Annotated in this window: 63 protein-coding genes, 2 tRNA genes and 2 pseudogenes; 31 read left to right on the forward strand and 36 right to left on the reverse strand. The window is 45.2% G+C overall.

What is annotated here, in order from left to right:
• The 3 genes from QUB51_RS13625 to QUB51_RS13635 all read right to left on the reverse strand — a co-directional run.
• On the reverse strand, positions 1-1252 hold a 1252-nt coding region (locus QUB51_RS13625), incomplete at its 3' end, for a tetratricopeptide repeat protein (protein ID WP_333261429.1).
• Positions 1192-2085, reverse strand: a complete 894-nt coding sequence (locus QUB51_RS13630; protein WP_333207843.1) for an RNA polymerase sigma factor — start codon at positions 2083-2085, stop codon at positions 1192-1194. The genes QUB51_RS13625 and QUB51_RS13630, both read right to left, overlap by 61 nt.
• A 196-nt stretch (positions 2086-2281) precedes the next feature.
• Positions 2282-4498: a transporter substrate-binding domain-containing protein gene (locus QUB51_RS13635; RefSeq protein WP_333207842.1), complete on the reverse strand. Its 2217-nt coding sequence runs from the start codon at positions 4496-4498 to the stop codon at positions 2282-2284.
• Between the two features lie 1135 nt (positions 4499-5633).
• Between QUB51_RS13635 and QUB51_RS13640 the strand changes: the two genes are divergently transcribed.
• A complete protein-coding gene (locus QUB51_RS13640; protein ID WP_333057340.1) occupies positions 5634-6830 on the forward strand; it encodes a response regulator in 1197 nt (398 codons plus the stop codon).
• A gap of 199 nt (positions 6831-7029) precedes the next feature.
• Here QUB51_RS13640 and QUB51_RS13645 read toward each other — a convergent pair whose 3' ends face one another.
• Positions 7030-13530 carry an AAA family ATPase gene (locus QUB51_RS13645; RefSeq protein WP_333261426.1) on the reverse strand — a complete coding sequence of 2167 codons (6501 nt, stop codon included), beginning with the start codon at positions 13528-13530 and terminating at the stop codon, positions 7030-7032.
• A 535-nt stretch (positions 13531-14065) separates the two neighbouring features.
• Here QUB51_RS13645 and QUB51_RS13650 point away from each other — a divergent pair.
• Positions 14066-14383: a polysaccharide deacetylase family protein gene (locus QUB51_RS13650; RefSeq protein ID WP_333233738.1), complete on the forward strand. Its 318-nt coding sequence runs from the start codon at positions 14066-14068 to the stop codon at positions 14381-14383.
• Between the two features lie 371 nt (positions 14384-14754).
• Here the strand turns inward: QUB51_RS13650 and QUB51_RS13655 are convergent, their stop codons facing one another.
• Positions 14755-14979 (reverse strand): hypothetical protein, encoded by a 225-nt coding sequence (locus QUB51_RS13655; protein ID WP_333057337.1) that lies wholly within the window; start codon positions 14977-14979, stop codon positions 14755-14757.
• Positions 14980-15106: 127 nt separating this feature from the next.
• The gene (locus QUB51_RS13660; protein WP_333057336.1) at positions 15107-15268 is read right to left on the reverse strand and encodes a hypothetical protein; all 162 of its coding nucleotides are present in this window, start codon (positions 15266-15268) and stop codon (positions 15107-15109) included.
• Between the two features lie 121 nt (positions 15269-15389).
• Between QUB51_RS13660 and QUB51_RS13665 the strand changes: the two genes are divergently transcribed.
• From QUB51_RS13665 to QUB51_RS30410, 11 genes and pseudogenes are all read left to right on the forward strand, one after another.
• Positions 15390-16553 carry a GuaB3 family IMP dehydrogenase-related protein gene (locus QUB51_RS13665; protein WP_333057335.1) on the forward strand — a complete coding sequence of 388 codons (1164 nt, stop codon included), beginning with the start codon at positions 15390-15392 and terminating at the stop codon, positions 16551-16553.
• 738 nt (positions 16554-17291) lie between these two features.
• On the forward strand, positions 17292-17615 hold the full coding sequence (gene trxA / locus QUB51_RS13670; RefSeq protein ID WP_006631199.1) for a thioredoxin: 324 nt from the start codon (positions 17292-17294) through the stop codon (positions 17613-17615).
• A gap of 189 nt (positions 17616-17804) precedes the next feature.
• On the forward strand, positions 17805-18872 hold the full coding sequence (locus QUB51_RS13675; RefSeq protein WP_333057334.1) for an LOG family protein: 1068 nt from the start codon (positions 17805-17807) through the stop codon (positions 18870-18872).
• Positions 18873-19182: 310 nt separating this feature from the next.
• A complete protein-coding gene (locus QUB51_RS13680) occupies positions 19183-20388 on the forward strand; it encodes an urease accessory protein UreH domain-containing protein (protein ID WP_333057333.1) in 1206 nt (401 codons plus the stop codon).
• Positions 20363-20836, forward strand: a complete 474-nt coding sequence (locus QUB51_RS13685) for a hypothetical protein (RefSeq protein ID WP_333261423.1) — start codon at positions 20363-20365, stop codon at positions 20834-20836. The genes QUB51_RS13680 and QUB51_RS13685 overlap by 26 nt, the downstream gene beginning before the upstream one ends.
• A gap of 478 nt (positions 20837-21314) precedes the next feature.
• Complete coding sequence (locus QUB51_RS13690) at positions 21315-22757, forward strand: cytochrome ubiquinol oxidase subunit I (protein ID WP_333056365.1); 1443 nt, start codon at positions 21315-21317, stop codon at positions 22755-22757.
• Positions 22758-22765: 8 nt separating this feature from the next.
• Entirely contained in the window at positions 22766-23779 is a 1014-nt protein-coding gene (cydB, locus tag QUB51_RS13695; RefSeq protein ID WP_333056367.1) for a cytochrome d ubiquinol oxidase subunit II, read from the forward strand.
• A 622-nt stretch (positions 23780-24401) separates the two neighbouring features.
• Positions 24402-29783 carry an AAA family ATPase gene (locus QUB51_RS13700; RefSeq protein WP_333208007.1) on the forward strand — a complete coding sequence of 1794 codons (5382 nt, stop codon included), beginning with the start codon at positions 24402-24404 and terminating at the stop codon, positions 29781-29783.
• Between the two features lie 164 nt (positions 29784-29947).
• A complete protein-coding gene (locus tag QUB51_RS13705) occupies positions 29948-35338 on the forward strand; it encodes an AAA family ATPase (RefSeq protein ID WP_333261420.1) in 5391 nt (1796 codons plus the stop codon).
• Between the two features lie 90 nt (positions 35339-35428).
• A complete protein-coding gene (locus QUB51_RS13710) occupies positions 35429-40879 on the forward strand; it encodes an AAA family ATPase (RefSeq protein ID WP_333261417.1) in 5451 nt (1816 codons plus the stop codon).
• Between the two features lie 160 nt (positions 40880-41039).
• Positions 41040-41209: pseudogene (locus QUB51_RS30410) on the forward strand (sensor histidine kinase); the annotation flags it as partial.
• A 129-nt stretch (positions 41210-41338) separates the two neighbouring features.
• Here QUB51_RS30410 and QUB51_RS13715 read toward each other — a convergent pair.
• Both QUB51_RS13715 and QUB51_RS13720 read right to left on the reverse strand, forming a co-directional pair.
• Positions 41339-43561, reverse strand: coding sequence for a PAS domain S-box protein (locus QUB51_RS13715; RefSeq protein ID WP_333056370.1), 2223 nt, complete (start codon positions 43559-43561; stop codon positions 41339-41341).
• Positions 43562-43973: 412 nt separating this feature from the next.
• Entirely contained in the window at positions 43974-45452 is a 1479-nt protein-coding gene (locus QUB51_RS13720; RefSeq protein ID WP_333261414.1) for a leucyl aminopeptidase, read from the reverse strand.
• Between the two features lie 338 nt (positions 45453-45790).
• On the opposite strand from QUB51_RS13720, the gene QUB51_RS13725 reads away from it, so the two are divergent.
• Entirely contained in the window at positions 45791-47992 is a 2202-nt protein-coding gene (locus QUB51_RS13725; RefSeq protein ID WP_333261411.1) for a transglycosylase SLT domain-containing protein, read from the forward strand.
• Positions 47993-48314: 322 nt separating this feature from the next.
• Here the strand turns inward: QUB51_RS13725 and QUB51_RS13730 are convergent, their stop codons facing one another.
• Complete coding sequence (locus tag QUB51_RS13730) at positions 48315-48812, reverse strand: pentapeptide repeat-containing protein (protein WP_333056374.1); 498 nt, start codon at positions 48810-48812, stop codon at positions 48315-48317.
• Between the two features lie 109 nt (positions 48813-48921).
• Between QUB51_RS13730 and QUB51_RS13735 the strand changes: the two genes are divergently transcribed.
• Positions 48922-49290 (forward strand): phage holin family protein, encoded by a 369-nt coding sequence (locus QUB51_RS13735; protein ID WP_333207835.1) that lies wholly within the window; start codon positions 48922-48924, stop codon positions 49288-49290.
• A 4-nt stretch (positions 49291-49294) separates the two neighbouring features.
• Here QUB51_RS13735 and QUB51_RS13740 read toward each other — a convergent pair whose 3' ends face one another.
• Complete coding sequence (locus QUB51_RS13740) at positions 49295-50245, reverse strand: cobalamin biosynthesis protein (RefSeq protein ID WP_333261408.1); 951 nt, start codon at positions 50243-50245, stop codon at positions 49295-49297.
• 120 nt (positions 50246-50365) lie between these two features.
• Here QUB51_RS13740 and QUB51_RS13745 point away from each other — a divergent pair, with 120 nt between their 5' ends.
• On the forward strand, positions 50366-50728 hold the full coding sequence (locus QUB51_RS13745; protein WP_333056380.1) for a hypothetical protein: 363 nt from the start codon (positions 50366-50368) through the stop codon (positions 50726-50728).
• A gap of 50 nt (positions 50729-50778) precedes the next feature.
• On the opposite strand, the pseudogene QUB51_RS13750 reads toward QUB51_RS13745, so the two are convergent.
• Positions 50779-50976 (reverse strand): annotated as a pseudogene (locus QUB51_RS13750) (TetR/AcrR family transcriptional regulator); the annotation flags it as partial.
• Positions 50977-51051: 75 nt separating this feature from the next.
• On the opposite strand from QUB51_RS13750, the gene QUB51_RS13755 reads away from it, so the two are divergent.
• The gene (locus QUB51_RS13755) at positions 51052-51414 is read left to right on the forward strand and encodes a hypothetical protein (RefSeq protein WP_333056382.1); all 363 of its coding nucleotides are present in this window, start codon (positions 51052-51054) and stop codon (positions 51412-51414) included.
• 219 nt (positions 51415-51633) lie between these two features.
• On the opposite strand, the gene QUB51_RS13760 is transcribed toward QUB51_RS13755, so the two are convergent.
• Positions 51634-52251, reverse strand: coding sequence for a helix-turn-helix domain-containing protein (locus tag QUB51_RS13760; RefSeq protein WP_333056383.1), 618 nt, complete (start codon positions 52249-52251; stop codon positions 51634-51636).
• Between the two features lie 311 nt (positions 52252-52562).
• On the opposite strand from QUB51_RS13760, the gene QUB51_RS13765 reads away from it, so the two are divergent.
• Entirely contained in the window at positions 52563-54158 is a 1596-nt protein-coding gene (locus QUB51_RS13765; RefSeq protein WP_333261404.1) for a pitrilysin family protein, read from the forward strand.
• Between the two features lie 308 nt (positions 54159-54466).
• Positions 54467-55948, forward strand: coding sequence for a pitrilysin family protein (locus tag QUB51_RS13770; protein WP_333261401.1), 1482 nt, complete (start codon positions 54467-54469; stop codon positions 55946-55948).
• Between the two features lie 80 nt (positions 55949-56028).
• On the opposite strand, the gene asnS is transcribed toward QUB51_RS13770, so the two are convergent.
• Together asnS and QUB51_RS13780 are read right to left on the reverse strand one after the other, a co-directional pair.
• The gene (gene asnS, locus QUB51_RS13775; protein WP_333261399.1) at positions 56029-57420 is read right to left on the reverse strand and encodes an asparagine--tRNA ligase; all 1392 of its coding nucleotides are present in this window, start codon (positions 57418-57420) and stop codon (positions 56029-56031) included.
• Positions 57421-57527: 107 nt separating this feature from the next.
• Positions 57528-57893, reverse strand: coding sequence for a DUF2203 domain-containing protein (locus tag QUB51_RS13780; RefSeq protein ID WP_333056390.1), 366 nt, complete (start codon positions 57891-57893; stop codon positions 57528-57530).
• A 118-nt stretch (positions 57894-58011) separates the two neighbouring features.
• Here QUB51_RS13780 and QUB51_RS13785 point away from each other — a divergent pair, with 118 nt between their 5' ends.
• Positions 58012-58287, forward strand: coding sequence for a DUF6439 family protein (locus QUB51_RS13785; RefSeq protein WP_333233694.1), 276 nt, complete (start codon positions 58012-58014; stop codon positions 58285-58287).
• 246 nt (positions 58288-58533) lie between these two features.
• On the opposite strand, the gene QUB51_RS13790 is transcribed toward QUB51_RS13785, so the two are convergent.
• Positions 58534-59022, reverse strand: a complete 489-nt coding sequence (locus tag QUB51_RS13790; RefSeq protein WP_333056392.1) for an anti-sigma regulatory factor — start codon at positions 59020-59022, stop codon at positions 58534-58536.
• 696 nt (positions 59023-59718) lie between these two features.
• Between QUB51_RS13790 and QUB51_RS13795 the strand changes: the two genes are divergently transcribed.
• Positions 59719-60630 (forward strand): alpha/beta fold hydrolase, encoded by a 912-nt coding sequence (locus QUB51_RS13795; protein ID WP_333056394.1) that lies wholly within the window; start codon positions 59719-59721, stop codon positions 60628-60630.
• Between the two features lie 188 nt (positions 60631-60818).
• Positions 60819-61805 carry an aldo/keto reductase gene (locus QUB51_RS13800; RefSeq protein ID WP_333056395.1) on the forward strand — a complete coding sequence of 329 codons (987 nt, stop codon included), beginning with the start codon at positions 60819-60821 and terminating at the stop codon, positions 61803-61805.
• 351 nt (positions 61806-62156) lie between these two features.
• Here the strand turns inward: QUB51_RS13800 and QUB51_RS13805 are convergent, their stop codons facing one another.
• On the reverse strand, positions 62157-62297 hold the full coding sequence (locus QUB51_RS13805; protein WP_333056396.1) for a hypothetical protein: 141 nt from the start codon (positions 62295-62297) through the stop codon (positions 62157-62159).
• 108 nt (positions 62298-62405) lie between these two features.
• Positions 62406-64097, reverse strand: coding sequence for a transglutaminase domain-containing protein (locus QUB51_RS13810; protein ID WP_333056422.1), 1692 nt, complete (start codon positions 64095-64097; stop codon positions 62406-62408).
• A gap of 407 nt (positions 64098-64504) precedes the next feature.
• Between QUB51_RS13810 and QUB51_RS13815 the strand changes: the two genes are divergently transcribed.
• The 3 genes from QUB51_RS13815 to QUB51_RS13825 all read left to right on the forward strand — a co-directional run bounded on the left by QUB51_RS13815 (position 64505) and on the right by QUB51_RS13825 (position 74239).
• Complete coding sequence (locus QUB51_RS13815; RefSeq protein ID WP_333056397.1) at positions 64505-65371, forward strand: DUF928 domain-containing protein; 867 nt, start codon at positions 64505-64507, stop codon at positions 65369-65371.
• A 445-nt stretch (positions 65372-65816) separates the two neighbouring features.
• Entirely contained in the window at positions 65817-67976 is a 2160-nt protein-coding gene (locus tag QUB51_RS13820; RefSeq protein WP_333056399.1) for a ShlB/FhaC/HecB family hemolysin secretion/activation protein, read from the forward strand.
• A gap of 446 nt (positions 67977-68422) precedes the next feature.
• On the forward strand, positions 68423-74239 hold the full coding sequence (locus QUB51_RS13825; protein ID WP_333261394.1) for a CHAT domain-containing protein: 5817 nt from the start codon (positions 68423-68425) through the stop codon (positions 74237-74239).
• Between the two features lie 224 nt (positions 74240-74463).
• Here QUB51_RS13825 and QUB51_RS13830 read toward each other — a convergent pair whose 3' ends face one another.
• Positions 74464-74862, reverse strand: coding sequence for an alr0857 family protein (locus QUB51_RS13830; protein WP_333056401.1), 399 nt, complete (start codon positions 74860-74862; stop codon positions 74464-74466).
• A 160-nt stretch (positions 74863-75022) separates the two neighbouring features.
• Positions 75023-75538, reverse strand: a complete 516-nt coding sequence (locus QUB51_RS13835) for an HNH endonuclease (RefSeq protein WP_333056402.1) — start codon at positions 75536-75538, stop codon at positions 75023-75025.
• 572 nt (positions 75539-76110) lie between these two features.
• Here QUB51_RS13835 and QUB51_RS13840 point away from each other — a divergent pair.
• Entirely contained in the window at positions 76111-76446 is a 336-nt protein-coding gene (locus QUB51_RS13840) for a ribbon-helix-helix domain-containing protein (RefSeq protein ID WP_039886507.1), read from the forward strand.
• 381 nt (positions 76447-76827) lie between these two features.
• Positions 76828-78228, forward strand: a complete 1401-nt coding sequence (locus QUB51_RS13845) for a D-alanyl-D-alanine carboxypeptidase (protein ID WP_333056403.1) — start codon at positions 76828-76830, stop codon at positions 78226-78228.
• A 282-nt stretch (positions 78229-78510) separates the two neighbouring features.
• Here the strand turns inward: QUB51_RS13845 and QUB51_RS13850 are convergent, their stop codons facing one another.
• A complete protein-coding gene (locus QUB51_RS13850) occupies positions 78511-79617 on the reverse strand; it encodes an N-acetylmuramoyl-L-alanine amidase-like domain-containing protein (protein ID WP_333261389.1) in 1107 nt (368 codons plus the stop codon).
• 179 nt (positions 79618-79796) lie between these two features.
• Between QUB51_RS13850 and QUB51_RS13855 the strand changes: the two genes are divergently transcribed.
• Positions 79797-81074, forward strand: coding sequence for a serine hydrolase (locus tag QUB51_RS13855; protein ID WP_333056406.1), 1278 nt, complete (start codon positions 79797-79799; stop codon positions 81072-81074).
• A 596-nt stretch (positions 81075-81670) separates the two neighbouring features.
• On the opposite strand, the gene QUB51_RS13860 is transcribed toward QUB51_RS13855, so the two are convergent.
• Together QUB51_RS13860 and QUB51_RS13865 are read right to left on the reverse strand one after the other, a co-directional pair.
• A tRNA-Gln gene (locus QUB51_RS13860) sits at positions 81671-81742 on the reverse strand.
• Between the two features lie 101 nt (positions 81743-81843).
• Positions 81844-84654 (reverse strand): GAF domain-containing protein, encoded by a 2811-nt coding sequence (locus QUB51_RS13865; protein ID WP_333261386.1) that lies wholly within the window; start codon positions 84652-84654, stop codon positions 81844-81846.
• A gap of 741 nt (positions 84655-85395) precedes the next feature.
• Here QUB51_RS13865 and QUB51_RS13870 point away from each other — a divergent pair.
• The gene (locus tag QUB51_RS13870; protein WP_015175702.1) at positions 85396-85782 is read left to right on the forward strand and encodes a response regulator; all 387 of its coding nucleotides are present in this window, start codon (positions 85396-85398) and stop codon (positions 85780-85782) included.
• Positions 85783-85910: 128 nt separating this feature from the next.
• On the opposite strand, the gene cheB is transcribed toward QUB51_RS13870, so the two are convergent.
• The 10 genes from cheB to QUB51_RS13920 form a co-directional block, all read right to left on the reverse strand.
• Entirely contained in the window at positions 85911-86996 is a 1086-nt protein-coding gene (gene cheB, locus QUB51_RS13875) for a chemotaxis-specific protein-glutamate methyltransferase CheB (RefSeq protein WP_333207812.1), read from the reverse strand.
• A 156-nt stretch (positions 86997-87152) separates the two neighbouring features.
• Positions 87153-89648, reverse strand: a complete 2496-nt coding sequence (locus QUB51_RS13880; RefSeq protein WP_333261448.1) for a hybrid sensor histidine kinase/response regulator — start codon at positions 89646-89648, stop codon at positions 87153-87155.
• Between the two features lie 133 nt (positions 89649-89781).
• On the reverse strand, positions 89782-91665 hold the full coding sequence (locus tag QUB51_RS13885; RefSeq protein ID WP_333056408.1) for a methyl-accepting chemotaxis protein: 1884 nt from the start codon (positions 91663-91665) through the stop codon (positions 89782-89784).
• A gap of 428 nt (positions 91666-92093) precedes the next feature.
• On the reverse strand, positions 92094-93554 hold the full coding sequence (locus QUB51_RS13890; RefSeq protein ID WP_333207810.1) for a methyl-accepting chemotaxis protein: 1461 nt from the start codon (positions 93552-93554) through the stop codon (positions 92094-92096).
• A gap of 445 nt (positions 93555-93999) precedes the next feature.
• A complete protein-coding gene (locus QUB51_RS13895) occupies positions 94000-95127 on the reverse strand; it encodes a chemotaxis protein CheW (protein WP_333261383.1) in 1128 nt (375 codons plus the stop codon).
• A 3-nt stretch (positions 95128-95130) separates the two neighbouring features.
• Positions 95131-96807, reverse strand: coding sequence for a CheR family methyltransferase (locus QUB51_RS13900; RefSeq protein ID WP_333261381.1), 1677 nt, complete (start codon positions 96805-96807; stop codon positions 95131-95133).
• Positions 96808-97196: 389 nt separating this feature from the next.
• Positions 97197-98963, reverse strand: a complete 1767-nt coding sequence (locus QUB51_RS13905) for a R3H domain-containing nucleic acid-binding protein (protein WP_333261377.1) — start codon at positions 98961-98963, stop codon at positions 97197-97199.
• 170 nt (positions 98964-99133) lie between these two features.
• A complete protein-coding gene (ldpA, locus tag QUB51_RS13910; protein ID WP_333056413.1) occupies positions 99134-100285 on the reverse strand; it encodes a circadian clock protein LdpA in 1152 nt (383 codons plus the stop codon).
• Positions 100286-100708: 423 nt separating this feature from the next.
• Positions 100709-102031 (reverse strand): four-carbon acid sugar kinase family protein, encoded by a 1323-nt coding sequence (locus tag QUB51_RS13915; RefSeq protein WP_333056414.1) that lies wholly within the window; start codon positions 102029-102031, stop codon positions 100709-100711.
• Between the two features lie 233 nt (positions 102032-102264).
• A complete protein-coding gene (locus QUB51_RS13920; protein WP_333056415.1) occupies positions 102265-102915 on the reverse strand; it encodes a hypothetical protein in 651 nt (216 codons plus the stop codon).
• A 96-nt stretch (positions 102916-103011) separates the two neighbouring features.
• On the opposite strand from QUB51_RS13920, the gene QUB51_RS13925 reads away from it, so the two are divergent.
• On the forward strand, positions 103012-104181 hold the full coding sequence (locus QUB51_RS13925) for an IscS subfamily cysteine desulfurase (protein ID WP_333056416.1): 1170 nt from the start codon (positions 103012-103014) through the stop codon (positions 104179-104181).
• Between the two features lie 168 nt (positions 104182-104349).
• Here QUB51_RS13925 and QUB51_RS13930 read toward each other — a convergent pair whose 3' ends face one another.
• Positions 104350-105354 carry a glycosyltransferase family 2 protein gene (locus QUB51_RS13930; protein ID WP_333056417.1) on the reverse strand — a complete coding sequence of 335 codons (1005 nt, stop codon included), beginning with the start codon at positions 105352-105354 and terminating at the stop codon, positions 104350-104352.
• Between the two features lie 52 nt (positions 105355-105406).
• On the reverse strand, positions 105407-106144 hold the full coding sequence (locus QUB51_RS13935) for a C40 family peptidase (RefSeq protein ID WP_333207804.1): 738 nt from the start codon (positions 106142-106144) through the stop codon (positions 105407-105409).
• A 105-nt stretch (positions 106145-106249) separates the two neighbouring features.
• Between QUB51_RS13935 and QUB51_RS13940 the strand changes: the two genes are divergently transcribed.
• Complete coding sequence (locus tag QUB51_RS13940) at positions 106250-107188, forward strand: serine hydrolase (protein WP_333261373.1); 939 nt, start codon at positions 106250-106252, stop codon at positions 107186-107188.
• A 154-nt stretch (positions 107189-107342) separates the two neighbouring features.
• On the opposite strand, the gene QUB51_RS13945 is transcribed toward QUB51_RS13940, so the two are convergent.
• Positions 107343-107431, reverse strand: a tRNA-Ser gene (locus tag QUB51_RS13945).
• 97 nt (positions 107432-107528) lie between these two features.
• Positions 107529-108668, reverse strand: coding sequence for a patatin-like phospholipase family protein (locus QUB51_RS13950; RefSeq protein WP_333056420.1), 1140 nt, complete (start codon positions 108666-108668; stop codon positions 107529-107531).
• Positions 108669-108787 lie beyond the last annotated feature (119 nt).

The following is a 108787-nucleotide window of genomic DNA, read 5'->3' on the forward strand; positions in this document are numbered from 1 at the left end:
CCTTGCAATTAGAAGACTTTGCCTGCTCTAGCTCCCCCCTTTTTAAGGGGGGCTGGGGGGGATCGAGAGGATCTGGGAGACGACGGTTAGATCCCCCTAAATCCCCCTTAAAAAGGGGGACTTCCAGAGGAGTTCCCCCCTTGCAATTAGAAGACTTTGCCTGCTCTAGCTCCCCCCTTTTTAAGGGGGGCTGGGGGGGATCGAGAGGATCTGGGGAAGAAGTCATCCCCGCAGCAGGCAAAATCTCGCACAACGCCCGATAAATTTCACAATCCTGGGAATAGAGACGATAAGCCTTCAGCATCGCCTCAGCCGCTTTCTGATATTCCCCCGTATGGAACAAGCACCGCCCATAGGAATACCAACCCCTAGGATGATTCGGGTGTTCCTCAGTAAACCCTTCCAACACCGCAACCCCGTTAGCCGACTCCCCTCGGAAAAGGTGATAATATGCCAGCAACTCGCGGGCATCCGCCGCATCAGGAGCCTGTTGCAGCAAAGAACTAATTATTTTTTTAGTCTGTTTGCCTTCCTCACCCGATACCAATCTCATCCGGCAACGAGTATCCGCCAGTCGTTTGAGCGCTCGGAAATCACCCGGAGCCACCTCTAGCGCTTTGCTCAACCGCCGCTGCGCTTGGCGCACATTCCCCACCGCATGACTCGCGTCATAGCTGTCAATCAGCGCTACAACATCATCTGGCTGAAGGGACAAAACCGTATCAAAGGCTCGCAAAGCTGCAACCGCATCCCCTCTCCCCCTTTGCACCTGCCCCAAGGCCAGCCAGTGAGCCGCATTATCTGGTTCAAGGGTTGCCGCCGACTCAAAAGCGAGTATCGCGGCTTGAGTGTCATTTCTACAGAGTGCGATCGATCCGCTGATATGCTGCCGAGTCGCCTCATTGCGTGCATTGGCCGAGGCACTTTCATAAACCGCTACTGCCTCAACCTCTCGTCCCATAAGCTGCAAGAGTTTCCCCAATTGCAACCGCACGCCAATCAATGGTTGCTGCCGATCGATTACTTGGCGATACTCCTCAACCGCCTGCTCAATACGACCCATTGCATACAGCAGATTCGCCAATTCCAACCGTTTCTTCCATCCCGAAGGATACTGCTGCACGTACTCACTTAATGTTTTCAGCTTCTGGTCAATTCGGGCTGGCTTTTCGTCTAAAACTAGGTAAGCATTCAACTCCACCCCAGAGGACTGAGTGAGGGATACCACCCGGAGTGCAGTGTTTCTAGACATATTGCTGTTACCTGATAATTAATTGTCTCGCCAATGTTCTGAGGGATGGGGGCGATCGAGTCGGATGCGATCGTTTCATCGGATTGTAGGGGCAATTCCCCTGCGTCAAGCGAAGCTATCCCGTAGGGAATCGCCCCACCATCTTGACGCGGTAGGCACGGGGGCACTACCCCTACAGCAAAATCATCCCCGATCGAGGCAACGTCCCCCTTTTGAGACGACTCGGAGGAATCTAACAAACCATCATCCAACCCTGACAAATACCTGCTCAAACGCTTTTGCAGAATTTCTCGTGCCTGTTGAATGCGCTTGTAAACGTTATTGAGCGAGAGAGCAAGTTTTTGGGCAATATCTTGATAGGCAATCTGGTGGCAGTAACGCAGAATAAACGGATTGCGTAATCGAGAAGGAAGAGTATCAATAGCGCGGCGAATGTACTGTCCCAACTCATGATGTAGAAGTGCTTCTTCAGGAGAGTTCAAACCAGAAATAAATGCTGAGCTTCCTGTAGCAGCTACTTCTTCAATATCCTCCATTTGCATTGCTTTCCGGCGACGTTCTCGGTGTATATCTATACAGAGATTATGGGTTAAGCAAAGTAGCCAAGCTCGGAGGTTGGTGATTTTTTCGGCATAGTCTGGTAACTTATCCCAAGCTTTGAGCATGGCGCGACTGAGCACCTCTTCGGCATCAGTAGGATTCCCTCCCATCCACTTGACACAGCAACGGTAAAGATAATCTCGATTCTGCTGCCATAGCTGCCAAAATGCTTTCTCTATATCTTCAGGACAATACCGAATGTCTGTTGCAATAAGTGATTGAGAATTTGACATGATTTTAAAGGTGGTGAAAGATAGATGTGAAGGAACATTTTTCTGTTACTTTTTTCGTTGCACCCCAATCCCGCAAACATCTAGCTGAGTCTAGTCTGAGTATTTATCCGGCTAAAGATTGGATTCAGTGTCCTTAGCCAATATTCAAGGTTTATTGTTGTCAGGGTGATTCATGAATCACCCCGATTCAAGCCAATCAAGCAAAAGGAACCGAGAACAAGACACCGCCCTCGGTATAAGGCGCTTGCAAAGGGCTAACAGGAATACCCGGGAAGTTGCGAGCGGTCATTTCGCTATAGTTCCCCACTGCGGAAATCGCATTCAAAGCAAAATTATTCGACAAACCCAGACTTTCACCCACATTTCCTTCCACTCCCAAAAAGCGGCGAACAACTGGATCTGAGCTATTGATTTCCTGGCGCACATTTTCTGAAGTTAAACCCAGTTCTAACGCTTCATAAAGAGAATAAGTAACGCCAGAAACCACATCCTTCCACTGGGATTGATTCTCGTCCACCACCATTGCTAAAGGCTCCTCTCCCAAGACTTCTGGAAAGGGCTGATGCTGGTCTCGCTGCTCTGGGGGTAAGGTGAGAAGACGAGAGATAATCAGACCTCCATCGCCGGTGAGCGCATCCAATTCGCCCTTGATATAACTATCAAATAGGGTCTGGAAGCTATCTAAGGCTACGATTTCCGCATTAATACCCGAAGCACTCAGTTTTTCTCGCAGAGTTGCCTCAGAAGTGGTATTTGCACTCACGCCAATTCGGCGACCTGCAAGCTGTTCAAAAGAGGTAATTCCGCTGGCGGTTGGTGTTACTACAAATTGAGCATCGTAAGTATTAATGGGGGCAAAATCTACCCCCAGCAAAGCATCCCGCTTGAGGTTGTGGGTGGCATTGCGGCTAGTTACATCAACGATGCCATTGGCGACATCGCTGAAGCGCTGAGCCCCCGTTTTCTGAATTACGAATTCCACTGCGTTGGGGTCGCCAAATAGGGAAGCTGCTAGTCCCCGACCCAAATCCACATCAAATCCGGTTAAATTGCCGTTGGGGTCAGCAAAACCCAGTCCAGGTGCATCATTTCTCACCCCAACGCGCACGAAACCCCGGTCTAAAACTTCCTCTAAAACGTTGCGGTTGTCGTTATTTACTAAGGGTACACTTAATTCGTCAGTCCCCGAAAAGGGTGGATAATAGAGCAGTCCCCCAGGCTCGACAAACATTAGTTCATTGAGCTGGCGCGGCAGCACTTCGGGATTGAAATTGCGATTGTAAATCTCTTCGTAATTACCAATTTGTTGGATAACTTTCAAGGCAAAATCATTTTTGAGTCCCAAAGATTCTCCTAAATTCCCTTCCACGCCTAAAAAGCGCTTACTGGCGGAATTTCCATCAAGAAATTCATTCACATTCTGGGAGTTAATGCCAAAGAATTCGGCTTGGATGGGAGCGTTGACCGCCCACCGCACCACATCAGCCCATTCAGACTGATTTTCCGGCACGATGAGTGCTAAAGGCTCTTTGGAAATGGCTTCATCCAGGATGACTTGATTTCCCGGATTGGATAAGGTGGGAATGCGATTGCTCAGCACCCCGCGATTAATCGAAACTGCACCGATTTGTCCCGCATCGTAAGCGCCAAACAGAGCATCTTGTGAGGGGAAAGTTTGGATGTTGAGGGCGATTCCGGCACGTTGAGCGGCATCTATTAAATTTTGCCCAGAGCGCGTTCCTGCTAATACGCCGATGGTTGTTCCTGATAACTGGTTAACAGAACTAATTCCACTATTACCACGCACCAATACCGCTTGAGTGTCGAAGAAAACGGTAGGCGAATAATCTACTCCTAAACTGGCATCGCGGAGCACAGATTGAGTGGGCAAAGTGGCGGCGATATCCACTGCGCCACTGGCAACACTATTAAAGTCTTCACCGGCTTTGACGACTGCGAATTCTACTGCATTCGGGTTCCCAAACAAAGCAGTGGCAATGGCGCGACTAAAATCAATGCCAATCCCACTAAAAGAACCGTCGGCTTCCCGGTTGCTAAATCCGATCGCATCCTCGTTAACTGCAACCCGCACAAACCCGCGCTTTAAGATTTCTTGAAGTTGAGATCCTGTGGGTGTGGTACTGGCAACGGGCGATCGACCTTCAGCCGCTCCAAACCGCGCATAATGTTCAAATCCGCTTGAGAAACTACCGTTGGCCACTGCTGCTGCTACCTGGGGGTTAGCATCTAGATAAAATTGCTCGTTGAAGGAAATTTGTGGGTTTCTTTTTTCAATAAAACCAAACTTTACCCAATGCTCGAAGCCGTTGGGAATAATGCCTGAAGCTACGGCTTGTGCCACGTCGGGATTTTCTTGCAGGTAGGTAGTTTCGTTGTAGTTAAGGATGGTCATAATCCTGGTAATTAGATAATTTGTGTGTTCAATTAACAGGGGTTCCGATCAATTCTTATTTCTGCTCCAACCGCAGCCTATTTCGGCACGTTGCTATTGTTGGATGGTTTTGTTAAGCAATAGGTGAATTATGCTATTGCTGTTGTGTTAACCGAGCGATCGCTTTGACTTGGAAAACAGCTAAGTGCACCCACTTTCTTCCATATCTTTCAGCATTTTTCAAAAAGAGCGTTGCATATTTGCGGGATGGTTTTGAATTTTATCAAAGCTGAAAACCCTTATTTTTCCGGCGGGATCTTCGATCGACCCTACAAGATTCATCCCAAAATGATGCAATGCTTTTTCTTGAGGCTGTATCCTTTCCATATCTCTATCATCGCTCCCCTCCCCTACCCCTGTCAGTCGGAAAAGTCGGATCGTAAAGTCGGAAAAGTCGGACGCCCTGGTTTTACTATCTATCTTTAGATGGAGCAGATCGACAGCATGACTGGCACTGTTATCTGTCTTTTGGTAGATGCTATTAATAGTATGTTGGGAATATAGGCATAAAGCAAGTCGGAAAAGTCGGATCATAAAGTCGGAAAAGTCGGATCTTTGCCTAATGGGCATATTTCTGAGTGAGGGGTACACTATCACGCGCTAAAATACATCAGTGATAATACTGAAAATTAATGGAATTGTCGGCGCTAATCGGCGGATGTTTTTATCTAACCATATAAAAACTAATTAAGGCTTGTCTTTTGGATAAATACAAGCCTTGGTAGTGAGTTATACGGTTCTCCGCTAGGTAGCGAACTCAGATTTATGAAAAATGAACCCGTTTTTCAGATTTGTTAACAGCTTTATATATTTCAAAGAGTCGATGTCGTAGGCGTCGAGGGGGTGGCAAGCAACTTAAAAGCCTTGTAGTGACAAGGGTTTAAGCCGATCGCCATCACAAAGAATTAGGGGGGCGCGATCGCTACTTTTGCTTCGACAAGGTAAAATGAGGATCGGGGGCGATCGTCCAGGAGCGTAAGTGTCAATAAGTCTGTCATAATCACTATTAGGAATTTCTCCACCGACTTACTACGGTGTATAACTCAAAGCTAGGGTGCAAAACTGAAAAACCTTACCCGATGAGATTGATTTGTATATGACTTTTGAAGAAGCCCTAGAATTTCTAGAATCAGCCTTAGAGTCCAAAACCAGTAAACCGTTAAATTTTCTTGAGCAGGAAATCTTAAAAGCTGCTTGGAAAAACGCAACTTATAGTGCTGTTGCTGACAGCTTGTACCTCAGCATAGGACATATCAAAGATTTAGCAGCCATCCTGTGGCACCGGCTTTCAGACGTAATGGGAGAAAAAGTTACGAAGAATAACTTTCGCTCTCTGCTAGAGAAGCAAAACACCACAAGTGAGTTCGCCGATGCCAAAGGCGAAGGCAAACTTATGGCGATGGCTGCGGCTGAAACAAGTGACATCAATCAATTAGAAACTCCCAAAGGTAACATCTTAATTGTTGATGACCTCCCAGAAAATCTGCGTTTTCTAACAGAAATTCTCACTAAAAATGGGTATAAAGTTCGCTGCGTAACCAATGGTGCGATGGCCTTGAGAACAGTTCGCAATCATCCCCCCGATGCTATATTGCTGGATATTAAAATGCCAGATATAGACGGCTATCAAGTCTGCGAAGCCCTCAAATCCGATGAAAAAACCTCAGAAATTCCGATTATTTTCTTAAGCGCACTTGACCAAGTATTTGATAAAGTCAAAGCTTTTAAGGTAGGAGGAGTTGACTATATCTCTAAACCTTTTGAGCCGGAAGAAGTGCTAGTTCGCCTCGATACTCAGGTCACTATCCAGCAGCAAAAACGCCAGCTTAAAGAAGCAATCGAGCGACACCAGCAAACCGCAGAAATTGCCTACCAATCTCGCAGCCTGCTGGCAAATTTGCTAAATTCATCTCTGGATGGAATAGCCGCAGTGCAGGCGGTGAGGGGAGATATCGCTGGAGAAATTGAAGATTTTCGCTGCTTGGTAGTTAACCCTGTCTTTGCCAGACTCTTAGGGAAAAAACGAACAGAACTCGCGGGGGAACCCGTGCTCAAAAAACTGTTTAATCAATTAAGTCCCGGAGTCTTTGATTTATTAGTAGAAGTTGTTGAGACTGGAGAATCGCTTGAAGGAGAGGTTCATCTAGAAAGTGATTACCTGGGCAAATGCTATTATTTCACTGCTGTTAAATTGGGAGACGGTTGCTCAATTACCATCCGCGACCTTACAGACTTAAAACTGTCGGCATTAAAGTCAATGATGGAACAGAACCAACCCCGTGCTATCAAATAGCATAAACGGGGCTTACGCAATCTTACCCAGAAACCGGGTTTTTTAGCGAATCAACGGGCTGCAACGCGTCTTTTCGTCAGGATTTACGCACTCCGACGCCTAGAAACCGGGTTTTTTAGCGAATCTAGGGACTTTAACCAAGTATTATCGTAAAAAAACCCGGTTTCTGACCACCCGTGTGTAATTCCTAAAAATATCATCATTCACCAACCAAGGATTCAGTTAAATCGAGAATCTTCTCAAACTGAAACCTCGTCACCCAATTTCTGAGAGTTTGAAGCTCGAAAGCGTGAGATTCAGGAATCTCCTCAAGGAGTTGACAAACTAATTCCGCATCAGCGTCCATAGCTGCTTCATATAATTTTACTATCCATTCTTTTGACATCGCTGCTAATAAATCCGTGAAATTTAACGATTCTCCAGTCACATTAGAAGGGGGAGATGGTAGCTCTTGCTCCTGATAAATATAAAGGACGCCCAAATGTTTAGTCATGATGTCAAAGATGGCCTCTGTGTGGAACGGTTTTCGCACAAAATCATCACAACCAGCCGATAAAATAACTGCCTTTTCTTCTTCCCACACGCTAGCAGTAATAGCAATAACAGCAGTAGCTTGACCTTTGATAGTGCCTTTAATGCGTTTCGTGGCTTCATAACCATCCATAACGGGCATTCTCATGTCCATCCAGATCAGATGAGGTGAGTAGGAATCCCAAATTGCAAGCGCTTCAATACCGTTACTCGCTTCTTGCACTTCAAAACCAACAGGTTTGAGGAGTTTAACTAACAGTTGCCGATTGTAATCTCGATCGTCCACCACGAGGATGCGATATTGGGGTTGGTTAGGCGCTAGCGCAACGACGCGACGACTTTGGGGTTGATTTTGAATTGTGCTGGCATCAGCGATGCCCACAGGAATGTCAAATTTAAATGTTGTACCCGTTGTGTCTTCTAAAAATTCCTTGAGAGGCATTCCAGGGGTGAAAGCTTTACCGTGACTAATGACTGTTATTTCACCTCCCATCAAGCGGACAAATTGACGGCTAATCGTCAGTCCTAATCCGGTTCCTTGCTGCACTTTTTGACCGGATGCTGTTTGCACGAAGGGTTTGAATAGATTCTCCATTTCCTCTACTGCAATGCCAATTCCCGTATCTTTTACTTCAAAGGTAATGGTTGTTGATTGTGGGTTGTTGGTTGTTTTAGTTTCGGCTTCTATTGGGGTTTTTACCTGTTTGTTTTTTACTTTTAAATACACACTTCCAAAAGCGGTAAACTTAACGGCATTACTGATTAAATTAATCAGCACTTGCCGCAACTTAATTTCATCAGCGTAGATATATTTAGGAACATCGGCAGCACATTCAAATCGTAAGTCTAAGCTTTGAGCGATGGCTTTTAAGGCAAACATATCCTCAATTTCAGCTAAAAAATGATGAAGGTTCAAATTGTTTTTAGATACCGTCATGCGTCCAGCTTCAACTTTAGAAAGGTCAAGCACCTGATTAATTAGAGATAATAAATGCTCTCCACTGCGCTGAATGATGTTAAGGTTCTCTTTTTGTTCAGTTAACAGATTGGTATCCTGATTCATCAGTTGCGAAAAACCCAGAATGGCATTCATGGGAGTTCGCAATTCGTGGCTCATGTTGGCAAGGAAAATGCTTTTGGCGAGGTTGGCGGCAACGGCTGCTTCTTTGGCTCGTTCGAGTTCTGCTTCAACTTTTTTGCGCTCACTAATTTCCTGTTCTAAGCGGACATTTTCGATCAGCGTTTTTTGTGCCTGCTTGCGATCGCTAATATCTTGAAAAGCTGCGATCGCGTACTCTACATTACCCGTCTCATTGAAAATTGGCGTACTCGTTGCTTCTACAAAAATGCTCCCGTCGCTGTGGTGGAGTTCCAAGTCATCCGCCTGAGCTTTTTCACCGCCAAGCGATCGCACCAGGGGCAACTGTTCGACTGGATATATCTCCCCTGTCCCTGCCCGATAAATGTGATAGGTTTTTGAGAGTTGCTCGATTTCGGCTTTTGGTAAATCTTGAATATTCAGTAACTGCTGTGAAACTGGATTGGCGTAAACCAGTTGTCCTTTGGCGTCGTGAACGGAGATGCCTAGAGGTATAGCATTGAGGAATTTATTCAGGCGATTTTGGGTAGATTGTACCTGAGTATAGAGTCTAGCGTTGGTAAGGGCGATCGCCGCTTGACTTGACAGCAGTTTAATTAGTTCTAGGCGATCGGGTGTAAAAACCCCATCTGCTAAATTATTTTCCAAGTAAACAATTCCAATTAATTGCCCTTGATTGATCAGAGGGGCGCACAGGATAGACTTGGGCTGCTGTGTTTTGATATAAGCATCTTGGGTAAATCTGCCTTCACGGGAAACATTGGTTTCAATCAATCCTTCCTGAGTCCTTTCAACATAGTGAATAATCGACAAAGGCAAACAGGTTTCTATAGGAGTCGATTGCAAAACCATCACCCGATCTGAGTTAGCCTCACCTGAAGCTTCGACTCGCAGTTGTCCTTGAGACTCTAAAATTAGATAGCCAGTTTGTGCACCGCAGCTTTCCAGCAGGATTTTCATCAAAGTGGTGAGGAGTTTATCTAGCTCAATTTCACTGGCAATTGCCCCAGATGCTTTCATCAATGCTGCCAAATCCAGCGTTTCACCTGAAATGCTGTTAGATGTATCAGACAGGATGTTGCGAGATTTATCCGAAAAATTGGCTTTCGTAAAACGCTTTAAAAGTTCTGGATACTGTTGTTTCAAATCAGTCATTTTAGCTGTTGCACCCCAACGTAAATAACAGTAGTAAGCATTTGTCATATAGGCTCGGGCAACTTGCTCTTTTCCCCAAGCGAGGTAGAATTTGGCAGCCAGTTCATTAGCCAAAGCCTCTTCGTTGAGGTACTCATGTTCTTTCGCTAAGGCAATGGCGCGATCGTAGTAGTCGATCGCCCTAGCATTTTCCCCCAAAACTCGATATCGCTCTGCCTCCACTAGATAGAATTTATGGAGGTGAGTCATCGGAGCAAAGTCCGCCCATTTCTTGATGTTTTTCTGATTGACTTCCACCTTCTGGAGGATGAGTTTTTGCTCGGATTTTGGTGCGTCAGAATAGATAGCCAGATAAACTAAAGAATTGTAGAAATGGTAGAGAGGAATAGTACCTACAGCGCTATCGCTATATTTTTCTGCTGATTTAGCATTTTCTATAGCTTGCTGATAGTCTTGAAAAAGATAGCAGAGAAATAGCTTGTAAAAATAGACCGAGCGACAAAGATTTTGAGCATTCGCCTCTCGATGCAGGGGTAACATTTTTGTTTCGTCATAGCTTTCACCGATTAAACGGCATTTATCTTCAGCCTGTCCCATCAAATTCAATAAAACCTGTCGATTTAGTTGGTTATAGTAATATGATGTTTCTTGCTTCAGTTGGCTGAGGGTATTACTGTACATTGCCATCTCTGCCTCGACTGTTGCCAATTCCTTCCCCAATACATAGGAATGATAGCAGTATACACAAACTGAATAAGCTGCATATTCTAAGTCTCCAGTCTCTAGGGCGATCGAGTAAGCATTCTGCAAAGGGTTTAAAGTTTCCCTAAGATGCTCTTTCCAATGTTTGACAAAGTAATTAACAATAAATATGGTGCGGGCTGTAAGTTCTTTAGTATTAAACTTATCGAGGAGCAAGATAGCAAGTTTCCCAAATTGATAACCAGTCTCAATGTCTCCTACGGTTTCCCCAGACAGAATTAGTCCGTAAGTAGCATAGGCACAAGAAGACACAGAAGTATTTCCGTATTTGATTGATAAATTGACCTGTTTAAACGCAATTAACGGTAGCAATTCAGGTCGGGCTAAATGGGCCGCCGAAAGTATACTTGATAGGATACGCATTGCTGCCAGTTTATCAGGATTAGTCATCACTGGTAGGTCGATTAATTTTTCAACTGGCTTCCCTACTAAACTTAACTTTGTCTTCATCAGTTCAAATAAAATATTTAATTTTGTTGGTTTTTTGGGAAAACGGATACCCAACAACTTTAATACTGAAAGTGCCGTATCTATCGCTTCTAACGGTTTGTTTTGTGCTGTATAGGCTTGAATCTTGACTTCATAGACTTTCACTTTGTCCAGCAATGAAGTAGCTTGTTGAAGCACTAGGTCAGCCAATTTTTCCATGTCCTGAACGTGGCCACTCAAGATAGCAGCTTCTACTGTTTCCACATACAGTGCCAGAGTTAGGTCATACTGACAAAGCCAACTATCTGCACTCAAGCAATTTATACCAATTATTAAGTAATTCCAGGCGGGTTTCCAAGCTGCTGATGCCTTCGCTTTTTTGCCAGCAATCAGATTTAATTGAGCAAGTTTATCTTTTTCTAACTCGATGTCAATTGCTTCAATACCGAAGTTGAGTTGATTGACAATATCAAAAATCTTTTGTTGGAGTACCTGTGGTGGGGTATTTTCTAACAACAGTTGCCCGACTTTCCAGTGAACCGCTTGCTTGTCGTCAGGGGGAATTAGGGAATAGGTGGCTTGCTGAATGCGATCGTGAGCAAATTTATAAATAATTTTTAAGTCATTCGCCTCTCTGTTTGTTTTCAGAAATTTGTAATCATCCCCAACGGGTAAAATCAATCCTGCTTGAATGGCATTCCATAATTCATCAGCCGTTTGTTTTGGAGAAGTTTCATTAATTATTGAAAGAGTTAGTAAATCAAATTGGTTGCCAATGCAAGCGGCTAATCGTAAAATTTTTTGTGCAGATTCTGATAAGGTTTGAATTTGCTCTGCCATGAACTCAACAACGTTATCAGTAATATTCCTAGTTATAATTTGCTCTAAATCCCAATGCCAAGCCCCAGCATTCAAATCAAAAGTCAGCAATTGCTCTGTATAAAGTGACTTGAAAAACTCTTTAATAAAAAAAGGATTACCTTGTGTTTTTTGCCAAACCAACTCGGCTAATCTTTGCGTAGGAACCCACTCGGTTTTCAGCGTATCCGCAATGAATTCATTAACCTGGTTTAAATTTAAGGGTGAAAGGGAGAGATGATTAATTACTACTCCCTGCTTTTTCATTTCAGATAAAGTCAGCATTGCAGGATGAGTTGCAGTGACTTCGTTATCTCGATAAGCTCCGATTACAAACAGATATTGAGTAGTAAAATCTGTCATTATCAACTGGATCAATTGCAACGTAGCGCTGTCTGTCCACTGAAGATCGTCTAGAAATAGGACGAGAGGATGTTCTTTTTGGCAAAAAACTTGAATAAATTTTTGAAAAGCTAAATTAAACCGATTTCGTGCTTCTGTTGCGGGTAATTCGGGGACGGGATTCTGTTTGCCAATAATCAGTTCAACTTCGGGAATGACATCAATAATAATTTGTCCATTGCTTCCTAATGCCCGTCGAATCTTTTCTCGCCACTGTTGTAATTGCCCTTGAGTTTCTGTGAGTAGTTGTCGCACCAATTCTTGGAAGGCAGCAACTAAAGCTTGATAGGGAATATCGCGCTGCAACTGGTCAAATTTACCTGCAATAAAGTAGCCGCTTTTTTGAGTGATGAGCTTATACAATTGCTGAACTAAAGCTGATTTCCCAATACCAGAGTATCCAGAAATTAGCATGAGTTCAGTTTGTCCTTGTACGGAGAGATTTTGTGACTGAGTTGTCGTTGGGTTACTCAGATTATTTGCTAAACCAGCCCCTACTTGTTTTTCTTGTCCCGACGCTACACGATCAAATGCACTCAATAATGACTCAATCTGTGATTCTCTTCCGTACAGTTTTTGAGGGAGTTGCAATTTAGGAGAAATATCTTGGTATCCCAATAAAAAAGATTGAAATTTACCATTTATCAATTGAGCCAGACAAGTTTTTAAATCGGCCTTAATTCCCCAAGCACTCTGATATCTATATTCTGCGTTTTTTGCCATTAATTTCATGACAATTTCTGATAAACTCAAGGGGATGCTTGGATTTATTTTATGAGGTGAATTCGGTTGTTGGGCAATATGGCAATGGACTAATTCAAGTGCATCGACGGATTCAAAAGGCAACTGGTTGGTTAGCAGTTCATAGAAAGTAACGCCGAGAGAATAAAAGTCGGTGCGGTAGTCTAGTGAGCGGTTCATCCTGCCTGTTTGTTCAGGAGATATATAAGCCAATGTCCCTTCTAGAAGATTAGGACTTGTGAGGCTGGGATTCTCTTGGCATAGGATGGTAGATAAGCCAAAGTCAATGATTTTTATTTGTCCTGTTTGAGGATTCAAGACAATGTTAGATGGATTGATATCTTTGTGAATGACCTTTTTTTGATGAACTTTGCCTAACGCATCTGTGATTTGGATGGCTAGGTGGAGAAACTCTGGTAATCCCAAGGGACGGCTATCCAGCAGGATTTTTAAGGACTCTCCTCCAAAATCTTCCAACAACATGAGTTGTGTGTTATCGTATTTTCGCAGTTCGTAGGCTTTAATCGTTTCCTCTAGGTTGAGAAGGCGAGTGATTTCGTATTCCTGCTGATAGCGGTAGAGTTCGGCTGGTGTGGGATAATCCTCTTTGAGGAGTTTCAAAATCAAAGGTTGCTGATTTGATTTGAGGATGCCTCGGTATACGAGGGAATTCGCACTTTCGTAGATTTGGCTGACTATTGTGATATCTGGCAGTGAAATCATGTTGGGAATTATTGCTGCCTAAAAAAAATAAGTATACCAATAAATATAACATGGCTAGGAGCGGGTGAGAGCAGCAGTAAACTCGCTGCGAATATAAATCCTTGCCTTACACCCCTTATAACTTCCGATCTTTTATTATTGCTTTTTTGCTCTGGACTTACTTACGCTATATAGCAATCCTAAATCATTTGCATAATTATTGTAGGGGCAATCCGACCCCTACTCCCCGTGGTTGCCCGATAGATAGGGGGTAGGCACGGGGGGTAGGGGTAGCACTACCCCTACAAATTTATCTGAATCATTTAGGATTGCTATATTATATGTAGCGTACAAGTGTACTGGCACTTGAAGCGTCTAGGTACTGTGCGATCGCCCCAACTGAAAAATTTCGGAACGGATAATAATTAATGATAAAATAGCTTAAGGATTCAGCTCCCCAATTGTGGTAATCTGACAACCATTCACTTTCCTTCTCGATCGAGTGCGTGCAGCTATGCGAATCGGTAAAAATTTACCAAAGTTTCGGCTTTTCACTATGGCGTTATTTTTCGCAGTATCGCTGTTAATCAAAGTTACTAAATTTCACAATTATTTCGGCATCAACCGCGCCGATCCCGAAGTGAAAGTTGTTGCCCTCACCTACGAGGACGGGCCATATCCTCCCTATACAAATCAGCTTTTAGATATCTTAGACCGCTATCAAGTTAAAGCAACTTTTTTTGAAATCGGCCGCAATATTGAGAAACATCCAGAAATCGTGAAAATGATTGTCGCGAGGGGAGATGAGTTGGCAAACCATTCTTACTCTCACAAATCGCATTTGCCATGCGGATCGCGCCGCAATATCATCTAATTCAGGCATCAAAGTCGGAACTAAAGCTGCCCGAAACTGCATCGGTACAGTAGAGTTACTAGCAATTTCTTTAACCAGTTCCAGGAGCAAAACGAGGTTGTTAGTGGCTTCCAGGAGGCGAGAACCGGGGAGAAGGGCGATCGTCCGAACTGCGGGAATTAACTGCAAATCTTTGCCCGTAGAATTGAGGTTGTCCATGACAGGATTGCCGACAAACTGAGCTTTCTTTAAACCCTGTCGGTTTAAGTCAGCAGCAGTCAAAGCATCTCTAGTAAAAACGGCCAGACATTTCTCTGAGCAAAGCAACTGCCACAAGATTAAACCCAAATCGACTCGCCCCTCGTAATAACTAGAATGAGCCGACAGAAAAATTATATAGGGGCAGTTGCTGGCATGGGCGATCGCCCCGGCGACAATATCCCCAGTGGCCACGTGGCCACCACCAAATCGCAGCGGCGCGAATGCGTCCAAACAGCTTGCAATTGCTGCCAAGTCAAAGCAATCAGCCCCGCCCCAATATCTTTGAGGAAAAACAGGGGATTCATGTAAAAAACTCCCCCAGACGGCATTTGACTGGTGGGCCCAATAATTGGCACGGTCGATCGGCTGTAAGCAGCCCCGTCAATCGATTTTAGATTTTAGATTTTAGATTTTAGATTGACTTGCGCGAGATAAATGCGGGGGCTTGAGGATTTTCGATTTTGGATTGATTCCACGGATAAATCACGTGGCGGGTACCACATGAAGAAATTCGTGGTCACCGACAACCGGCATCGCCGAAACATCAACATCCGCGCCAGATGCTCTCAAAGCTTTGAGAATTTGACAGTTAATCGCGTCTTCCCCGTGCCCGTTGCTGAGGAAAAGTATCCCCTTCGATTTCATATAATCAGAATACAATCAGAATCAGTGCCGAGCTTTTTTAAAGACAGCCGTGCGATAGCTAAACTCGGGCGGGCTAACTTTTTGTTAGTCTAATTTAAATACATTGTGGAAGTGAAACAGCGTGAATATTGAAATTGGGCGGGGCAAAAGCGCTCGCCGAGCTTACGGCATAGATGAAATTGCGCTTGTACCCGGACAGCGCACCCTCGATCCGAGTTTGGCAGATACCAAGTGGCAGATTGGCGGGATCGATCGAGAAATCCCGATCATCGCCAGCGCCATGGATGGAGTAGTCGATGTCCGCATGGCGATTTTGCTGTCGGAATTGGGAGCAATGGGCGTGCTCAACCTAGAAGGAATTCAAACCCGCTATGCCGACCCCCAGCCAATATTAGAGCGCATCGCCAGTGTGGGGAACCACGAATTTGTTTCCCTGATGCAGCAACTCTATGCCGAACCCATCAAGCCAGAATTAATTGACCTGAGAATTAAAGAAATTAAAGCTGGAGGAGGGATTGCCGCCGTCAGCGGTACACCGGCTGCTGCGAGCAAATACGGCCGGGCGGTTGCTGAATCGGGAGCCGATATATTTTTTGTGCAAGCAACAGTAGTCTCGACAGCTTTCCTTTCCCCTGAAGCGATCGCACCTCTAGACTTAACTAAATTCTGTCAAGAGATGCCGATCCCAGTAATTTTGGGCAACTGCGTCACCTACGAAGTCGCCCTGAATTTAATGAAAACTGGCGCTGCGGGCATTCTCGTGGGCATTGGGCCGGGGGCTGCTTGCACATCTAGGGGCGTATTGGGTGTCGGCGTTCCCCAAGCCACAGCGGTAGCAGACTGCGCCGCCGCGCGGGACGACTACTATCGCGAAACTGGCAAATACGTGTCGGTGATTGCTGACGGCGGTTTAATTACCGGCGGCGATATCTGCAAGTGCATTGCCTGCGGTGCCGATGCAGTGATGATTGGTTCGCCCTTTGCCAGGGCCGCCGAAGCTCCTGGCCGCGGCTTTCACTGGGGGATGGCGACTCCCAGCCCGGTTTTGCCGCGGGGCACTCGGATTCGCGTGGGGACTACGGGTACTGTGGAGCAAATTTTGCGCGGGCCTGCGGTACTAGATGACGGTACGCACAACTTGCTCGGAGCTCTGAAAACTAGCATGGGCACCTTGGGCGCTAAGGATCTTAAGGAGATGCAGCAGGTGGAAGTGGTAATTGCTCCTTCTCTGCTGACTGAGGGTAAAGTCTATCAAAAAGCTCAGCAGTTGGGCATGGGTAAGTAGATTTACCGATCGAATACCAGCATACCTTGACAAAATTTGTTCCACAGTCTCGAAATTTACAGAATATTGTGGAATTATCGAGAAGGAGATGTCACAATAGAAGAAGCGGAGACGCATGTTTCCGTTCACTCCTCACACCACACTCCGCCCGGACTACTGTTCGGGCGGTTCCTTTTTTGCCGGAAATCTTGGCTCTTGCTTACTAGATACACAACTGAGGCTTTTACCTCCGGAGAGGGGGAGAGGGGGAGAGTCTGGGGGTGGGAGAATTTTTTTTCTACATAAGTGCATTCTGCCTTGGGAAACATCAGTGCCTTGTTCCTTAAGGAATGAGAATTAAATAACTTCCAGTCTTGAAAGTGGGATGGGCTCTTATAGCCCGTCCAAAAAAGACGGGCTATAAGAGCCCATCCCACAATAACAATTAAAATTGTAAGTTATTTAATTCGCGATCCTCAGAAACCTTGTGCCTTCTTCCTTCTACCGTCTTCCCTCTTCCTTCTTCGTTCAGAAGCCTTCTCTTGAAATCGTTGACCGAAAGCAGACTCAGGACTGGTGAAATAAAAAACCTGTATCCGAGGAAACTTGCCGAACGTATTTATCCGTGGGGTCAATTCTAAAATCTAAAATCTAAAATCTAAAATCTAAAATCTAAAATCTAAAATCGATTGACGCAAGTGGTTACACTTTTTGCTAGACTTGTTATCCGAGAAATAGTATTTACAAGGATGGCTAGGGATGTCAGCAGCCGCGCAAGTAACCGACTCTACCTTTAAGCAGGAAGTGCTCGATAGCGAAGTTCCAGTTCTAGTGGATTTTTGGGCTCCCTGGTGCGGGCCCTGTCGGATGGTGGCGCCCGTCGTAGACGAAATTGCCCAGCAATATGAAGGGCAGGTCAAGGTAGTAAAAGTTAATACCGACGAGAATCCTAACGTCGCCAGCCAATACGGTATCCGCAGCATTCCGACGCTGATGATATTTAAGGGCGGTCAACGTGTGGATATGGTAGTTGGGGCAGTTCCGAAAACTACTCTGGCCAACACTCTGGAAAAGTACATTTAACTGAACTGCGAGGGGTTTCGCGCTGTTCTTTGTGGGCCGCGAAAGCTAACTCGCTTCAGAACCGGGGCTAAGCTACGGGAAAAGTTATTAGTACCCAGCAGAGCAATTTGCTGGTGGCTATTGGCTTCTAACTTTGGCTTGCCCCTTAATTTTTAGTCGCGACAATTTGTTACCGTTTCGGAAAAATTCATGATTCCTTCTGGGTATGGTCAAGGTTTTGAGTCTCTCCAAGCTGAAGTGATGGAGTTGCTCGATCGCTTGCCAAAGTTGAAGCACTCTGAGTGGATCGAACGATCGCTCTCTACTATAGTGCAAATGGCCGGAGAGGATCTCGATCGGCTAGACTGGAAAATTATTGCGGCGTCGCTCCGAGATATGGAGAACGCTTTTGAGATGTTTTATCCTTACCGCCACGTTCGCAAAATTGTGATTTTTGGTTCGGCGAGGGTGTCACCGCAATCTGTGGAATATTTGATGGCCAGAGACTTTGCGCGGGCGATGGCCCAGCAGGGTTTTATGGTGATTACTGGCGGCGGCGGGGGAATTATGCAGGCGGGGAACGAGGGGGCGACTGCTGAAGGTTCTTTTGGGCTGAACATTCAGTTACCTTTTGAGCAGAGTTCTAATCCTTTCATTGCCGGCGATCCCAAATTGCTCAATTTTAAATATTTTTTCACTCGTAAGTTATTTTTTCTCCGGGAGAGCGATGCTTTGGCTCTGTTTCCGGGCGGTTTTGGCACTCTGGACGAGGCTTTTGAGTGTCTGACTTTGACTCAAACTGGCAAGTTCGGGCCGGCTCCTTTGGTATTGATCGATCGACCCGGAGGAGATTATTGGCACGATTGGAATTATTTTGTGCAAAAACAATTGCGGGGCCGGGGCTTGATTTCAGTCAACGATCGCAGCCTGTATACGATTACTGACGATGTAAATGTCGCTTGCGAGGCGATCGGTAGTTTTTATCTGGTTTATCACTCCTGCCGCTACGTGCGCGAAAAACTGGTAATTCGTTTGAAAACAGAGCTTTCTGAGGAGAATGTCGATCGGCTAAATACTGATTTTAGCGATATTGTCGTCACCGGAAAAATTGAAAAAACTCAAGCTTTGGAACCGGAAATAGGAGATGCAACTTTCGATCTGCCGCGCCTAGTTTTGCATTTCAACCAGCGGGATTTAGGGCGGCTTTATCAGCTAATTGCTACCATCAATCAAATGGGTGCAGCTTCGCCGGCTGCGGCGCATCCAGAAAAAAAGTAGTCATTAGTCATTAGTCAACAGTCATTAGTCAACAGTCATTAGTCAACAGTCATTAGTCATTAGTCATTAGTCTGTTGGGGCGGGTTTCACGAGAAATATTTCTAACTTACTCAGGGGATAAATAAACCCGCCCCTCTGATGGAGATAAATTTGACCACGAATTTCAAAGGTTGTACAAACCCCCGCATTTATCCGTGGAATCAATCCAAAATCGAAAATCGAAAATCCTCAAGAAAGAGCATTTATCTCGCGCAAGTCAATTCTTTAATCTAAAATCTAAAATCTAAAATCGATTGACTACTAACTCAAAATGCTAGACCTGCTGCTAATTGCAATTTTGGGATTTCTCGGCAGTTTCGGTCACTGCGCGGGGATGTGCGGCCCGCTGACAATGGCGTTTTCTCTTTCTAATTCCCGCAACGATAAATTAGCTGCTTTCCGCTTTCATTTGCTGCTAAATTTGGGGAGAATTGCTGCTTACGCTTTGGTGGGTGCAGCAATTGGCGGAGTGGGTTCGGTGTTAATTGCTGGCGGACTTTTGGCAGGTACGGGCAGCGAATTTCGGCGGGCGATCGCACTTCTCACGGGCACGATGCTGATTTGGTTCGGAGTAGTGCAAATTAAACCGAACTTGCTGCCGAGATTGCCGCTGCTGCACCCAATGTCGCACGATCGAGTCGGACAAGCAATGAGCAAGCTTTCGGCACAAAAAAAATGGTGGGTGCCAATTGCTTTGGGTTTGCTTTGGGGTTTGATTCCCTGCGGTTTCCTATACGCGGCGCAGATTAAGGCGGCGGAAACGGGAAATTCGGTTTTGGGTGCGGCGACGATGCTGGCTTTTGGACTCGGCACCTTGCCAACTATGCTGGGAGTGAGTTTTTTTGCTGGCAGATTGAGCGCGGACAAGCGCAGTCAACTGTTTCGTGCGGGTGGGTGGGTGACGGTGGCGATCGGGATTCTTACCTTGCTGCGAACCGATGAAATGGTTGATTTTACGGGCCACGCAGCGCTGCTGTGCTTGATGCTAGCACTGTTGGCGCGTCCGGTTAGCAAGTTTTTGCCGCAACTGTTGCGCTACCGCCGCGCCTTGGGTGTGGGCGCGTTTGTCCTCGCAGTCGCCCACACGTTTCATATGCTGGATCATACGCTGAAATGGAATTTTGATGCTGTGTCCTTCATGTTGCCGCAGCATCAGTTGGGAATGGCGGCGGGGATGACGGCGCTACTGTTGATGTTGCCGGCCGCGGTTACAAGTGTCGATCGTATTCAAAACTATTTAGGCCAACTGTGGCGAATCCTTCACCTGTTAAGCGTTCCAGCTTTCTTGTTGTGCGCTGTACACGCGGCACTCATCGGTTCCCACTATCTCGGCGGTTTTGAATGGAAGTTGCACAATCAACTGCTGACAGCCGTGTTAGCGGTGGTTGCGGTGTTAGTTACGTTTGTGCGATCGCGCTTGTTTTGGTCAGTTTTATCACTAGAAAATTTCTATGTTTCACCTGTCAAACAAAAGTAAAACTTTAGGATTGTTAGTATTTTTGGGATTGCTAATTGAAGCAGAAATTCCCAGTGATCAGCAGTTAAACTCAATTTCAGTTTTAGCGCACGAAGTCGAAGTATCGGGAGATGTAGCAGCTACCTTTCACCTAGAACCCAACCACAATCCCCGCGCCGGACAGCCTGCGAAAGTGTGGTTTGCCCTAACTCGCAGGGGCGGTCAAATTATCCCACTAGAGCAGTGTAATTGCAAATTAGCAGTTTATCCGAAAGAGCGCAAAGAAGGAGATAAACCCCTGATGCAGCCGCCTTTAAAAGCCATCTCTGCGGAAAAATATCAAGGAATACCGGGAGCAGATATCGTGTTTCCCAAGGCGGGGATTTACGAACTTGAATTGAGCGGAACAGCCAAAAACAAAGCTAATTTTAAACCCTTTAAACTGAGTTATACGGTCACGGTTCGCTAAGATAATCTTTCCCTCACCGAACATCAATCTTGTAGGGGCGGGTAAACCTGCCAATAAATGCCTAAAACCCACAATCTCATAAACCCGCCCCCACCCAACTAAGATAATCTTTCCCTCACCGAACATAAATTTTGTAGGGGCGGGTTCACCGAAAATAAATGCCTAAAACCCACAATCTCATAAACCCGCCCCCACCCAACTAAGATAATATTTCCATCACCGAACATAAATCTTGTAGGGGCGGGTTCACCGAAAATAAATGCCTAAAACCCACAATCTCATAAACCCGCCCCCACCCAACGACAAAGCAGAATCTACCTATCTTAACATACAAAAAAAATACAACCGAAATCTGTATAAAACCTTAAAAGTTGCCAACTCTACAAAATGTCATAAATTTTTACACTACATTATAACCAGTGTCCATTATGTAATTTGTGCAAGCTAACCTCTTTTGAACTGAGCAAAGGATATAACGATGGATATCTTATCTAACACCGTGGCGCTATCACGGATGCAATTTGCGCTAACCGCCATATTCCATATGCTGTGGCCAGTTCTGACTACGGGAATGGGAATTTATCTGGTAATTGTTGAAGGAATGTGGCTGAAAACTCGCAATCCTGACTACTACCATCACGCTCGTTTTTGGTCTAAACTCTACGTCCTCAACTTCGGTATTGGAGTAGCTTCAGGCATTCCGATGGAATTTCAGTTTGGCACGAATTGGGCACCATTTTCCGAAGCAGTTGGTGACTTTTTTGGCAGCATTTTAGGCTTTGAAGCTTCAATGGCATTTATGTTAGAAGCCGGCTTTTTAGGCATTATGCTGTTTGGTTGGGAGCGCGTTCACCCGATCGTCCATTATTTCGCTACAATCATGGTAGCCTTCGGCGCTAACCTATCCACAGTATGGATTTTAGTCGCTAACTCTTGGCTGCAAACTCCAGCAGGCGGAGAAATGGTCAATGGCAAGTTTATTGTCAGCGATTATTTTCAAGCAATTCTGAACCCGTTCGCATTAAACAGCATTCTCCATATGTTTTTTGCGACGTTAGAAACTTCGCTGTTTGTCATTGGGGGAATTAGCGCTTGGTACATTCTCAATCAGCGCAACCAAGCCTTTTTTTCCAAATCTTTAAAAATTGCCATAGCCACCGCCATCGCCGTTGCACCTTTGCAGATATACATCGGACATTTGAGCGCCGAACAAGTTTATCACTACCAACCAACTAAATTAGCAGCAATCGAAGCTAAGTGGGAAACTTCACCAGCGGGAGAGTCAGCCGATTGGACTTTGCTAGCTTTACCTAATGAAAAAGCCCAAAAAAATGACTGGGAAATTAGCGTACCCAACGGCTTAGGATACGTTCTGGAATTCAAACAAAAACTCTCCGAACCCGTACTCGGATTGAAGGAATGGAAGCCAGAAGATAGACCCCGGATGGTGGGTTTAATCTACTATTGTTTCCGCATCATGTCCGGGATTGGATTCTTCTTTTTAGGACTGATGCTGTTCAGTATAATTCAGTGGATGCGAGGCAAACTTTCTGCTGAAAATATCGCCAGTCAACCTTGGCTGATGCGCGCTTGGGTATTAGCTGCTCCCCTGGGATATATTGCTGTAGAATCGGGTTGGATTGTGCGCTGTGTCGGCCGACAACCTTGGGCTTTATACGGGCAAATTCGCACTGCTGATGCGGTGTCAAACATCCCCGCCAGCAATGTTTTAACTTCTCTTAGTTTCTTTGCCGTTGTTTACAGCTTTTTGTTTGTTTGTGCCTTGTATTTTGGCAGCCGAATTATCCGCCAAGGGCCTAATTTAACTCTGCCGGTACCGGGATTAGACAATGAACCTGCCATCGAAACTCAACCCGCAGAACACATTCCCGATCAACGTCCCTTAGAAGCACAACAATAGGAGATTTTATGCAAGCTTTGGAGCATTTTCTCCCGCAAGTTTGGTTTGTAGTTTTGGCTTTGTTTCTCCTGCTATATGTCATGCTAGACGGTTTTGACTTAGGAGTAGGCATCCTGTCTCTGACCGCTTCCGACGAGGAACGCCGGGGCATTTTAATGACGAGTTTGGGCAACGTTTGGGATGCGAACGAAACTTGGCTGGTGTTGATGGGAGGCGCTCTGTTTGGCGCATTTCCCCTCGCTTACGGCACGATTTTAACAGCGCTGTATATACCAATTTGCATGATGCTTTTTGGTTTGATATTTCGGGCTGTAGCCTTTGAATTTCGCGAGCATTCTAATCGCAAATTATTCTGGAATTATGCCTTTGGTGCGGGCAGTTTTTTAGCAGCTTTAGCTCAAGGATTTGCCTTGGGTGCTGTGCTCGAAGGCATTGCGGTTGATGAAGCCGGTCATTTTGTGGGTTCTACTTGGGATTGGCTGGATTGGCGATCGATCTTGGTTGCTTTGACGCTGATTCAAGGCTATGTTTTGATCGGTTCAACCTATCTAATTATGAAAACGGAGGGCGAACTGCAAACAAATCACTATCGCACGGCTAAAATTGCGGCGGTGACAACTTTAATCGGAGCGATTTTAATTACGATCGCCACTCCGATTTTTTACGAAAGTGCTAGATCCAGGTTGTTTGAGAAACCGCTAGTTTATGTTTTTGCCACAATTCCTTTGCTGGGAGTGCTGTTGGTAGGACTGTTGCTGAAAAGTCTCGCCAGCAAAGAAGAACGCACGCCGTTTATCTGGACCATTCTAATTTTTTTGCTCACTTTCATCGGCTTAGGATTGATTGTTTTTCCCTACATTATTCCCTCGAAAATCACGATTTACCAAGCCGCTGCTTCGCCCAGCGCCCTGGTATTTATGATTGTGTTCATCGGCTTTCTGATCCCGATTATGATTTTTTACAACATCTACAATTATGTTGTTTTTCGGGGTAAGGTTGTCGGCGGTCACTACGGGGAATAAAGCATAATACAACCGCAAATGTAGGCAAATATACGCAGATAGTATCAAGTTTATATCCGGGTTTATCTGCGTATATTTGTGGTTAAAAAATACAAATTATTGTTTTCTGATACCATCAGAACTTAGGAGCGCGAATTAAATAACTTACAATTTTAATTGTTATTGTGGGATGGGCTCTTATAGCCCGTCCAAAAAGGACGGGCTATAAGAGCCCATCCCACTTTCAAGAGTGGAAGTTATTTAATTCTCATTCCTTACACAACCATACTATACATAACATAGCGCAAATAGTGCGGAGTAGGCAAAGGAACTAATTTAGGATTAGCGATCGCACGTCATGCGATTTGAAATTGGAAATTTGAGATTTAAGATTTGAGATTGCTCGCACGGATGAGTCCGGGGGTGGCGATCGGGATGGCGAGCTTTTTTTACAGGTAAACGGATGAATCCGGATGCTTGTGACCAAATTGCTTTGGGTAAAAGAATAGTTGATAAACATTGGGAAAAAATTACAGTTAATTCTGTCCCTACCGAGGCTGCAGAGTTGGCGATCGCTATCTTTGTCAAATAATAAAATACAATGGAATAGAAGGTTTTAATTTAACTGTTGTATAAACGAGTTATGGATGCGATCGCAAATTTGTCAGGTTATCAGATTACAGAGCAACTTTATGCAGGTACACGTACCCTAGTTTATCGAGGCATCCGTACCCGCGATCAATACCCAGTCGTCATCAAACTGCTGCGAAATGAATACCCCACCTTCAACGAAATCGTCCAGTTTCGCAACCAATATACCATTGCCAAAAATCTCGACTTCCCTCACATCGTCAAACCCTTGACGCTGGAAGTATACCAAAATAGCTATGCCCTCGTAATGGAGGACTTTGGCGGAGTCTCCCTATCTACTTATCTAAAAACAGCAACAAATAACACCCAACCATCTCCAGCTTTACGTTTAACCGAATTTCTCCAAATCGCCATACCACTAACAGACATTATTCACTATCTATACCAAAACCGAGTCATTCACAAAGATATTAAACCCGCTAATATTCTCATTAAGCCAGACACCAAAGAAATTCAACTAATTGACTTTAGTATTGCATCCCTCCTACCACGAGAAACCCCAGAAATTCAGAATCCCAATATTTTAGAAGGAACATTAGCCTATCTCTCCCCCGAACAAACAGGACGGATGAATCGAGGCATTGACTATCGTAGTGATTTTTATTCCCTGGGTGTGACCTTTTATGAATTGTTAACAGGACAGTTGCCATTTGTCTCAGATGATCCGATGAAATTGGTGCATTGTCACCTCGCTAAACACTCGATACCGAGCCATCAAATAAATCCAGAAGTTCCCCTAATTTTATCTAAAATTGTCAGTAAGCTGATGGCGAAAAATGCCGAAGACCGCTATCAAAGTGCATTGGGCATCAAGCACGATTTAGATAATTGCTTATTTCAGTTACAACAAACAGCCTATATTGAATATTTTGAACTAGGAAAGCGAGATATTAGCGATCGCTTTACTATCCCTGAAAAGCTCTACGGTAGAGAAAAAGAAGTCGATAAACTATTAGCTGCATTTGAGCGAGTCAGCCTGGGAGCAACGGAAATGATGCTAGTAGCTGGTTTTTCGGGAATTGGGAAAACCGCCGTTGTTAATGAAGTTCATAAACCCATAGTCCGTCAGCGTGGTTATTTTATCAAAGGCAAGTACGATCAATTTCAACGCAACATTCCCTTCAGTGCCTTTGTGCAAGCCTTCCGCAACTTAATGAGTCAATTGCTATCCGAATCAGATACCCAACTGCAAACATGGAAAACCCAGATTTTAGCAGCAGTGGGAGATAACGGACAAGTTTTGATTGACGTGATTCCTGAGTTAGAACGCATAATTGGCGCTCAACTTGCTGCAACAGAATTGTCAGGAAGTGCCTCCCAAAATCGCTTTAATCTGCTCATGCAGAAATTCGTGCAAGTTTTCACTAGCAAAGAACATCCTTTAGTGATGTTTTTGGATGACTTGCAATGGGCGGATTCAGCTTCCCTGAATTTGCTACAATTATTGATGATGGATACAGGGTATTTATTAGTATTAGGAGCCTATCGAGACCATGAAGTTTCGCCAGTGCATCCATTTATTTTGACAGTGGATGAGATAGTAAAAACTGGGGCAACTGTGAATACGATTACTTTGCAACCGTTAAGCCAAACTGATATGAATTTGTTGGTGGCGGATACGCTCAATAGCGAATCATCTCTTGCCCAACCTTTGACCAAATTAGTATATCAAAAAACTCAGGGAAATCCTTTTTTCGCCACTCAGTTTCTCAAGGCATTACATGACGAGCAGCTCATTAGCTTTAACTGGGATATTCGGCATTGGCAGTGTGATATTGCCCAAGTCAAAGCCTTAGCAATCACTGATGATGTCGTTGAATTCATGGCTTTGCAATTGCAGAAGTTGCCGCCAGCAACTCAGGAGGTTCTCAAATTGGCTGCTTGTATTGGATCGCAGTTTGATTTGAATACCTTAGTAATTGTCAGTGAGCAATCTGCTGCAATGACGGCTACGGCTTTATGGAAAGCATTGCAGGAAGGTTTAGTTATTCCCACAACCAAAATCTATAAGTTCTTTACCGAATCGGATAGTGATGAAATTTTCCAGGCTTCAGCTAATCCCACTTATCGATTTTTACACGATCGCGTCCAGCAAGCCGCATATTCCCTGATTCCCGATTCAGATAAAAAAGAAACTCATCTCAAAATCGGACAATTACTTCAGCAAAATTGTTCAAAAATAGAGCAAGAAGAAAAACTGTTTGATATTGTCGGACATTTGAATCGAGGAATTGAGTTAATTCCCCAACCGAGCGAACGAGAAGCATTAGCTAAACTGAACTTAGAAGCCGGTTGTAAAGCCAGAAATTCTACCGCCTACACAACAGCTAGAGTTTATCTGCAAACAGGGATTGATCTACTAACAGCCGACTGTTGGCAAAGCCAGTATGAATTAACCCTGAAACTCTATGTTGCTGCTGCTGAAGCAGCCTATTTGAATGCTGACTTTGACAGCATGGAAGAGATTGCAGCACAAGTTTTGCAAGCAGCCCAGACAATCTTAGACAAAATCAAAATTTACGAAATTCAAATCGCCGCCCAGACAGCACAAAGCAAGTCACTAGAAGCCATTGCAGTAGCAAGAGATGCACTCTGGCAATTGGGGATTGAACTACCCAGTGCACCTGACGAAGCCTTGATTAGCCAAGCGCTACAAGCTGTTGCTAGCCAACTCCAAGGTAGACGGATTGAAGACCTAGCTAATCTGCCGATGATAACTGATGCCAAGGCTCAGGCTGCCATGCCACTGTTAGGAACGTTATATTCTCCCATCTTTCTGGGAATGCCCGGTTTGCTGCCCCTACTTAGCTCCAAGATGGTGAGTTTATCGCTCTCCTTTGGGAACACGCCAGCATCGACGGTGGGGTATGGCATTCACGGACTGGTGTTGTGTGCCTTTTTGGGAGAGGTGGAAACGGGGTATGCCTTTGGTAAATTGGCACTTTCATTGCTGGATAGGTTTAATGTCCGGGAATTCAAGTCCATGATTCTGAATCTATTTGGAGCCTTTATTCAGCATCGCAAAGAAGCAATGAGGGCTGTGATGCTGACGACGAAAGATAGCTATACGGCTGGCATGGAAACTGGCGATTTTCTAAGCGCTGGCTACAGCATGGTCACTTACAGCTATATGAACTTTTTCAGTGGAGTAGAACTGAGCAATTTGGAATCAGAAATAACAAGTTACAGCGCCGCCTTGGCTCAGGTAAAGCAATATTCGGCTCAGATTTATGTAGATATGGTGCGGCAGACGGTGAATAACTTAAAGGAAGTTGAGATTCTGTCGGATTGCTTAATCGGCCTAGCCTACGATGAAACAGTGATGATTCCCAAGCATAATCAGGATTATGAATTCACTGCCATCGCCGAGGTTTATATCTACAAACTGTTGCTTGCTTACTGCTTTGGTAACTACAAAGAGGCTAGCAATTACGTTAGCCAAGCCCAGCCCTATTTGATAGCAGTACCAGGATGTATTTTTATTCCCATTTTCCATTTCTATGCAGCCCTGACGCACTTGGCGCTTTTACCCACACAGCCAGAAATTGAGCAAGCTGATATTTTGGCATCTGTGGAAATCCATCAAACGACTCTGCACCAGTGGGCGCAAAATGCTCCCATGAATCATCTCCATAAGTGGTATTTAGTTGAAGCAGAAAGGCAGCGGGTTTTGGGTTACAAGGCAGATGCACTGGAAATGTACGATCGCGCGATCTCCCTCGCTAAAGAAAATCTCTTCCTCAACGAAGAAGCCCTCGCCAACGAACTCGCCGCCAAATTCTACCTAAAATGGGGCAAAGAAAAAGTAGCTCAAGCCTACATGATTGAAGCATATTATTGTTATGCCCGCTGGGGAGCTAAAGCCAAAATTGACGATTTGGAAAAACGTTATCCTCGCCTACTCGGTATTATCATTCAGCAAGCTCAAGCCTTTAGTTCATTAAAGGAAACGATCGCCCGCGGCACAATTACTTATAATACCAACTCTTCTAGCAGCAACTCTGAATTTCTCGATTTGCCTACTCTGATCAAAGCCTCTCAAGCCATTTCTGGGGAGATTGAACTAGATAAACTCCTGACTACTCTCCTAAAAATAGCGATCGCGAATGCTGGCGCCACTAAGTGTGTCTTATTGCTCAAACAAAAACAGTATTTACAGGTAGCGGCGCTTGTAGCAGAGGGACAGGAACCTGAGCTATTACCATCAATACCTCTAGAATCAAGTCAGGATGTAGCAATTAGTTTGGTTAACACTGTCAAGCGTAGTTTGAAACCTTTGGTAATAGTTGATGCTAGGGTAAGTTCCCAGGTTGGGAGCGATCGCTATATTGAACAGCACCAGCCGATCAGTGTTCTTTGTATTCCAATTCTTAATCAAGGCCAGTTGATAGGAGTTTTTTACCTGGAAAATAACCTGACGGTTGGGGCCTTTACGAGCGATCGCATTGAAGTGCTAAATTTGCTAGCTTCTCAAGCTGCTATTTCCTTAGAAAATGCCCGTTTGTATCAAGAATCTCAACAAGCATTCACAGCTCTCAAGCAGGCACAATTAACAATTGTTCAAAGCGAAAAGATGTCAGCATTGGGAAACTTAGTGGCTGGCGTGGCTCACGAAATTAATAATCCCGTTGGTTTTCTGGGGGGTAATATTCAACCAGCCTTAGATTATATCAAAGATTTGTTTGGATTGCTCGATTTGTATGAAGAAAAATATCCCCAACTCGATCCAGAGATTCGAGAGGAAATCGAGAACATCGATCTGGAATACATCCGGGAAGATTTACCGAAATTAGTAGGTTCGATGCGGGAAGGCGTGAAGCGGATTCGGGATATTAGTACCAGTCTAAGGACATTCTCCCGTGCCGATACTAACTATCCCGTAGCTTGCAATATCCACGATGGCATCGATAGCACCATTATGATCCTGAAACATCGCCTCAAGGCTAACGAAACTCGTCCAGAAATTCAAGTGATTAGGGAATACGGTAATTTGCCACCCGTGGAGTGTTATGCCGGACAGTTGAATCAAGTATTTATGAATTTGTTAGGTAATGCGATCGATGCTTTGGAGGAATCAAATCAAGGACGTAATTATGCAGAAATACTCAACAAAATTATAATTAAAACCGACATTTATCGGGATCGAAAGCAAGCGATACTTTGCATTAAAGATAACGGTGTCGGCATGAGTGAAGCAGTGCGAGAGAAGATTTTTGATGAGTTATTTACTACCAAGGAAGTAGGAAAAGGCACGGGGTTGGGATTGGCGATCGCACGGCAGATTGTAGTTGAGAAACACGGCGGTACAATCGAGGTAAATTCTGTATTGGGAGAAGGGACGGAGTTTAGAATTTTATTGCCGATGAAAGGATAAGCATATCTTGATAGATCGCCATCTTTATCCTCAAAATAGAAAAAAATAAAAGCGGTAGAGTTGGTATGCTGGGGATTTCGCACGCAGTTCTATTTTTCTCAGACTTGACGAATAAAAGTGTATACTTAGTGGCAAGAGTCAATGTCTGAGATGGAGTAATCCAGATGAATGCAGTAGTGGATTTAACGAACCGAATTTCGGGATATCATCTGGGCGATCAATTATACTGCGGTTCGAGAACCCTAGTTTATCGAGCCATCCGAGAAACAGATCAGCTTCCGGTTGTCATTAAACTATTAAATCGAGACTATCCCAGCTTCAGCGAACTGCTGCAATTCCGCAACCAGTACACCATCGCCAAAAACCTAAGTCTGCCCGGAGTCGTTGAACCCTACAATTTGGAATCCTATCGCCACAGCTATGCCCTAGTAATGGAGGATTTTGGCGGTATTTCTCTGCGAGACTACGCCCAAGAGCACTCGCTGACTCTAGCAGAAGTATTGGAAATTGCCATTCAAATAACTGACATCCTTGACGCACTATACCGAAACCGAGTCATCCACAAAGATATTAAGCCAGCTAACATCCTAATACATCCCGAAACTAAACAAATTAAACTCATAGACTTTAGCATCGCCTCCTTACTGCCAAGAGAAACTCAAGAAATTCAAAATCCCAACGTTTTAGAAGGAACCCTCGCCTATATTTCTCCCGAACAAACTGGACGAATGAACCGAGGTATCGACTACCGCACTGACTTTTATTCTCTGGGGGTCACATTTTACGAATTGCTGACAGGAAAACTGCCATTTGAATGTGAAGATCCGATGGAGTTGGTTCACTGCCATATTGCCAAACAACCTCCGGCAATAAACAGCAAAGAAATCCCGCAGGTGGTTTCGGATATTGTCATGAAGCTAATGGCAAAAAATGCCGAAAAACGCTATCAAAGTGCCTTGGGGTTGAAGCATGACTTAGAACGATGTTTGCAGCAGTGCCAAGAAACTGGAAAGATTGAAACTTTTGAGTTAGGAAGGCGGGATGTCTGCGATCGCTTCCTGATTCCTGAAAAGCTTTATGGTCGTGAAACTGAAGTAAAAACCCTGTTGAGTGCCTTCGATCGCGTGGCAAGTGGCACATCCGAATTAATGCTAGTCGCTGGGTTCTCCGGGATTGGAAAAACGGCTGTCGTCAACGAGGTACATAAACCGATTGTCCGGCAGCGGGGCTATTTCATCAAAGGCAAATTCGACCAGTTTAACCGCAACATTCCCTTCTCGGCATTTGTCCAGGCATTCCGCGATTTTATGGCACAATTACTCAGTGAAAGTGATGCCAAACTCAAGGCGTGGAAAAATAAGATTTTAGAAGCGGTTGGGGAAAACGGACAAGTAATTATTGAAATCATCCCCGAATTAGAAAAAATTATTGGTCAACAGCCAGCCGCCCTTGAATTATCAGGAACTGCTGCCCAGAATCGCTTTAATTTATTATTTCAAAAATTTACTAAAGTCTTTACCAGCTTAGAACATCCATTCGTAATGTTTTTAGATGATTTGCAATGGGCAGATTCAGCATCACTAAAGTTAATGCAGGTCTTAATGGGTGATACAGGTCATCTTTTATTAATTGGTGCGTATCGTGATAACGAAGTCCACCCAGCGCATCCATTAATGTTAACTTTGAGTGAGATTCAAAAAACACCAGCAACGATTAATAGGATTACTTTAGCAGCACTCAATAAAGTCACAGTAAATCAATTAGTTGCTGATACCCTTAAATGTACTGAAAGTTTGGCATGGACTCTTTCTGGATTAATTTATCAAAAAACTCAAGGAAATCCGTTTTTTGCTACTCAATTTATCAAGGCATTACATCAAGATGAATTGATTTATTTTAACTGGGAAGAGGGTTGTTGGCAATGTGATATCGCACAAGTAAATCAGCTTGTTTTTACAGATGATATTGTTAGCTTTATGGCCTTGCAATTAGAAAAATTGCCTACCTCAACTCAACAGGTGTTACAGCTAGCAGCTTGTATTGGAAATCAGTTTGATTTGGCTACTTTGGCGATGGTTTCTGAACAATCCCAAACCGAAGTGGCTGCAAGTTTATGGAAAGCCTTGCAGGAAGGTTTGATTTTAGCCCAAAGTGAAGTTTATAAGTTTTATGTTGGGGAAGAATATCAATTACTTGACCCAGAAAATTCTGAGATTGTTGCATATAGATTTTTACATGACCGGGTGCAACAAGCGGCATACTCCCTAATCCCCGCCGATGAAAAACAAACCGTTCACCTGAAGATTGGACAGTTAATCCTGAGTAACACCCTCGAAAGCAACCGGGAAGAACGCATTTTTGAAATCGTCAGTCAACTTAATGTTGCGGCTGAATCAATCGTCCAATCCGCAGAACGTCAAAGATTGGCGCAATTTAATTTGATGGCAAGTCGCAAGGCAAAAGCAGCGATCGCCTATACTGCCGCCTGCAAATATGCCGAAGTGGGCATTGGGTTACTCACTCAAAACAGTTGGCAGCATCAGTATGAGTTGACGCTAGCACTCTATCAAGTCGCCACAGAAACCGCCTATCTGAGCGGTGATTTAGAGAAAATGGCAGCCAATGCCCGCCTTGTCCTGAAGCACGCCAAAAGCCCATTAGATCAAATCAGCGTTTATGAAGTGAAGATTGAGGCATTCACTGCTCAAGGTCATTTTACTCAAGCGATCGCGGCGGCACTTGCCATCTTAAAGCAATTGGGAGTGGAACTGCCTGCAGCCCCTACCCAGGAAGATGTGGCGGCTGCCTTTAGTACCGTCTCCGATGCGATTGGAGAGCGTTTGCCTGGTGAGTTACTCAACCTCAGCGAAGCAAGGGATGTGAACATCTTGGCAGCGGCTCGAATTTTGACATCGGCAGCACCGGGCGCTTATCTTTCTCAGCCACTGTTGTATTTACTGGTGATTTTAAAAAAGGTTTATCTGTCCATCGTGTATGGCAATGAGTCAACCTCGACCTTTTGTTATGCCTCTTATGGGATATTGATGTGTGGTGTGTTGGGAAAAGTTGAATTAGGTTATGAATTCGGTCAGTTAGCCCTTGACCTGCTATCACGTTATCCCAATTCCGAATTAAAGGGGAAAACTTTATCACTCGTCTATGTGTACACAAGGCATTGGAAAATGCACCTGCGTGAGACATTACAGCCCTTGCAGATGGCTTATTGTAGTTGTTTAGATGTAGGCGATTTGGCTTTCGCGGGCTACTCTGCCTATAACTACGGTTTTTACTCCTATTTTGCAGGGCAGAATTTAACGCAACTGGAGCCGGAAGTTGCCGGATATTGTGAATCGCTCAAGCACCTCAAGCAAAATCTAACTCTGACTTATTCCCAGTTGAATCGACAAATTCTGCTGAATTTAATGGGGGATGCAGATAACGTGGTGGTGTTGAGCGGTGCAGCGTACAATGAACAGCATCAACTTCCATTACATGAAACAACGGGCGATCGCACCGGATTAGCATTGCTGTGGATTAACAAACTGATTGTGTCCTATCTGTTTTCAGAGTTTGAAGAAGCTGTAGAACAGGCTGGGCAGGCAAGACAGTATTTGGATGCTGTCCTTGCTTTTTTATATGTACCAATCTTTCATTTTTATGAGTCTTTAGTCCAGTTAGCATGGTTTGGCCAATTTTCGGATCCAGAAGAGCAGCAAATGAAAGAATGCGTCGCTGCTAACCAAGAAAAACTAAAATACTGGGCAACTTATGCGCCGATGAATTTTTTGCACAAATTTCATTTAGTCGAGGCGGAACGAGAGCGAGTACAAGGTAATAAAGCTGAGGCATTAGAGTTGTACGATCGCGCGATCGCAGGAGCCAAAGAAAACGAATACCTCCAAGAAGAAGCGTTAGCAAACGAATTAGCTGCAAAATTCTACCTAGATTGGGGAAAAGAAAAAGTTGCCGCCAGCTATATGCAGGAATCATATTACTGTTATGCCCGTTGGGGAGCTAAAGCCAAAGTTGAACACCTAGAACAAAGCTATCCCCAATTACTTCATCCCATCCTGAATCAGCCGAAACTTCGCTTTAATCCTCTAGAGACGTTGGTAACGATTAGCCAGTCTTCGCACATTTCTACCACCAGCAGCACCAGTATTTCCGATGCCCTTGATTTCGCATCTATTGTGCAAGCTGCTCAAGCTTTATCGAGTAAAATTCATATTGATGAATTACTCGATACCCTCAATCAAATTATTTTGAAAACTTCTGGCGCAGAAACTTGTGCTTTGCTACTCCCCCATCGGGATGAATGGCAAATCCGGGCCATAACTCACATCAATCCAGATAATGAGTTACCCACAACCTTACTGCAAACCCAATCTATCGATGGCTCGGAGATGATTCCGCTCAAGCTGGTTTATTATGTCAAACACACCCTGGAAACTGTGGTTATTGAAGGTGGCAAGACGGATATTCCGGGTTTAATGAATGACTGTACGCTCCAGTATCACTCTCAGAGTATGCTATGTACTCCGATTATCGATCGCGGGAACTTAGTTGCGATACTTTATCTCGAACATAGCTCGACGAAAGGAGTGTTTACTCGCGATCGTCTCCTCATCCTCAACTTCCTCTGCACTCAGGCTGCCATTTCCCTAGAAAATGCACGATTGTATCAGCAAGCGCAAGACTACGCCCACCAGGTTGAACAATCACAACTGCAATTAGTGCAGAGCGAAAAAATGTCGGCTTTGGGCAATTTAGTGGCCGGGGTTGCCCATGAAATTAATAATCCCGTGGGATTTATTTCTGGCAATATTCATGAAGCGATCGCCGCCGTCAAAGATATTACAGAATACTTGCAACTATATCAAGAAAAATTTCCGAGTCCCGGTGAGGAGATTGAAGAAAAAGCTGAAGAGCTCGATATCGAATATCTTTTAGAAGATTTACCAAAAATGTTGCATTCTATGCAAGTCGGGTGCGATCGCATTCAAGGTATCAGCACCAGTCTTCGTACCTTCTCCCGAACAGACAAAGATTACAAGGTTTCTTTCAATATTCATGACGGAATTAACAGTACGATTTTGATTCTCAAACACAGATTGAAAGCGAACGAACAGCGTCCAGCGATTGAAGTTGTGAAAGAGTACGGGAACTTGCCCTCTGTCGATTGCTTCCCCGGACAACTCAATCAGGTGTTTATGAATATCTTGGCAAATGCCATTGATGCACTGGAAGAATCAAATCGGGAACCGAGTTTAGATCGGATTAAAACCCCAGCCCATTGCATCACGATTCGGACAGAAAGACAGTCTTCTAAGTGGGTGAGTATTCGCATTTATGACAACGGAACAGGCATAGCAGATGAGATAAAATGTCATATTTTTGACCACTTATTTACAACTAAAGGTGTGGGTAAAGGCACGGGGTTAGGATTGGCGATCGCACGGCAGATTGTAGTTGAGAAACACGGCGGTAAAATCGAGGTAAATTCTGTATTGGGAGAAGGGACGGAGTTTACAATTTTATTGCCTACAAACGGATGAAGTTAATTATGCGATCGCCGCCTTTAACCCTTACACATAGAGGCGCACATTAATTTTTAGCAGTCACTATTTGAGATGAGGAGAGCCAAAATGAATGCAGGTATAGATTTAACCAGTCCAATTGCCGGATACCGTCTAATCGAGCAACTGTACAGTGGTTCTAAAACCCTGGTTTACCGAGCTTTTCGAGAAATCGATCTGCTTCCCGTTGTCATTAAACTATTCAATAGAGACTATCCCAGTTTCAGCGAACTGCTGCAATTTCGCAACCAGTATACCATCGCAAAAAATTTACGTCTGCCGGGAGTCGTTGAACCTTACTGTCTGAAATCCTACCACCACAGCTATGCCCTAGTGATGGAGGATTTTGGCGGCATTTCTCTATGGCAATACGCCCAAGATAGATGCCGAAGACGGATCGGTGAAGCACCTACGCTGACTTTAGCAGAAATATTGGAAATTGCCATTCAAATAACTGACATCCTTGACGCACTATACCGAAATCGAGTCATCCACAAAGATATTAAGCCAGCTAACATCCTAATACATCCCGAAACTAAACAAATTAAACTCATAGACTTTAGCATCGCCTCCTTACTGCCAAGAGAAACTCAAGAAATTCAAAATCCCAACGTTTTAGAAGGAACCCTCGCCTATATTTCTCCCGAACAAACTGGACGAATGAACCGAGGTATCGACTACCGCACTGACTTTTATTCTCTGGGGGTCACATTTTACGAATTGCTGACAGGAAAACTGCCATTTGAATGTGAAGATCCGATGGAGTTGGTTCACTGCCATATTGCCAAACAACCTCCGGCAATAAACAGCAAAGAAATCCCGCAGGTGGTTTCGGATATTGTCATGAAGCTAATGGCAAAAAATGCCGAAAAACGCTATCAAAGTGCCTTGGGGTTGAAGCATGACTTAGAACGATGTTTGCAGCAGTGCCAAGAAACTGGAAAGATTGAAACTTTTGAGTTAGGAAGGCGGGATGTCTGCGATCGCTTCCTGATTCCCGACAAAATCTATGGACGAGAAACCGAAGTAAAAACGCTCATACAAGCCTTTGAAAGAGTCAGCAAAGGTGCAACAGAAATAATGCTCGTTGCGGGTTTTTCAGGAATTGGCAAAACTGCCGTTGTCAACGAAGTTCATAAACCCATTGTGCGGGAACGGGGTTATTTTATCAAAGGAAAATACGATCAATTTCATCGCAACATTCCCTTCAGCGCCTTTGTGCAAGCATTCCGCGATTTAATTGGGCAATTGCTATCCGAATCAGATTGGCAATTAGAAACATGGAAAAGCCAGATATTAACTGCATTAGGAGACAATGGACAAGTCTTAATTGACGTAATTCCTGAGTTAGAAAATATTATCGGTAAACAGCCAGCCGCCCTTGAATTATCGGGAACTGCAGCCCAAAATCGGTTTAATCTCCTATTGCCCAAATTTGTGCAAGTATTTACCAGTAAAGAACATCCATTAGTCATGTTTTTAGATGACTTGCAATGGGCAGATTCCGCATCACTTAACTTGCTGAACTTATTGATGCAAGAGGCTGGGTATCTATTAATATTAGGTGCTTATCGAGATAATGAAGTCTCCCCCGTACATCCATTTATTTTAACAGTGGATGAAATTGTTAAAACTGGGGCAACGGTGAATACAATTACTTTGCCACCGTTAAGGGAACCTGATATGAATCAGTTAGTGGCAAATACACTGAATTGTGAATTATCCCTAGCCGCTCCTTTGACAAAATTAGTGTTTCAAAAAACTCAAGGTAATCCTTTTTTTGCGACTCAGTTTATCAAAGCATTACATGATGACAAGTTAATTAGCTTTGATTGCAAAAAGCAATATTGGCAATGCGATATTGCCCAAGTGAAGGCCTTAGCAATTACGGATAATGTGGTTGAATTCATGGCATTGCAATTACAGAAATTGCCCCGAGAAACTCAGGATAGTCTCAAACTAGCGGCTTGTATTGGGGCGCAGTTTGATTTGAATACCTTAGCAATTGTCAGTGAGAAATCTGCCGACAGTAGCGCCACAGCTTTATGGAAAGCCTTGCAAGAAGGTTTGGTAATTCCTACTACCGAAATTTATAAGTTCTATACCCAATCTGATAGTGAAGAAGTTTTCAATGATTCCGCCAATCCGACTTATCGATTTTTACACGATCGCGTCCAACAAGCGGCTTATTCATTGATTCCTGACGAGCAAAAACAGCAGACTCATTACCATATTGGGAAACTACTCCAACAAAACTTATCAGAAATAGAAAAAGAGGAAAAGCTGTTTGATATTGTCGGGCATTTGAATTTAGGAATTGAGTTCATGACTCAAGCTGAGGAACGGGAAGCCTTAGCCAGATTGAACTTAGCAGCCGGACAGAAAGCCAGAAATTCTACAGCCTATACAAGCGCCAGAAGTTTTGTGAAAACAGGGCTGGAGTTACTCACTGAAAACTGTTGGGAAACTCAGTATGAATTAACCCTGAATCTTTATGTGGCTGCGGCTGATAATGCTTACTTAAATGCCGATTTTAATAGCATGGAAGAAATGGCAGCTCAGGTTTTGCGATCGGCCAAAACAATACTAGATAAAGTCAAGATATTTGAGATTCAAATCAACGCACTGACAACTCAGAGTCAGATGTTAGAAGCGATCGCGATCGGCACTAATGCCCTAGCACAATTGGGGATTGAACTCCCCTATGAAACTGACGAAGCCTTGACACGCATTGCATTACAAAACCTTGCCAACCAACTGGAGGGCAAACAGATTGAGGAACTGGTTAACCTTCCCGTGATGAGCGATCCTCGGACAATCGCGGCGATGCAATTGTTAGGCATCTTGTTTCCGGCTATTTTTATGGGAAATCCTGCCTTGCAGCCTCTGCTTTGTGCCACAATGGTCAGTCTATCACTTGAATTTGGAAATACACCAGCATCAACAATCGGGTATGTGGGTTATGGCATTGTGCTGTCTGGTTTTTTATCAGAAGTAGAGAAAGGTTATCGCTTTGGGCGAGTAGCACTGAGCTTACTCAATCAGTTGAATTGGCCAGAATTTAAATGTATCACTTTACTTTGGTTTGGCTGTTTTATTCAGCATCGTCAAGAACCACTGAGGGCAGGAATCCCAACTGCGAAAGAAGGCTATTTAGTCGGAATGGAAACAGGTGATTTTCTGAATGCTGGTTACTGCGTCAGTAGTTATTTATATAATAAATTTTTTTCGGGAGTAGAGCTTGATGATTGGCACGCAGAAATAGAAAATTACTGTGTTGTCTTAGCGACTGTGAAGCAATATTCTCCTATGGTTTACCTGAAGCTGGCACAACAGGCGGTGCATAACTTGAGCGAAATTGTCAAGCAACCGGATTTGTTAATCGGTGAGGCTTATGATGAAAAGGTGATGTTTCCTCAGCACAATCAGAATAGTGAGCTTACTGCACTCGCTCTTGCCTATAACTACAAACTAATGCTTGCCTATCTCTTTGGCAATTACACCAACGCCCTAGACTACATTGCCCAAGCAAGCCTTTATTTGAAGGTAGCGGCAGCAATGATTCATACTCCGGTTTTCCATTTCTATGCAGGGTTAACCTACTTGGCACTCTGCTCTAGGCAGTCAGAAATTGAGCAAGGGAACACTCTCGCTTTGGCAGAAACCCATCAAACCACTCTGGCTCAATGGGCAAACCCTGCCCCGATGAATCACCAACATAAAGTTAACTTAGTAGAAGCAGAAAAATGCCGAGTTTTAGGCAAGAATTACGAAGCTGGAGATTGGTACGATCGCGCCATTTCAGGAGCCAAAGAAAATGGTTATATCCAAGAAGAAGCTTTAGGCAACGAACTAGCTGCAAAATTCTACTTAGATTGGGGGAAAGAAAAAGTTTCACAATCTTACATGATTGAGGCGTATTACTGTTATTCTCGTTGGGGTGCAAAGGCTAAAGTCGCTTATTTAGAACAACACTATCCACAACTACTGAAAGCTATTCTTCAACCTACTAAATTTGTCATCCCCTCTGGAAAAACTATCAACCAGACCAGGATGGGAAGCCTAACTAGCGTCAGTAGTAGCGAGAATTTATGGTTAGATTTTCCAGCAGTAATGAGGGCCGCACAAGCCATTTCACAAGAAATTGAATTAGAGAAACTATTAGCCACTTTGATGCAGATTACGCTCGCGAATGGGGGAGCACAAATCGGTTGTTTAGTTCTTCTCCAAGACTGCCAATGGTTAGTCGTCGCTCAAGCCGTTGAAAAGCAGACAAAAATATTAGAAATTCCTCTGGAACAATATCAGGAAATTCCTCATAGTTTGATTTATGCGGTGGCACGAACTCAAGCGACGGCTGTTTTTGACAACTTAAGTACAGCCGACCAATTTGCAGGCGATCGCTATATTATCGCTCATCAACCTCAATCAGTTTTATGTACTCCAATTATTCGGCAAGGAAAACTCGTCGGTATTGTGTACTTAGAAAATAACTTAACAGTGGGAGCATTTACTAATGAGCGAGTAGAAATTCTCCAGATGCTCTCAGCTCAAGCGGCGAATTCTATTGATAATGCTCGTTTATATAAACAAATAGAGAAATATTCCCAAAGCTTAGAAGCAGAAGTAGCGCAAAAAACGGAAGATTTAAGGCAAAAAGCTTTTGATTTAGAGCAAGCCTTTAAAAACTTACAACAAACGCAAGCACAATTAATTCAGAGCGAAAAAATGTCATCTCTGGGTCAACTGGTAGCTGGGATTGCTCACGAAATCAACAATCCAGTAACATTTATTCGTAGTAATGTTGGACATATAGAGGATTATGTCAAAGATTTGCTTATTTTACTTAATATTTATCAACAAGAGTATCCTGAAGCCAGTAAAGTAATTAAAGCGAAAATAGAAGAAATGGATTTAGAATTTATCTGGGAAGATTCAATTAAAATTCTGCAATCTATGAAAGCAGGGAGCGATCGCATTAGCCAAATTATCCTGAGTTTGCGTAACTTTTCCCGCTTAGATGAAGCCGACATGAAAGCAGTAGATTTACATACCGGAATTGAAAGCACTTTGCTAATTTTACAAACTCGCTTAAGACTGAGCGATGGCAAATCAGAAATACAAGTTATTAAAGAGTATGGAAATCTGCCCAAGGTCATTTGTTATGCTAGTGAGATAAATCAAGTATTTCTGAGTATTATCAGTAACGCTATTGATGCTCTTCAATCAATTGATACAACAGACAAAAGTCCTGCCATCACGATTCAGACTGAAGTTATAGAAAAAGACAGGGTTACAATTAAAATAACTGATAATGGTGCCGGTATTCCGGCGAATATTCAATCCCGAATATTCGATCCATTTTTTACAACTAAACCAGTGGGTAGCGGTACTGGTTTGGGTTTATCTGTTAGCTATGGTATTGTCAAAAAACATGGGGGAAAATTAACCTGTAATTCGAGAGTTGGAGATGGTACAGAGTTAGCGATCGAGATTCCTATCAGGTATATTAGAACCTAAAGAAGGTTCTTAGGAATGAGAATTAAATAACTTCCACTATTGAAAGTGGGAGGGGCTCTTATAGCCCGTCCACTCATGACGGGCTATAAGAGCCCATCCCACAATAACAATTAAAATTGTAAGTTATTTAATTCGCGATCCTTACTCCTACACCCGTTGGGAGGTCAAACAAAAAATATTCGATCATTTATTGACGACGAAAGCGGTAGGGAAAGGAACGGGATTAGGATTGGCGCACGGCTGATTGTAGTTGAGAAACACTTTAGTATGCTAGAAGTCAACTCAACTTTAGATCGCGGTACAGAATTTATAATTTCACTGCCATGTTGAACATTACCTGGGTAATTTATAGCCAATTTTGGGATTTTTATTGAAAATTGAAAGTTTTTTACACCCGACTTTACAATTTATAGTGAGGGATAACTTCTGCCAAAGTCTTGATACTTCCGTCGGGCTAATTCATAAAGGAATCTCGATCGCAAATTCCGTACCTTCTCCTACGGTGGAACGGCAGCTTAAGGATCCGGCGTGTTTTTCCGCGACAATTCGGTAACTGATGGCTAACCCTAAACCAGTGCCTTTTCCCATCGGTTTTGTCGTGAAAAACGGGTCAAATAATCGGCTACGCACGTCTTCTGTCATGCCGATCGCATTATCGGAAATGCGAATACAAATACTATTTTCGTTCAGGGCTTCTGTGCGAATGCTAATAGTTGGTTCCCAATCGTCGCCGCCGGCTGCCGCTCGCCTTTTTTGGTTGCAAGCATCTTCCAATGCGTCAATACTGTTGCTCAGCAGGTTCATAAATACCTGATTTAGCTGACCTGCATAACATTCTATTAAGGGGAGTTTACCGTAATCTTTGATTACTTTAATTTCTGGATAGTCGCCTCTGGCGCGCAGTTTGTTGTGTAAAATTAGCAGCGTATTGTCTATGCCTTCATGAACGTTGGTAGGCTTTTTTACCGAGTCGTCTAAACGCGAGAAATTTCGCAAGCTCAGAACTATTTCGCGAATGCGATCGGCTCCCATTTTCATCGAAGATAATATTTTCAGTAAATCTTCTCTCAGAAATTCTAAATCGATATTGTCAATACATTCTTGAACTTCTACCAGCGGCTGAGGATAGTGTTTTTGGTAAAGTTCTACAAGCTGCAACAAGTCTCTGATATATTGGCTGGCGTAGGAAATATTGCCGTAGATAAAACTGACAGGGTTATTAATTTCGTGAGCTACTCCAGCTACCATTTGACCGAGACTTGACATTTTTTCGGTATGAATTAGATGAGCTTGAGTTTCTCGGAGTTCTTTGAGAGCGATTTCTAGCTGCTGGGCTCTGTTGTTGGCGATCGCCTCGGAGAGGCGCAAAGCATCCTCCGCTGCTTTGCGCTCTGTGATGTCAAAAATGGCGCCGTTGAGGGATAAAACTTTACCGTCTGCGTTGAAAAGGGCTTGACCTTTCTCTGCAACCCACCGCACATTTCCGTCGCAGTGAATTAGGCGATATTCGATGATGTAAGGTTGTTTTGTCTTAATAGCCCGATCGATAATTGTCTCGATTTGCTCCACGTCATCGGCATGAACTATACTCGGAAAAGCCTGCACCGGTTTTTGCATAAAGTTAGCTGCCGGATAGCCGGAAATAGCTTCGATGCCACTGCTGATAAAAGTTACGCTCGATCGCCCCGCAGCACTGCAGCGGTAAACCGCACCGGGAATGCTAGAAACTAATGACCTAAATTCTTCTTCCCTTTCTCGCAAAGCTGCCTCAATCCGCTTGCGTTCGCTAATGTCACGAGCAAACGCACACTGATATTCTTTGCCGTTAAATTCCAAATGGTTGATGGTAATTTCTACGGGAAAAATGCGACCGTACTTAGTGAGGTGGTGAACTTCAATATTAACCGAACCGCAGCGTTTTAAGACTTTCCAGTGCAAACTCCAAGCAGTTTGGGGAAAATCTGGATTGATGTCGTGCACGGTCATCGAGAGCAATTCTGCGGCAGAATATCCTAATGAAGTGCAAGCAGCGTCGTTGACGTACAAAAATTTACCGTCGGGCCCGATCCAGAATATCGCATCTGCCGATCGGTCGATCGCAAATTGAGTCAGTTGCAACTTTTCCTCAACCCGCTGGCGATCGGCAATTTCTTTTTCTAACTGTTCGTTAAGCGAATTGAGAGCTAAAGTGCGATCGACAATAGTATCTAAAGGGTAAATATCGAGCAATTGTTTTGCCAATTCTCCTTTCTCGATATCATATTCGGGCTGATTTTGTTCTACTTTTTTTAAAGACATTTGTTGAAATTTTTCTTTTTGATTGAAACCAGACTCGGCAAGTGCTTTCGGCATGAGGGCGAGGGCAGTTGCGGCTAAAAGCAAAGAAATCAAAGCACTTGCTGCTTTGAGAGTTATCAACAGCCAATATATGGAATGCCAAAGCGTCCAAACTTCCGTCAATTTAGCGGCGCTCCAGGCAAAAAAAACAATGGCAAACAGCCGGAAAATCTTGCGCTGAGAACCTTGGCGGGTAAAATAAACTAACGATAGGGCGATCGAGCAATAAGCCAGTGCCGTCAGCGAGTCAAAAACAGCGTACAATCGCAACTCCGGCACCAGGTTGCAGGCGAGTCTAGAAGATACAGCAAGTGTGGAAAAAAAAATTGTTAATTGTTCTTGCATAAAGTTCAAGAAAAAAATTATCTGTACCAATGCAAATCGGATCAAATCTAATTATTTGATTTCGGCTAGTGAAATATTTACATAATTATATACTTTTTTCATTTTTTATGAAACAGCTATTTTTTCAGGAAATGTCAAAACTGTCGAGGTGGGGCCCTGGGAACGAAGTTTTTCCCAAGCATGAGCCATGCCGAGCGTCACGGCTCGCAACGTAAGCATTGCTCCCTGTGACGGAATACATAGGTTTGCCTACTGATTGCTTCAGAAACATTTAAATAGTTAACGATCGCTATTAAATTTTCTTTGAGATTACTTAAGCAGTGAGCCAGGGGTTAAAAACCCCTGGCTCACAGATGGACTAACAGACTTTTAAGGCAAAGAAAATCTCAATTTTTCCGCTGGAAATCCACAATTAAGCACCGCCCAGCGCCCAATGCACCAAAGTCCGAACACCAAAACCAGTAGCCCCAGGGCCATTATAGCCATTTTCTTTGTCAGTCCAAACCGGGCCGGCAATATCTAAATGCGCCCATGCAGTATCCTTTACAAACTGCTTCAAAAATAGCGCCGCCGTAATCGAACCGCCGGGACGCGGGCCAGTATTTTTCATGTCGGCGTGCAATGCTTTCAACCCCTCAAAATACTTCTCTTCCATCGGCATCCGCCAAAATTTTTCGCCGGCCAATTCTGAGGCGGCGACTATTTCGGCAGCGACGCTATCTTGAGGACTCCACAAACCCGCGATATCGTCGCCTAAAGCAATTACGCAGGCCCCGGTTAGAGTTGCTAAATCTACTATTGCGTCAACTCCCAATTTATCAGCAAATACCAAAGCATCAGCCAGGGTTAAACGACCTTCAGCGTCGGTATTGTTGACTTCAATTGTTTTGCCGTTGGAAGCTGTAAGAATGTCTCCAGGGCGCATGGCGCGGCCGCTGATCATGTTTTCTGTGACGGCGCTGATAAAGTGAACTTCCACATCGGGTTTGATGTGACCGATCGCCTTTGCCGCTCCCAAAGTAGCCGCAGCGCCGCCCATATCTACTTTCATCATTTCAATGCCGCTGCCCGCACCTTTGATGTTCAAACCGCCAGAATCAAAGGTCAATCCTTTGCCGACAATTGCTATTTTGCGGCGCGGTGTGCCTTCGGGTTTGTAAGTTAAATGGATGAATTTAGGCGGTAAATCAGATGCTAGGGCAACGCCGAGAAAGGCTCCCATTCCAAGTTTTTCGCAGTCTTCTCGCTCCAATATTTCTAATTCTAAACCGCATTCGGTAGCTAGACTTTGAGCGGTTTCTGCCATGGTAATCGGGGTGACAAAATTTGCAGGCGCTGCGACTAATTCCCGTGCTAAAATGACTCCGGCAGTGATTTGGCGGGCGCGGACGATCGCACTTTCGGTACCGGCAAAACCGAGCAAATGAATTTGTTCGAGTTGCGGGCTTTTGTCTTCCTGTTCCGATTTGAAACGGTTGTCTTGATTCAAGGAGAGTTCTACACCTTCGGCGATCGCGCTTGCTGTAGAATCCGGCGCACTTTTCCACACAGGAAAGCTAATTCCGAGGGTTTTGCATTTCTCCTTTTTGGCTAACTTGGCGCAAACGCCTGCAGCTTGCCGCACGGTGTCTAATTTTAAGTCCTCTGTTTTTCCCAAACCGACGATCGCAATTTTGCGAATGGGATTATTGCCGCCGACGCGGGTGATGGCGCTCGTGCCCACTTTGCCCTTAAAATCTACTTCCAGTAGCAGCTCTTTCAAAGTGCCTGCAAGCTTTTCATCTAATTGTGCCAGCTCGCCGGTGAATTCCAAGCCGTCCTCAAATAGACCAATTGCCAGGGCGTCTCCTGTCCAAACAGAGCGGGGCGTATCGGTGACTAGAAATTCCATGTTTTGATTTACACTTTAGATTTTAGATTTTTGATTGTACTTTGCAGTGGGTGGTTTGTGGTTTTTCGTTGGTGCGGGGAAATAGATCGATCGCACAAATTTTCGGCTCCACATCAAAATAAATTCTGCTACTATATCAGCCAAGTCCGCCTGCGATCGGATCTTCCACCAATCTCAATCATCTGTTTGGGGGTCGGCTGTCCGTTTTTGCCCCACTATTAACATTTATTTCTCGTTGAACAGGCATCCTGCCTGTGATGGCGTAGAACACCCATCCTGCCTCTGATGGCTCTTGACAAACGATCGGTTCTCTATATCTTATTCTCTTAAATTTTCCCATGCTAAAACGACGCCGGGCCCGATTTTCTGTTTTAATCAGCGTTTCAGTTTGCGTTATTGCGATCGGCTCTTTGGTTGCTGCGATGAAATTGATGGGTTTGGGCTCATCCCAGAAGGCCGAGCAGCCCCAGAATGCAGCGAATTCCGAATCGCAAGTCAAGATGCTGGTATCGCTGTCACCGAGCGAGCGATCGGCGAAATTAGTTGAAATTGCAGCCAGTCAGCCTCCTGCAAGTACGAACCCGCAGCAGCAAATCTCCCCTCAAAGCCGCGCCCGCTACCTGCTGGCCAGCGATTTAATCCAGCAAGGAAATGCCGCCAAAGCATTAAAATTATTGGACAAATTAGAGCAAGAATATCCGGTTTTAGCCTCTCACATTGCCCTAAAAAGGGCCCGATCTTACCAATTGAGCGGCGACAAAGGCAAAACTAAAAAAGCTTGGGAGGAACTGCTCAAAAACTATCCGAGGGACCCGGTAGCAGCGGAAGCTTTATATGTTTTAGGCAAGTCAAAACCGGAATATTGGCAACAGGCAATTACTGAATTTCCCGCTCATCCCCGCAGCGTAGAAATTGCTCTCGGCAAGTTAAAAGAAAATCCCAATCAGCCCCAGTTAATGCTGCTAGTAGCAAAACACGGTCATTATGTCAAAGATTACGGGACAATTGTGGAACAACTGGTGCAGCGAAACAGCGCAGGTTTGAAACCGGAAGATTGGGAAGAAATTGCCTTTGGCTATTGGGAAAAACAAGATTATGGCAAAGGAGCTATTGCTTACGGGAAAGCTCCCCGCAACGCCAAAAATCTTTACCGCAAAGCTCGCGGTTTGTGGCTCGACGGAAAAATCCCGGAATCGAGAATTGCCTATCAAGAATTAGTGCGCGATTTTCCCGATGCCGAAGATACTGGTTTGGGTTTAATTCGGCTATCGCGGCTGAGCGAACCGAAAGAAGCGATCGTTTTGCTCGATCGAGTTATTAGCAAATTCCCCAATCATGCCCCCGAAGCTTTGTTAGATAAATCCCAACTTCTCGACAAAGCACGCAGTGGTCAATCCGCCTCAGATACCCGGAAGTTGCTCTTGACAAAATACAATAATTCTGATAAAGCAGGCGAATTGCGGTGGACGATCGCCCAACAGTTTGCCAAAGGCGGAGATTTAAAATCAGCTTGGCAGTGGGCCAGAGAATTAACCACCCATAATCCCGACAGCGAACAAGCTCCAGAAGCAGCATTTTGGGTCGGGAAATGGGCACAGCAACTCGGTCGGCAACAAGACGCCAAGACTGCATTTGAGTACACTATATTACGCTATCCAGAATCATATTTTGCGTGGCGATCGGCTGTACTTCTCGGCTGGCCCGTCGGCGACTTTACCACAGTCCGAGATTTGTCTCCCAATGTAGTGCGGCCGCCTCAGCGCCCCGAACCAATGGCAGGTTCTCCTGCCTTGAAAGAACTCTATCAATTAGGTCAAGATAGAGATGCTTGGACGCTGTGGCAAATAGAATTTATCGATCGCGTAGAACCAAGTATTGCGGAACAGTTTACCGACGGCTTAATGCGAGTTGCAGTCGGAGATAATTTAGACGGTTTGTGGATGGTTGGGAGTTTGCGCCAGCGCGATAAACCAGATGATAGAACCCAATACCTCGAACTCAGACAGCAACCGATTTATTGGCAAGCACTTTATCCTTTTCCTTACTTAGAAACCATTGTCAAATGGTCGCAAGATCGCAAAATAAATCCAGTATTAGTAACAGCATTAATCCGGCAAGAATCGCGATTTATGCCCGCTATTAAATCATCAGTTGGCGCCACAGGTTTAATGCAAGTAATGCCGGAAACAGCAGCTTGGGTTGCTGGACAAATCAGCCTCAAAAAGTATTCATTGGAGAATGTGGACGACAACGTTAAACTCGGTACATGGTATTTGGATCACACTCACGACGAGTACAAGAATAACTCGATGTTAGCTGTGGCGAGTTATAATGCCGGGCCAACTGCAGTAGCAGATTGGTTGAAGAGGTTTAGTTTTAGTGACCCGGATGCTTTTGCGGAAAAGATTCCGTTTCCTGAAACCAAAGGATACGTAAAATCGGTGTTTGAGAATTACTGGAATTATCTGCGGATTTACAATCCAGAAGTTAATCAGTTAATGAGTGAGCATTATGCGGCTGCTCAGAAAAAAGCAAAGTGAATTATTCGTGGTGTGGGGGCGGGTTTATCTAAATTGTTGGTAATCCTTAGATATTTTTGGTGGAACCCGCCCCTACCAAATAGGGTTTCGTAGGGGTGGGTTCCACCAACCATAATCGCCCCAAACAAACAATCTCAAAAACCCGCCCCCACCCAACAAACAATCATCATGTACATTGGGGAATTTAATGCCAATATCAGGTTAATGTGAAGTATTCGTGGTGTAGGGGCAGGTTCCACCAACCATAATCGCCCCAAACAAACAATTTCAAAAACCCGCCCCCACCCAACAAACAATCATCAGTAATTGACCGGAGATGATATCAGCGGCATCCCAAAGAATCGCGAGTAGAAATCCCAGTTTGGGAATTAATCCCGGTGGCCTTTGTGCACAATTCTTTAACTTGTGATCCGTCCATAATTGCATCAGTAAAGTCAGCGCCGGTAATATCAGCTCCCTCAAAAGTAGAACGCAGCAAAATTGTTTCTGCTAATATTGCATCGCTTAAATCGGCCTTAGTAAATTTAACTTGATCAATCATTGCATTAGTTAAATTTGCGCCGTGCAAATTCGCCTCAGTCATCACCGAAGCGCTCATAATTGCTCCCCGCAAATCGGCATTAGAAAAATTAGTCAAGTCCATATTAGCGTTAGAAAACTCAGCGGCCCGCAGCATTTGACCAGAAAAATCGCGTCTTGTCAGTTCGGCGTTGCTAAAGGACAAGGGCGGAGCGTAATATTTAGATTGAGCTTGGGCTGGCCGCGGCAGGATGAAGATAGTTAGCGCGAATAGGAATGCTGCTAGTTGCCGGAGTTTCATAATTCTGATATTCTCGCAAGGTGGGTATTTCGTAGTGTATCCCGAACTTTGGTCGATCGACTAAACAGTTAAAATCTGAATTAATAGTGATGGAGATGGAAAAAAAGATATGCTAAGTTTTTTCTTAACTTGGATAGTAGCCGCAGTTTCGCTGGTCATTACCGCTAACATTGTACCAGGTATGGCGGTGGTTAGCTTTCCGGCGGCGATGCTGGCTGCTGTTGTTATCGGATTGGTGAATGCGGTTGTCAAACCGATTATTACATTGCTGACGCTTCCTTTGACCATTATTACTTTAGGTTTGTTTTTATTCGTTGTCAATGCAATTTCGCTTTCCCTGGCTTCCTGGTTAGCGAGTGTGTTCAGTATCGGCTTTGTGGTTAACGGTTTTTGGCCGGCTTTGGTGGGTTCCATTGTGTTGTCATTCGTTTCTGGGTTGATTGGTCGATTTGTGAATGCCAATACTTTGTCTCAGTAGTACATTATCCCAGATACTCCAGATATTCGATCGGGCAAACTGCAACGGCTACTGTTACCGCAGAACCCGCCCTAACCCCTCCTTGTGAAAGGGGGGGATTTTTGCTGCGAAATATTTGTTTAGGGACTAAAAGCCTTTGCTGGGCGGGCAAGATGCCCACCCCACAAGCAGATTCACTGTTTGTGGAACAGGCATCTTGCCTGTTGTTGAGAATTGTGGAACAGGCATCTTGCCTGTTGTTGAGAATGGTACGGGCGGGCAAGAGGCCCTCCCCACAAGCAGATTCAGTCTTTGTGGAACAGGCATCTTGCCTGTTGTTGAGAATTGTGGAACAGGCATCTTGCCTGTTCTTGAGAATGGTACAAGATATTAGTTCGATCGCACAAAGTGCCGCAGCTTCTGCTACGCTGGGCGTGCCGACTTCTTTGACTACAATATTTGAAGGATTGGGGACTTCTACGGAACTTAAAATGTCAGCCCCAAAGGTTTTTAACGGCCAATTTCGCGCTTGACAAAGCTCCAGCAAGCCGACTTCACCTGCTTTAGTATCTATTGTAGCAATACCTGCGATCGCACTTTCGGCTAAATGATAAGCACGGCATACTTGTTTAATCGCAGTTTCGATTAATTCTCGCCCTGTTCCGCCTTCACAACCTATCCCTACCCACAACACTCTCGGATGCCACTGAACCTTTGGCAAAACAGATTCCGGCGAAAATCTTCTCTGGGTGAAACTAATCCAAATTCGGGCTTTGATAGTTGATAGATTTTCCCCATCCCAATACAAAGAATGTTTTTCTGGCAGACTGTTTTGCCACAACGTAGAACCCACTTCTTGAATTACTTCGACAGTTTCCCCTCTAGCAAGAGCCGCCGCCACTCCAGTCCAGTCACCTTCGCCCCGCCTCCAACCGCTGGGAATCTCTAGCATATCTAAAGTAAATTCATCGTTCATTATTCAGTTATCTATTCTGTAGTTTCACTGCGACCGCAATCTTAAAAAAAACTTAACACTCTGTTTAGTGAAAATTTTGGTATAATTGTAGCACAAACTACAAAAAACCCAAGATTTAAGATGGTAGAACTAAATCAGTTACTGTTAGAGTTTGAAAGCAACCTCAAATGGGAAGGAGTGACAAAAGAATGGATAGACCGCCGGGAAAGTTGGGTTAGCGATGTGGCAGCATCAGTTAACCTGACATATCTAGCAGAATTGCTAGTTGAATTGGAATCTAACTTGCAGTGGGAATCGGTGGATATTCAGTGGCAACAGCGTCGAGACCGTTGGGTAGAAGAATGTCTGGCAGCATCGATTGTTCAAGAAGTATCAAGTTTATTGCTGGAACTTGAAACCAATACCAATTGGGAAGCGGTTACCGATGAATGGCAGCAGAATCGCGAGAAATGGGTACAGCAAATGCACAAGTTTAAGGAGTAGTTTCGAGGATTTAGAGCCTGTAGATATGCGTTTTCAGACTCTAACATTTCCTAATGACTAATCACTAATTCTTCATCTTTCTGCCAAACTCCATTCAGAAAAATATCAGCGAGTCCTTCAGCCATTTCCTGCATTTGCTGCCGAGAAGCATTCGGCTTCATAATCGTATTTTGACTGAAGGGCGCCACTGCAAACATTCTCAAAAATACCTGAGCCGTTTCCCAAAAAGCCTCAGCCACATCGCTCACTATAAAAAACCAAGAGTCTAAATCAATAAAATTTGTACAAAAATAGCACCAACTGCAAACAAGACAAAATTTAATATGGTAGAACTAAACCAATTACTGTTAGAGTTTCAAGCCCACCTAAACGGGGATGCAGTGACGGAAGAATGGAAAGAACGTCGCGACTGTTGGATGAGCGAGGTGTCAGCAGCAATTGACGAAAAACACCTAGCCAAATTGCTAGTTGAATTAGAATCAAATTATCAGCGAGAAGCAGTACAAAGTCTCTGGAAAATGATCCGTGAAAGTTGGGTAGAAGAATGTCATATAGCATCGACGCTGGAAGAAGTATCAAGTCTCTTGCTGGAACTTGAAAGCAATACAACTTGGGAAGTAGTGACGGATGAATGGCAGAATAATCGGGAGAAGTGGGTACAGCAAATGTACGAATTTATAGAGTAATTGGGGATTGGGGATGGGTGAGGGGTTATTGGTTATAACTGAGATATTGCACCATTCTCAATTAGCCGTAGGGGCGGGTTCGCCAACAGCCTTAAAGCTTGCAAATAGGTTCTATAAACCCGCCAGACCCCACGAAAAATCCTCTTATTGATATTGCTGCAAGATGTCGGTTATAACCAATAACCAATAAATAACCAATAACTAATAACTAATGACTAATTATTCATCTTTCTGCAAAACCCCATTCAGAAAAATATCTGCGAGTCCTTCGGCCATTTCCTGCATTTCCTGGGGCGAAGCATTCGGCTCCATAATCGTATTTTGACTGAAACCCGCGACTGCAAACATTCCCAAAAATACCTGAGCGACAATCTTCGGATTCATCTTCCGATAAACTCCTTTTTCCATCGCGGTTTCAAAAAAAGCCTCAGCCACATCGCTCATTTTTCCGATGACTTCCAACTGAATTCTGTCGCGCAAATCCGGGTGAAATTGTGCCTCCAAAAAACACACCCGCATCATGTCGCTATTCTCGCGGATATTCAGCATCCGTCGCCGCATCACCTGAGCCACTGCTTTGTAACTGCCCATCTCGCTTAATTCTGTCAGCAAATCCGTCAGCAACTCCACCCATCCTTCCGTCGCCACCTCAATCAAAATCGCTTTTTTATTATCAAAATGCCGAAAAAGCGTACCCTCGGCCACCCCCGCCGCTGCTGCTAAATCGCGAGTTGTCGTCCCGTCGTATCCGCTGCGGGCAAACAACCGCTGAGCGGCTTGTAAAATCCGCTTCTTGGTTTCTGTTTCAGAAGGAGGAGACTGATTAAAAATTCGCATGGCTTTGCAATGGGTAATTTGCTACTTGGAACTACGGGAGCTGGACTGAGGGACTAATTGATGTTAAGTTTTAAAAAGAATCTCTGGCATTGAGGGCAAACATTTTTTTGTTTGACAATCCAAAATCCAAAATCTAAAATCTAAAATCGAATGACCCTTTTTGAGATTTGCTGTATCAGCCTAACATCTGCGGCGCAACAGATCGCTTATGCCTCAAAAAATCTTTATCCTGAGAAAAGAATCTCTGGCCACCGAGCACAAACATTGTTTGTTTGACAATCCAAAATCTAAAATCTAAAATCTAAAATCGAATGACCCCGCAGTTCCAAAAACCCCGTGAAGCGAAGCTATCCCCTAGGGAATCGCCCGTGAGCCAAACTCGATTCATTGCCTCCCTGCTGGCCGCTGTACTGCTGTGGTGGGGAGTTTCCCCCGAAATAGCCCTTGCCCGCCCCAACCCTGCTAGCGGCTCCCAAGCAGTCTCTGTTCAACCGTCGCTCGATCGAGTAATCAGCCAAGTCAGCGAATTTAAGCTCGACAACGGCATGAAATTCATCGTACTCGAAAGGCCCAGAGCGCCCGTAGCATCGTTTCTGATTCACGCCGATGTCGGCGGGGCAAACGAACCCGACGGCCAAACCGGAGTCGCTCACTATCTCGAACATTTAGCCTTCAAAGGCACGCCAAAAATCGGCACTACCGACTACCAAGCCGAAAAGCCGCTGCTAGAAAAACAAGACCAACTCTTCGAGCAAATGCAAGCAGCCAAGGCCAGCGGCAAAACTGAAGAAGTCGCCCAATTAAAAGCAGAATTTGACAAAGTTGAAGCCGAAGCTTCGCAATTTGTCAAGCGCAATGAACTGGGCAAAATAGTGGAACAAGCAGGCGGAGTCGGACTAAATGCCGCTACTTCCACCGACGCCACAATGTATTTTTACAGCCTTCCAGCTAATAAGTTAGAAATGTGGATGTCGCTGGAATCCGAGCGATTTCTAGAACCAGTATTTCGGGAATTTTACAAAGAAAAACAGGTAATTTTAGAAGAGCGCAGGCTACGAACCGAGAATTCTCCGATCGGACAAATGGTTGAAGCTTTTGCCAACAAAGCTTTCTCTGTTCATCCCTACCGTCGCCCCGTAATTGGCTACACTGAAGACATTAAAAACCTCACCCGCAGCGACGTGCAGAAGTTTTTCGATACTCACTATGTCCCCAGCAAGCTGACTGTGGCAGTGGTAGGAGACGTGAAAGCTTCGGAGGTGAAGCGACTCGCTCAAATTTATTTCGGCCGTTACAAGGCTTCACCAGAGCCTCCAGAATTGCAGATTGTCGAACCTCCCCAAACGCAAACTAAGGAAGTGACGCTGCAATTAAAAACTCAACCTTGGTATTTGGAAGGATACCACAAACCGGCGATGAATCATCCCGACAATGCGGTTTATGAAATGATTGGTTCTTTGCTCAGCGATGGCCGCACTTCTCGGCTCTATAAATCTTTGGTAGAACAACAGCAATTGGCGCTGGCTGCTCAAGGTTTCAGTGGTTATCCTGGGGAAAAGTATCCGAATTTGATGTTATTTTACGCTCAAACTGCTCCGGGCCGCACGGTTGATGAAGTAGCCTCCGCTTTGAGGAAGGAAATCGAGCGCCTGAAAACAGAGCCGGTTTCTGCTTTGGAATTGGAGCGCGTGAAAACTCAGGCGAGAGCCGATTTGTTGCGATCGCTCAATTCTAATATGGGCATGGCATTTTCGCTGGTGGACTATCAAGTAAACACCGGTTCGTGGCGAAATTTGTTTAAGGAATTGGATGCGATCGCGGCTGTTACTCCCGCTGACATTCAGCGTGTCGCTCAGGCAACTTTCCGCCCGGAAAATCGCACGATTGGTAAGCTTTTGCCTCTGTAAGAAGAAGGAAGAAGGAAGAAAAACTCGTTTTCAGGCTCTGCCCCTTCCTGACAACTTAAGACTAAAACCCATAATAAATGTCGCTTTTAGTCGAATCTAGATCCCCCTAAATCCCCCTTAAGAAGGGGGACTTTGAGAACACTCTTGTCCCCCCCTTAATAAGGGGGGTTAGGGGGGATCTTGCAGTTCGCGACAAACAAGAGAGACGGTAGGTTTAACGTTAAGTTGTCACGCCTTGGGCAGAGCCGGGGAACGCAGATCCAGAGGCTCTGCCTCGCTATGTCACAATAGGAAACTTAGGAGAAAGAATGAAAAGGACTAAATTGAGACTGAAAAAAGTAAAGTTATTTCTGCTATCGCTGTGCTTTTTTACAGTTTCACTGGGCACGTTTAATTTGTTACCTTCCTTTGCTGCTGCACCGAAACACTACGACGAATTAACATTTCCCCCGCTGTCCGAAATTAAACTGCCTAAATATACTCGCTTCGAGCTGAAAAATGGTATCCGGGTTTATCTTATGGAAGACCGGGAATTGCCGTTAGTCGGGGGAACGGCGCTATTTCGCACGGGCGATCGTTTTGAACCAGCCGATAAAATTGGATTGGGAGGTTTGACGGGAGAAGTGATGCGAACTGGCGGTACTAGCCGGCATACTGCTGATGAATTAAATCAGTTGCTAGAACAGCGAGCAGCTTCGGTAGAAACGGGGATTGATGTTGCTTCTGGCACGGCTAATTTTAGTGCTTTAGCTGAAGATTTGGAACCCGTGTTTGACTTATTTGCGGAAGTGATTCGGGAGCCAATGTTTGCTCAGGAAAAGTTAGATTTAGCGAAGAACCAAACTCAAGGTGCGATCGCCCGCCGCAATGACGATCCTGACGATATTACCGGCCGCGAGTTTCAAAAGTTAGTTTATGGCGATCGCAGTCCTTACGCGCGCACGGTAGAATACAAAACCCTCGCCAATATTTCCCGCGACGATGTGGTGAGTTTCTATCAGAAATATTTCCATCCCAAGAATATGATTTTGGGTATTGCTGGCGATTTTGATACAGCTAAAATGCGATCGCAGATCGAGGAAAAATTCGGCAACTGGGAACCGAATCAAAGTGCAGAAGTGCCTGCACTACCAGCGGTATCGCCAGCAAAGGACGGCGGCATATTTTTAGTAAATCAGCCGCAATTAAGTCAAAGTTACGTGCAAATGGGACATTTGGGCGGAATGCTCAGCAGTCCAGATTACGGTGCTTTGGACGTAATGAACGGGGTTCTCAACGGTTTCGGCGGCCGTTTGTTCAATAACGTGCGATCGCGCCAAGGCTTAGCTTATTCAGTATACGCGGCTTGGAGTCCGAGATATGACTATCCGGGGGTGTTTGTCGCAGGAGGCCAAACGCGATCGGATGCCACCGTACCGTTTATCCAGGCAATTCGCGCCGAGATCGATCGTATCCGCACCGAACCAATTACCCAGGAAGAATTAGCTTTTGCTAAAGATTCCACCCTAAATTCATTCATCTTCAAATTTGAAAATCCCAGTCAAACTTTGTCGCGATTAATCCGCTACGAATACTACGGTTATCCCGAAGATTTCATTTTTCGCTACCGCCGCAGCATCGAAGCAGCAACAATTGCCGACGTGCAGCGCGTAGCTCAGACTTATTTGAAACCGGAGAATCTGGTAACATTAGTAGTGGGAAATACGGCGGCAATTGAACCGCCGTTATCGAGTTTGGGAACTTCGGTCAAAGTGCAATCTGTTGATATCACAATTCCCTCGGCGACTTAATTTATTTGTGATTAGGAGTCGCCGATCTGGGTAAGGACACGGCAATGCCGTGTCCCTCCTCTTTGCCACACAATCCTACACTAAAAATCAATACTCAAAGGCGATCTCGGAAACGGAATCACATCCCGAATATTCCCCATTCCAGTCATAAACTGCACTAACCGTTCAAATCCCAAACCAAACCCAGCGTGAGGTACAGTGCCGTAGCGGCGCAAATCCAAATACCACCACAATTCCTCCTTATTCATACCCTGGGCTTCCATGCGCCGCTCCAACACATCCAGCCTTTCTTCCCGCTGCGAACCGCCGATAATTTCCCCAATATTAGGAGCCAAAACATCCATTGCTCGCACCGTTTTCTCGTCCTCATTTAAACGCATATAAAATGCTTTAATCCCGACGGGATAATCGCTGACAATGGTCGGCTTTTTAAACAAATCCTCAGCCAAATAACGCTCGTGTTCCGACTGCAAATCCAAGCCCCAACTTACCGGAAAATCAAACTTTTTGTCGGCTTTTTCCAAAAGTGCGATCGCCTCGGTATAAGTAATCCGCTCAAACTGATTATTAATGATATTTTCAGCAGTAGCCAAAACCGTTTTGTCAATGCGATCGTTGAAAAACTCCATATCTTCCGGGCAATGCTCCAAAACGTATTTAAAAATGTACTTTAAAAACGCCTCAGCCAAATCCATATCTCCCTGCAAATCGCAGAAAGCCATCTCCGGTTCAATCATCCAAAACTCCGCCAAATGCCGCGAAGTATTAGAATTTTCCGCTCGGAAAGTCGGGCCAAAAGTGTAAACATTTCCGAAAGCCATCGCCATAACTTCCGCTTCCAACTGGCCGCTAACTGTTAAATAGGCGCGCTTTCCAAAAAAGTCTTTAGCATAATCAACCTCTTGCGAATCAGTGCGTGGCACATTCTTTAAATCAAAGTTAGTAACGGCGAACATTTCCCCCGCACCTTCGCAGTCGCTAGCAGCAATAATCGGAGTATGAACCCACAAAAAACCGCGTTCTTGAAAAAATTGGTGTACGGCCGCCGAACAAGCATTGCGGACTCGAAAGACAGCACCGTGAGTGTTTGTGCGCGGCCGCAAATGCGCGATTGTCCGCAAAAATTCAAAGGAATGGCGCTTTTTTTGCAGGGGATAAGTTTGCGGGTCTGCATCACCGTAAACTTGTACTTGTGAAGCTTTCAACTCAATTCGCTGTCCTTTTGCGGGAGACGCTACCAGCACACCCGACACTTCTAGAGATGCACCTGTATTCAGTTGTTTCAGTACATTTTCAAAATCTGGCAAATCGGAATTTATGACTACTTGCAAGTTAGCCATCGCCGAACCATCGTTGACTTCGACAAAGGCAAAATCTTTCAATTCGCGCTTAGTGCGAACCCAGCCTTGAACAGTTACCGTTTCGTCGGGTTCACCAGCGCGCAAAATTGCTGCAATCCGTTGATTTGTCATATCCACTCCCGTTTATTTAATATTTTGCACCATAATTCTCTCTTTTCTCTTCCTCTGCGCCCTCTGCGCCCTCTGCGGTAAAAAAAAATCAAAAATCATAACATAATTCAACCGACATAGGATTTCAAAATCCAACCGATCAAAATGCCAAGCCCCCCAAACCGAACTGCTTGCCAAAAAGGTTGTTTTATGCTTCCCCACGAAAACAGGCTGCTTTCTAAATTCAACTCGATAGTTTCCAATTCTTGCTCAATTTCCCGCAATTCTTTTTTGAGTTGCGGCAATGGATTTGGGCGCTTGGACTGGCGGATTTCTTCGCGCCGATGACCGAGTTCGACTTGGCGCTGTCGATCGACCTGAATTTGAGTGTACCGTTCTTTGACTGCTGCGAGCGATCGCTCAACGGCTGCGATCGCTTGAACAAACTCACTTTCTTGCTCTTCGGGATTTAACTCTGACGGCTGTTGAGGCATTTCGATCTGCAAACCTGACAATAATAATAAAAAAAACCGATTTCCAATTAAGTTGTTATTATATGCAGTATATTTTTAAAATTCTGAAACGGCAGCCAAATCCGTATAATTGCCAATTATGCTTGAAACTACACAAACAACCCAAACTGTCAACCTCAACGAGCTGAGTACGGTAGAACTAGCCCAAGCTCTCGCCGCGCGCCTCGCCATCCCCGAAAAAGATTGGCATCGCCTCAAAGCCAACCGTTCCGCGCGCGCCTGCGAGCAAGCTGCGGCCGCTTTGGTCTTTTTGCTCAAAAAACAGCCCGAAGAAGCTCTCTCGCGCTTAAACCAAGCGGCAGGATGGCTGGATCGATCGATATCTGCTCCTCCCTGTCCCACCCACGGCAAATGATTTTGAGTTTTGATTCTGGAGTTTTGGCTTGAGTAGTTGCTCAAAACTTAGACAATCGCGCCGCTCGATCGAGCAGCGCGATTGTGAGTTCAAAAGATTTATACTTTTTTAACTCAAAACTCACATTTTGCATTACGATCAGCTATCAATAGCCATAGCGTTCAAATTCTCACTGCAAACTTCAGTCCGGGAACGAAAAAATTTCCAGGTATAGCTGAGGTGAAAACTGCTGCTTTCATAGCGGTGCTAGCGCAACCCCGGCAGCCGATACCGACTGGGAAGTTCTTTGCACAGCCGTAACTCGGTACCTTGAGAATTCCACTCTACCCGATCGAATATTTGGTAAAGAATAAACAACCCCCTACCACATTCCTGTTCCACATGGGGTAGTGCAGAGTTATCTGCAACCTCCTCTGCGAGGAGATTGTCGCAATCATCGGTATAAAGGTTGCAACTGCAAGGGGCCTTAAAGCCAGAACCTTCATCCGATATCACCCACCAATATTGGTTTTGGACGATCGAAAAACGGACTCCAACAGTTTTACCTGGATCTAATTTGTTTCCATGCTTAGCAGCATTTACCAAAGCTTCTTGAAGCCCCAACCGCAATTGGGCTTGCCAGATTTCTGGCACCTCTGCTAGGAGCAGATCCAAAATAGGACAAAGGTATAGAGTAGAAGCGAAGCTAATAGTAATCCAATTGCGTCCGACGGGACGAGGTGAAATAGCAATCACTCAGAAAACTCCCTAACTTTCAGGTGGATAAAGTTCACACCCTGCATAGTTGGCTCCCTAGTATTCAAAATGCTAATTAATTGAGCGGCGCAGCTCTACTTATATCTTAGAGTATCCAAGCAATTAAGAACAGCAAACCACGTCACAAAATATTCAGCGATTCTGAGAAACTTCTGCAGAGAACCATCAGTAATTTTACTTATAAGTTCTCCCAGCAGCGAAATTTTGAGCTCAGCTTTTGCCAGCTAGCAACCAAACCACTAGCTGCATCCTCGAAGCCGTCAACACCTCTTGAACAAACGATCCCCACCTAGAAAAGCTCTCCAATAACTCTAAAAAAGTCGATCCCTTAACCCTCGCCAATCAGGTTCGACCCTCGCAGCCCCTAGGCAAGCGCCATCGCCCAGAACTTGATTTTGCCGCCAAACAGCAAAATCATCATACCTAGGTATGTTGCAGCCAAAACCCAATTTATTATCCAAAATGCGATCGGGTCAAATATCTCCCATTGCTGCGCCCCTCACAAAATCAATATTTGTTACAAAACTTATTAATTATGAGTGCGTGAGATCCCGATATCTCAACTCGCCCAAATTGACCAATCCTTTGCTGGCGCAACTCCGGCTCCTTGGTAAAACTATATAAATCTGAATGTCGCGATACAATAGTTAAAGTAAATAATTATTTCTTTACATTATGCAAGCAAACCCAGCCATAACCACAGCCCCCATAGCTGGAACTTACTGGCAGTGGCGAGGGCATTCAGTATACTACGTTCGATCCAGCGATCGGCATCCAGAACGCCCTCCCCTGCTGTTAATTCACGGTTTTGGCGCTTCCACAGACCACTGGCGCAAAAATATCAGCGGCCTGAGCAAAGACTTTGAAGTGTGGGCGATCGACCTTTTGGGATTCGGGCGATCGGCAAAACCCGAATTACAGTACAGCGGCGACCTCTGGCGCGACCAACTCCACGACTTTATCACCAACATCATCGGCCGGCCCGCCGTACTAGCAGGCAACTCCCTCGGAGGCTACGCCGCCTTGTGTGTAGCAGCAGGGCGCCCCGAATCAGCAGCCGGACTCATATTAATCAACAGCGCCGGCCCCTTCAGCGAACCGCAGCCCGCACCCGAAGCCCCGCCCTTGCAAAAAGCCATATCTGCAGTAGCTAAAACCTTATTTCAGCAAGATTGGGCAAGTTTTCTGCTGTTCCAGTACGTGCGCCAGCGATCGACAATTCGGAAAACCCTAGAAAAAGTTTATCTCGACCAAAGCGCCGTCACAGACCAATTAGTAGAAGAAATATACCTTCCCTCCTGCGATCCCGGTGCCCCCAAAGTATTCGCCTCCGTATTCCGAACACCCCAAGGCGAAAAAATTGACGTATTGCTGAGTCAATTAACCAGCCCGTTGCTAATGCTGTGGGGAGAAGGCGATCCGTGGATGAATTCCACAGAAAGAAGCGCCAAATTTCGCAAACACTATCCGCAGTTAACAGAACACTTTATCAAAGCCGGTCACTGTCCCCACGACGAAGTACCAGAACAGATAAACGAACTGATTCGCGCATGGATAATTGACAAGGGCATGGGGCATGGGGCATAGGGCATAGGGCATGGGGCATGGGGCATAGGGCATGGGTTACTGGTTATTGGTTATTAGAACGAATAACTAACAAGAAACATAGGACAAATAACCAATGACTAATGACTAATGACTAATGACTAATGACTAATGACTTCATTTAACTTTCAGGTTAAATTATACTTACATATTCTGAGGAGACGGAAACAATGACCCGCAAAAAGACTCGCCGCCATTTTATATTGAGCAGTATAGCTGTTGCCAGCGGCATTGCAGGTGCTAAGGCGATCGAACAGCAGGATCGGGAAATCATAGCCGCACCCAATAACCAGGCGGCCGCCACAGTAAAAATGCCAGAACGACTTTTAGGCAACACCGGCGTGAAAGTGCCGATTTTCGGTTTGGGGGGGGCCGGACAAACACCGCTGTCGCAGCCGGGAAGAGAAGCAGAAGCAGCGGCGCAAATTGAACGGGCGATCGAACTAGGCATTCGCTATTTTGACACGGCGGCCGACTACGGGCCCAGCGAAGAAAACTTAGGCAAAGTTTTGCCACCATATCGAGATCGCCTATTCCTAGCCTCAAAAACCGCCGCCAGAGACAGAGACGGTGCGTGGAGAGACTTAGAGCAATCGCTCAAAAGATTGAAAACCGATAGACTAGACTTGTGGCAACTCCACCACGTCTCATTCCAAACAGAATTAGACCAAATTTTCAGTACCAAAGGAGCAATAAAAGCGATCGAAGAAGCCAAACAGCAAAAAATAATTCGTTTTTCCGGCATCACCGGACACCACGAACCAGCCATCATTGCTGCAGGCTTGGAACGCTATCCTTTTGACACAACATTAATCTGCCTCAACGCCGCCGAAAAACATCACCCGCGCTCCTTTGTTACCAGCGCTTTACCAGTGGCCAAATCCAAAAACATCGGCGTCATAGCCATGAAAATACCAGCTTACGGCAAATTATTTCAGAACGGTGTTTTAGATGGAATGCACCAAGCAATGGGCTACACGCTTTCACTTCCCGGCGTGCACTGCTGCGTCATCGCCGCCGAGTCAGTAAAGCAATTAGAAGAAAACTTAAAAGTCGCCCAAGCATTCAAACCCCTGAACCCAACAGAAATGGCAGCACTTGAAAAACGCACCGCCGCCGCTTGGCAAGAAAATACATTTTTCCGACAGTGGACTTAAAATACCAACTCCAAAATTCCCTTTTTCATCTGTCTTTATTGTGGTGTGTTTATTGTGGCGCGGGCGGGACGCCCGCGATCTCAAATCCACGCTTCATCGGAATTATTCATCTCTCTTATCTCCCTCTGTGTTCTCTGCGTTCTCTGTGGTTAAATCCTTCCGATCCAACCGGAAACGATAGGAATCATAGTTTTGTATGAAAACTCAAGTCCTCACTACGAACCTACAACGTTTATGTTACCAAACTTGATATCATCTGCGGTGAAAATACCTCAAATCACAAAACAAGGCGAGCCAACACGCTCGCCTTGTTTATTATCATAAAAAATGCACTTTGTCAACAGCAAAGAGCTACTTTTTTTTCCGTTTAGCCTTATCTAACCGCCTGCGATCGCGCCACTCAACCGCTGTCAAATAAGCCACCCCACCAGTCACTGTCAGCAGTAGTACAAAGGCCACTAAAACGAGAAAATTAGCAATCGAAAATTCCACAACCCCTCTTCCTCTGATTTTACATTTTCTACTTTCGATTTTAGATGAAAAATGTTAACAATTAACAGTTGAATTTAGACGGCTAACTGTTAACTGTTAACACTCCCTTCAAACTGCTGGCAACTCTGACAAAATGGTAAACCTAACATGATTAATTGCCAGACTTCCCACGGAAACCTCCTCCTTATTTAAAGGAAGACCGCCGCTAGTGAGACTTTGAAACCGAATTCCCTTGCCAATTTCTACGTGATACCAAGCCAAACCCATAAAAAATCGCAACGGATAAGGGCCTCTATCTTGAATATCATCAGGATTAGATTCCATCGGCACCCAGCCAAAACCCGGAATGTAAAACTCCAGCCAAACGTGATTGAAATCCGGTTCCAGCGACACACCTTTTCTGTCACCAAAAGCGGGGCACTTGTAGCGGCCGATCGTGCGGCAAGCAATCCCGTTTAACCTAGCCAAAGCTAACAAAAGTCCCACGTATTCGCCGCAGGAACCGATACCACGGCGCAGCACAATATCGGGAGTGTCAATGTGAGGCCTAATTCCGTAAGAAAGTTGATCGTAAACAAAATTACGAATGCTCAGCAATTGCCTGAGAATGTTAGTTTCCGAGCCAATGGCAGCCACAGCAGCCGATCGCACAATTTCCGTATCCATCGCCAAATTGTCATTATCCACCAAATACTTAGCTGCAAACTCCGGCGACAGCTTCGGAATCTTTTCCACATCCCTCGGTGACAACTGATACTTAATCGATCGAACTTCTAACAAAGCCTTCCAGCCAAAAATTCGGCGTTCCCCAGGGTGCAGCCGATCGAACTTAAACACCGCCACCCGTTCCCCTTCCTGAATTTCCTCAGTAAAAGGCATTCCAATCGGCGTAATTTTCCTAACCTTTTGCCGGTGAGTTTGCGAAGGCAAAGCAATCCGCCACTCCAAATTTTCGATGTCTACCTCATCGAGAGGAGACAGTTCCTCCACATAAGACATTTCCATCAAAAAACCGTTTGACAAAGCGTAGCGATCGGCTTCATTGTAGTGAAAAGACAAAGGCTGAATAAAAGTGCGATCGCGCTTCGTCAACTGAAAAGGATCTTCCGAATTCGGGTCATCCCGGATGTAAAGTTCATCCCCGGCATAAGCCACGTACAGAACCTCCTCCCCCGTTTCCGAATCCTTGTGAAAAGCCAAACCCGAAGGCGACTCAAAGGGAGTCAAAACACTAAATTTAATCTCCCCAGTTCCCCGTTCCAAACAGTAAACAGTTTGCTCAGTCTTGTCGCAAACCCAAATTTCCTCATCCCGGACTGTGATATTTTCTACCCCAATACCGGGGGCGTAAAACCGAGTAATTTCCCGACCAGTTTTCAGGTCAAAAACCAGAATATAGCCCAATCTCTGGCAAGTCACATAAAGCGTAGATTTCCACACAGCAATCCCGTCAGCAGGATAAGAAAGCGAAACAAAATGTTCCGGTTTGAGTTCAGCGATCGCCCCGTCCAGAATTGCGCCCCGACAGCAACAAATATCCTCATCCCGCGCAAACCAGAGAGTATCTTCCGAAATAGCCAGCCCCGTTGCGCCGGCAAACTTAGCCGTTTGATAAGGATTCAAAACAGTAGTGTTGTCACTTTCTCGATCGATCTCCAATAGCAGCCCTTCGGCGCGATCGACAGCGAACAACCTATTTCCTAAAAAAGCAATGCCGTGCAGTGCCAAGACTCCGATGGGTCTGACCATCCGCAGCCCCGAAGGCTGTTTGTCCGAGAGAACAGGTGAATCGAGATTCATGCTAAATTTCTTGCCGGTATTGTACACAAAAACTGATTTGTAACTTGTAGCCGATCGCTTGAGGTTCACCAGCAAAATTGCCGAGTTTCCTGATATCCAGGACTGACGCATCAACCAGGTGTTTTTACCAAAAGACGCGTTGTAGCCTCTTGCTAGAGTTAAAACACCCCGAATATTAGGGTTTAACAAGCTCAACCCAACCTGCTGCTGTGAATGGAAGTAAGTATAACTACTAAGCTACCACTGACAAACGCGACAGAGAATTCTATGTTGAACAGAGCGACCCAAATAATCGTATCTGCCTGAAGATATAAATTAAGTACAACAGATTACTATATCGGTCAAAACCTTGGATAGAATAAAACCGTGCGATAAAGTTCCTAGGTTCATCAGAAGGCAGGTTCGTCATGGCTTTGAAGTCTGCTCTAAATATCAGTGCTCTTTCCTTAATTCTGTCTTTAAAGGCACTGGCCGCCGGTAGTTTTTTAATACCAGCAGAGGCTCTCAACAGCCCCGCAAACATTGTCCAGCGCGCATCACCACCGCAGCTACCCCTCAACTGGCAAACAGTTCAACCCGCCCAAGCAAGCGGAAGTAGACCCAACAGCGAGCAATTGGGATCCGCCTGGAATAGCTTTCAACCGCCACAGGACGGAGTACCCGGAAGGCGGGAAGGGGGAGGAACCCGTGGCTTAGAATGCCCCACGGCCACCACTGCCTTAACTGCCTTGATTCCCCAATCAACTATGGGGCAAACCATATCAGCAAAGCCAACATTTTTCTACTACCTTCCCGTAGCCCTAGACAAAACAGTTCAGTTTGAGTTAGCAGACGAAAGGGACAAAACACTATACAAAAAAAGTTTTCGCATGGTAACTAGCCGTGCAGGTGTAGTTAGCGTCAGCCTCGACTCCGACGACAACTCGCCAACCTTGGAAGTTGGCAAAAACTATCAATGGTACTTTACTATCAAATGCAACCCAAAAAATACAAAAGATGATGTTCTCGTTTCCGGGTGGATCAACCGCACCGCAGTCGCCCCAACCGTGAAAACAGAGTTGGATCGATCGTCCGATCTCACCAAGCTCAGCATCTTCGCCCAACAAAATCTCTGGTACGAGTACCTGGCAACTCTAGCTCAATTGCGTATCCAGTCTCCCAGCGATGCCAGTTTAGCGATCAAATGGTCAGCAGTTTTGAATTCAGTCGAACTCGGCAAAATAGCCCAAGAACCCTTAGTCGCAAGTGAGTTAACACCTATCACAAGAAAATAATTCGATACCAGCTTCACGCAAAGAATGCAGCGGTAGGCCCGTACCCCAAACCCTGATACCCATAAGTCAGTCGATTTGAGATTTGAGATTTGAGATTTTAGATTTACTTGCTGCATTGAATCTGGGAGCAGGAACAGGAGTCTAAAATTTTAGGATCTACACTGATGAACATTCGGGGCACGGTATCCGTTTTTGGGCGAGTCATTGCCAAATCTAAAATCTAAAATCTAAAATCTAAAATAGTATGAGGGGTGCAGCAAGTACGAAAAGCTCGGTTTCGATCGCGGTATTTGGCAGCGCCCCAAATGATTTTTGCCTGTTGCGGGTTGTTTGGTCGATCGTCCTAAATAAATTAAAATTTTTGTAACGATCGGCAGTTCGGACTTTTGGCATCTGGAAAGGCGGGCGGTGGAAATTTTGATGGTCAAATTTCGCCTAATACTAAATGATAAACTGGCATAGTCAAGCAGCCGACAAACTTATTTTAGAGAAATTATTAATTATGCGCCCGAATGCAAATATTGCACTATTTCGGTTGGGGATTTCACTTCTAACAGCGCTCCCGATGGCTTGCTTTTACGCCAATAAAGCTATATCCCAAACAAACGATATTTCTCAGTTGCCGATCGCCGCTGACAACTCAGCAGATACGGGCAATCAAGTATTAGCACTGCAAAAACTAGAAATCAAGCAGGATGAAACAGCAACAAACTTAAATCAGCTTCCCGATGCGATCGAGACCAACCCTGAACCAGAAAGACCATCGAACCGGGCACAGAACAGCCAAGAAGCCTGTTCCACAAGCAGTTTGATTGATTGTGGTACGGGCTTCTTGCCCGAAGCAACAAATCTGGTTGACAACGATCGCCAATGTCAGAACCCGCTAGATTGTAATTTTTTAGCCCAGAACCCGCAGACGCCACCGGGAAACCTCCCGCCCGACTTAAACCGCGATCTAGTACCAAATCCGCTGTTACCGTCGCCGCCGACTCAGCCAGATCCCAATCGCGATCGATTTCTGCAACCGGCCCCGCAGCCTTCCCCAGAACCTCCCCAAGTACCGCCCACAGTAGCGCCGCCGTCTCCGTCGCCAGTTCCCCCAACGCTGCCGAATACACCAATTGATGTGCAGAAAATTCAAGTAGTTGGCAGCACAATTTTAAGCCAAGACGAAATTAATGCCTTAGTCAACCCCTTAGAAGGCCGTTCTACCACCCTAGAACAGCTCAAACAAATCGCCGACAAAATTACCGAAATTTACCTCAATCGTGGCTACATCACTTCGAGAGCAGTCTTGCCGCCCCAAACTATCACCGCAGGGGTAGTCCAAATTCAAGTGATTGAAGGCAAGCTAGCCCGAATTGAGGTAGAAGGAACTAAAAGATTGAATCCAAGTTACATCCGCAGCCGGATTCGACTCGGTGCCGGAAGGCCTTTAAGCACAGCTTTATTAGAAGACCAACTCCGGCTGCTGCGAGTCGATCCTTTATTTGACAATGTAGAAGCCAGTCTGCGGGCCGGGGATAATGAAGCCGAGAGCATTCTGATCGTCCGAGTCTCGGAAGCTAATCCATTTCAACCTACTTTCAGCATTGACAATTACTCGCCTCCCAGTGTCGGTTCCGAAAGATTGGGAGTTAGTTTGCGGCACCGCAATATAACAGGAAATGGCGACGAACTGGCAGCAGCTTATTATCGATCGCTCGGCGATTCAGACGTGTTTGATTTTAGCTATCGCGTGCCGCTAAATGCGATGAACGGCACTTTGCAATTGAGGGCGGCACCGAATCGCAACAGTATCGTACAAGCACCTTTTAACCGTTTTGACATTTCGGGAAAATCGCATTTATTTGAAGTTAGTTACCGCCAGCCGCTGCGGAGAACGCCGATCGAAGAATTTGCCTTATCTGCTGGTTTTACTTATCAGACAGGCAGAACTTTTCTCGAAGGCGAACCGTTTCCTTTTGGCACCGGCCCGGACTCCAATGGTGTCAGCACTACGAGTGCAATTAAGCTGGGACAGGACTACATTCGGCGCGACCCGCAGGGTGCTTGGGCCGTGCGATCGCAATTTACAATCGGCACTAGCTTGTTTGATGCTACTCAAAACGAAGGTTCCGATCCCGACGGACAATTTTTGAGTTGGCTGGGTCAAGTGCAGCGAGTACAGCGATTGAATGACAAACATTTATTAATTTTGCAGGCAGACTTACAGTTGTCAGCTAATAGTTTGTTGCCTTCCCAGCAATTTGTAATTGGCGGCGGACAATCTTTGCGCGGCTATCGCCAAAACGTCCGTTCTGGTGATAACGGCTTCAGAGTTTCCATCGAAGATCGGATTACTTTACAACGCGATGCTTCGGGAAATCCCAAACTTCAATTGGCTCCTTTTTTGGATGCGGGTACCGTATGGAACGTTGCGAACAATCCTAATACATTAACCAATCAGACATTTTTAGCAGGTCTGGGTTTGGGGGTAATCTGGGAACCAATACAGCGGGTGAACCTGCGAGTAGATTACGCTTTTCCTTTGGTGAGAATTAGCGATAAAGGCGACAATCTGCAAGATAACGGCATTTACTTCAATATAATTTATACACCCTAAAGGGACTTACTGATATCTGGCATCATTGTCAGCAACAGGCAAGATGCCTGTTCCACAAAATATAAATTTTCTTGTGGAACAGGCATCTTGCCTGTTCATAAAACCCACATTCCGCAGATGTGGGTCAAAAGATAATAACATCGACGAGCCAACGCCCCGCCGCCGATTCAAGTTACATCCCTTAAAGTCTTTTCCTCACCGTTGACGCAGCCAATGACAGACAAAGATTATAAAAAATGATAGAGTTTCTCTTTAACATAAATATTTTTTTTTGACAACTAACGCCCAGCCAATCTTAATTTTAATCACCTCGGTAAAAAATGAGCCAACGCTAAGCAGATTTGCCTATCCAAAAAGAAACTATAGCTTTTGGCTTTTACGGATTCGCTAGAGAAAGGTTTAGTTGACCCCCCTCTCCCAATTCTTAACTCTCCCAAAAAACAATTATGCTGCCAGATAAATACCGAAAAGTGCATCGCTGTCTCCCTCTGGTGATAGGAGTTGTATTCGCTACCACCTACAGCATCCCCATCAGCGGCCAACCCAGGATTCCCACGCCATCCCAATCACCAACAACAGAAAACCTTAACCCATCAGGAATAAAACAACCAGTACAAGCATTTGCTGGACAACTCGCCGTGTTTTTAGGACATGAGGCGGATCTCACCAGTGCTGTCTTTAGCCCCGATGGCAGTAAAATTTTGACGGCGAGTGAGGATGAAACTGCCCGTCTATGGGATCTTAATGGCAATCATTTAACGGTATTTCGAGGTCATGACAAAGAAGTCAGACGTGCTATCTTTAGCCCCGATAGCCAGCACATTCTGACCATTACTGAGTATGAAGCCATCCGCCTGTGGGATCTCAAAGGCAATCTCCTCAAAGAGTTCCGAGGGGTTGAGAATGGCGATAAAGTCATAAATGCCGTATTTAGTCCAGATAGCCGGCAAATTCTCACCATTAGTCGGTTTTCCGAGCGAGCCGGTTTTAGGGATAAATTTCATTTGTGGGATATCAACGGCAATCTCCTCGCTGAGTTCCAAGGTCATCAAAAGATAACAAGTGGCGGATTAGTCTCCTCAAAAGCTGTATTTAGCCCGGATGGTCGCCAAATCCTTTCTGTCGATTCCCATGGAATTGTTTACTTGTGGGATATCAACGGAAATCTTCTCAAAGAGTTTCAAGGGCATAAGGATAGTGTCATTAATGCAAAATTTAGTCCCGATGGTAGCCAAATCCTCACGGCTAGTGCAGATAAAACTGCCCGTCTGTGGGATACCCAAGGTAATGGGTTAGCCGTGTTTCAGGGGCATAAAGAGTCGGTTTACAGTGCAGAATTTAGTCCCGATGGTCGGCAAATCCTCACCGCTAGTAGCGATACAGCCAGGGTTTGGGATACTAAAGCCAATCTTTTAGCAGAATTCCAGGGACATAAAGTTTATCGCTGGGGTGTCCAAGGATTTAGCCCCGATGGCCGGCATATTCTAACCAGTAGTCGAGATGGAACTGCTCAAATTTGGGATACCAAAGGCAATCTCAAAGCAAAGTTGCGGGGACATGAGAGTGCAGTGAGTGCAGTATTTAGTCCAGACGGTAAGCAAATCCTCACCTTCGGGTGGGATCGCGTGCCTCGTTTGTGGGACGTTTCAGCCTCGATTGCTGCTGAATCTGAGCAAATAGTTGCTAGGGAAACCCTTCTAGAAAGTGTGTCTGAAAATAATGCTCAACTGGCAATATTTCGGGGACATGAAAGTTTGGTCAGCAGTGCTGTCTTTAGTCCCGATGGCCGGCAAATTCTCACCGCCAGTCGAGATGAAACGGCACGATTATGGGATCTTAAAGGCAATCTCCTGGCAGAGTTTAAAGGACATGAAGAAGGCGTCTATCGAGCCATATTTAGCCCAGATGGGAGTCAAATCCTCACCACCAATGGTGAGAACATCCGTTTGTGGGATAACAAAGGCAATCTTCTCTCTGTATTGCAAGGGGGCAGTCACATCAATGCAGTATTTAGCCCGGATGGTAGCAAAATCCTCCCCACCGATTGTCAGTGCTATCCGGTTAGCTTGTGGGATAGCCAAGGTAATCTCCTCACTGAGTTGCGCGTACCCAGGAAAGTTGAGGACATAGAAGAATTGCAGTGGATGGTTAACGGTGCAACATTTAGTCCCGATAGTAGCCAAATTCTCACCGCCAGTGAGGATAAAATTGCCCGATTGTGGGATACCAAAGGTAATCTCTTAGCCGAATTCCCACTCGGACATGAGAAGGCCGTCAAAAGTGTCGTTTTTAGCCCCGATGGTCGTCAATTTTTGACAGCAAGTGATGATGAAATTGCCCGTCTGTGGGATCTCAAAGGTAATCTCTTGGCTGAGTTCCGAGGACACAAACGGGGACTGGAAACCGCCGTATTTAGCCCAGATGGCAGCCAAATTCTCACGACCAGTAATGATGAAACTGCTCGCCTGTGGGACACAAAAGGCAATTTCTTAGCAGAGTTTCGGGTAGATGAAACACATCTTGGAAGTGCAATTTTTAGCCCCGATGGCCGGCAAATTCTCACGACCAGCAGTGAGACTTTCGGCCCTGGAATCGCCCGGTTGTGGGATACCAAAGGTAATCTCTTAGCTGTGTTTCGGGGACATGAAGGTGCCATTCACAGTGCAGTCTTTAGCTCAGATGGTCGGCAAATTCTCACTGCTGGTAATGAAGGCACTGCCCGGTTGTGGGATGTGTCAGTGGCAATTACTGCCCAAGCCGAGCAAATGGCTGCCCTACAAACCTTTCAGGAAAGCTTGTCCCAAAATAACGCTCAACTGGCAGAGTTACAGGAGAACCAGGAAGTCCAGCGTGCGGTATTTAGCCCGGATAGTCGCCATATTCTTACCACGACCGAGAAAGTGGTTCACCTGTGGGATACCAACGGCAATCTTCTAACCCAGTTTCAAGTTTCTAAAGAAAGGCTCTCCAGACCAGTATTTAGCCCCGATAGCCGACATATCCTTGCAGTGGGTGATGAAACTGCCTACTTGTGGGATATCAAAGGTAATATCCTGGCAAAATTCCAAGGACACAAGGGTTCTGTTACAAGGGCAGTATTTAGCCCAGATGGGAATCAAATTCTCACTGCTAGTATAGATAGTACCGCCCGTCTGTGGGATACCAAAGGAAATCTCCTGACTGAGTTTCGGGGGCATGAGTATCAAGTCAACACCCTAGTCTTTAGTCCAGATGGAACTCAAATCCTGACCAGCAGTTCGGATAAAACCGCCCGTCTGTGGGATACCCAAGGTAATCTCCTAGCAGAGTTTCGGGGGCATGAGTGGGTTGATAATGCCATCTTTACCCCCGATCGCCGGCAAATCCTTACCCTCGGCAATGATTCCCACGGGTATGCTCGTCTGTGGGATACCCAAGGCAATCTCCTAGCAGAGTTTCGGGGGCAGAAGGATGTAGAGAAAGGCTCTAGTTCTAGCAGCAGCGTCGTATTTAGCCCGGATGGTCGGCAAATTTTAATCACCAGTGGGGATAGACTCTCCCGGCTATGGGATATCAAAGGCAATCTGTTAGCCATATTCCGAGATCATGACAGTTCTGTCAACACCGCCGTATTTAGTCCTGATGGTCGCCAAATTCTCACCGCTAGTGAGGATAAAACCGCCCGCCTGTGGGATAACCAAGGCAATTTGTTAGCAATCTTCCGAGGACATGAAGATAGTGTCGAAAGTGCCGTATTTAGCCCAGATGGTCGCCAAATTCTGACTGCTAGTCGGGATAGAACCGCCCGTGTCTGGGATATCGCCACCGGAATCAAAGTTTCTGCGGCTGAAGTCGCATTTTTCAAGGGAAATCAACTGTCTAGCCAAGAAACCGCCGAATCTAGACAACTCGCACTTCAAAAGTTAGAAGAAGCCCTCGCACTCTATCGTGCAGAGCGAAACTACGCCCAAGCTGCACAGACTCTCTTATCCATTGGTAAGATTTACGTCAATTTCGGACAATTTCAATCTGCCTTAGACTCGTACAATCAAGCGTTGCCATTATCAAAACAAGCAGGTGCTAAAACAGAACAAGCAGCCCTACTCAACAGTCTCGGTCAACTTTACACTGATTTAGCTGACCCGAAAACAGCCCTGGATTACTATAACCAAGCGTTGCCCTTATTTTATCAATTAAATGACCAAGCGACAGTCGCCAACACCCTCAACAACATTGGTAATATTCACGCTGCTACAGGAAACTGGAAAAATGCCCTAGACTCCTACAACAAAGCCCTAGTCATCTCTCGACCCGCAGGTAATTTAGCAGTAGAAGCTACTGCCTTAACTGGCATTGGTAGCACCTACATCGCTTCAAAAGAATGGTCAACTGCCCTGAATGCGTACAACCAAGCCCTGAGCATCTCCCGACACCTAAACGACAAAGTAAAAGAAACCACAGTCCTCAATCAAATGGGGAAAATACAAGCTGCTTTAGGGCAAAGTTCTACCGCCATTGAAAACTATAACCAAGCTTTATCTCTATCCCAACAACTCGGTTACAAAACAGAAGAAGCGCACATCATCTACAATCAAGCCATCTTAAACCGCCAACAAAATAACCTCACAGTTGCCCAAACCGAAATCGAAACCGCAATTAATATTATTGAAAACCTCCGCACTCAAATCGGTAGCCAAGAACTGCGGCAGTCTTACTTTGCCCGCAACCAAGATTATTACCAGTTTTACATCGATTTGTTGATGCAACTGCACCTGAAAAATCCCGATAAAGGTTACGACGCACAAGCCTTTCATGCTAGCGAACGTGCCCGTGCCCGCAGTCTGCTTGAACTCCTTAGCGAAGCCAGCGCAAATATTCGCCAAGGTGTTGACTCGCAACTGCTAGCCCAAGAACAAAATTTGCAACAACAACTTAGTGATTTTCAGACTCGCAAATACCAAATTGTCATCGCTAAATCTACCCAAGAAGCTGTGAATGAAATTCAACAAAAAATCGATACGATTCTCAAGGAACTTGCTCAAATAGAAGCTAAAATTCGCGCTAGCAGTCCTCGTTACGCTGCCCTCAAATATCCCGAACCTCTCAACTTGCCACAAATTCAACAACAGGTACTCGATGACAATACGCTACTTTTAGAATATTCTCTGGGTGAGGAGCGCAGTTATTTGTGGGCGGTGACGAAAACTTCTTTCACCAGTTACGAACTCCCTTCTCGCACCGAGATTGAAGCTACGGCTAAGAATTTCCGCGATACTTTAACCAAAGAGACCACGAGAACCTCTCCTCAAATGGTTGCTGAATCTGCTGCACTTCTGAGCCAAACGATTCTCGCTCCGGTTGCTTCTGAGTTGGGCAACAAGCGCTTGCTAATTGTTGCGGATGGAGCCTTGCAATACATTCCTTTTGGCGCCCTTACTCTGGAAAAATCTGAAGCGCCGCTAATAGTTAAGCATGAAATTGTTAATCTGCCTTCTGCTTCAACTTTAGCAATTCTGCGGCGGGATATGGCGACTCGTGAACCGGCTCCAAAGGCGATCGCCTTGTTTGCAGATCCAGTTTTTAGCACTGACGATGAACGGCTCAAAGGCACGAGTACATCCTCTGTTGCGAAGAATCAAACTGTTGAAAATCTGCCAGTGGAAGCGCAACAATTACAGAGATCAGCCTCTGAGGCTAACATTTATTGGACTCGCCTACCTTTCTCGCGAACTGAAGCTGAGCAAATCTTGGCTTTGGTACCGGATGATTTGGAAAAACAAGCGTTTGACTTTATGGCTAATCGTACCACGGCAACCGATCCTGATTTATCTCAATATCGCATTGTTCATTTCGCTACGCACGGATTTGCTAATAGCAAACATCCAGAATTATCGGGATTGGTGCTTTCTTTGGTTGATGAGAAAGGTACGTTACAAAATGGCTACTTGCGACTGAATGATATTTTTAATCTCAATTTACCGGCTGAATTGGTGGTGCTGAGTGCGTGTCAGACGGGTTTGGGAAAAGACGTTAAAGGAGAAGGGTTGGTGGGTTTGACGAGAGGGTTTATGTATGCGGGGGCGCCGCGTGTGGTGGTTTCTCTGTGGAGTGTTGAGGATCAAGTAACTTCTGAGTTGATGACACGATTTTACAAAAAAATGCTCCAAGATAAGTTGGCGCCTGCTGCGGCACTGCGATCGGCGCAAATCGAAGTGCTACAGCTTCCAGAATGGCAATCTCCTTATTATTGGGCTGCTTTTGGGCTGCAAGGAGAATGGAATTAAGTGCGCTTGTGGCGGGAGAGGGGGAGAAAGTGGGGCGTTGCACAATTTGAGGATGATTATTGTGGGGTGTCCCGCCTGCTTTGACAATACACCGGACGGGCGGGACGCCCATCCCACAAAACAATCAAAATTATCCTGGAATTATGCAACACCGAAAGTGGGGGAGTGCGATAATAAGAAAATATTTCCCTCTTGCTTCTTCCCTCTTTCTTCCACATCCGATATTAATCGCCGACTTCCCCGACAACCTCCGCAGCAGCCTGAGTTTCGAGCCAGAGTTTGAGCAACAATAGTTCTGCCCGATCGCCCAAAACAGTCGCAAACACGCCCTGGGCCCCCTCAGACGCGTCAGAAATCCACGTACCGCGCAGAGTCACTTCTACAAAGTCAGCATCAGCAACACAAAGGGCGATCGCATCGTTGTCGTTTCGGCGCGCCTCAGATTCCAACAGAGGCAGCGCCGACAAATTCGCGGGCAGCAAAAATGCCGCAGTGCTCGGTTCGACGCTGATGCTTTGACCAACTCGCATAGCCAGCACAACTCGCAGCGCCACTAACTGTTCGGGAGATTGAGCCAAACGCTCGAGGTTAAAGCCCGTTTCAGTGTAAGTCAACTTCAGCATATTGACAGCCCTAAATTTGGAATTGAAAGTTGAAAATTGGTAATTGAAAATTGGCGATCGGGAATTTGGAATTGGGATTTAGGGCAGATTTTAGATGAGCATTACGCATCAATTTAAAATCTAAAATCTAAAATCTAAAATCTAAAATTCTTCCCATGCCCTATTCCCCTATTTGATATTCGTGCCAAAACAGTTCGGCAAAAGCAACAGTGGGGTGTATGGGGGCTTTCGGCTTAGTTCGCAGAGACATTCCAGCTTCTACGGGAGTTCGATCGCCCTTACGAGAGTTGCACCGTTCGCAAGCAGTCACCACGTTGTCCCAAGTATGCGGGCCGCCCTTCGAGCGAGGCATGACGTGATCTAGCGTCAAATGCCGATTGCTACCGCAGTATTGGCAAGAATGAGCGTCGCGGCGCAGAACTTCCCGGCGATTCACCGGGGGCACTTTCCACAGGCGTTCCCTGTTACCAAAAGTCAAGCGGATTTGTTCGGGTACGTGGATGCTGGTGCTGGGCGATCGTACCAGCCAGCCGTTGCCAATGCTAAAATCAAGAGGTTCAGCCTTGCCTGTTACCAACAGTACGATCGCCCGTTTGATGTTGACACGGCTCATCGGTAGGTAATTCTGAGAAAATACCACCACAGATTGCCTCAATACATCAGTTACTACGGTCACGGCTTGCTCCTCCTCATTTGGATTTTGGATTTTAGATTTTAGATTTTAGATTTTGAATCTTGCTTGCTTCGTCAGCATTGGCTACATCTGGTTTTTTCCCAGTTCCCCAAGCCGATCGAATTTCTCAAATATCCAATCAAAATGCCCCCGCTTCTCTTACGAGAGAAGCGGGGGCCAGAAAAACTGCTTTCATGCAAATTTTCATCCTGTCTTGGTACAGTAGTTTAGCTGTACCTCCCGCTTCGCCTCTCTCGATATGGCTGTGCCACTTGCAGACCGTCCCGGTCTACCTCGTTGTCATTAATTTCTGCAATTTGTCCTAATCCACTATAACCAGGTTTTATTAGGCCCAAGCCCGCCCACGAAGTCGCTGCAACAGTCGCAAAACCATTGCTAAAGACGTGCCGTGACGACTCTGAGCGACCCGTGGGGCGATCGCACTTCAGTTGATAGGTGGAGTAGGTGGGGAGAAATTTCAAAGTCGGCAGAAGGTGGTTAAGAGGCTTTCAATCTAGCTGTAAACATACTACACTGATATTACACATATGTCCACCCGTCACGGAGAAAAAATTATGCATACCCTACCTAGAACCTCAACCACCGAAATGGAAGTCACCAGCATTCGACTCGAAAGAGAGCTCAAGGAGAGACTTAAAGAGCTCGCGGGCAATCAAGGCTATCAAGCTTTAATTCGAGATTTGCTCTGGAATTACGTGCAGCAGAAGTCTGGAGAGTATCGGCAGATGTTTTCTCGATCGGATATTCGAGCTAGCATTAATGCCACAGCACAGCAGGAGGAACGCTGCGCGCTTACAGGAGAGTTGATCCGACCGGGCGGCCCGATGTTATTAGGCCTGACGATGCACGGCGAAATGGTGCCGCTGAGTATAGGGAGTATGGCCGGATAAACCAGTTTACCCTTAAATTTGTGAGAGCGATCGGCCTGGGGTGAAGGCCCCAGGCGCTGAAGATCAGACTATTTTAGATTTTAGATTTTAGATTTTAGATTTCAATACTTCAAACAGTTTTTGATTACCAACCGTAGAATAAGGGTTTCCCGGCTCCAAGGCAATCGAGATACCAACGAAAAATCGAGGGTTTCAGACTACGAACTAAAAACAGTCCGGACTATTGGTATAAAATTCCGCAGTCTTTAAACAATCTCTATTTAACCAACCGCGAAGACGCGAAGTGCGCGAAGAAAGATGGAGAAGGAAGAAGATAGGCAATTTTAGCGGTTCGGGAGTTTGGTAATGCAGATCCGGAGGCTCGCCCCACGCGCGAGAAGAATGCTAAACTTTCCATCGGGCGTGCCGAACAGACGATCGTACATTATGATGAAAAAAATTAAAGTAATGCTGAAAAACCGCTACTTGACTGCTGCGAGTTCGATCGCCCTTCTCACAATTATTGCCGGATGCGCCGCTACTGAATCAGCTCAACTTGCATCTCCCTCTCCTGTAGCTGAATCCTCCCCGCCGCCGGTTAAACCAAGTCAGCCTCAGCAGCCATTAATAGTCTCTGCTACCAATCCCGAAACCCCCACAAATACCAAAATCCAGCAATATCTCAACGAGTTGGCCGCCCAAGGTTTTGCCAAAGAAAACCAAGGCGTCTGGATGCAATCTGGCAATACTTTGCTAGCCAATCATCAAGGTACCGTTCCTCTGTCAGCCGCTTCTATTACCAAAGTAGCAACATCTCTCGTAGCGCTGCAACAATTCGGGCCGGAACATCAATTTATTACCTTAATTGGTACAACTGGAAAAATTGAAAACGGCGTATTAAAAGGCGATTTAATTATACAGGGAAACGCCGATCCGTTGTTTGTCTGGGAAGAGGCGATCGCCCTTGGTAACGCCTTAAGTCAAAAAGGGATCAAGCGAGTCAGTGGCAATTTGATAATTGTCGATAAGTTTTACATGAACTTTGAACTTGATCCCCTCAAATCGGGAGAATTGCTCAAACAAGGATTGAACAGTCAAATCTGGCCCAGCGAAGCCGCCGCCCAGTATCAAACCCTGCCTCCAAATACGCCGAAACCCCAAATAGCAATTGAGGGTTCTGTAAAAGTTTTGTCAGCATCTCCCAATGACGTGCAGCCTTTAGTCAAACATTATTCTTTGCCCCTCGCTGAACTGATCAAAAAAATGAATCAGTACAGCAACAATCTCATGGCAGATATGCTAGCTGATACTGTCGGTGGCGCTAAAACAGTCGCGCAAAAAGCAGCAGCAGCAACCGGAGTTCCTCCCGCAGAAATTCAACTCGTCAACGGTTCGGGATTGAGCGAAGAAAATCTCATTTCTCCCCGGGCTGCTTGCGCGTTGTTTATAGCTTTAGAACGCTATCTTGAACCTTACAGCATGACAATTGCTGATGTCTTAACTGTAGTTGGGAAAGATGAAGGAATACTATCAGAACGGCCGCTACCCCAATTAGCAGTGGTCAAGTCGGGCACGTTGGATAATGTTAGCGCTTTGGGCGGAGCTTTGCCAACTCAAAAACAAGAAACTGTGTGGTTTGTGATTATGAATGGAGGGGCAAATGTCGAGACATTTCGCACTCAGCAAGAGGTTTTGCTGAAAAGCTTTTTGAATGAGTGGGGAAGTGTTCAAGTTTCGCCGCCGGAATTAACGCCAAATCCTGCTAGAAAGAGTAAGGTATCTCGCAGCGAAATTGTCAATTGATTTGAGGCTGACGATGGGGGCCCAGAAACCGGGTTTTTTTACAAAAAGACGGGTTGCCATCCGCAAATTCGGCAAAAAACCCGGTTTCTCTACTTGGTAGGGTGCGTCATATCGTTTCCGGTTGCATCGGAATGATTTAACCGCAGAGGGCGCAGAGAACGCAGAGGGAGAGAATACAGAGATGAATACAGGACGATGCTACCGGATTTGATATCAGTACAGAAATTGTGAATTGGCAGCTAAAATAATGCAAGCTGATGCAACCTAGGAGTACAAACTAATTTAATTAGGTGTTTTCGCCCTAGCGACTACTATTCCGATCGCACTTTCGACTCTGCTAATATATCTCTGTAAGTCGTAAGCAACTGTTACCTCCCCAGCCGGCGAAGCGTGAATTAAACCCATATTGCCGTCCGCATTGCGGTAGACTAAACCTGTGTGGGTGACATCCAATCCTTTAACATCGGTGGCTACCGCTACAATATCCCCTGGTTTTAACTGAGAATAAACACTTTTTATGCGATTTGTGGGGATGTAATTAACAGTAGTTTTGGCTAAGTCGGCTTCTTGGCTGACTATGCACTGATAAGTTGCTTCGTCTTTGAGCATTTGCGGGTAACTGCTGCGGTGCTGACTCATGAAATTTAGTGTTTTATTCATGGGCACTCCGCCTAATTCGGCGGTGATATTTTCCACAGTTTGCCGTTTTTGATTGTCGTTAATCCAGTCGGAAAAATAGTGCAATCTGCTGCAATAACCGTTCATTTTACCGTTTAAATACCGCTGTTCTTCTATGCGATTTACAAAGTTTTGATAGTCGTAATCTTGTACTGCTACGCCCCTGGCGATCGCCAAAACGGTTTCTACAAATAAAACGCAATCAAATTTATTCAAAGTTACGATCAACTTTTCTTCGCCGGATTTGTCCAGCAAGCCAGCGGCGTAGGGCTTCCCTAGGAAGTTATCGGCGATCGCCTGGACGATTTCTCCCATCGAGCGATCGTGCAAATTTTGTTGTTTTGCATACTGTACAACCTTTTCAAAACGTGCTATGTCTTCAGGCTGTGCAACGGTTTCTCTCTCGGTATTATTGGAGTCCGATCGTCTCGCCAGCAGTTTCAGCAATTCGGAATAGGAAATTTCCGCTAAATTGTTGAAGTCCCACAACATACTCGGAAAACTGGAAACAGTTGGCTTGTTTGTTAATTCCAGATTTTCGCTTTCTCCCGTCAAGGAAAACGCTAGATCCGCGCCCTGTGCTGCTGTCTGTCGATCGACAACATATCCCGTAGTAGATTGAGACTGAAATGCCCAAACATCAGGTATCAAAGAATTATTCACGCCGACGATCGCAAATCCCAAAACAGCCAGACTCCAAAAATTTTTCATGTTTTTCCAAGGATTTTGCTTCAACTCAGTGCTATCCTGAAAATTTTACAATTACTAGAATTCTCAATCAGCCTAGTAGACCGATAAAATTGGCAACAGCGGACTAGATCGATACACTTGTCATTTAGATGCCGCCCTATTATAAACTGATCGTGCGAGTTTGATAGCACAAAACTGTAATGCAAGTAGAACGCCGACGCCGCCCCCGCCCAATTTCCCCCCGACGCCCAATAGAGCCCCTAGGCGCAATCGGGCCACGACGCCAAAGCAGCCAGCCTCCTGTCAAATCCCGTCGTCGAGTCAGGACGAAATTTTCTCGCTTAAAATACCGTAACATCCTGTGTTTAATTGCCGGGGCGATCGCGATCGGTTGGATTGTCACAATACCGTTCAGAATTCGCCGCGCCCCAGAACCACCAGTCATCTTGGCTCAACAGGCCGTCTCGCCTCAAGAAACACTCTCGCCTCCGACAATTGAACCATCGGAAAATTTAGCCGATCGTCAAAGCGAGCCTACCTTTAGCTACAACATAAAAACACCTCCCAATCCAGTTTACTCTCAAGAATTGCAAGGGATTGTTGATGAAGCTGTGAAGATTGCAACCACCAAAGGAATGCCCGCAGAACGGCTATCAATTACCTTATTTGATGTCAGCAATTCCCAAAGTCACACCTTTGCCGGATATCAAAATCAAACTCTCCGATTTCCCGCTAGCGTTGCCAAGTTATTTTGGATGGCCGCCTTTTACTCAGCCATAGAAAAAGGCATCATTACGCAAAGAGAATCTGCATTTAAAAACGACCTAGAACAAATGATTCGCGTCTCCAACAACGATGCTGCTAGCCGAATTTTAGACAAAATCACAGATACAAAATCCGGCGGCAGGCTCGCAGGAGAAGAGTTGCAAACCTGGCTGAAAAAGCGCACTCAAATTAACACATTTTTCCAGTCCGCCGGCTACAATGATCTTCGTATAAGCACCAAAAATTATCCCATATACTATTTAAGACAAGAAGGGCCAATCGGTCGCGACTTGCAATTGCGGGGCGATGCTTCTGTGCCGATTCGCAATCAAGTAACTACCGACCAAGCGGCAAGATTAATATATGAAATCTATACGAGGCAAGCCGTTTCCAGCGTCGCCAGTCGCAAAATGGCTTACTTGCTGACTAGAGACTTAGACCCCAAGGCATGGAAAAATGACCCTAGCAATTCGATAAAAGGATTTCTTGGCGAATCTTTACCAACTAATATTTATTTTGGTTCCAAAGTAGGCTATACTTCCAAATCCCGCAGCGAAGCGGCCTTTGTCAGAACTTTAGACGATCGCGCGATTTATATCTTAGTTGTTTTCGCAGACGATCCGGCTTATTCCAAGGACGAAACAGCATTTCCGGCAATTTCCCGATACGTTTTCGATCGGCTAAATGCTCGTGGCCCCAGCACTTTGCAGTGATATGGAGTAGGGCCTGTTGACTGTTGACTGTTGAGTGTTGACTGTTAGTCGAAAAACTGAATGATGGTTGATCTCAAATCCGGTAGCATCGGAATTATTCATCTCTCTGTTCTCTTCCTCTGTATTCTCGGCGTCAACAGCGGTTTAATCATTGCAATGCAACCGGATTTGATATGAGTGTTGAATGTTAACTCGATTTTATAGCAACCGCCAAGACGGTTAGGACGTTGTTAATGGGTGAAACGATTGATTTTATTCCTTCTTCCTTCTTCCTTCTGCTATACAATTCCGGCGCAGTCAGAAGTGATCTTACGCACAAACAACGGTTTCTGCGAAAAATGGAAACTGGCGACCAAAAAAACCAATTTCTTGACCACCAATCTAGGATTTTAGGTAAAACCCGCAGGAATAAACCCGGTTTCTGATATCCTATGATATTATTTCCGCTCGATTACCCCTAATACGGTAGGGGCGGGTTCACGAAAAATATCTGCCAACAATTGACAATCTCAAAAACCCGCCCTTTTAATCGCTCGTCGCCCTTGGTCAGAATAGAAACAATGAGTTCAACAATTGATTGACCGGACACAATTTAACTGGGGCGAAAGGATTCGAACCTCTGAATGGCGGGACCAAAACCCGCTGCCTTACCACTTGGCGACGCCCCAACGTCTTAACCTTCACTATCTTAACATTCAAACACAGGAATCTGTCAAGCATTTTGACAAGAAAATTTTAAAAATCTTTTTGAGACCGATCGCCCGCAGGTTTATTCTTTGATCGCAGGGGGGCGAGCTACCGGGATTTCAATCCTGAAATCCGCTCCCTGTCCAGGTTCGGAGATACACTTCAAACTTCCTCCGTGTTTTTCCACCACTATCTGGTAGCTGATAGACAAGCCGAGCCCCGTACCCTTGCCTACAGGTTTAGTGGTAAAGAAAGGGTCAAACAAGTGGCATTTAGCTTTTTCGGGCAATCCGGGCCCGCTGTCTTGAATCCGAATCACCACAACTTGACCCCTCGACTTTCCTGACTCATCAGCCTCCGAGTCTGGGTTCACCACCGCCGTCGAGATTTTGATCGTCTTGGGTGGAGGCTGATTTTCCAAAGAGTCGATCGCATTCGCCAAAATATTCATAAATACTTGGTTGAGTTGTCCGGGATAGCACTCTACCTTCGGCAAGTCGCCGTAGTCTTTAATTACCTCAATTCCCGGCACTAGCCCGTTTGACTTCAAGCGACTCTGCAAAATCAGCAGCGTGCTGTCAATCCCTTGGTGAATGTCCACCGGCTTCATCTCTGCTTCGTCGTGCCGTGCGAAGTTCCGCAGAGACAGGACAATTTGGCGGATGCGTTCAGTTCCCATCTCTATGGAAGACAGAATTTTTAGCAAATCCGGCACTATGAACTCAACATCGATTTCTTCGCTTTTGTCGAGAATTTCGGGACAAGGGTCGGGGTAGTGCTTTTGATACAAGTGCAGTAAATCCAGCAGATTTTTCATGTACTGCTTGCAATAAGTCAAGTTGCCGTAAATAAAATTAACCGGATTGTTAATTTCATGGGCGACGCCGGCGACCATTTGACCGAGAGAGGACATTTTTTCGTTTTGGATGAGCTGAGCTTCTTTCTGCTGCAACTGCTGCAAAGTTTCCGTCAGTTGGCGGGCTTGAGTTTGGGCGGCTAAGGCGGCAGCGCGGGTTTGGGCGTAGAGTTCGGCTTGGTCGATCGCGATCGCCAGTTGATCCACCACCGCTTGCAGCAATTCCACTTCGCTCGTCGCCCAGGAACGGTGGCTGCTGTAATGGTTGCAAACTACAGCACCCATTTGACCGGAGTGAGTCTTGAGCGGCAGCAGCAGGTTAGAAACAATCCCGATACTTCTCAAAAAAGCTCGCGTTGGCGGTTCGATGCACAGTGCTGTTGCAGCGTCGCCGATCCGGAGCGTTTGGCGGTGGCAAATTTTCTCGGCCAGCAGCGTTACTTGTTCGATCGGGTATTCTGTGAGCCGCTCTTTGAGTTCGGGATTTGCCGCCTCGTGGGTAATTGCAAAGCTGGGTTGGCCGTCTCGCGAGATGGAGTACCACAAAAAGTAGCACTGGTCAACCTGCAACAAGCTGCGAATTTCGTTGACAGCCGTATCTAAAATTTTGTCGAGGTCTAGGGAATTCCGCATCTGGCTGGCGAGGCCGAAGAGCAGGCCTTCCCGGCGGCTCAACAATTCTTCTCGGGCTGCGTGGCGATCGATCGCCACGGCGATGGCGTTAGCAATGCAACCCAGAACTTCTAGCGCTCCCTCGCTTGCCAAAGCGCTACTGCACAGAGCCATCACTCCCACCAGCCGCTCTTCGACAATCAACGGATAGGTAATGGTACACAGAGACGGGTTCGACATTAGACACACAGGAGCCGTTTGGAGTTTTCCCGCTTCTGTTGGCACCCAATCTTCTATTTCTTTTGCCCAATCTTGGCTCCTAAGTCCTGAATTGGCCTGCAATTCTAACCGCTCTGTCTGCTGGTTGAAAGTCCAGATGCTCGCCCCTGTGGCGTCGAGGTACTCTACCATTGCCTCGGTGCAGCGATTGAGGATGACCGATATTTTCCCGCCTTGTCCGAGGGCTGCACCGACTTTAGCTTGCAGGGTTCCCAAGCGAGCTCGCTCTTGTAGGGACGCTGCCGTCAGTTGGCGATCGGATGTGTCGCCCGGGCCGGCAACGATTTCTCGGATTTGTTGGGTATCGTCCGCGCGCCCGATGCCCGCTGAAGCTTCCCACACATATTGAGATGTGCCTGTTTCCCCCAGCGTCGGGAGCTTTTTTGTGCCGTATATTGTCCTGCTACTCTGTGGCGTAGGTACCGCAGACAAGCTCGATCGGTTCGAGCCAGAAACTAACTCCGAGATTTGCGGGCTGTCCGAGGTGATATCTTCTACCTCTGGCAACTGTTTCTGGGCTTTGACTAATTGCCAGCGCAGCTCCACCAAACTCGCAACTTGCCGACTTAAAGCTTGCATAGCTTCTATCGTTTCTTTTGTCAAGTCTCGCGGCACCGAGTCCATGACGGATAGCACTCCCAGCACCTGCCCCTCAGAGCTGACAACTGGGATTCCGGCGTAAAATTTCACGAAGGGGTAGAAAACGATCAGCGGATGATCGCCAAATCTCACATCTGTGGAAGCGTCTCTAACAATGGCGGCAGGCAGTTCTTTAAAGGAATTTATAGGAAGTTCGATCGCAAATTCGGAAGCAACGGGCGGTTGTTGCAGGGAAATTGCCCGGTCAAATTCCGACTTTGAGTTTGAACTCTGGGCGAAATCTTCGGGAGTTGGGTCTAGGGCGCGAGCGCAAAAATTCAGGTAACGGTGGGTCAAAGTTCGATCGATACCTAACTGCGACTTCAACCAGTGGCGATTACCGTCAATCAAGCTCAAGAAAGCAATAGGAGTTCGGCTCATCTGAGCTGCCAAACCGACCAAACTGTCCAAGCAAGCCTCTGGATCAGATCCCAGAAGCTGATACAAATCAATGTTATGGAGCTTGAACACTTTTTTTTTACCAAGAGGCAAGGGTGCTTTCATCATGTGTAACTGCCCGTCTAGTTGCTGGCAACCGCCCTTCTCAATACTTCCCTTGAAAAACAAGCTATGAATTCTGTGCTGGGAGACTCGGGGCGCAAGTTCGGCGCAGGTTGCTTGCGCCGAATTCAGACTAACCTCTTGACTGATCTGAAAACTTTTGAGTTATCGGAGTTAGAGCACCCCATATCTAAGACTATATAAATTATACTTCCAGTTGACTATGCTTTTGAATACCTCGGACTCTCTCAATCTAAGACCCTCTGTTGGGAGGAAGCAGCTTTCCAAAATATATGACTATTGCTTACCTAGAATTTTTTTATCAGTTTAATTGTATTTTAACAGACTTCTCTAATCGTGGGTAGCTGGCTTGCTGGTAGATTTAAATCAGGGGTTTGTGCCACAATACCAGTGTCCTTTACCGAGCTGTGCCTTAGCCGAGTGTTCAACTACAGTTAGGAGATGAATTACAAAAAATTGGTAAGATGTTAAACTTTGTAACAATAGTTGTTCAAACTCGACCTTTTAGGGTTTTTGACCCCGGATGCACATTTTGCAACTGTTGTAATTGCCGATCGACCAATCTCCCAATCCCTTTTTTCGAGTTTGAGGTAAAAAAACAGGGGTAAAGTTTCAACTAACGCTCCAACGGAGTTGACAATTATTGGCTAGAGGCAACTCTCAAAAAATAACTGAACGAAGTATGTTTTGTATTTTCAAGAACTATAAATAAACAGGGAGAAGAATATGTCTGCAAGTAGCAGTCAAGTACCAACTATTTTGGCAGTTGATGATAGCGTCGTGATGCAAGGACTTGTTAAACAGGCCTTAAGCAAAGAGTTTCGAGTTCTCGTAACCGACAATGCAGTGGATGCTTTGTCAACGATTTATCACGAACAAATTTCGGTTTTGTTGCTGGATGTTTCGATGCCCGGTATTGACGGATTGGAACTCTGCCGCACGGTGCGGAGCTTGCCTCAGTTTCAGAATTTGCCGATCGTAATGCTGACAGCGCGAGATGGAGCCTTTGATAAGGTACAGGGGCGTTTGGCGGGAGCAACAGAGTATTTAACTAAGCCGTTTGATGCTGATAAGTTGCGCGAGGTAATTGGTAAGTTTATCAAAATCAAATAATCGGACTTAGGACAAAAAATCAGTTTTGAGTAATTAATGAAGTAAAAAGTTGCGATCGCGCTCTCTGATCCTCGACTTCTTTAACAAGTCGAGGGGCGGGGCATTCTGCACTATTTGCGAGGTAAGTCCTAAATGTTTAATTTTGCCAGGAGTAAGGGAGCGATCGCACTGACAGGTAGAACATATTTGGCGGCACCGAGGGCGATCGCCTCCTTGGGCATTCCGAAGACAATGCAGCTAGCCTCGTCTTGGGCGATTGTCAACCCCCCTTGTCTAGCGATCTCCAACATTCCGTCAGCACCATCTCTACCCATTCCTGTCAGCAAAACCCCCGCTGCTGCCCGACTATAAAAATTAGCTACCGACTTAAATGTCACCGTTACAGAAGGGCAGTGTCCCGCAGCATGAGCAGCTTCTGAATAAATAAATCGCCCTTGAGAATCCAATTCTAAATGACGTTTTTCTGGAGGAAAATACACAGTCCCTGCTTGTGGCAATTCCCCAAAAGCAGCTATCTTAACAGGCAGTTTCGATTCATAACCCAGCCAATCAACTAATCCTTGCAAAAAACCTTCACTGATGTGTTGGACACAAATTATAGGCACGGGAAAACTAGCTGGAAGTTTAGAAATAATCGCGTACAGTGCTTGTGGTCCGCCTGTAGAAGCCCCTATCGCCAATATTTTAATAGTTGGAGATTTAACATTTTCGTTAGAAAATTTGTAATTAGGAACTGGTGCTTGGTTGAGTTTTACAATTTGATTTTTATCTTCAGTAGGTATCTTTTTTGGATGCCGTGTAAATACTTTAACTCCTGAGAGAATTTTCACCTTAGCTATTAATTGATTAGCTAGGCGATCGTAATCAGATACCAACCCGCCCATCGGTTTCGGAAAAACATCCAATGCACCAGCCTTTAACACTTGAAATACATTCTGAGTATCATTCGCTTGCACTGAAGCACTAATTACTAAAATTGGTAGCGGATATTTCTTCATTACTTCTTCGGTAAATTCTAACCCGTTCATTGGTGCCATGTTCAAATCCGTACAGATTACTTGGGGCTGAAGTTTGGGAATTAATTCTAGTCCTTCTAATCCGTTGCAAGCAGTTCCTACAACTTGGATGTCTGGCGAGGACTCAAAAATTCGTTTGAGAACGATGGTAACTACTGGAGAATCTTCAACTAACAATAGTTTAATGGGCAACAACATCAGTTTGCTCGGAAATGGGGAATGGGGAATGGGAAATGATAAATTCGGCATCCATGCACGGGGAATTTTTCACTAGACACAGGGCATTGGGCCTTGCTAATTGGTAGTAAATAACAAATAGCTAATAACAAATAGCTAACAACAAATAGCTAATGACTAAACTAACCTTTTTAGTGTCTCTACCAACACATCTTGATTGAAAGTACCTTTAGGAATATAAGCATTGGCCCCCGCATCAGCACCTCTTTTTTTATCTTCATCCGATGCCAAAGATGTCACTAAAATTATCGGCAACTCACTGTATTCTTTTTGCTCGCGAATCTTAATAGTCAGGGCCAAACCGTCTAAATTTGGCATTTGTATGTCAGAAATCACAGCATCAAAATCGCGAGTTTTCAATTTATGGAAAGCATCCAATCCGTCTACCGCAGTCACAACTTCGTAACCTGCAGCTTCCAGTATGCGCTTTTCTTGAGTGCGCGTGGCGATCGAATCTTCTGCTAATAGTATAACTTGTTTTCTGCTGGCAGTCTCAAGTTGCGATCGCGCACTCCCAACCCCACGAGACGAAACTTGCTGGCGTACAGATTTTATCAAATCGTGGGGATTGAGTACCATACAAACTTCCCCAGTACCGAGAATTGTGGCACCAGAAACATTTCGCACCCGTTTGAGCAATTGACTTTGAGGTTTCATCACCACATCCTGTTCGTCTATCAAAGCATCTACAAATAATCCCAATCTTTCCTCCCCAACTTTTAAAACAATACAAGGCATTTTTGAAGAACTTGAATTTCGGAAGTAGTTTTTATTCTCCTTCAGATTTTCTCTCCCGGTTTCCTGTCTCAAATACCGATTTTTTTGCCACAGTTTTTTATTATTTAATTCTAGTAAATCTGTCAGATGAGCAACTGACAAAGGCTGACCCTTTGAAAGTATAGTTTCCTTACCTTCTATAGCAAATATCTCAGACTGAGACACCTGTTGTGCCGTGTCTACAAACTCGACTGGCAGAGCATAAGGAATGTCTTCAACTATGACAATTAATACATTTGCTGTAGCTAAAGACGTGCTGATTTGCAGCCTCAAAGTGCATCCTTTTCCTGGTAAAGACTCTACTTGAATACTACCTTTTAGGGCTTCAACATTAGTGCGAACTACATCCAATCCGACCCCGCGCCCCGATACTTCGGTAACAAATTTTTTGGTCGAAAAACCCGGAGTAAAAATTAAAGATTGTACTTGATTTTCGGTCATTTCTGCCAGTTGTTCAAGCGTACAAATATTACGTTTTAGCGCCGTTTGTTTAATGCTCTCTAAATTTAGTCCCCGACCATCATCAGCAACTTCAATAATAATATTGCTAGCCATATTATAGCCTTTAATTCGGAGAGTAGCCACGGGAGGTTTACCTAGTTTTTTCCGCTCCTCAACAGTTTCAATGCCGTGGTCGATCGCATTTCTAATCATGTGCATTAAAGGGTCTTTCATTTCCTCTAAAATGCGTTTATCGGCTGTAGTTTCCCCTCCTTCAATCACTAAGGCAACTTCTTTACCTTCCCGTTTTGCTAAATCTCGAACAGTTCGAGGAAATAAATTAAAAATAGTAGACAAAGGCAACAGTCTCAGAGTGCGAATTCCTGATTCTAATGCCTCAGCGATTAATTCGAGTCTGGCAGTATCTTCATAAACTCGATTTCTCAAGCAGTTTACTAAAGTTCCAAGACGTTCTAAACGTTCTTCTGTACGTTGATAGTAATCCTGCAATTGGCTAAATTTGCCGTTGATTTTAATACCGTTTTCATCTATTTGCATCCGATCGACAGTCAAGCTAGTTACAAAATATTCTCGGCTCCACTCTTCCCACAAAGTTGTAATTTTTTCGATCTCTGCAACTCGGTGTCCTAGTCGAGTTTTTGTGACAGTAAGTTCCCCTGCTTGAGTCATTAAATCGTCTAAATTTTGAGTCGCAACGCGAATGGTTTCAATGCGGTAAGATGAGGTAGAGGATGCAGTAACTGCCGACTGCGACGCCGACGCAGGGGCGGAATCAGAAGGTGCAGGCAAGTTTTGAGCTTGCAGTGGAAATTCTGGCTGGGATTGTAGGGGTAAAAAAGAGGAATTCTTCTCTAAGTTAACGACTTCTGAATTTTCAACGTTGGTTTCTGGTTGTTGGGTAGGAGGCTCAGTAAATTGCGGTTCTACCAACGGTTGTTCTGGTACTTGTGAAGATGAGGAATCTACTATTGAGGCGGCCGCCTGTGGCTGTAACTGACTAGAAGCACCCATCATGCTAGCGAGGATGTAAAAAGTATTAATGCCGGAATCTTCGCCGGTAACTGCTTCGTTAACGAGTTGGCGGATGGCGTCTAAACCTTGCGAAAGTCGATCGCTAATATCGGAATTGAGTTGAGTTTCTCCCCGCTTGACAGAACCCAAAATATGCTCCATTTGATGAGCTAAAGATGCTACATTTTTTACGCCTAGCATCCCAGCATCACCTTTAAGAGAATGGGTTTCGCGCAACAATTGTTCTAACTTAGCTAAGTCGCTTGGATGTTGTTCTAAGTACAGCAATCCGTCGTCTAGTTTTTGTAAGTGTTCTTGACTAGCAACTTTAAATACATCTCGAAGTTCTTGATCTTCAATCATCATATATGTTTTTTAGTAATAAGTAATTGAGCATTGCTCATGGGTAATGGGTAATGATAATTATGTTGAATACTCAGTCGATTGCTAATGACTAATGACTAATGACTAATGACTAATGACTAATGACTAATGACTACACTACTTCTTTAAGATTAAATGCAGCTTCTGTCAGTTGTTGAGTACCGATTTTAACTTGAGTAATGCCGCTTACTGTTTGAGACGCTGATTCCTTCATAGAACTCATCGCATCACCTACTTGCTGAATTGCGATCGCCTGCTGTTTCACATTAAATGAAATTTGCTGATTGCTAGCAAACACCAGATTGCAAGCTTCCCTCACACCCATAAAAGCTTCTGCCGTATCTTGTGCTGTTTTTACCCCTTCTGCAACCGTTTTGCGACTATCTTCAGTTGCTTTCACCGTGGAGTCGATCGCACCCTTAATTTCTGGAATAATACCATTAATTTTTTGTGCTGCTTGTTGGCTTTCATCTGCTAACTTACGAATTTCGCTTGCTACCACCGCAAAACCTTTACCGTACTCGCCGGCTCTGACTGCTTCAACAGCAGCGTTGAGAGCCAGCATATTAGTTTGGCTGGCTAAATCGCTAACCAAACTTGCGAGAGTCGATATATTGCCAATCTGACTCGTGCTGTCGTCTAGTCGATGATTTTGCTTAGAAATTGCCACCACAGCTTCTCTAAGATTCAGCATTTGATTGAGAGTTTGATCTACCTTTGTAGTACCTTCTTCTGCTAGATTTAAAGCTTGGCGAGCAGCAACGGCAACAGACTCAGCTTGCTCGGCTGTTTGCTGAGAAGAGCGGCCTAAATTTTCGAGAGTTATAGTTGTTTGGTTAACCGAAACAAATTGCCTATCTGCTATTTGTTCTTGCCTGTTCATATTAGATTCTATTTGCATTGAAAATGACGAAATTTGGTAAATCAGCCCCCGAATGAGAGCAACAATTTGTTGCAGAAAAAACCATCCAAATCCCAGCACCACAGCCAGGGAAACAATAGCTATCGTCGCTGCTATTTTTTGAAGAGAATCGATGGAATAAAATAACAATTTTTTGGGTGAAGTATCCACAATTACTAAAAACTTATTGGTATTTTGTTTGCTGGGGAAGACTGTATTATAGCTAATCACTAGCTCCCGATTTTCAATATTTCCCTGACCACCTGAGAGTATTTTAGCAACAAGGTCTCCTGAATAATCATTTTTGACATTTTCCTTAGTTTTGAGTTCAAGTCCCCAGGCTTTTTTAGGATTGGGATGAGCCAGATAATACCCATCTTGGTTTAAGATAAAAGATTTGTCTGATAGTTCAGGATTGAACTTTTTAACCATATCGAGCAGAGTGTTACCCAGGGCATTAGTAATGATAAAGCCTTGTCTTTCTCCTTTAGGATCAAAAATTGGAGTTGCGTAGCGAATTGTTGGCTTGTAAGGAATTTCTATTTTCCCCATTTCCTGATTCAGATTTAAGGAAGACACATAGACTTCTCCTTGTTTTAGCTTCATAGTTGCCGAAAAGTAATCTGTGTCTGCTTTATTTTGTAGTTGAGAATCTGGAATAACTTGGAGATTTGTGCCGTCATAATCTACGCGGACTATCTCCTTACCGCTGTTATCTATGTAACGCAATTGCACATAATATGGCTTAGCTTCCATCATGGATAAGAATGTGAGCTGCATTCGATAAACCCAATCTTTATAAGTTGAATTAGTTTGTTTGTCTACTCCATTTCCTGCCCTGGCTCTAATCATTCCCTGAACAGGGGGAGTTTTGCGGAGAAACAAAATATCTGCTCTCAGATTTTCAAACTTGTTAATCATTTGATTGGCGGTAGAATTAACACTGTCACTAAGGGTTATCAATGCTAACTTTTGCAGTGCTTCTGTTGAAGAATAAATTCCATACCAACCAACAATAGATACGGGAATTAAGGTACTTAAAATTAGAAGTAGCAACAGTCGGTGCTGCATTTTTTGGAAAAATTTGTTAATCATTGGTTACTGGGAATCGGTTACTGGTAACTTGTACGATCGCGTAGCAGAAGTATTGGGAATGGGCAACTTGTACGATCGCGTAGCAGAAGTATAAAGAATTGGAAATTGGTAGTAAATAAAAAAATAACAACTCCCAAATAATAACTCACAAATCACAACTAACTACACTGCTGAATTGAGATTATAGCAATCCTCGCATCATTTGTGAATTTCTTACTCCCTCCGCAAGACATCGGGGAGGGCTGGGGTGGGGCAAAATTTTTACGACTCCTGCAAGGATTGCTATAGGTTCTGATTTGCCCAGAAAGAAGTTATTACTCCCGTTAATATCGCTGGAATTGTAACGAGGCCGATCGCCCAAGCAATTGCTTTCATTCTTAAGGATATATTTGGCATTTTTGGGGAACTACTCATAATTCATTGCTCTCCTACAAAACTGCTTTCAAATCTAAGGCTGCTTCATTCAATTTTTGAGTACCGACTTTAGTTTGACTGATACCGCAAGCGGTTTGGGCTGCGGCTTGATTGAGAGAGTTCATAGCTTGCACTACCTGTTCGATCGCGATCGATTGCTGTTTGGCATTCAGCGAGATTTGCTGAGAGCTCAAAACCACATTGTTAATGGCATTGGCAACTCCTGCAAATGCAGCCGCGGTTTCTGAGGCAATATTCACGCCCGATTCCACTGTTTTAGTTCCTTCATCTGTCACCATTACTGTTGAGTTAATTGCCTTTTGAATATCAGCAACTAATAGATTAATTTGTGCTCCTGACTTTTTACTGCGATCGGCAAGTTTGCGAATTTCTGACGCCACCACGCCAAACCCCTTGCCGTGCTCTCCCGCCCGCACTGCTTCAACAGCAGCGTTGAGTGCTAACATATTAGTTTGATTCGCCAAATCGCTAACTACAGTTGAGATATTACCAATGTGATCTGTTTGTTCGCTCAACTCTATAATTTGTCCTTGAATATCCTGAACTTTAGTTTTCAGAGTTGCCATTGCTTCTAAAGTTTGTTCTACAGCTTTTGTGCCACCTCCAGCTAAATTCAAAGCTTGCATTGCTTGAACCACGGCTGTTTCTATCTGCTGTGATGTCGCCCTGGAAGATGCTCCCAATTCGTCCATTGTAGTAGTAGTTTGATTTACGGAAGCTGCTTGCTGACTTGCCATGCGTTCCTGTTCTTCTACGGTGGCTGCAATCTCAGTGGAAGAAGCGGCGATCGAGCTAATTGCGCGATCGATAGTTTGAGCAATTCCTGACGAAATCAGCCAAGCTATAACCGCACCTAACACCAATAAAAACACGGAACCAAATACCAAGGCCGAGATTAAAAAAACTAAAGATTGCTTCGTTTTTTCAGTAGCTTGCTTAATCGCTTTTACTTCTATGTCGCGAAATTGCTTATTTATTTCCACAAATTCATCCACAAATTGTGTCTGTTTTCCGGTATTAAAGAGAGCCAAGGCAGCAGTTCTATTATTTTTTTGTAATAAAGCAACTATTTCGCTAGAACCGTCATAATATTCGTTGCAGAGTTCTAGCATCTTCTCTAAACGCATCCTCTGTTCAGGATTTTCCATCTTCAACTCCGCACTATTTCCCGACTCACGAGCTAATTCTCCACCAGTCTTAAAATCATTTAAAAACTGCGGATTTTTATTAATTAAATACCCGCGCATCCCCCTTACCATTTGTTCAGCACCTGCGGACATATCATTTGTATGTCTGAGCACATTTTCGATCCTTTCTACTTCTGCAAAATTATTCAACACCTGATTAGTAGTTGTATAAACTAGCAGGGGAAAACCCAAGTATATAGTGGCAGGGGCTACATAAGCCAGCAACATTCTATTTCTAATATTTAATTTTATTAACTTAGCAAACATATTTTTCTCCTTAATTTAAGCACGTGAATATACGAATTAGATTGCTTCGTCAAATCTGGCTTGAAAAGCAGATTTGGTATAACTGAATACGCTTTGGTTAAAACTATTTATTCCTCAGAGATTCCTTGCAGCATCCCCCGCATCGTTGCGAGGACTTTGAGTAAGTTCTTGTCCACCCCCTACTCCCCCTTTGTAGGGGCGGTGCGACCCCTACTCCCCGTGCCCGCCCTTGGCGCCGGGAGATCGAGCTTAACTCAACCGTATTGTGGTATAACTAACTTCTTTAGTGGTGGACGCATTTCAAGATAATTCTCTCATGCTAAGTCCCGCTTGTTACCAGTTCTGATCTCTGCGTTGGATCGGGATTGCGAAGGAAATGAAGTATCAAGCCAGGTGCTTCACTGAACTCATGATAGAGATGCTTTGCGTAAGTCCTGTTCTGGATTCAAACCTCTTCATCAACAACTACTCCTCCTTTTGTCAGCAGTTTTTGCAAGTTCAGAATAGCCATCATTTTTTCCCCGTAAATAGCTGTCCCCCGTAGATATTCGCGGTTGGCAGAATGCAGGGCTGCCGGAACAGCCGCAATTTCCGACACATTTAAGTATATAATATCTAATATTTCGTCAACAACTATACCAGCGACCAAATCTGTCACTTCAACAACGATCGCCTTAGAGAGATCGTTTGCAGTCTCCGACATATTTAAAGACATATTTAAAACACTGCGAATATCAATTAGCGTCACAATTTCTCCCCGTAAATTTATATTTCCCACTATGCGATCGGGAGTGCAAGGAACCGGAGTTACTTGGTTGATATCAGTAAATTCGCGAACTAAATCTAAATGAATACCAAAGTATTCGCCATTCAAAACAAACACCGCCAGGGACATATTAGTGGCAGCATCATTTTCTCCCTCGTTTCGCCGCCTCAAATGATTAGCGCGCGATTGAAAAATTGCTTTTTCTTCGGGGGTAGCCTGCGGGCAAAAAACGTGACGGTTGCTCAAAATTTGAGGATTTTTTCCTAACAATTTTGCACTTATTAGCCCGTGTAAATTTTCCGTCTCTGCCTCACCTGCTGCTTCACTACCTGCATGGCTTGGAGAAACAGGCCAGCTTTCCTCTGACTTTTCGGGAGAATATCGAATTAATTGATCGAGATTGAGCAGCATGATAATATCGGCTTCGCTGCGGGCTAGTCCAGCTACAAAATAATGAGAGGCTTCTAAATTCTCTCGCCCATAAGATAGCTGCGGAGTGATGGCCTCTTCTGAGAGTTCCTTAACTTCGCGAACTTGATTGACAATTATACCGATTTTCGATTCTTGCCACTCTATGACGATCGTACTATCTGTCACAGCATACCCTTGCCAAACGTATCCAAAACGGAGATTCAGATCCATCACGGGCAGAATTTCGCCCCGAAGGTCGATCGCCCCAACAATATCTTGAGGTGCTTCTGCAATTGCTGTCAACTCCGGCAGAAAGAAAATTTCCCGAACGTAGCAGGCTTCTATACCGCAGAGAAAACCGTTCTGTTCAAAGATAAGATACGGTTTAGTTTCCATATTTTAGTGTACAGTTTCTTTACTGTATAATTTTAACAATTTTTTTTTAACATTCATCAGCACTTGACTAGCTGTCATTTTCCCCTGTGAATCTATGGGAGTGTTTGGCGGTAGTGCTTTCAGGATTTCACAAGATGAATTGTACATTTTAAGAGCTCTTTTTACTTGACCTTCTTTATTGTATATATTCCCTAGTTCTATATAAGCTGACACAAAAGAGGGACACATATAAATAGTTCTCTTTAATAATTTTTTAGCTGTTTCTAATTGCCCCTGTTCTTCAGCAATTTGAGCTTGTAAATAATCAGTATATACCGATCCAGGTTCTACTTTCCTAGCTCGATTACAGTATTCTATTGCCTGAGAATAATTGCCTGCATTTGCATGAACTTTAGCGATTAAAAAATAAGCTTCAAAATTATGCCCCTGCAACTCTATTGCCTCTTGTGCCTTGTTGATAGCCTCAGCATAATTTTGATTTTTAAATAACTTTTTAGCCTCTAAAATTAGCATTTGATGCGTTTGATTTTGAGTATTTTCTGCTATTGTTTTTTCTGTAACTGACACGGCATTGTTCGGCCAGCCGTCCTCCAGATAGCGAGATGGCAGCATATTCCCCAGCGGATTACTTATTTTTAATACCGGAGGCATCTCAATCTCTGGAAAATTGCTGTTAGTAGTAAAACGAGGTGGCATAGTTTCCCCTGTTAGCAACTCACCACTGTCATCGCCCATAATATCTGCTTTCGGGAATTCCCGAAATGCCGAGTTGGCTTCTCCTACAGTCGCAACCCTAGACTCTATTTGACACCCTTCCTCCGGTACTGCATTCCGACGCTGATACACCACCGACTCCGGGAAAATCTTGGCTTCAAACTCGTTCATAATTTGACCGTAGACTTCAGCATGACCGGTCATTAAATATCCTCCTGGTTTCAGGGTATTGGAAAATTTTTTCAGTACCAGTGAAATATACTTATGTTCAAAATACACAAAAACGTTTCTACATAAAATTAAGTCTATGTTATAAAGATTTTGGTAAATATTAGGAAACTCATCTGTGATTAAATTTAAACAGCTAAAGTTGACACTTTCGCGCAATTCTAGATTAATTTCCCAATCATTTTGCCTCTGATGAAAATACTGCTTTTGTATCTGCTGGTCAACCAAGCGAAACGACCAATGACTGTAAACTCCCTGGGGCGCTTTTTTGATGACTTTTTCATTGATATCTGTACCTAAAATTAATATTTTCCATTGCTCCCAATCGGGAATCAATTCTTTTAAAACAATAGCTAAAGAATAAGGTTCTTCACCGGTGGAGCAGCCCGCACTCCATATTCGCAGTGTCGGCTGCATTCCCAAGGTCTTGTGCAAGTTTCTTTTCTGCTCTATCAATTCAGGAAAAATTACTCTTTTCAACAGAGCGAACTGTCCTTTATCTCGCATAAAATAACTTTCAGTTGTTGTTAATAGCAATACTAATTTCGCCCATTCATTTTTACTTTCAAAAGTTTTGGCGGTTAAAAGTTTATAATACTTTTCTGGGTCTGCAATTTTTTTTTCTCTCATCCTACTCATGATTTTATGAGACAAACCAGCTCGATCTTGAGACCTAATTCGCACACCCATCTCAGTAGTAATTAAGTTGATAAATAGCTGAATTATGGAATCATTCATGTCCACTGAGGTAGATTAATTTAATAATTTGGGTAGTGGCAACTTTTACTGAGCTGCTGCTGAGTTTGGGCTGAGCATAGCTGCCAGCCTGCGGCTCGTCGGTTCGCAAAGCCGCAGGGAGCCGAAGGGAAGTGCGTAGCTGAACTATTGGGAATTGGGTAACTTGTAAGCTCGTGTAGTAGAAGTATTGGTAATTGGAAATTGGGGAATTTGGAATTAGAAATCTGGAATTTAGCCGATCGCCTGAACAAGAACAGTGTCACACCATATCATATCAGAAACTTGCCAGCTACTTAAAGGAAAAAGGCAAAAGGTCAAAGACAGAACCCAGGAAAAAATTATCCCTTCTGCCTTCCACCTTCTGCCTTCAAAGGCACTAATCTCCCACTTTAAGCTGGATATATCCGCAGGCGGCGATTAGGTTCTTCCCCAAAACTGTGGGATTTCAGGTGATAGTGTTCCACAAGTTCGTGCTGCATTTTGCGGACGTTGGGAGAACGGGGCAGGAGTTCCACCGGCTGTCCCTTCGGAATGACAATTTGCTCGACTGCTAAGCGCGTTTCTTCGAGAGCTTCGAGCTCGTCAGAAGAACCGCTGCGGGCGAATAAGGCGAGGTCTGCCACTTCCGGGGTGCCGGGGTCATCCATGTCCAACAGGCGCCGCAAAGCTCTGGCTACGTGGGGAATAGTGGCGGCCTTAATTGTGTGCACTGGAACTTGGCGAGTTTTGGCCAAGTGCCTCAATTTCGACTGGTTCCGAACGTTCGATCGCAAAGCCAAAACCACGTCAGCACTCTCAATATCCTTCGTCAGCAGCACCGGCAGGTTCAGCGTCGAAATCACCTGTTCGAGCTGGTGACGAGGTATGCCGTAAGGATAAACGTGGAGGGGCAAATCTTCGCCGTTAGGGCCGACATTCTGGGAAAAACGTCCGGGCTTAGGTACCGGCTCGACGGACAGGGATTCTTCGAGCAGTTGCTCGAAATACCGAGTCTCAGAAACCGGCGCGCTTTTAGGAGCCAAGTTCTCGCCTGGAGCGGGCATCGGCACCATTTTGCCAGCACTCCGCCAGCCAGAGAGCGGTGTGACGGGCCGGATTGCTGATACCGCAGCCGTGCTGCTGGAAGCGGCCATCCCCGGAAACCGCGCGGGGGGAGCGGCTGACTCGCGCTCGATAATTACTTCTCCTGTCTCGCTGACGCTTCTGATTTGCTGGCTCGGTTCGCGTCCCCGCAGCAGAGTGTCGATCGAATCTGCAACTCGCTCGTGGATTACCCAGCGCTGGCGTTCCAGCATTTCGATGGCAATTTCAAAAGTTGGCGGTGCTTTGCGCTCCAAAACCGTCTTTTGAGAACCGCGCCGTCTTGCTTCGTCATCTCCCAGCGTCACCGCTTGGATGCCCCCAATTAAATCTGCCAGAGTCGGGTTTTTCATCAAGTTTTCGATCCGGTTCCCGTGGGCGGTACCTACCAACTGCACGCCCCTTTCGGCGATCGTCCGAGCCGCCAAAGCTTCGAGCTCCGTGCCGATTTCGTCAATCACGATCACTTGCGGCATATGGTTTTCCACTGCTTCGATCATGACTTGGTGCTGGAGTTCGGGGCGGGAAACTTGCATTCTGCGAGCTCTGCCGATCGCCGGGTGCGGGATATCTCCATCTCCGGCAATTTCGTTGGAGGTGTCGATGATTACCACCCGTTTTTCCAAGTCATCGGCGAGCACGCGGGCAATTTCCCGCAGGGCCGTGGTTTTGCCGACTCCGGGGCGGCCGAGCATCAAAATTGACTGACCGGTTTCCACCAAATCGCGGATAATGCCGATCGTCCCGAACACAGCGCGGCCCACCCTCAAAGTCAAGCCGATAATCTCGCCGCTGCGGTTGCGAAGGGCGCTAATTCGGTGCAGGGTTTGCTCGATACCGGCTCGGTTGTCGCCACCGAAGTGGCCGACTCGCTCGATGCAATAGTTGAGGTGTGCTTTGGTAATCGGAGTTTGGGAAAGAGGTTCGGCCAAGGATGGAAAACGAGCTTCTGGTTGGCGGCCCAAATCCATGACAATCTCAATGAGATTGTTGCGCTGCGGGTGCTGCTCTAAGGGCTGCCGGATCTCATCTGGCACGATGTCTAATAATTTGTTGAGGTCGTCTGTAATCTGCATTCGCCTCGATGTGTTCGGTGACGTTTTCAACTTTTTAGTCAGTTGTCAGTTAACAGTTGTCAGTTGCCAGTTGCCAGTTGTTATGTGTCAGTTGCCAGTTGTTGTTGAAATTAACTACTAACTACTAACCACTAACTAATGACTAATGGCTAATGACTACTGACTACTGACTAAAATTCTTTGAGCGGGGAAACTAGAGAACTAGCTAAACTCACGGCCTCTGAGAGAAGTTCTGGGACGGCTTCGAGCTGAGGTAGCCGAGATGTTTGAACTCCGGCTCCTGGCTGCGCGACTGCCACCGGAACGGCATAAGCTCGATCGGTCTGCATTGTTTCTAACTGTTCTAAAATTGGCGATAGCAAAACCCTGGCATAGCTGCCGTAAGCTACACCTGCAATGTATGGGACAGGGGGAACTGACAAATTTTTCCCGGCATCCTTCATCAGTCCCTCGGCTCTCAGCTTGCTGACAGTGTGAGCATTAGTGCCGCCTGCAAGTTGCACGTATCCCGGCAACTGGGCAGCCAAAACTTTTTGACCGAGTTTGACTGCTGCTCTAGTAGTTCCTGTTCCGATATCTCCGCTCATTGGCCTACCGTCCGTTTGCCAAATTAGGGGACAAGGAAGGGGGGAAATTATTTGATAGAGTGTCCGCAAATAATCAATCAAACCGTCTCCATCGGGGCAACTAATTGCTATTACCTTGAGTTGAGCGACCCAGGGAGCTATGCTCGACCAAAGTCGCGCAAAATCTGCCTCTCTGCCTACTTGCGTGTGGATTTCTAGGGCGTCCGCACCGGATTGCAAGATTAAAGGTGCGATCGCGGCGGAAGCAGACACGTAAGAACGAGTATAAATCAGTTGGCTCGGACAAATCGGCAGACAGCGACCGCAGCCATAGCATTGCTGGTCTATCACCCCGGAAAAACCACTGCCAGCACTCTGAAAAACTATTGCTTCGGCTGGACATATTTTTTCGCACGGCCGCCAGCAGTCCGCCGGACAATCGGCTGGGTTGAATTCGGCTTTGCGAAAATGCGGGTCTTCCCCATCGTTTAAACTCACCATCAGCAACGGCAACCCTTTGCCGCCAAACCTGCGGTTTTGAGTTCTTGCCTGTAATTCGCTGGCCACTTGTAGGGCTTCTTTCGCTGCGGCGACGGCGGCGGGATCTGCCGCGACATCGATACAGTCAGCGCCTGCTAAGGTGTAAGCCAAGGTGAGATTCCGTACAGCAGGCAGGTGTTGAAAGCTCGCCCCACAGATCAGCTTGAACCAATGGCCATCTTTTAATGAGTTTAGGGGATGATAATGTTCTGTCACCCTTATATGCTAATCCTTTGAGCTGAAAATTACTATGTGGAAATTTCTACTTAATTTGAAAATTTAGGCGGTTACAAGCTGGAAACGCTACTGATAGCAGTAGCTCTGGTGCTGTTGGCCCTATATGTAGAGTTCTGAGGTAAGTATTTTTGAGAAATCTAATTTTTTTGATAGTGCCTAACGATGAGGCGATTTTCCACTTTGGCGATCGGCTGTAATTACGCACAGACTCTCTACTATATCATACTAGGGTCGATTTGGCAAAAAAGTAGGCGAGAGATTTTTTTTGAAGTGGTCGTGCAGTGGCAGTTGCCATAAAGTTCGATCGAGCATTGAAACCCAGCGACGAAACGCAGATGAACATTCTACTCCCTAACTTGAAGCTACATTCATCTGCGTTAATCAGCGATTCAACGAGCTCTACTACTTGCTCAGCCGCTTGTAAACCGTAGCCAAAGCATGGCTATCCCCCACATTTCCCGGAAACAAAACAACTGGTAAATTGGGAAACAGAGGATGATTAGCCTCGGTTTTCACCACCGAACAACCTGCGATAATTTGACCGATTTGCCTGACACTTTTCAGCGACAAACCTGTACTCAAAACATCATTAGAAGTAATGCCGCCCTTGCTAATCAAAAACCCGATATCGGCAGGCAGTCCCCGCACGATATCCATCAATAAAGCAGAAACCGCCTCTCCAAATTTTAACCGGACTTCGGTATTTTCAAATTCGAGTTCCTTGCGGCTGGTATAAATTACAGGCGTTTTGCCATCGGCATGAGAAGTGCGGGCTTTTTCGAGAATTTCATCGAGCAGTTGGGTGCGATACTCTGGTGAATCTTCTAACAAGTGAGATACATCTATTTCAATGCTAACTATATTGGGTTCTTTTAACAAGCGCTCCAATTGTTCAGTAGTTTTCTTAACGTGGGAACCAACTATGACTGCACCGGGTTTGCCATCCCTCACGTATTTTGCCATTTCGTCGGCTGCTACTGGCTGCGGGCCGAGGTCAGCTAAGGATGTTAAAATACTTGCTGCACTGCGGAATAAAAACTTTTTGCCTTGACTGACTGCATGGAGAATGTGTTTGGCAAATGTGTCTAAATCGCCTTGGCTTTGGCCGTCAACAACTGCACATTGGTTGTCTGTCATGTCCATCAGTCGATCTAAACTTCCGTAGCGAATGTCTCCGAGTAAAATGCGATCGACTGCATCAGCGGGGATGCGACCTTTGGTTTTTTCTTCTACATAGTCTGGCAGGTAACTGTGACTGTACCCGAAGACTGAATCTTTGGCAAATTCGGTTTCGTGTACTGGTGTCGGGACGCTGTTAACTATTAGGTAGTGTACGCTGTGGCGGGTAATTCTGCCTCCTTCAAAAAAGGCGGGAATTAGAAAATGGGCGTCGAAGGGGCCGAGTTCTTCGGCGATCGCGTCGGTTTCGATGGGATAGTGACCGCGCAGGGTAGAATCGGAACGGCTAACTATTAGGAAGTCTTCGATTTTTTCGCTGGCGATCGCCTTTTTTAAATTTTGGCACACTTCGCGGGTGACGGAGGCTGCTTTTTCGGGAGTTAGCGATCGAGTATTTGTCAGTATGAAGAAAATCGGGCACTTGTCCCGCAGCCCCAAACGCAGGGTGTCTTCGTCCCAACGTGTCAGCAGTAAGCAACTGTGCACGGTTTGAGAACCTGTCGGATCGTCGTCGAGAACTATAATCTTGGGTTTGGCAGAAGACATACTGACCTGGTTGTTAACGTCACCTTTCCAAGATATCCTTACCTGTTACGTAACAGGAAAAAATTTACAATTATTATGATATTTTTTTAACTATTCTCCTCATTCATAATTTTAAAAATGTCTTTGAGTTCGAGTGGAACAGGCATCCTGCCTGTTGCGGTTCAGTAAGCTGTATATTGCTAATGGGTAAGAGGCGCCCTCCGCCGTGTACGCTACTAACTTCTGCCATTTTTTTAATTAGCAGCCTTTCGATCTTGCAACTTTTTCATTTCTGCTTGAACCCCCACGGCTATCTGCAAAGCTTCGTTTAGCAATCGCCCTTGTTCTGTGGCTCGATCGCTAATTTGCAGGGAATTCAAACTTTTCAAATTATTGGTAAACAATTCGGAGTTAGTAGCGACAAATTTTTTGTTTTCCCTGAGAATTCTTTCGGTTTTCAAAGCTCGAACTAAATCCTCTCTGATTAGCTGCAAGGCTGCAATAACTTTTGCTCGATCGCCGATTTTGACTGCCGCATTGCCGGCATCTTCTATCCTATCGTTAATTTCTATCGCTTCGATTATACCATTATAGCGATCGACATCATCAAAAAGATTAATTAAATGTTTGTTTTGGCGGCTGCACTGAATTTTCCACGCATCATCAAGGATTAAACCGACGATCGCAGCGAAGTGGAGGGCGAACCACAACAAATAAGCTCTAGGAAATATCGCAACTAGCAGCCAACAACTGATTAGAACCAAAACTATTAAACCGGCTGTTTTCAAAGCTTCGCGGGCAAACTTAGTCGCTGTCGGCGGGCGGTATACGCGATCGGGCCCCGCGCCGGTGAGGTGCTTGAGTTCACCAACAGTAATTTCTAATCCCTGAATGTCAGCTCGCATAAATCTTCACAAATATTTCTTAATTATAAAGTTTTGTAGTAGAACAAGGGGCTCGTCTACAATAAACCTAACACTTTTTTCAACCAAAACTGCACTATGTCCGCACGTCCTATATACCTCGACAACCACGCCACAACCCCCGTAGACCAACGGGTACTTGAGGCGATGCTGCCGTATTTTACCGAACAGTTCGGCAACGCAGCCAGCATCAGCCACGTCTACGGCTGGGAAGCAGAAGCAGCGGTTAAACAGTCACGACAAATTTTAGCAGAAGCGATCAATGCTTCCCCCGAAGAAATTGTTTTTACCAGCGGTGCAACCGAAGCAAATAACTTAGCGATCAAAGGTATCGCCGAAGCTTATTTCAGCAAAGGAAAGCACATTATCACAGTAAAAACCGAACATAATGCTATTCTCGACCCCTGTACCTATTTGCAAAAATTGGGGTTTGACATTACTGTTTTACCAGTGAAAAGCGACGGGCTGATTGATATAGGCGATTTGATCAAAGCGATTCGGGCAGAGACAATTTTGGTTTCAGTGATGACGGCAAATAATGAGATTGGCGTCATTCAGCCGATCGCAGAAATTGCTGCAATTTGTCGGGGAAATGACATTCTTTTTCACACAGATGCGGCACAGGCGATCGGCAAAATTCCCCTGGATGTAGAGGAGATGAATATCGATCTAATGTCCTTGACAGCCCACAAAATCTACGGGCCAAAAGGCATCGGTGCTCTCTACGTGCGTCGCAACAAACCGAGAGTGCAGCTAGCGCCGCAAATGCACGGAGGAGGTCATGAACGGGGAATGCGATCGGGAACTCTCTACCCACCGCAAATAGTTGGGTTTGCCAAAGCAGTAGAATTGGCAATTGCGGAAATGCCATCGGAAACAGAACGAGTGGTTAATTTGCGGCAGCGTTTGTGGGAAAATTTGAGTGAATTAGGCGATGTTGTTCTCAACGGTCACGCTACGAAGAGATTGCCGGGGAATCTCAATATTAGTGTAGGTGGCGTTGACGGTCAAGCGTTGATGTTGGGTTTGCAATCGGCGGCTGCGGTTTCTTCGGGCTCTGCTTGCACTTCGGCGAAAATATCGCCATCTCATGTTTTAGCAGCGATCGGGCGATCGGACAAATTAGCTTATGCTTCAATTCGGTTTGGTATTGGCCGGTTCAATACCGAAGCAGAAATAGATGCAGTTTCCCAACACGCGATCGCAACTATTCAATCTCTCCGACAAGCTCAAAAAGTGATGAGTTAGAAAGTATTGGTGTCAACTTAAGCCTAAAACCCACTATCTCTCTCATTTTTATCAAAGTCTCGATCCCCCTAAATTCCCCTTAATAAGTGCGACTATGAAGATACTCTTGTCCCCCCCTTTATTAAGGGGGGCTAGGGGGGATCGGAAAGATGAAAAAAAGTCATTTAGTTACTTAGAACCAAATACCTCGCGCACCCGATAAATCGGTTTTCCCTGCGACTCGTGATAAGTCCGCATCATCACTTCCGCCAGCAAACCAAAACAAAATAACTGCACGCCAGTTAACAGCAAAACCACAGCCAAAATCAGCAAAGGACGATTGCCAATACTTTGACCGAGGCCAAATTTCACGAAAGTCAAATATATTCCTAAAACCGTTCCCAACGTCATAGAACCCAATCCCAAAAGTCCAAAAACGTGCATTGGTCGAGTCAGGAACTTTTTCATAAAAGAAATAGTTAACAAATCCATCAACACCCGAAAAGTCCGCCAAATTCCGTACTTACTTTGACCGAAACGGCGGGCGTGGTGTCGCACCGGCAGTTCTGCAATTCTCGCCCCTTCAATAAACGCCAACGCTGGCAAAAAGCGGTGCAATTCCCCGTAGAGATTCAAGTCTGCTACCAACTCGGATTTATAAGCTTTCAAAGAACAGCCGTAGTCGTGCAAAGTTACGCCTGTAACGCGACCAATTAACCAGTTAGCAATTTTAGAAGGAATCAACCGGCTAATAGTATTGTCTTGCCTATTTTTGCGCCAGCCACTGACTAAATCGTAGCCTTCATCTAACTTTTCCAACAATAGCGGAATATCAGCCGGGTCATTTTGCAAATCGCCGTCTAGGGTAACAATAGCACGACCGCGAGCGCGATCGAAACCTGCCGACATGGCAGCAGTTTGCCCGTAATTGCGGCGCAAAATTACAGCACAAAGGTCATCGCGAGTGCTGGCTAACTGCTGGAGAAGTGCACCCGAACCGTCCTTAGAACCGTCATCTACACAAATAATTTGATAGCTGAGTCCAGATGGTTGGATAGAAGAGGCGATCGCCTCAATCAAATGAGGCAAACTTTCCACCTCATTATACACCGGCACCACCACTGAAACGTCGAGAACAACCTCCGCGCCAGCCTGCTGTGCAGCCAATTTTTCCAAAAATAATGCAGCGTCCATTTTTTTATTCGATAATATTAACAGTCAACCGTCAACAGTCAACCGTCAACAACTAACTAGGTTGATAACTTGCCACAACTTTACCATATCCCCGCAATTGCTGGTAATAAGCTTGACTGACTCGATCGCCATCATCCCACAAAACATCGATACCGATACCATTGCGACCTTGTGCTTGTCCCGAACTGTGAATGTAGCGATTATCTCCGAGATATAATCCTACATGAGTTGCTTTTTCTGGCGTACCAAAAAATACTAAATCCCCCGGTTCTAAAGCACTGATACTAATCGGTTTAGTAAAAGCTTCCTGCTGATAAGCATCCCTCGGCAACCAGATGCCCGCAGCCACAAAAGCAGCTTGCATCAAGCCGGAACAATCATAATTTGGCCCGACTGTACCGCCCCAAAGATAATAATTGGATTGGTGCATAGCCTCGCGAGCGAAAGTAATTACAATTGGTAATTTTTCCTTGATTTCTGCCTCAGAAACCACCAGAGGATGATACACTGTTTCTGCCACATCGAGCAACTCGACATCTCGAAGATCCAGCCATCCCGGATAATCATCTTCGCACAGTCGCACCATCACAGCCGTTGTATCCCCCTCAACAACCGAGTCTATGGCATTTCTCCCCCCCTTGATAAGGGGGGGCTGGGGGGGGTCAACAACTCGCAAATGCCGCCCCAGCGCTGCTTGAGTTGCCAATCGATCGCACTTTGGGGAATCGTAAATATTTATGTGCGATCGGGCCCGGTACTCCACAACATCAGATAATTGATAATTGGCCATTGCTAATTGCTCATTGTTTGCTGTTAATTGTTCGCATTTATTGTTCGCATTTAACGATAGATTGCCATTAGTTAGCCGTTAACCGTTAACCGTCAGCCATTAACCATGACATTTTTTCACAAAGACGAACAATTAGAAACCCTCGGCAGTAGCATTATAGACGCAGCCAAAGCAGAATTTACAGGATTAAGCGGCGATCGTACAGCCATTACCTGGATAGTCTACGATCCCCCGGTGCGAGTCAATACAGGCGGCGCCCTGAGTCCAGAAGAATTTTGGAAGTATCAACCGCGAGGTTTTAGCGCCAGAGGTTCCGAACGAATTTATCCAGCCAGCATCGTCAAATTATTCTACCTCGTTGCCATCTGGGAATGGGCGCAAAAAGGCATGATTCAAACATCGCCAGAATTAGAACGCGCCGTCCGAGATATGATAGTTGATTCCAGCAACGACGCCACAAGTTTAGTAGTAGACGCCCTCACCGGCACCACCAGTGGCCCAGAATTATCACCAGGCCCCTTTGAAAGTTGGAAACAGCAGCGAAACATCGTCAACCGTTACTTTCAATCATTGGATTGGCCGGAATTACAAAATATTAACGTCAATCAGAAAACCTGGTGTGACGGCCCCTATGGTCGCGAGCGAGCTTGTCTAGGAGAATTAATGGAACATAGAAATATGCTGACCACAAATGCAGCGGCGCGTTTGCTGCACAGTATAATCGGCGGCGTAGCTGTTTCTGCCCAAGCATCGCAAGAAATGATGGGTTTAATGAAACGCAGTTTAGACCCAGCAGAATTAGAGGCAGATCCTGAAAATCAAGTAACGGGTTTTTTAGGTGGCGGATTGCCAGAATCAGCAAAATTGTGGTCAAAAGCCGGACTGACAAGTCAAGTTCGTCACGATGCTGCTTATATTGAAATAGAGGGCTTACGGCCGTATTTGTTGGTTGTATTTACCGAGGGGAAAGAGAATAGCAAGAATGAAGAAATTTTGCCATTTATCTCGCGGCAAGTTGTCGAAGCGATGAAAGTGCTTAATTAGATTTAGTAGTTGATTATTGCGGCTAGACTAGACTTGAACTGCAAAAATAATTGGGACGGGCTAGAAGCCCATCCCACAAAATTTTCTTGTGGGATGGGCTTCTAGCCCGTCCAAAAATTTGATTAAAAGGAACTTTTTCCTAGAAGCTCTAAAACGGAGAGGGAGGGATTTGAACCCTCGAAGGATGTTAACACCCTTAACAGATTAGCAATCTGCCGCTTTCGACCACTCAGCCACCTCTCCAAGATGACAGTAACTAACTATAGCACACACATCTTATTCTTGCCAACCCCTAATTTAAAAATTCCTCAATCCCTTACTCTGTATACTTTTCGCGACCTCAACCTCCAGCCTCTTCCCCAAAGCCCCTAGCCTTCAAGTGTTTTTCCCAACTAAAATTGGAACTCAAAAAGAACCTCTTAGTATACAAATACCCCAAGCGGTACAGGTGAGCCTTGCGATCGCCATCGAGATTAAAGTCCGTCGTCGTCACCCCAGCGTCAGTCACATCAATATTAATCACCCTGCCCTTATCCATTTCTCGCTGGTGATAGCGGTCTCTTGCTTTCATCATCGTTCGGAACATCGCCGCCAGCATCGACAGCGGAGTATCAATCTTAACTTTAGTCTCAATTCCGGTATCGACTAATCGAAACCCAAAGGTAAACCAGCGCGGCATAGCAGGAGTCGCACCGACGGATTGTTTGTCATAAATCCACAGGGGGAAATTGCTCAAAATTCCGCCATCTACAATTAAGTCATCGCCGAGTTTTCCCGGTTCAAAAAATAGCGGAATACTCATCGACAACCGAACGGCTTCAGCAACGCTAAAATCTTCAGCCCTTTTGAGTCGCAACTGCTCATACAAAGGATCGGAATCGGTAGATTCGCGTCGGTGTAAGTCGTCGGGCAGCACCAACATTTCACCGCGACTGAGGTTGGATACTACTACTTTTAATTCCCGCTCTTTTACGATTTGTTTGACATCGGCAAAAGTGTGCAATTTACCTCGACCGAGCATTGCTTCCAGCCACTGCCGGAACGGTTGCGCCGAATATTCTCCCATCTGACGGCTAACTGTTAAGAAAAGTAGAGTCCAAGCAGGAGATTGCAAGTCGTCGGCGGGGTCGCCGTTTAAAATTAGAGGACTGTTTTTTTGAGTTAAAAATATGCTGTAATCGAGCTGTCCTAAAATTTCCTCTAAATCATCTATTGACAAGTCGGTTGCCAATACTGCGGCAGTAATTGCACCTGCCGAAGTGCCGGCCAATTTTCGCCACTGGATGCCCAAATCGCTACAGCACCTGAGTGCTCCTAAAAACGCAACTCCGCGCACGCCGCCGCCTTCAAAAACGCCGTCGGCATAGATTTGACCGTTGTCGTCGGGAGGCGGAAATTTGCTAAGAATTGTTTGTTTTTCGGTTGCGGTGATTCTGACACCGGGTTCTTGCAAAATTTGCTGCGGATACCACTTGCTCATGGGAAATACCTCGGATAAATGTTGGGTTTTAGATTTTAGATTTACAGCGGTTCCCGCTGTTATGAGGTACAGTAGCAGCAATTAGCAAACCAATTTCTTAAATGTTTAGGGTTCATTAA

This window comes from Microcoleus sp. AT8-A3, from assembly GCF_036705675.1.
Taxonomy (GTDB): Bacteria; Cyanobacteriota; Cyanobacteriia; order Cyanobacteriales; family Microcoleaceae; genus Microcoleus.

What these genes read in the sequence shown, in the direction of transcription:
- QUB51_RS13630 (WP_333207843.1), bottom strand. Translation starts at nt 2,085, where the DNA reads ATGTCAAATTCTCAATCACTTATTGCAACAGACATTCGGTATTGTCCT.
- QUB51_RS13635 (WP_333207842.1), bottom strand. Translation starts at nt 4,498, where the DNA reads ATGACCATCCTTAACTACAACGAAACTACCTACCTGCAAGAAAATCCC.
- QUB51_RS13640 (WP_333057340.1), top strand. Translation starts at nt 5,634, where the DNA reads ATGACTTTTGAAGAAGCCCTAGAATTTCTAGAATCAGCCTTAGAGTCC.
- QUB51_RS13645 (WP_333261426.1), bottom strand. Translation starts at nt 13,530, where the DNA reads ATGATTTCACTGCCAGATATCACAATAGTCAGCCAAATCTACGAAAGT.
- QUB51_RS13650 (WP_333233738.1), top strand. Translation starts at nt 14,066, where the DNA reads ATGGCGTTATTTTTCGCAGTATCGCTGTTAATCAAAGTTACTAAATTT.
- QUB51_RS13660 (WP_333057336.1), bottom strand. Translation starts at nt 15,268, where the DNA reads ATGAAATCGAAGGGGATACTTTTCCTCAGCAACGGGCACGGGGAAGAC.
- trxA (WP_006631199.1), top strand. Translation starts at nt 17,292, where the DNA reads ATGTCAGCAGCCGCGCAAGTAACCGACTCTACCTTTAAGCAGGAAGTG.
- QUB51_RS13675 (WP_333057334.1), top strand. Translation starts at nt 17,805, where the DNA reads ATGATTCCTTCTGGGTATGGTCAAGGTTTTGAGTCTCTCCAAGCTGAA.
- QUB51_RS13680 (WP_333057333.1), top strand. Translation starts at nt 19,183, where the DNA reads ATGCTAGACCTGCTGCTAATTGCAATTTTGGGATTTCTCGGCAGTTTC.
- QUB51_RS13685 (WP_333261423.1), top strand. Translation starts at nt 20,363, where the DNA reads ATGTTTCACCTGTCAAACAAAAGTAAAACTTTAGGATTGTTAGTATTT.
- QUB51_RS13690 (WP_333056365.1), top strand. Translation starts at nt 21,315, where the DNA reads ATGGATATCTTATCTAACACCGTGGCGCTATCACGGATGCAATTTGCG.
- cydB (WP_333056367.1), top strand. Translation starts at nt 22,766, where the DNA reads ATGCAAGCTTTGGAGCATTTTCTCCCGCAAGTTTGGTTTGTAGTTTTG.
- QUB51_RS13700 (WP_333208007.1), top strand. Translation starts at nt 24,402, where the DNA reads ATGGATGCGATCGCAAATTTGTCAGGTTATCAGATTACAGAGCAACTT.
- QUB51_RS13705 (WP_333261420.1), top strand. Translation starts at nt 29,948, where the DNA reads ATGAATGCAGTAGTGGATTTAACGAACCGAATTTCGGGATATCATCTG.
- QUB51_RS13710 (WP_333261417.1), top strand. Translation starts at nt 35,429, where the DNA reads ATGAATGCAGGTATAGATTTAACCAGTCCAATTGCCGGATACCGTCTA.
- QUB51_RS13715 (WP_333056370.1), bottom strand. Translation starts at nt 43,561, where the DNA reads ATGCAAGAACAATTAACAATTTTTTTTTCCACACTTGCTGTATCTTCT.
- QUB51_RS13720 (WP_333261414.1), bottom strand. Translation starts at nt 45,452, where the DNA reads ATGGAATTTCTAGTCACCGATACGCCCCGCTCTGTTTGGACAGGAGAC.
- QUB51_RS13725 (WP_333261411.1), top strand. Translation starts at nt 45,791, where the DNA reads ATGCTAAAACGACGCCGGGCCCGATTTTCTGTTTTAATCAGCGTTTCA.
- QUB51_RS13730 (WP_333056374.1), bottom strand. Translation starts at nt 48,812, where the DNA reads ATGAAACTCCGGCAACTAGCAGCATTCCTATTCGCGCTAACTATCTTC.
- QUB51_RS13735 (WP_333207835.1), top strand. Translation starts at nt 48,922, where the DNA reads ATGCTAAGTTTTTTCTTAACTTGGATAGTAGCCGCAGTTTCGCTGGTC.
- QUB51_RS13740 (WP_333261408.1), bottom strand. Translation starts at nt 50,245, where the DNA reads ATGAACGATGAATTTACTTTAGATATGCTAGAGATTCCCAGCGGTTGG.
- QUB51_RS13745 (WP_333056380.1), top strand. Translation starts at nt 50,366, where the DNA reads ATGGTAGAACTAAATCAGTTACTGTTAGAGTTTGAAAGCAACCTCAAA.
- QUB51_RS13755 (WP_333056382.1), top strand. Translation starts at nt 51,052, where the DNA reads ATGGTAGAACTAAACCAATTACTGTTAGAGTTTCAAGCCCACCTAAAC.
- QUB51_RS13760 (WP_333056383.1), bottom strand. Translation starts at nt 52,251, where the DNA reads ATGCGAATTTTTAATCAGTCTCCTCCTTCTGAAACAGAAACCAAGAAG.
- QUB51_RS13765 (WP_333261404.1), top strand. Translation starts at nt 52,563, where the DNA reads ATGACCCCGCAGTTCCAAAAACCCCGTGAAGCGAAGCTATCCCCTAGG.
- QUB51_RS13770 (WP_333261401.1), top strand. Translation starts at nt 54,467, where the DNA reads ATGAAAAGGACTAAATTGAGACTGAAAAAAGTAAAGTTATTTCTGCTA.
- asnS (WP_333261399.1), bottom strand. Translation starts at nt 57,420, where the DNA reads ATGACAAATCAACGGATTGCAGCAATTTTGCGCGCTGGTGAACCCGAC.
- QUB51_RS13780 (WP_333056390.1), bottom strand. Translation starts at nt 57,893, where the DNA reads ATGCCTCAACAGCCGTCAGAGTTAAATCCCGAAGAGCAAGAAAGTGAG.
- QUB51_RS13785 (WP_333233694.1), top strand. Translation starts at nt 58,012, where the DNA reads ATGCTTGAAACTACACAAACAACCCAAACTGTCAACCTCAACGAGCTG.
- QUB51_RS13795 (WP_333056394.1), top strand. Translation starts at nt 59,719, where the DNA reads ATGCAAGCAAACCCAGCCATAACCACAGCCCCCATAGCTGGAACTTAC.
- QUB51_RS13800 (WP_333056395.1), top strand. Translation starts at nt 60,819, where the DNA reads ATGACCCGCAAAAAGACTCGCCGCCATTTTATATTGAGCAGTATAGCT.
- QUB51_RS13810 (WP_333056422.1), bottom strand. Translation starts at nt 64,097, where the DNA reads ATGAATCTCGATTCACCTGTTCTCTCGGACAAACAGCCTTCGGGGCTG.
- QUB51_RS13815 (WP_333056397.1), top strand. Translation starts at nt 64,505, where the DNA reads ATGGCTTTGAAGTCTGCTCTAAATATCAGTGCTCTTTCCTTAATTCTG.
- QUB51_RS13820 (WP_333056399.1), top strand. Translation starts at nt 65,817, where the DNA reads ATGATAAACTGGCATAGTCAAGCAGCCGACAAACTTATTTTAGAGAAA.
- QUB51_RS13825 (WP_333261394.1), top strand. Translation starts at nt 68,423, where the DNA reads ATGCTGCCAGATAAATACCGAAAAGTGCATCGCTGTCTCCCTCTGGTG.
- QUB51_RS13830 (WP_333056401.1), bottom strand. Translation starts at nt 74,862, where the DNA reads ATGCTGAAGTTGACTTACACTGAAACGGGCTTTAACCTCGAGCGTTTG.
- QUB51_RS13840 (WP_039886507.1), top strand. Translation starts at nt 76,111, where the DNA reads ATGCATACCCTACCTAGAACCTCAACCACCGAAATGGAAGTCACCAGC.
- QUB51_RS13845 (WP_333056403.1), top strand. Translation starts at nt 76,828, where the DNA reads ATGCTAAACTTTCCATCGGGCGTGCCGAACAGACGATCGTACATTATG.
- QUB51_RS13850 (WP_333261389.1), bottom strand. Translation starts at nt 79,617, where the DNA reads ATGAAAAATTTTTGGAGTCTGGCTGTTTTGGGATTTGCGATCGTCGGC.
- QUB51_RS13855 (WP_333056406.1), top strand. Translation starts at nt 79,797, where the DNA reads ATGCAAGTAGAACGCCGACGCCGCCCCCGCCCAATTTCCCCCCGACGC.
- QUB51_RS13865 (WP_333261386.1), bottom strand. Translation starts at nt 84,654, where the DNA reads ATGATGAAAGCACCCTTGCCTCTTGGTAAAAAAAAAGTGTTCAAGCTC.
- QUB51_RS13870 (WP_015175702.1), top strand. Translation starts at nt 85,396, where the DNA reads ATGTCTGCAAGTAGCAGTCAAGTACCAACTATTTTGGCAGTTGATGAT.
- cheB (WP_333207812.1), bottom strand. Translation starts at nt 86,996, where the DNA reads ATGTTGTTGCCCATTAAACTATTGTTAGTTGAAGATTCTCCAGTAGTT.
- QUB51_RS13880 (WP_333261448.1), bottom strand. Translation starts at nt 89,648, where the DNA reads ATGATTGAAGATCAAGAACTTCGAGATGTATTTAAAGTTGCTAGTCAA.
- QUB51_RS13885 (WP_333056408.1), bottom strand. Translation starts at nt 91,665, where the DNA reads ATGATTAACAAATTTTTCCAAAAAATGCAGCACCGACTGTTGCTACTT.
- QUB51_RS13890 (WP_333207810.1), bottom strand. Translation starts at nt 93,554, where the DNA reads ATGTTTGCTAAGTTAATAAAATTAAATATTAGAAATAGAATGTTGCTG.
- QUB51_RS13895 (WP_333261383.1), bottom strand. Translation starts at nt 95,127, where the DNA reads ATGGAAACTAAACCGTATCTTATCTTTGAACAGAACGGTTTTCTCTGC.
- QUB51_RS13900 (WP_333261381.1), bottom strand. Translation starts at nt 96,807, where the DNA reads ATGAATGATTCCATAATTCAGCTATTTATCAACTTAATTACTACTGAG.
- QUB51_RS13905 (WP_333261377.1), bottom strand. Translation starts at nt 98,963, where the DNA reads ATGCAGATTACAGACGACCTCAACAAATTATTAGACATCGTGCCAGAT.
- QUB51_RS13915 (WP_333056414.1), bottom strand. Translation starts at nt 102,031, where the DNA reads ATGTCTTCTGCCAAACCCAAGATTATAGTTCTCGACGACGATCCGACA.
- QUB51_RS13920 (WP_333056415.1), bottom strand. Translation starts at nt 102,915, where the DNA reads ATGCGAGCTGACATTCAGGGATTAGAAATTACTGTTGGTGAACTCAAG.
- QUB51_RS13925 (WP_333056416.1), top strand. Translation starts at nt 103,012, where the DNA reads ATGTCCGCACGTCCTATATACCTCGACAACCACGCCACAACCCCCGTA.
- QUB51_RS13930 (WP_333056417.1), bottom strand. Translation starts at nt 105,354, where the DNA reads ATGGACGCTGCATTATTTTTGGAAAAATTGGCTGCACAGCAGGCTGGC.
- QUB51_RS13935 (WP_333207804.1), bottom strand. Translation starts at nt 106,144, where the DNA reads ATGGCCAATTATCAATTATCTGATGTTGTGGAGTACCGGGCCCGATCG.
- QUB51_RS13940 (WP_333261373.1), top strand. Translation starts at nt 106,250, where the DNA reads ATGACATTTTTTCACAAAGACGAACAATTAGAAACCCTCGGCAGTAGC.
- QUB51_RS13950 (WP_333056420.1), bottom strand. Translation starts at nt 108,668, where the DNA reads ATGAGCAAGTGGTATCCGCAGCAAATTTTGCAAGAACCCGGTGTCAGA.